Consider the following 115,343-nt stretch of genomic DNA (forward strand, 5'->3'; position numbering starts at 1 on the left):
AATAATTGCATGATTCCAAGATAATCCCATCGGGATTAAATATTTAAAGACAGCAAATAATAATTGCATGATTTCAAGATAATCCCATCGGGATTAAATGTTTAAAGACGGCAAATAAGAATTGCATGATTTCGATATAATCCCATCGGGATTAAATATTTAAAGACAGCAAATAATAATTGCATGGTTCCAAGATAATCCCATCGGGATTAAATATTTAAAGACGGCAAATAAGAATTGCATGGTTCCAAGATAATCCCATCGGGATTAAATATTTATAGCCGTTTAATATGGTTTGGATGGTGCGACCCAGTCGGGGTCGAATATGATTTTATCGGTTATTTAAGAAGATATTTTAATCTCAATTTTACATTTTATTCAATCCATTGAAACAAAAATTCTTCTTTGTAATCCACATTAAATTTTTCTAAAAATTCTTTATATTCCCTTTTGAATGTTTTCTTTTTGTGATGCTCTTTTTGATTAACAATATACTTTATAACGTTATCTAAGGCAGAATGGCTATATGAAAAAGCACCATAACCTTCTTGCCAAGCAAATAAACCTTCCACAAATTTCTTTTGCTTTATCATCTCATTAGATGATTTCTTGATTTCCCTAACCAGATCTGATAAACAACAATTTGGTTTCATGCCTATTAAGATATGAATATGGTCTGGCATGCCGTTTATAGCCAAAAGTTTTTGACCTTTATTTTGAACAATCCCTGTGATGTACTTGTATAATTCATCTTCCCAATCGGGTTTGATCAAACTATTTCTGGCCTTAACGGCAAAAACAATTTGAATATAAATTTGTGAAAACGTTCCTGCTGCCATAATTAATCTTTGAAAGAGTTTTAGTTATTAAAGAAAAACCTATTTCTCCAAAATAGATAGCTGCCCCAAAATATCGTTTTGTTTCACAAAATAATCACCATCTTCTTTTAGGGCTTTATAAACTTCATCAAACAAAAGCATATAATTCCCTTTCTCAGAGGGTAATAGTTCTTTTGAAACTTTTCCGTTTTTATCTATCGTGTAAAGCACCCCTTCTTGATTTTCTTCTTCGACCCCATATTTTGAATCTAAAGGCTTTATCCCTGCTAAAAGTTGGCTTTCTTGAACATCGGTCCTGTTTTTGATCAAGGTTCCATTTTCTCCATAAAAAATAAATGCAGGCTGTTGGTGCACCACCAGCATATTACAAGTTACAAACACGTTTAAACCATTTGGGTATTTAAGATGAGCTTGGGCATAATCATCAACTTCTGTTTCTTTGCGGTATTTGCCATAAGTTTTGATAAATTCTGATGGAATGCCAAACAATGCAATGGCCTGATCTACTATATGCGCCCCTAAATCGTAAAAAACACCAGAGCCCGGGACCTGATCTTCTTTAAAGGATTTTGCGCTTATCTCATTCCTGTATCTATCAAAGCGAATATGCGCTTCGCTAATTTTGCCAAGCTTCCCAGGCCCGATCACTTTTTGCACCGATAAGAAATCGCTATCGAACCTCCTGTTTTGAAAGGCCAAAACTTTTAATCCTTTTCTAAATCCTAAAGAAAAAAGCTCTTCGGCTTCTGTTTTGGTTACAGAGAAAGGTTTTTCTATCAATACGTTTTTGCCTGCGTTTATTGCCGCTTTTGCGTATTCATAATGTGTATAATTAGGCGTATTGATAATTACCAAGTCTAGGCGATCATCGTTTAAAAGTTGTTCAATTTCTTTGTAAATAGTAACGTTCGGATAATCCTTAACCGCTTCGTTCTTGCTTCTTTCTGTTATGGCGGCTAGCTCAAAACCTTCATGAGCATTAATAAATGGCGCATGGAATATTTTCCCCGACATTCCATAAGCCATTAAGCCAACTTTTATTTTTTTGTCCATACCTAAAGAACGCTAATTTTTTCAATATATGGGCTATTTGTTTTAGCTAAAGCGACCAATTTTTGCTGATGGCTTTTAGCCCAAGGCCTTAGAAACCTGCCAAATAAAAAAAGCCTGCGAGGGTTTAATCCGCAGACTTTAAAAATATTCTGTTAAATATTAATTGCCTCCAACACCGCCACCCGTTGCGCCACCATTCTGGTCTCCTTGTTTTAAATCATCATTGGTAACGCCACGTTTCTTAGTTGGCCCAGTTTTCAATTTACCAAACCTCCAGCTAAAGTTTATCCCAACAGAACGGAAAGGGATAGAGAAATTGGTGCTTTGTGAAAAAGTGGCACCCTTTAATTCTGAGCTGAAGTTTTTACGCTCGTTAAACGGATCGATAAGCGTTAAGCCAATGCTCCCTTTTTTCTCAAATAGTTCTTTTTTGAAACCCGTGATCCACATATTAAAGCCAGCGTTTTCTCCTTGGAAAGTCCTTCGTGGAGAGTTTAAGATCACAAAGCTCTCTATAATAAAGCCCTTGGGTAAATTTACCGAAGCGCTTACAAAAGCATTGTACAATAAATATATCTTATCGCTTTGTGTTGGATTTGGGTTTATGGAACTATTATCTACGTTAATGTTGTAAGAATTGATGTTTAGGTTGGTTCTTAAGGTTAATGGTTTTACGGGGTTAATCGAACCAAAAAAGTTAAAACCGAAAGAATTGTTGGAGCCAATATTATTGTAAGATTGTAATGAGATAGTACGGTTGTTTTCCATCACTGGCGTAACGATGCTCTCTATAATACCATTTGTTCTTCTATAAAATAATGAGGCGTTAATAATGGTTGTTTTAACAAACGTGGAATAGCCAATCTCAAAATTGTGCGAAATCTCTGGCTTTAAAGTTGGGTTTCCTTGAGATTGCTGTAAAGAGTCGGCAACGTTTCTAAAAGGATTAAGATAAAATAAACTAGGTCTTTGTATCCTTTTGTTATAGCTTAATTTTACGGTCTGAAAATGCTTAAAACTTCTGGATATTACCGCACTTGGGGCAAAAACACCATAATTATTGGCAAAATTTGGAGTTTGTGCCAATGTTGGGGCAGAGCTTCCGTTGATATCGGTATATTCATACCTTCCACCAATTTTAAAACCATATTTTTTTGCCAACGTAAAAGCAAAAGTAGAGTAAGCCGCGGCAACATCTTGGCTGTAACTATAAACGTTGTTTCTGCCAGCAATTGGGGTATAGGTATTATTTGACGGATTTATTTTATTGGCTCTAGAATCGCTGTTAATATCCCTAAAGATAGATTTTGCGCCAACTTCCCAAACCACTTTTTTAAAAGGTTGCGTATAATCGGCTTGGAAGGTTAACTCCTGGTTTAAACCATCGTTGGTAGCCACTTCATTTAAAGGATCGGTAGAAAAGTTGGTGGTATAATCATTATTGTTGTTTCCACGAGTGTACTGTGCGGCAATAGAATATTCTTGGCCTTCTTTTTTAAACTTATGGGTAAAATCGTTGTTCCAATCGTAATTGTTTGCGCTAAAATTATTGTTGGTGTTACGTACGTAACTGCTGATGTTGTTGCCTACCTGTGAAATGGCATCGTTAGCACCATCGGTACCAAAAGAAAAGCGACTGAATTTTAGGGTAGAACTAACCGAGTTATAAGTGTTAAAATCATAATCGATACCTACAGAGCCATTGCCAGACAAACGATCCGTTGTGTTATTCCCGCTTTGGGTATTTGAATAGCCGGCTCCGCTAGATTTAAAATCGATAATACTTTCTGCCGGCCAAGAATAGTACCCACCGGCATTGCTGCTAAACCCAAAACGCCCTTTTTTTATGTTCAAATTAAGGTTTGCATTGTTTTGCCTTGTCCCAATGGATGAGTTTATAGAGCCGCTAACGCCTTCCAAATTATTCTTTTTGGTAATGATGTTGATAATCCCGGACGTTCCTTCGGCATCATACTTTGCTGATGGCGATGTGATCACTTCCACATTTTTGATCTGGTCTGCGGGGATTGCTTTTAAGGCGTCGGCCATATTGCCAGCCATCACTCCAGATGGTTTTCCGTTGATCAAAACCTTCACATTAGAGCTTCCTCTTAAAGAAACATTACCATCATAATCTACAGAAAGCAACGGTACTTTTCTTAAAACATCCGTAGCATTTCCTCCCGCAGAGGTAACATCTTTCTCCGCGTTGTAAACGATCCTATCAATTTTATTTTCCACTACGGGGGTTTCTCCAACAACGGTAACTTCACCCAAAACTTTACTGTCTGGCACTAAAATAATATCGCCCAAATTAAAATCTAATTTGGCCGCAGTAGTGGTAACGGGATCAATTGTTTTTGGTTTATAACCGATGAAAGAAATAGTGACCCTATACTTCCCTGGTTTAATGTTATCAATCCTAAAACTTCCCTTGTCATCTGCTAAAGCACCACTAGTGGATTTTGTTTGCCCACTTCTTGATAGTGCAACAGTAGCATAATCTACAGGTCTTCTTGATATAGAATCAATCACGGTTCCGGTAATTTTTCCGGTGATAACAGATGCTGCGCCGGCACCGGGAAATTGGGCAAATGTAAGGTGGGCAGTGATCAGTAGTAATAGTATAAAAGATAAACGTTTCATCATTTTTGCATTTTTTTAATGAGATGTTAAAAACGCTGCAATGTTACGGTTAAGCAAAAAAATTATTGGTAACATCTGAGTTACGGATTCATTTTTTCAAATAAAAAAAGGCTCTAGGTTTTTTTAAAACTAAAGCCTTTAGATGGTAGCTATTGGTAAGCTTATTTAATCTCAAAAACTGCATTTATTTGAGCGGTAAGCTTAATTTTCTTAAAATCTATATCAGGCATTGCTTCATTTGCATCAGCAGATTTCATCATCATTTGAGTTCTATAAATTGGTTGGGGATAATTTTCTGATCCAGATTCTTGGATTTCTAATACCTGATAAATTTTATCACCAATTGATTCAGTTAAATATACGGCCTTATCCCTGGCTTGTTTTAAAGCTTTTATTTTTAGTTCCTTTTTTAACTCCTCGGCTTTAGAGTATTCATATTTTTCTACGTTGGTATAGGCAATTCCTTTGGGGTCTATGGCGGCTATAATTTGGTTTAACTTGTTCAAATCGCTCACTTTTATACTGTATTGTTTAGAAGCTAAAAAAGTTGGGTCTTTTTTCTTTTCCCAGTAATTGTTGTAAGCACTTACATTATTGATCATAAAATCTTGGTTTGGGATGCCTGCCGCAATCACTGCTTTTTGTAGTTGGTTTTCTAAATCATCAATGGTCACTTTTCTTTTACTATCCTTTAAATACTCTTTTAAAGAAATGCCTACATAAATAATGTCTGGCGTTACTTCCGTTTCTGCATTGCCCGTTACCGTAATCTTTTTTCGGGTATCAAGGTTGTTTTGTGCAAATGCACCAATGGTTGTAAATGCGATCAAAGCACTTAAAAATATACGTTTCATAATTTTTTTATTTGTTTGTTTATAAGATGTAATATTCATACCAATTCCATAAAACAGGTTAAAATTTACAGAAATATATTCATAAATAATTATTAATCAAACAGTTATTTATTTATGTTTTTGTTAACGATGGCAAAATTTAAGGCTAAATCTTCTTTATAAGCAGGGTAGCCTTCCTCAATAATAACTTGTGCTTTCTGCAGATCTTGCAGAGCCAGATCATAATCTTTGATCATCACTTTAACTTTAGATAACAAAATTAAAGACGCTATTTCTCCTTCTTTAAAATCGATTTTATTAGCCGTTGTATTAGCCTGTATAAAAAACCATTTGCTTTCTGTAAACCGTTTTGCCCTTAAATATATCTTCCCCAATTGTAAATAGCATGTAAATTGAGATTTTTGGCCCAACTTGCCGCTAATGGGCAAAGCATTTTTCAATATCAAATTTTCTGCTTTTTCAATTTCGTTTTTTGAGGTAGCGATTTTAGAAGCAAAAAGCAATTGGTCAAAGCTTTGTTTTGGCTTGTGCAAACCGTTTAAATAGTCGTTTGCATAGCTATTATATAAATCTGCGTTAGTTATATCATTTTTAAAATAGAACAAATACGCTAAATTGTACGCTAAAACAAAAGATTGAAAATTATTATTGAGCGGCAAACTTATTTCATAAGCTTGTTGAAAGTTAAGGATGGCCTCGTCAAATTTTTTGGCTTTTACTTTATAGATGGCCAAGCTTTCTAAGTAATTAGCTTTAGAAACAGCGCTAAAAAAAGAGCTTGTAAATACAGCGTCCTCAATTTTTTGTTGTTTTAAACCGCTTAGATAGATATTTAAGTTTAAACCGGTAAAATGTGTTTTAATAACATGGCTTATCGCAACAGAATCAAACTGGTCTATAAGCAAAAGATGATCGGGGTTATTGAGGTTGGGTTTTAAGACAATATTGTTTTTAGCCCATGCGTTCAACATCATCAAACCAGAAACCAAAAAACAAATATTTATTTTTCTCATTAAGAATTTATAATTTACAATATAGATAAACGCGAGCATTAAACGTGTGATTAATTGTTTTGTTGGGTAAGCCCAACCGTTTTCTTTGTTACATTTATAGCTTGATACCTATTAATAAAATATCAAAAATGGAAAAAAAGTTAAGCAGGCCCGTTAGGGTTTTGGTGGCAAAAGTTGGTTTAGACGGGCATGATAGGGGCGCAAAAATAATCGCAACATCTTTAAGGGATGCGGGTATGGAAGTAATTTATACAGGTTTGCGCCAAACCCCAGAAATGGTAGTTAATGCCGCTTTGCAAGAAGATGTGGATGCCATTGGCGTTTCCATCTTATCTGGCGCACACATGACGGTTTTCCCAAAAATAATGGCCCTTTTAAAAGAAAAAGGTTTAACCGATGTTTTGGTAACCGGCGGAGGGATAATCCCTGAGATTGATCAGCAAGGATTAACAAAATTGGGCGTAGGCAAGCTTTTTAACCCCGGTACGCCCACCGCAGAGATTGTTGCCTACATCAATGATTGGGCTTTCTATAACAGAAACTTTTAAACAATAAACCTTATGACATTCAATAACCTAATCATAGAAGCAAAAAACCGCATACTGTATGTTACAATTAACAGGGAGGCAAAACTTAACGCTTTAAATAAAGAGACTTTAAAAGAAATAAATTTAGCTATTAATAAGGCTAGAGCCGATGATGGGGTAAAAGGAATTATTATTACAGGAGCAGGGGAAAAAGCTTTTGTGGCAGGGGCCGATATTTCTGAGTTTTCTGCTTACAACACCGAAGAAGGAAAAAAGCTGGCCAAAGCTGGTCATCATGATGTTTTTGATTTGATCGAAAACTGCCCAAAACCTGTAATTGCGGCTATAAATGGTTTCGCTTTAGGCGGAGGATTAGAATTGGCGATGGCCTGCCATATCAGGATGGCTTCATCCAATGCAAAAATGGGCTTGCCAGAAGTAACTTTAGGCTTAATACCCGGTTACGGAGGTACCCAAAGGCTTCCTAATTTAGTAGGTAAGGGAAGAGCGATGGAGATGATCATGAGCGCAAACATGATCACCGCCGATCAAGCCTTGTCTTTTGGCTTGATCAACCAAGTTTTAGAAACCAAAGAAGAATTGATGAATGCGGCAAGCAAATTAATGGAGAATATTATCCAAAAATCACCAAACGCCCTAAAATCTGCCATCAAAGCCATCAACGCATCATCTAATCCTCAAAAAAACGGCTTTGAAATAGAGATCGAAGAGTTTTCCAATTGTTTTGGAACAGCCGATTTTAAGGAAGGCGTGAGCGCTTTTTTAGAGAAAAGAAAACCACGCTTTCATTAAACCAGATTTTAAGTTAAAAAAATTATACATTAATTAATTGTGTAGAATTTTTTTCCCAATTAAAATAAATTCATTTATATTCGCTTTAGAACTTTAACCTCCTGATGTATATCGGGATACTAAACGTATAGATGAAAAAAATATTAATCATTGATGATGAAGTAAACATCGGATTATTGCTTTCAAAATTCTTATCAAGAAATGGCTTTGAAGTTAAAACCGCTACATCTGGTGCTACCGCCTTTGAAATACTTACTACAGAAAGTTTTAATTTGGTGCTTTGCGATTTTAGGCTAGAAGACACCGATGGTAGGGAAGTTCTAAAGAAGATCAAACTCAATTATCCCCGCACTGGCGTAATTATCATTACCGGGTATTCTGATATAAAATTAGCGGTAGAGCTTATAAAAATGGGAGCTTATGATTACATTACCAAACCGCTATATCCCGATGAGATCTTAAATACCATCAAAAAAGCCATTGATACCCAGCAGGCATTAAACGAAGAATTAGATAAGCCAAAATCTTTGGCAGAAGCTTTAAAAAACAAAGAATTAGGTTCAGAAGCTTTTAAGCAAGAAGAGTATGTGGTTGGGCAAAGCGGCCCTGCAAAAGAGCTCATTAGGCAAATAGATTTAGTTGCCCCAACTGGTTACAGCGTTATTTTAATCGGCGAAAGCGGTACAGGGAAAGAATCTGTTGCCAAGAGCATACACCTAAAAAGCCCAAGAAAAGACAAACCTTTTGTTGCTATGGATTGCGGTTCACTGACCAAAGAATTGGCCGGATCGGAGTTTTTTGGGCATGAGAAAGGATCGTTTACGGGTGCCCTTTACACTAAAATAGGTCATTTTGAGATGGCAAATGGCGGCACTTTGTTTTTGGATGAAGTTGGGAACCTTTCTTATGAAATACAAGCCGCACTTTTAAGAACCGTACAAGAAAGAAAAGTAAAGCGTATAGGTTCTACCAAAGAAATTGATCTAGACGTAAGAATTATAGTGGCAACCAATGAAAACCTAATTGATGCCATTTCTAAAGGGAAATTTAGAGAAGACCTTTACCACCGGTTTAACGAATTTGGTATTTATATGCCGCCGCTTAGGGAAAGAGGCAAAGATATCATGGTTTTTGCCGAGTATTTTTTACTATCTGCCAATAAAGAATTGAATAAAGACGTAAAAAGTTTTTCGCCAGAAGTAGAAGAAAGCTTTTTAACCTACCCTTGGCCCGGTAACGTGAGGGAATTAAAAAACGTATTGCGAAGAGCGGTTTTGTTAACAGAGGGAGATATGGTACAAACCAAGGCGCTACCTTTAGAAATATCTACCCATTCTAAGGTTTCGGCTTTTGAGAACGCCATTGAAACGGTAAGCGCAACAGCCGTAAAAGAAAAAAGGATAGACCTAAAAAATGCGGCTTTAGAAGCAGAGTATGAAACCATTCTCAAGGTTTTAAAAGAGGTAAATTTTAATAAAACCAAAGCGGCACAGATTCTAAATATCGATAGAAAAACGCTTTATAACAAAATGAAGGCAATTAACCTAGAGTAACTTAAACTTAAAAATGTGGCTATAAGCAGCATATCCCTAAAGAAAGAACAAAATGGCCTCAACATCCCTATGGGTTATTTTTGGGCTATTTTTCTAATTTGCATCTCGCCAACCGTAATGTCTATGCTAGGGGTAGAACTTAGCTACAATGGTTTCAGGATTTTAAGCTTCTCAAAAATAACAGAGGGCGTATCTACACAGCTTATCTTAGGACGTACTTTTTCTACCATTTGGATTATTTTTAGCATAGCCGTTGGTGTTTTTACCTGTATTTTAACATTGATAGATTTCAGCGTTAAAAAAGATATAGCAGCACCAATTATAGGGCTTTGTATGCTTTGCATCTCTATTTTTGATATGTTTCATTTGCTCATCATATTGGGTGTTGTAAGTACCAACCTAGATCTAGATGCCGCCATTTACATTACCTGGTTTGTGAGTAGGATCCTTAGCATATTGCTCCTAATTATAGCTACCTATATCATACTTAATTTAAAAGAAAAGCACCTAAATAGCGATAGGCAAAAAACAGCCTTTGTAAAATTCATAGGGATCTCGTTCTGCATAATCTCAATAGTAGCGATGTTCTTTGTGCTAACGCTCAAAAGCCTACCTACGGTTTTTATTGATAGAGAGGCGTTTTTTACCCATCCTTTAGAGGTTATCAGTATAATAGGATATTTGTTTTGGGGCGGATATTTAATGCCCAAAGTTTTAAGAACCTTTGATGGCGTATTTTTTAAAATGCTTATCCTAAGTATGATACCCGCCATTTTTGCAGATGTCCACATGGCGGTGTTCTATAAGAATTTTGACATCGAATATAATTTCGCTCAATTTTTACGCCTATTTGCCTATATCATTCCTTTAATTGGCATCAGTTTAAATTATTCGCGAAACATTGCCAAGCAGCACCAAATGAACCTTATTTTAGATAATGAAATAAAAGCGAAAGAAAAAATACAACAAGATTTAGAAAGAAGACAAAACCTGCTGCAAAATGCCGAAAAACTAGCCAATATGGGCAGTTGGGAGCTAGACGTTAAAACTAAAGAAATCAATTTTTCTGATGCTTTGTATAAGATTTTTGGCTACATGCCCAACTCCATAACCCCAGATCTAGACCTGATGTACAATATGATTATCCCCGAATACAGAGCCGGGTATAAAAATATGCTAGAAGAGGCCATTACCAAACAAACAAATTTTAATACAGAATACCAAGTTTTATGGGTTAACGGACAAAGAAGATATATTTTGGCGCAATGCCGTTATATCCAATCAGATAAAAAAATTATAGGCACCTGTTTAGATATTACAGAACTTAAGGAAACCACACAAAAATTATCGCAAAACGAAGCCTTACTAAAGGAAGCAGAGTCTATTGCGCACAACGGAAGTTTTGAATGGTTTAACGGGGTAGATCACTTTTTTTGGTCAGAAGAGTTATTTAGGATCCATGGCTATAAACCCAACTCCATAGAGATAACCTTAAATTTTTATGAGAAATTGATTCATAATGATGATAAGGAAAGGTGCTTGCAAATGGTTACCAGTATAATGGAAACAAAAAAGGACTTTGCAACAGAGTATAGGATAATAAGACCAGATAAATCTATAAGATACGTGTATTTAACTGCAAAAGTAATAGTTAATGAGCAAAACCAGATAGTTAAGATATTGGGAAACCTACAAGACATAACAGAGTTAAAAAACGCCGCCATATTATTAGAAAAAACAGAGAGTATTTATAAAACCATTGCAGGTAATGTGCCAGATTCTGTTGTATTAATGTTTGATGCAAGCCATAAATTAATTCTTTTTGATGGTCCAATTATCAAAGACGTAAGGTTTAAAAATGAATTAACACAAGGGATGCACATTAGTGAGCTTTTCCCCGATGAAGAATTTGAAAACAATAAAAGCATATTAGAAAAGGCATTTAGGGGAGAAGAAATTCAACTAGAAAAAGACTTCCAAGATGAAAAAACTTTTATGATAGATTTTAAACCCGTTAAAAATATATCGGGGGATATTTTTAACGTAATGGTGGTTATGCATGATATTACAGAAATAAAGAACGTACAAAAAAGCTTAGAATCTAAAGTAGAGGAATTAAATAGCTCTAACCAAGATCTAGAACAGTTTGCATATGTTGCTTCGCATGATCTGCAAGAACCATTAAGAAAAATCAGGGCTTTTGGCGAACGTTTGCAAAATAAATTCACAGATAACATAAGCCCAGAGGGGCTAGATTATGTAAAGAGGATGCAAAACGCATCAGAAAGAATGCAAACGCTGATCGATGATTTACTTACCTTTTCTAGGGTTACCAGAACAGACGAGGTTTATGTGAAGGTTGATTTACATCACCAGCTGCAAAAAATCATCGAAGATTTAGAATATACCATAGAAAAGAAAAATGCAACCATAGATCTAATGGTAAACCATACTATAGATGCAATCCCAAGCCAGATAAGACAGCTTTTTCAAAATATCTTAAGCAATGCCATTAAATTTACCAAAGAAGGGGTTGCGCCTTTGGTAGAAATAAAATCTGAGATATTGAGAGGTGAAGTGCTTGATGTTAAGGGTTTAGAGCAAAATAAAGACTACTGCCTTATTACCTTTAAGGATAACGGGATTGGGTTTGATCAACAATATGCCGATAAAATTTTTGAGCTTTTCCAAAGATTACATACAAGAGACGAATACCAAGGGACGGGGATTGGGCTGGCAGTTTGTAAAAAGATAGTTGATAAGCACAACGGAGGGATTACGGTAGGCAGTAAACAAAACGAAGGGACAATATTCACTATAATTTTACCCCTAAAACAATAAAGCGATAATGGAAAAGATCTTTTGGATAGCCGATGATGACCCAGACGATAGGATGATCATTAGAGAAGCATTTGAAGAAAATGATGGTGATCAAACTTTGCTTTTTTTTGAAGATGGCGAAATGGTAATGGCACAATTTAAAGAGCGCCTAGATTTTAGGCATTACCCTTCTTTATTGATTTTGGATCTAAACATGCCAAAAATAAACGGGTTAGAACTGTTAGGCTTGATCAAGAACGATGCAAATACCAAACATATTCCCGTTGTGATATTATCTACCTCAAAAAACAAACAAGACAAAGAAAAGGGGATGAATTTAGGGGCTGATGATTTTATAACCAAGCCTTTCAGTTTTGAACAAATGATAAACATAACAAAAGGTTTAATAGAAAAATATGGCTAATATGAAAACTTACAAAGTATTATTAGTTGATGATGACGAGGATGATTATATCTTAACAAAAGATATTTTTAATGAAATCCCACAGAGAGAAAATTATAAACTGAGCTGGATAAATAATTACGAAGAGGCAATTAACGCCATGTTAAAAAGCCATTACGATATTTATTTGGTAGATTATAGGTTGGGAAAGCACACAGGCATAGATCTATTGAACGAAGCCATCAAATCTAATGTTGATGAGCCCATCATCATCTTAACGGGTAAAGGAGACTCTAAAGTTGATGAAGATGCGTTAGAAACCGGTGCGGCAGATTATCTAGTAAAAGACCAAATTGATCCCTATACTATTGAAAGGGCAATAAGATATGCGGTTAAGCATAAATCAACTTTAAAGGCATTAAGAGATAGCGAAAAAAAATTCAGGATAATTTTTGAAAGATCAAAGGAACCCTTTTTGATCGTTGATTCTTTAGGTGCGATAAAAGACATGAATACTGCAGGGCTAAGTTTCTTTGGTCTATCTAAAGACGAGATGCTTGCCATAAACAGCAACAACCTATTTAACAATAAACAAGACGGGGTAAGGTTTTCAGAAATAATGGATGCCAAAGGTGCCGTAAATGATTTTGAAACAGAGCTTAAAAGCAACAATAATTCTTTAAGAAAAGTGTCTATTTCTGCTTTTTTACAGATAGATCAACACGCAACAGAAGAATTATATTATTTAATCGTTCATGATATTACAGATCTAAAAAAGTTAGAAAAAGAATATATAACTGCCGAAAAGGCCGCATTAACGGAAAGGATCGCTAAAAGTTTGGCCAACAAAATCACCAATCCTCTATCAAACATAAACTTATCAATAGAACAGTTAAAGCAAGAGATAGGTACAGAAAACCAAGATTTTAACACCTATCTAGATATTATCAACAGTAATTTCGACCGTATCAACCTATTGATTACAGATTTTATAAACTCCACACAATCAATAGCTTTAAACATACAGCCCAAATCTTTAAACATCCTTTTAGATGAAAGTATAGAACATTTAGAAAATGAATTAAAGCAGAACCATACCATCGTAAATAAAAACTACAACCAAACAGATTTATTTATAGATGTTGATTATGATAAAATGGTAAACACTTTTTACCAGATAATGGATAACGCAATCGCTGCAAACGCAAAAACAATAGACATTCAAATCCTTGAAGATAACGGGAATGCAATTATCAGTATAAAAGATAACGGCGAAGGCATAGAAGCCTATTACCAAGAAAAGGTTTTTGAGCCATTTTTCTCTACCAAGCAAAAAAACCTAGGCTTAGGTTTAACCAACGCTCAAAAGAACATTTCTAATCATAAAGGAAATATTACCTTTGAAAGCCAAAAACAAGAAGGCACAACGTTTAAAATCTCTTTACCGCTTGCAAAGCAGGCGCAATTATGGGAATAATAAAAACTTTGTGCTTTATTGCGAAATAAAAATAACTTTGCATTAAAAATTATCATAATGAATAAAATTTTAAATTTATTATCTGTTGGTCTATTGGCTTCATCTGTTGCTGTGGCCCAAGATATGCCCGCAAAAGCGAAAACTTTTGGAGGCAGGGATCAATACAAAACAATTTCTATAGGTGTAAATGCTGGTGCATTGGCCCCAGTGGTTTTAACCGGCGGCTCTAATGATTACACAAATTGGGATGCCAATTTTGGGTACGGCGTTTCTTTAAGAAAACAGTTGGGCCATGTTTTTGGTCTTCAATTAAACGGCATATTTGGCGATGTTGAAGGAAACAACAATGATGCCCCTGGCCAAGCGGTAGATGGCTATAAATCTTTTAAAACCAAAATTGCTTATGGCGTAAACCTTGCCGGCGTTTTAAATTTGGGTTCTATCAATTTCCTTAAAAAAGAAAACGTAATCAATTTTACTGCAACAGCAGGTTACGGATTGTTGGCTTATGCACCTAGCTATGTTGTAAAAACATCTGGTGCAGATGCAACCATAGATTGGAAAGGAAAAGCAACAGCTGGAGACGATTATATAAAGGAAGCATACATTCCTGTAGGAGTAGGCGCTAAATTTAAAGTTACAGAGTGCATCAGTTTTAACATCAATTATTTGATGAACTATATAGATGGCGATAATTTTGATGCTAAATATGGTAAACCAAATTCTAAGGATAAGTTTTCTTATTCTTCTGTTGGATTAGAGTTCTCTTTGGGTGCAAAATCAAAACCAGATCTTACTTGGGCAAACCCAGTTTCTACTATGTATGATGAGCTAAAGGATAATTCTTTAAAAGATGATGTTAAAAAACTAAAGGCTAGGACCACAAAAGTAGAGAACGATGTACAAGACATGAAAAAAGATAGCGATGGCGATGGCGTTGCCGATCATTTAGATAAATGTCCTGATACTCCGAAAGATAAAAAAGTAGATGGTGCAGGTTGCCCTGTATTTGTGATAGAGAAATAATTGATCCTAAAGATATATTTTCAAAACCTCGCTCTTGCAAGCGGGGTTTTTTAGTTTTGTGCTTTAACGTAAGCTAAAATAGTTGCGCTTATTTTTGAGCAAACTCCATAACCCAAGATTTATAATTATTTTTATCAGAACAAGATTTTTGGGCGTTTTAACAAGCCTGCCCTAACAAGCGGGCTTTTGCTTTTACCTCTTTTTTGTCTTATTCTTTTACTGCGCTAACGTTTTGAAAATTTGTGCAGAAATGGCATTGCTTGCAGAACCGATGTCGCACCGTACTGAACTAAATAATTAACGAAAAACCTGAGTTGAACCGCCGTCAGCCATTTTTGTGCAAATTTGCTGTTACCTACCGTTGTTATAGTATTATCGCAAATTGATTATAGCTTCTTAAAATATTAACATCAAATCTACCTTTTGTCAGAACATAATTTGTTGTCGTAGTCAAATTCATTTCTAAGCGACCCGAAACGATATACGGATGAAGAATTGGATTATTTGGTGAGCCGTCACCATAAGTTATGTTGTTTATTTCACTTACTTTTCCAAAGGTGATGTTTCCAACACTATTTCCTGTTTTTTTATATCCATAAGAATCTGAAAAGCCACCATAATTTATATTGCCGTCCAAATTATAGCTCTTACCGTTCAATTTAAGCAAGTCGTTGTCAGTTGCGATTCTAATATTTTTAAGTACTATAAATATTGTTCTTGGTTGTTGATATTGTAAACGGCTGTCTTTATAGCCACCATTTAGCAAAACAACTATGGAATCGCCATTTGGATAACTGAAAAGTTGCAAAGGTCGGGCAGTAGAAAAAAGTCCAATTCTAGAGCTAATCCACGATTTGTTATTAATTAGCATACCACCTGCGTTCAGTCCTTGCTCTGAATAAGCGGGTAGTTCTGGGTTTTCTGTGTCAGGTCTAACCGATGCTTTTTTACAAGACACTAAAGCTACAATTGTCAATATTATAAGTAAAAGATTAGTTTTCATTTATTGTTTATTTCACAGAAATTTAAAGTATATGATTCTTGCTTTACAATGGCAGGTAACACTAATATTATTGATGATCAATTATTAAAATTGAATCACAAAAAAAAACCGCTTTGTGCTGAGCTGAGTCGATTGTAATGCTGGAGCGGAGTCGGATGTCATGCTGAGCGGAGTCGGATGTCATGCTGAGCGGAGTCGGATGTCATGCTGAGCGGAGTCGAAGCATAAAGCCCAACGCCCCTTCGACTTCGCTCAGGGTGACATTCCCTTCGACTTCGCTCAGGGTGACATTCCCTTCGACTTCGCTCAGGGCGACATTCCCTTCGACTTCGCTGAGGGCAACGCCCCCTTGTTGGAGGATATATTTAATTCTTAACGTTATTTATATTGGTATGAAATAAATATTTACCCCTCCTGCTGGAATGACAAAAAAAAAGATGCCTCTTCAATCGTTAACCGCTCTTCTATAGCAAGAAAACAGTAATTTGAGTACAATAGTTAACTAATTATCGAACTCAGATAAGCAAAGATACTTGCTTGATTTGCTTCTCTCAAAAAAAGTTCTCAATATAAATTGAATGGGCATTTCTGCAAAATTTAGTAATGCCCATTCAATTTACAATGCTGCCCTTAGCATTAGTGCACCAACGGTAACATTGGTCCTGCTATCGATAATGATCGCACCACCATTTCTTTTGTTGGTTTCATAAGGGTCAAAAGCTAGTTCATCGGCAGTTTTAATCTCTACCCTACCAATATCGTTTAAACCAAAAGTATCGGCATTTATTTTTTCTAATGTGTTGATGTTTACTTTATACAAAACCTCTTTGATTTTGCAACGAGTAACCTTGCTTTGGTGTTGGATTAAATAAGTAGCTGATGTATCTAATTCCCTTGTGTCCATCCAACAAATATCGGCCTCAATTTGATTAGAAACTAAAGGAGAACGTTCAATTTCCCCAATAATATCACCTCTACTGATATCTATTTCATCTTCTAAATGCAAGGTAATGGATTTTCCTTCTTCGGCAATCTGTAAATCGCCGTCAAAGGTTTCTAATCTTTCTATTTTGGATTTATTACCAGAAGGGAATATTTTAACTTCTTCGCCAATCCTAAAAGCACCGCTCAAAACCCTTCCCGCATAACCACGATAATCATGCAGATCATCTGTTTGCGGCCTCACAACCCATTGTACCGCCATTCTTGCGGGCAAAAGATTGTCAACTTCATGCACAGGAACGGTTTCTAAATGTGCTAACAAACTTTTTCCTTTATACCAAGGCATCTGGGCAGAGTCATTCACAATATTATCTCCTCTTAAAGCACTTACAGGAATAAAAGTAACCTCATGGATGCCCAATTTGGTGGCCAATTCATGGTAATCGGCATGGATTTTCTCAAAAACCTCTTCGCTATAATCTACCATATCCATCTTGTTTACGCAAACAACCACGTGTTCTAAGGCCAATAAAGAAACCAAATAAGAATGGCGGATCGTTTGTTCTATTACACCTTTTCGGGCATCAATCAAAATGATAGCTAAATCTGCATTTGAAGCACCGGTAACCATATTTCTGGTGTATTGGATATGCCCCGGGGTATCGGCAATGATAAACTTTCTCTTCTCTGTTTGGAAATATTTATAGGCTACATCTATGGTTATCCCTTGCTCACGTTCTGCTTTCAATCCATCCGTTAAAATGGCCAGATCTACCGTCCCGTCATCGTTTTTTCTGTTAGATTTTTGGATAGCTTCCAGCTGATCTGCCAAAACAGAATCCGTATCATATAAGAGCCTACCAATCAAGGTGCTTTTACCATCATCCACACTTCCTGCGGTTAAAAATTTTAATATATCCATTAAAAATATCCTCCTTTCTTACGGTCTTCCATGGCTGCCTCAGAAACCTTATCGTCCATTCTGGCACCACGCTCACTTATTTTTGATTGTGAAATCTCTAATATAATATCGTCAATCTCTGTTTTTTCTGATTCTACGGCGGCAGTACAAGTCATATCGCCAACCGTACGAAAACGCACACTTTTATTATAGATTTTATCATCGGCATCCATATTTAAAAACTCATGTGCTGCCATCCAAACGCCATTACGCTCAATCACATCACGCTTATGCGAATAATAAATAGAAGGGATTTCTATGTTTTCTCTTTTGATATAGTTCCAAACATCAAGTTCTGTCCAGTTGCTTATCGGGAAAACCCTTACGTTTTCTCCTTTGTGTATTTTTCCGTTAAAAGTATTCCAAAGCTCTGGCCTTTGGCGTTTTGGATCCCATTGGCCAAACTCATCACGTACAGAAAAAATCCGTTCTTTGGCCCTTGCCTTTTCCTCATCCCTTCTTGCGCCGCCAATACAAGCGTCAAATTGGTTTTTCTCTATGGTTTCTAAAAGCGTAACGGTTTGTAGGGCATTTCTACTTGCATTTTTACCTTTTTGCTCTATCGCCCGGCCGCTATCGATTGCATCCTGCACATGGCCAACAATCAGTTTTTCACCGATTCTTTTCACCATCCTATCCCTAAACTCAATTACTTCAGGGAAATTATGCCCGGTATCTACATGTACCAAAGGGAAAGGGAATTTACCCGGGCGGAAAGCCTTTTCTGCCAATCTTACCAAGGTAATAGAATCTTTTCCTCCAGAAAATAGCAAAGCAGGCTTTTCAAACTGCCCTGCTACCTCCCTTAAAATCGCTATGGCTTCCGCCTCTAGTTGATCTAAATAATCCATTTTTTTTAGATATGAGTATTGAGATGTGAGATATGAGACTTGCTTTGTACTAAAAATAAATTCATGCTCTACTCAAAATTTTTCTTAATTATAAATGTGCTTTCGGCTTTAAGCCTTCAGCTTTTCGCTTTGTTATGGTTTAAAAACCTCCTCATTTGTGGTAACATCGTGTAAACCACATTCTTTTTTGCTGGCATCTTCCCACCACCAACGCCCGGCCCTAAAATCTTCGCCCGGTTGTACCGCCCTTGTGCAAGGTTGGCATCCAATACTAGGGAAACCTTTATCATGCAGCGGGTTGTAAGGGACATTATTTTCTTTCACATAAGTTTTTACATCATCTAAACTCCAATTAAAAATAGGGTGCACTTTTATCAATTGATGTGCCTCATCCCATTCTACCCAATCCATATCTTCCCGGTTTGCAGATTGGTCTGCTCTTATCCCTGTAATCCAAACTTTTTGGTTTTGCAAAGCCCTGTTTAAAGGCTCAACTTTTCTAATTCCACAACATTCTTTTCTATTTTCTACCGATTCATAAAAACTGCTTGGCCCTTTTTTAGTTACCATTGCCTCTAGTTTTTCCTTATCGGGATAAAAAGCGTAAATAGGCTTTTGATATTTTTCTAAAGTGCGGTTCCAAGTATAGTAGGTTTCCGTAAACAATCTTCCGGTTTCTAAGGTAAAAACTTTAATGTTTAAATCTTGGGTAAAAATCATATCAGAAAGTACTTGATCTTCCCACCCAAAACTTGTAGAAAAGATTAAACCCTCTGCAAAGTTTTGCGCAAGAAATGCCAATACCTCTTGTGGAGATTTTCCTTTAACTGCTTCCTTTATTTCTTGTGTTTTCATTATTCTATTTTTTTGGGGCGTTTTAACGGGCTATCCGCTCATACTGCACAAGCCCTTATTCACAGGCCGGTATCCGCTGCTATCCCTAACGCAAAACCTTTCAATGTTTTATTTGAACACTATCCGCATAATCACCAACCACATTTGTTTTATTACAAAGCCAATAAAAACATCCCAATACTTCGCAAACTTACTAAAATCACAATTATACTTACGGCAACCATAATGGTTTTAGCCGATAATTTATTGGAAACCCTTGCCGCAATTGGCGATGCAACAGCACTACCGATTACCAAGCCCGCCACGGCATACCAACGCAAACCATTTAGCATGGTTACAAAAGTAAGCGAGCTCATCAAGGCAATAAAAAAACGGCTCAATTTTACGGTGCCCAAAGAATATCTAGCATTTCTACCGCCCGCAATCAATGAAGAAAGCACAATAGAGCCCCAGCCACCGCCACCAACTGCATCTATAAACCCTCCGGTAAAACCTAAACCACCCACATTTTTGATTTTCTTTTTAGCAACCTTATCTTTCTGTTTTAAAACACCAGATTTCTTTAGAATAACAATGCCTAAGATCAAAGTGTAAACAGAGATCAATGGTTTTGTATAATGGGCATAATGCTCTAGATTAGACAATAATAAAGCCCCTAAAACAGCCCCTATTATACCATAAACCAATAATAACCGTAATAATTTTTTATTGATATTGCCCATACGGTAGTGCATAAAACCGGCAATACCATTACTTAATATCTCAGAAATATGAACGGCGGTACTTGCCGAGGCCGGCGGAATACCCATTGATAATGAAAATGTGGTGGAGGTTACACCATAAGACATCCCAATTGCGCCATCGATCATCGCAAAAACAAAACCCGCACCTAAGAACCAATAAAATTGTGGGTTTATACCTTCTATATAATTTCTAAAGATGGGCTCTTGTTGCCATATCGCATAAATGATTACTGCGGTAAAAGTTACCACAAAACCCCAAATCATATAGCTTAAAGCAGTAGGTGATAATTTCCTTTCGCTTTCTTTTTCTGATACTAAGCTTGCCGTTGCTTGGTTTAAGGCTTTTACTTTATCGCTAAAATCGCCTTTAAGGGTTAATCTTAATTTATTGATCTGCGTTAAGGTATCATCGATTTCATCGGGGATGTTTTCGTTTAGAACTTCTTTGATACGTTTAGCAACGGTTGGCGATTTGCCATTGGTAGAAATAGCGATCTTTAGGTTTCCTTTCTTTACGATAGAGCCTAAATAGAAATCACAAAGCTCTGGGGTATCGGCTACGTTTAGAAGCAAGCCTTTTTCTTTCGCAATTTTTCTGATGTACTCGTGAAGCTCTCTGTTATCGGTGGCCAAAATCACCAATTCTACGTCATTTAAGTCTTCGTCTTTAAATTTTCGCTCTATGATCTTAACAGATGGATGGTTGATTACCAGATTTTTCAGCTCGGGTAAAAACCTATCAGCAACAACGGTAACGTTTGCCTTTGGAGAGTTGCCTAATAAAGCACTCAGTTTTTCGAGACCAACGTTGCCGCCCCCCACCAATAAAGTGTGGAAATTTTGCAGCTTCAAGAAAACGGGAAACAATTCGTTTCCGTTGCCTTCTTCTACGTTCTGGTTTTTTTTATTCTGCGTCAACAAACTCATAAGAAGCCACAATAGGCTGAAACAATGGATGTAAACTTACCACTTCTCCGATAACTATAACAGCGGGAGCAGCAATTTTTTTCTCCTCAATTTGTTCTACAATGGTGTTCATCACGCCAATTGCCGCTTTTTCTTGGGGAGTAGAGCCATTTTGGATGATTGCGATAGGCAACCTACCTAAGCCATTGCTTTTATAAACCGCCACTATTTCTTTAATTTTATTTACGCCCATCAAAATTACAACGGTTGCCTTGGTTTTTACCGCAGCTTGAAGATCGTTAGAGATTTCGCCGTTTGCTTTTGTACCGGTAATTACCCAAAAACTTTCGCTTAAACCACGGTGAGTTAAAGGTATTCCTTGCAAGGCAGGGACAGAAATAGAACTGGAAATGCCGGGAATTACCTCTGTTTGGATATTGTAAGAATGGGCAAAATCAATCTCTTCGTAACCTCTGCCAAAAACGAAGGGATCGCCACCCTTCAGACGTACAACATATCCGTACCTTAAAGCGCTATCCACCAAAAGTTGGTTAATTTCTTCTTGTTTTAAAGAATGTTGCCCCGCTCTTTTGCCCACAAATATTTTGATGGCATTTTCTGGCACCATTTCTAACAATGCTTCGTTTACCAAAGCATCATATAACACAACTTCGGCCTTAGCCAAAGCTTTAGCCCCTTTTATGCTGATCAATTCGGCATCACCGGGGCCTGCGCCAATTAAGGTTATTTTAGGTTCTAATACCATTTCTTATACTAATTCTGGGTTTGGCCTAAATGCTTTTACCTTGGTTAAAAAATCTTTTGTTTCTGCCAAATAAGCTTCGGCGAAAGCCAAAGAAGGCTCTGTTTTATTGATCTGTAATACCAAATCAGAAAAACTTTTGATATTAAATTCTGAAGCGAAATGTTGATCAAAAGCATTGATAACGCCAATCTGCGTACTTTGATTTATGCCTTTATCCAATAATAAGGCTTTTGCCCCGCTGATCATGGTATTGTAGGCGTTATAAATAGCATCGGCGTAAGCTTTGTTTTCAAAAGCTTCTAATGCCCAACCATATTTTTCTTCTGTCTCGAAAATTAAAGTTGCCACTAGATCGATCATTACGCCGGCACATTCGCCAACTCCAATGGCCCGCACAAACTCTTCTCTTTGCCCCCAATCAATAAACTCGTCATCAATTACGTTTTCTTGATCGGCTAAAGGCTTTAATAATTGATAAAAATAATCTTTGCCCAATTCATCGTAATAGTTTAAAAAGCTGGTGTAAAAAGATTGCTTTTCGATATAATCATCTAAAACCGTTCTTAAAACCTGGGGCGCCCTTTTTGAGGGTACCTTGATGATTTTATCGGCTGCTCTTCCTTCTCCGTTACCGGTTGATCCGCCGCCTAAAAGCACTTGTACCGTTGGCATTATTTTACCGTTAACCTTCATAGAGCTTCCGTGGAAACCGATCTGAGCTATACCGTGTTGGCCACAACTATTCATGCAGCCACTAATTTTTATTTTGATTTCTTTGTTGTGAACAAACTCTGCGTACTCTGCATAAATCACGGCTTCTAAAACCCTAGAAAGCTCCATTGAATTAGATATGCCCAGATTACAGGTATCGGTTCCTGGGCAGGTTGTAACATCGGCAACGCTATTATGCCCCGCTTCTGATAAGCCTAGCTCGTCTAATGCTAAATATAATGCGGTTAAGTTTTCTTTTCTGGCATATTTAAGCAGTAGGCCTTGGTTTATGGTTACACGCATTTCATCGCCAACCAAATGGCTAACCGCTTTTACAAATTTTCTTGCGGTTGCGGTTGGCATATCACCGGTTTTAGCTTTTATGAAAACCCCGTAAAAGCCTTTTTGCTTTTGCTCAAAAACATTTGTTGCCAACCAAACTTCATAGGCTAATTGTTTTGAAACGGGTATTTTAGCTTCCTCAATTAAAGCATCCGGAATTTTTGGCGTATCAACTGTGTTTCTATCTATTTTAAAGGTTTTTACTTTGCCCGCAACTAATTCTTGCTTCGCCATTTCTAAAAACTCGTTAAAACCAACTTTATTCAATAAGAACTTTAAACGGGCTTTATTTCTGTTGGTGCGCTCGCCATGGCGATCAAAAACCCTCAAAACAGATTCGGCGAATGGGATGATCAAATCTTCATGCAAAAATTCATATACCATTTGCCCTATGTAAGGCTGGGCACCTAAACTGCCGCCCAAAACCACTTTAAAACCCCTTGCTTCTTTACCGTTTTCTATTTTAACTTTAGGGATAAAGCCAATATCGTTGATAAAAGAATAGGCACTATCTTCGTCACTGGCAGAAAAACCAAATTTGAACTTACGCCCCATCTCTTGGCAGATAGGGTTTCTTAAAAAGTATTTAAAAAAGCCTTGTGCATACGGAGAAACATCAAATGGCTCGTTTGGATCGATGCCAGCGGTAGCCGATGAAGTAACATTTCTTACCGTATTACCGCAGGCTTCACGCGTGGTAACTTCATCTTCTGCAAGTTTTGCCCACAATTCTGGTGTGCGATCTAAACTTACGTAATGTATCTGAATATCTTGCCGGGTAGTAAAATGAAGGTTAGAGGAGGCATATTCATCAGAAACGTCTGCAATTTTTAACAATTGTTTAAATGTTACTTTACCAAAGGGTATTTTTATACGCACCATCTGTACACCCGGTTGGCGTTGGCCGTAGATACCCCTGGCTAATCTTAAGCTCCTGAATTTTTCATCGTGGATTTTACCTTCTCTAAAAGCCTTTATTTTTCTTTCTAGATCAATAATCTCTTTTTCTACGATCGGATTTTCTAATTCTGTTCTAAAACTTTGCATAATTTTTTAATAAAAAAACCCCTTCTAATATTTTGAAGGGGCTTAATTAACACAAAAAATAAATTTATTTTGGTGCAACACTCCCCGCATTATCTTTGTTCCGCTGCATACGGCAACGGTTATTAATCTTACCTTGAAATGAAAACAACAATCTCATAGGGCAAATATATATAAAGTCTATGTATTTAGTAGATTTTATTTTAAAAAATTGTTTTTACCCCCAATTAGGTTCTTTTCTAAAATGAAAAATGGAGATAATTAATATAGTTGAGTTTTTTTCATCAACTTTAAAATGAATTGCGAAAGGGAAAACATTTAGATTAGCCATCCTAATATTTTCATATCTGATTTGATAATTTCTATGGCTTTTAGAAATTTTATAAACCGTAGATTTTATTTCTGATTGAAACTTTTCTCCTAGATTTTCTTTTTGTTTATTATACCAAGCTTTAGCTTCTTTTGCATCTAAAAGAGAATTTTGAGAAAAAATTATTTTCAAGTTATTATTCATTATTTGCAAGAAGTTCAAAAAAATCTTTTTCTGAAATTGCTGATTCAGGGTTATTTTTCAAAAATTCTATTCTTCTCAAAGTTTCTTCTTTTTGCCATTCTGGTACAGAATCTTGAATAACCTCAATTGCATCAACTTTTAATAAATCTTTTATCAATTCTGATGCGTAATCTTTTTTGATTTTGATGTGATAAATTAAATCTTCCATGGTTTTTTTATTAAAACTAAGAATTAAAATTGGTTTTGCTATGGTGATTATTATAAAATGACAAGCTGACACTTAATTTCTAGACAACTTTTAATCATAAATTAGTGCAACCAATTCTAAACTGGTATCGTCTCTAAGTTGATGACCCAGAAATCAATTTTAAAAACTATCATTTCAATATTCTTATTAACGTTCGGCAAATCCTCGGCGAAAGCCCAAAACCACTTTTATGCAGAAATAAAATATCCGTTTTTAGAATTGATAATAGATTATGCTAATCAGGATAATAATAAACCTGAATATTTGAAAAAGCATGAGCCTAAGGACTCGGCTGGTTTTATTTTGTCTGGTGGCTATGCCGCAAAAATGTATAGAGATTTTTATATAGAAACCGGGGTTAATTACCATGTTTTAAACCAAACCATTGATAAAGAACGTAACACGGGCAATACCTTAACTATAAGAAATTATGTATTTGGCACCCAAATAAGACCAGCCTTTAAGAAGGTTATCAGTATGGATAAAGATGTTTTTTTAAATGTTGGGTTAGGGATAGATTATCAAAGAATGTACAGTAATGGCGATTATCACCGCTATTTTGTAGATGCTAATGGGTTTAATAGCAGCGATTTGCAAAACAACAAATCTAAAAGCAATTACTTTTTAAACTTGCGGCCCTATCTAGGAATCGATTTTAAAAAGGTTGAAAAAGTTGGTTTTAGGGTTGGTTTTACTTTTGAACATCAAAATTATGATAGAACAAATAAAGCCCTTAAATTTTCTAATGATGGCAATTTGGTTATTCCTAAAAAGGAATCGGACAATCTGTTGTTATCCGTAGGAATGATCTTTTAATTAAAAACCAGAAATTTCTTTTTCTACCAAATCTATAGATAATCCTATTTCTTTGGCCACCTTTTTATAAAGTGCTTTTAAGGTTTTATTGTCGATTTCTTTTAACCATTCTACTTCCCTTGCCATAAGTGCTAAAGTTTCTAAACCTGTGCCAGATGCGGTGCCAAATAGTTTATGGCCCAATGCTTTGATGGATTTTAGATCGGGATGCGGATTTGAGATGAGTTTTTTGAAATTATCGTTAGCACTTTGCAATTCTTTAACAGTAAGGTTTAAAACAATTTTTATGGTTTCTAAATCGTTACCCATAAATTCTCGTATTTTATCCTTGTTAAACGTTAAGGGTATTTCTTGTTGGCTATTTTCTTGGTCAGCATCAACATTATCGTTCTTTATCAACCATTTAGAAAAAATATCGCTCAGATCTTTTTCTACAAAGGGTTTGGCAACAAAATCATCCATACCAACGGCTATGCACTTTTCTCTTTCGCCCACTACGTTGCCCGCGGTTAAAGCTATTATAGGGATATGCGTATTGTTCTCTAATAACCGTATGTTTTGGGTGGCCTCATAGCCGTTCATATCTGGCATTTGAAGATCCATTAAAATTAGGTCTAAATTAAGAGATTTGAATTGGTCAATAGCTTCTAAACCATTGTTTGCTTCTATCACTATGGCGTTTGGCAATATTCTTTCTATCACGGTTTTTGCCAGCAGTTTGTTTACCTTATTATCTTCTGCAACCAAGATGTTAAATCGTTTTGCGTTTAGGCCGTTGGTGCTTTTGGCCTCTTCTGTCTCCGCTTCATTTGGTTTATTGATTTTTGCCAGTTTGTTAAACAAATCTTGCATTTTGATGGGCTTAACCATCCTTAGCCTAACGCCGTACTTTTCGCAGGTGGTTATAATTTTTTCATCATCTGAAGAACTATGCAATAGCATGATAGGTTGCCCGTCTTCATTTTTATCAAAATTGGCCCTTATCTTTTGTATCGTTTCTAAACCATCCATATAGGGCATGTGATAATCCATCAAAATGGCATCATAGTTTTTGCCCTCGCTTAACAATTGTAAAGCCTCTAAACCGTTTTTTGCTTCTGTAACTTCAATGTTTTTTAGCAACAACATCTGCCTTAGAATAAGCCGGTTGTTTTGGTTATCATCCACAACTAAAACATGCTTGATGTGCGAAAGGTCGCTTAGCGTTAAAGCATCGCCTTTTTCTACCTTAAGTTTAATCTTAAAATAAAAGGTGCTGCCTTGCCCAACTTGGCTTTTTAGTTGTAATTGGCTGCCCATTAGGCTCAAAAGTTTGTTAGAGATGGTTAGCCCTAAACCGGTACCGCCATATTTTTTGGTGGTAGATGCGTCTTCTTGAGAAAAAGCTTCAAAAATTTTGTTTTGCTTTTCAAACTGTATGCCGATGCCGGTATCCCTAACCTCGAAATGGAAATCTATTTCGTCTTGGTCTAGGTCGCTCTCGGCATAGATCTTTAATTCTATTTCGCCAGAATCTGTAAACTTAACTGCATTTCCCAATAAATTAACCAGGATCTGTTTTAGACGGATATTATCGATAAAAACAAATCGTGGTAAGTTTGGATCTATGTTTAATAGAACCTCTAAGCCTTTATTTTGTGCCTGATAGGTAATGATATCGGAAGATTGGCTGCTCAATTCAAAAAGATCAGACTTCTCTATGTCTAGTTCGAGCTTGCCCGCCTCAATCTTAGAGAAATCCAAAATATCGTTAATAATGCCCAGCAAAGAATTTGCAGATTGGTTTACTATGTTTAGGTATTGTTGCTGGGTTTGGTTTAAGGTTGTTTTTAGCACAAGGTCTGTAAAGCCTATCACTCCGTTTAAAGGTGTTCGGATCTCATGACTCATGCTTGCCAAAAAGTCTGATTTTGCACTATTGGCCTCATCGGCCAATAGTTTGGCTTTTTTTAGATCGTTACGGTAAAGGTAATTTTCGTTAACGTCTTGGAAGGTGCCGTAAACACGAACACATTTTCCTTTATGAAATTCTGGTGTCCCGATGGTGCGTACCCAGGTGTGGTTTCCTTTTGCCGTTTTTATCTGTAATTCTAGATCATAAGAGATTCCTTTTTCTGCGGCATTGGTAAAAGCATCTGTGATTATTTTTTTATAATCGTCTGTAAAGAAAGAGATGGCGGTTTGCAGATCTGGTACAAAATAATCATCTACCTCATGGATTATTTTAGTTACATGAGACCAATAGATGGTGTTCTCGTTTAGGTTAACTTCCCAAGCTCCAATTTTTGCCACTTCGTTGGTTTGCTCTAACATTTCTTTGGTGCGTTTTAAGTCTGCTTCTAGCTTATAACGCTCTGTAATGTCAACCGCGTTTCCAATGATATATTTTTCCCCATCGGCATCTGTTTCTAAAACATTATTAAATAGCCATGTTAATATATGCCCATCCTTATGTTTGGTGTACATTAAGCCCTGAATTTTACCTAGTTTAATAATGTTTTCTAGATAAGATGTTAGGTGTTGGTGCCTGTCTTCTGGTACAATATCAAATAAGGTTTTTCCTATTAAATCTTTTTTACTGTAACCTAGGCTTTTTGTACCTGCAGAATTTACCGTTAAGATCTTACCTTGTAAATTGTGTGTGCACATAAAACCAGTAGAGTTTTCAAAAAACGCCCTAAACCTAGATTCTGATTTTTGTATCAATAATTCTTTTTCTCTTTCTGTGGTAATATCTCTGGCTATGGCGAAAAACAATTTGCTTGATGGTTCTGGCGTGGCTGCCCATTGCAATATTTTATAATTGCCATTTTTGCATTTGAATTTATTGCTAAACGTAACCGTTTTTTTGTCTTTTATTAAACTCTTTAGTTTTTGCTTGCTTTCTGATACTTCATCTGGGAGAACGAAATCGAAAAAAGAATGGTTTATGATGTTGCTTTCTGAATAACCTAAAAGCGTTTCAAATGCAGGATTGATGTTTTGGAACATACTATCTGTATCAAAAACACAAATTAGATCTTTAGAGATATTAAAAAGCGTATTAAAATTTTCTGTTTCTTGTATTTTTCTTTGTTGTGCAATTAAATCTACTACTGCATCGCCCAAAACCCTTAAGGCTGCCTTTTGCTTTTCATTTAACTTGCGGGGTTTTTTATCGATTACACAAAGTGTCCCCAAAGCGTAGCCGTTATTATCGGTTAAAGGGTAACCAGCATAAAATTGGATGTTTGGGCTTGAGGTTACCAACGGATTATTCCTAAATCTGTCATCAATAGTGGCGTTCTCAACCTCCATTATCTTGTTCCCTAAGATGGTATGGCTGCAAAATGCAATATTTCTAGGGGTTTCATCAACATCTAAACCTACCTTAGATTTAAACCATTGCCTGTCCTCATCAATTAAAGAAATGAGCGAAATAGGGGTATCACAAATGATGGAGGCTAACTGTGTAAACCTATCAAAAGTAGCTTTTGGAAGCGTATCTAATATTTGGTAGCTTTTTAGTGCGGCTATCCTTTTTTCCTCATTAATTGAGGTTGGGTTCTCTGGCATCTCCATTTCTGGTATTTTCTGTTTATTTAAAGACGCTAATAAAAAATAAAGCTGATAAATAGATACGGCAACAAAAGCGCAATCTTAACTTTAAATTACTTCCGAGAACGATTTTTTAGACAAAAAATTATTGATCAGTTGAGCTACAAATTTTACCTCAGATTTTATTTTTGTGTAATAAATATTGATCAAAACAGGGTCAAAATCTGGTTCTCCCTCAAATTTTCTGGCAATATTACTCAACTCCATTAAGCCAACCGATGATGATGTACCTATTAATTTATGTGCCGTAGCTTTTATCCCATGAAGGTTATTTGCCATTATGAAATCTTCAAACTTTCTTAAAGAAACCTCTAACTCTATCAAAACCATAGATAAAATCTCTTTTGCAGTATCTAAATCCTGACCAAGATATTGATACATGCGCTCTATATTGAAATGCTTCTTAATATTAGTGTTATCGCTTCGATCCGAAATCATATCGTAACTGATTTGTTTAATAACCATTAATACGTAATTTAAACTAGTTTGTTACCTAGTATTAAATTTTGATTAAATTTTGTTTATGCTATTTAAAAAAACCTTAATTTTATTCAAGAAAATAAAACCTAATTAAAAATCTGTCGTACAAACGCTTGTTGCAATTGTGCTGATTGCAACAAAGAAAGATTTTTATTCGCATTGTAAAATTGGGTTTATCAATCTTTTCTAAGTTTTATTGTGTAAAATGCCCGGTCTCGGAACGTGAGAACGGGCATTTTTATTTTTATAGCCAACAATTAACAACTGGTATATTTTAAACGGCATTTTGGCTTTTTAAAGTTTATTTTAAAATTTATTTATTTTCTTTTGTTAGTTATCTGTTTTATTGATTAAAGAAATAAAAATGAAAACCGCCAATAGTAAAAGTTTTGGCTTGCAGCTGGTGCTGATAAATATTGTGTTCTGGGTTTTATTAACCCTGCCCGCTTTCTTATTTAGGTACAATGGGCCTTCTAATAACTTCTCAGAATATTATATATATAGGTCTATGATAAACAATACGTTGTTGGCCGTTATTTTTTATGCCAATGCCTATTATTTTTATCCGTCTATATTAAAAAGAAAGCGGTTGATCTTGTATTTATTGGTAATAGCGGTAAGCTTAATGATCGTTTGGTTTTTATCGCAATATGTAGATCAACAATTATTCCCCGTAAAACGAAAATGGGGCAAGCCATTTTTTCCAAACTTTATTTCCTACGTATTTATTATAGGCACCAGCTGCAGTTACCGGATCATTATAGATAGCATAAAATCCCAAACTTTAAATAAGGATAGGGAAAACGAAAATCTGAAAACAGAATTATCTTTTTTAAGATCGCAGGTAAGCCCTCATTTTATGTTTAATGTGCTTAATAACTTAGTGGCCTTGGCCAGAAAGAAGAGCGATAAAATTGAATCGTCGCTAATTCAATTGTCAAATTTATTAAGATACATGCTTTACGAGGGTGATGATGGAAAAATCAGCATAAAACAAGAATTAAAATACCTGCAAGGTTATATTGATTTACAAAGACTTAGGTTTGAAGATGATGTGAAGATCATATTTAGAACAAAAGGAAACCCTGAGGATTTTTATTTAGAACCCATGCTTTTGATCCCCTTTGTAGAAAACGCATTTAAACACGGAATGGGGGGCGATATTATAAACCCAACCATAAAAATAGAGCTTATATTAGAAAATGATGGTTTAAATTTTACTGTCGAAAATGAAATTGGTGCTACCGGAGACAGTAAAGACAATAGTTCTGGAATAGGATTAAATAATGCAAAAAGGCGGTTAAACCTACTTTATAAAAATAATTATTCTTTGGATATTAAAAATGACGGTTTTAAGTACAGCGTTAACCTAAAATTGAGATCAAATGATTAACTGTTTGGTAATAGATGATGAAAGGCTAGCCCGTGAGTTAATGGAAGACAATATTAACCGGGTTGGTTTTTTAAACTTAGCCGGGCTTTGTAAAAACGCCATGGAAGCCTTAGCGCTTATCAAAACACAAAAAATCGATTTGATTTTTTTGGATATACAAATGCCGGGTATTAGTGGGCTACAGATGCTAAAAACATTAAACAAACCACCAATGGTAATATTGGTTACCGCTTATGAAAAATATGCCCTACAAGGATTTGATTTAGACGTTTTAGATTATCTATTAAAACCGGTACCCTTTGATCGGTTTTTAAAGGCGGCAAACAAAGCGCATGATTTTTTTAACCTAAGTTTGAAGAATGAAAACCCTGGCTCCCACAAAAGCGATTATCTCTTTGTTAATGCAGATTATGCCAACATCAAAATAAAAACCGATGAGATAGAATATATAGAAGGTTTAAAAGACTACGTAAAGATATACCTTTTGGGAAACGAGAAACCTATTATCACCAGGTTGAGCCTACGTTATTTAGAAGAAAAGCTGAACGCTCAGGATTTTTTAAGAATCCATAAATCATTTATAGTTTCGCTAAACCACATGATAGCTTTTAAAAGAAACCATGTGGTTTTGCCCAACAAAGAAATCTCAGTCTCAGATTTTTATCGCGAGGCCCTGTTGCAACACATCAGCAATAAAAACATCTGATCAAATCTATTTTTTAACGCCATTCATCTATATTTTTTATGGGTAGGTATAAAACACTTCAAAATAATTAGCCATAAAGCTATTATTGCTTTGTTAAATTATAACAAAAATGAAAAAAGCTTTTTTTTATCTCACTCTAGCCTCCTTAACTTTTTCAACCCTCGGCTTAAAAGCACAAGACATTGTTAAAATTCCTTTGGCGCCATCAACCATTAAGATAGATGGTAAATTATTAGAGTTTGGAGACACTTTGGCCAATTACGATAAATCTACCAAGATTAACTACGCTTTTGCCCATGATGATAAAAACTTGTATGTATTTGTAAAGATCAATGGGCAAACAGAGCAAAATAAAATGATGGCGGGCGGTTTAAGCGTAGCCATTAACGATAAGGGCAAGAAAAAAGCGGTTTCATCAATCACTTTCCCAGTGGTAGATAGAACGGCCATGATGGCGGCTATGAAAAGCCGAGGCACTAGAAACAGAGAAAGCACTGTTCAAAAAACGCCAGAAGAAAGAGCTAAGGAGAAACAGGCGATGAGAGAAGAAATGCTTTTAGGGTTAAAGGAAATTAAAATAAAGGACCTTAAGGATATAAGTGTAGAAAGTATTTCTATCTATAATACCTACGGCATTAAAACAGGAATTAGCTATAACGCCAACAATGCGTTAATTTATGAAATGGCTGTCCCGTTAAAATTAGTTGGCCTAGATGCAAAAAGCACCGATGAATTTGCCATAAACATGAAGCTAAACGGAATGCAGATGCCAGATAATGGAGCAGGAGACAATGGATACGGAGGAAGGGAAAGATTGGGAGACGGCGGTTTTGGCGGCGGTAGGGAAATTGGCGGTGGCGGGAGAAGTTATGGCGGCGGCGGAGCTGGTAGGCAAAGGGAAGGCCTTGATTATAGCTCACTATTTACCCCAACAGATTTTTGGGTAAAAGCAAGGTTAAACTAATTGAGGCCCGGCTAGTCGATAGCTAATATGAAAGGGTAATTTTGAGATTGCCATTCACATAAATAAACATTAACAAACAAAAATGATGAAAAAAATACATCTTCTTTTACTTTGCGTTTTCGCCTTTCAGGGGTTAAAAGCTCAAACTAAATTTGAGGTTAGTGGGATAGTTAAAGACTCTACGGATAATCCGATCGTTGGTGCGGCAATAAATTTAACATCTATGGTCGATACAACAAATGCCACCACCAATTTAGATGGTATTTTTGTTTTCAACAATATAAAAGCCTCTGAGTTTGTAATCACGATAACCGCTTTAGGCTATCAACCAATAAAAAGAAGATATATTAATGATCCAAAGGCAACCCGTATTGTTTTAGATCCTATCATTTTAAAAAGCGATAGTAGGGTATTAAATGAAGTGGTTGTAAATGGCACACCAGATGTTACCGTAAAAGAAGATACTTTAGAATATAGGGCGGGCGCCTATAAATTAAAGGAAAACGCTTTAGCAGAAGACCTACTAAAGAAATTGCCGGGGATCGAGGTTGATAGAGACGGGAATGTAACCGCACAGGGCAAAACAATAACCAAGGTAAGGATCAACGGGAAAGATTTTTTTGGCGGCGATGTTAAAACCGCAACCCAGCAATTACCTGCCGATATTATAGAAAAGGTGCAGGTAATTGATGATTACGGCGATCAGGCCAATATCACGGGCGTTAAAGATGGTGATCCGGATAAGATCCTAAATTTTACCATCCGTAAAGATAAGAACAAAGGCTATTTAGCCAGGGGTATAGCCGGCGGGGGCGATAAAGACCGTTACCAAGGCTCTTTGTTCGCAGCATCTTTTAACAATGATCAACAACTGGCTTTATTGGGCAATTTTAATAATACCAACGCAAATGTGTTTAGCCTAACGCAAGGAGCTTCAAGCGGCGGTGGCGGCAGAAGAAGGGGCGGTGGTAGTTTCGGCGGTGGCGGTGGTAGTGATGGTTTAACCAACGTTAACTCTATCGGCTTTAACTATCGCGATCAATGGGGCCCAAAAGTAACCGCTTATGGTAGTTATAGTTTTTCAAACAAAGATAATAATACAACCAGTACCAATTTAAACTCGCTTTTGGGAGGCGGTGTGGTTTTAAATAACAACACGTTTGATAATTCAAATACAAAAAACAACAATCACAGGGTTAACCTAAACATAGAGTATAAAATAGATTCGTTAAATTACCTTAAGGTAACACCCAACGTCTCTTTTGGCAGTAGTAATTCTATATATAATTCTAATTTCACAAACCAAAGCCCCCGTACAGATACTTATGGAAATTCTGTAAATAATTCTGATAACGCTAACCCTAATTACGGTTTAGATTTTTTGTACAACCATAGGTTTGGTACAAAAGCAAGAAACCTATCGCTAGATGGCTCATTAAATGCTACAAGCTCCAGTCAAGATCAAAGTTATCTTTACATAGTCAATAACACACAAACTCAACAGTTAGAAAGGTACCAAAACCAGATCATAAACGGAGATAACAAAAACGATAATGTTAAACTGCGCCTTTCTTATACAGAGCCGATCACAAAAACCAAAAACTTAGAATTTAATTATACCTACGGTTTTGCAAGGGCAAATAACAACAGATTGGTCCAAAATAGCGATGTTAGCGGTCAAGATCCTGTTTTCGATTCAGATTTAAGCAACCAATATATTTTCGATTACATTACCAACAGGTTTGGCGCAAACTACAGGGTAAACCAGAAAAAGTACAATTATACATTAGGTTTTGCGGTACAGCCAGCAACCTTAACAGGCACAAACAATACAAACAGGTCGGTTACCAACATCTTCCCAAACGCAAGGTTTAGCTATAAGTTTTCTAAAACCAGAGAGTTAAGCTTTAATTATAACGGGCGATCAAGCCAGCCTAGTTATAACCAACTACAACCGATCACAGATAAATCTAACGCACAATATTACACAACCGGTAACAACCAACTGTTGCCAGAGTTTACCAATAGTGCCAGTATAAGATACAACAATTTTGATTTCGCCAGTGGAAACGTATTATTTACCAACATCTCGTACAATTTTACAAAAGACAAGATCGTAACAAACGTTATAAATTATCCTTTCCCGTCAGACTCAACAGTATTGCAAAACACCACCTATCAAAACGCAGATGGCTATTACACAATTAACGGTTTTTACGCATTCTCCAAACCGTTTGAAGATAAAAAATACGTCATAAGGTTAAGAGGCTCTGCCTTTTATAACAACAACATCTCTTTTGTTGATAACAATAAAAACATAGGGAAAAACCTTATCCTTAGCCAACGTTTAGACTTTCAGATCAACCCTAACGATTGGTTAGAGCTTAGCCCATCAGGCACCTACACCTACAACAGAAACAACAACTCCCTCAATACAAGGGCAAACTCAGAAGTAAACTCGTTCACAACCAGTTTCGATTCAAAGATCTATTTCTTAAAAAGCTGGGTTTGGGGCACCTCGTTAGATAAAACCTTCAACAGCGGTTATAACAGTATCAGCACAAACCCGTTCATTATCAACACCTATTTAGAAAAAGACTTTTTTAAAGATAAAAAGGGAAGCCTAAAACTGCAAGCCTTCGATCTGCTTAATCAAAGTACCAGCCTATCCTACACCGCAACCAGCACATCCACCATATTATCGCAAAGCAATAAACTATCTAGGTATTTTATGCTAAGTTTCACTTTCAACATCTCAAAATTTGCCGGCAATACCACAACCATACCAGATATGGGCGGCGAGAGAAGGCATTACAGAAGAGACAACAATGAAGAACGGTAACAAAAAGATCAATACAGATACACCAGAAGAAAATAATCTGGGCGCTTTAACAGGCTATCCGTTCATACTGCACAGGCCTTAGCCACAAGGCAGGTATCCACTTCTATCCTTAGCGCAAAAGAACATGTTTTACATCAGTTAGGCATGTTCTCTCAATTAAACACCGCCTTTTTTGATCAATCAATAATCATATATTGGTATCATTCGCTTTTCACACCTAAACCCAGTTGATAACCCCGGTTAAATAATTAAAAACCTCTAAAATAGATCAAGCATCGTTTTTTTGTGAATTTTGTAAAACGGTCAACGATTTTCCCAAAAATATTCCTTCGCTTTCAAAGGAGCGCCTTTGGTACAAAGCGGCATTCGGCTGGCTTTTTTGGTTCATCCTTAGCCTTGCCACTCTTAGCTCAAGTCCCTCATAGCCCTGTCTCTCCGAACCTTGTCATTCTTAGCCTTTTCACTCTGAACCTTTTCACACTGAGTATTATCACTCTGAGCGGAGTCGAAGAGGGAGTCGAAGAGGGAGGCGAAGAGTTTGCCGAAGAGAGACCTTAAAGAAGATTTTTGCAAAGATATAGCGGATAGCGTAGCCTGTCGCTATTTTTTTTCGGGAATAAAATGCCCAAATTAAATCAAACAATTATTCTTAGATTATAGTAACTTACCACCAACCAATTATAAATACATGAAAATAACCTTTCACGGGGCCGCACAAACGGTTACGGGCAGCAAGCATTTGATAGAAACCGATAATGGGAAAAAAATACTGTTAGATTGTGGCTTGTTTCAAGGGCAAGGATCTAATACAGATGCCATGAACAAAGATTTCGGTTTCGACCCAAAAACGATAGACTACCTAGTGCTTTCCCACGCCCATATTGATCATTCTGGGTTGATACCACGTTTGGTGGCGCAGGGTTTTAAAGGAGATATTATTTGTACGCCCGCCACAAGGGCGCTATGTAAAATACTGCTTTTAGATTCGGCAAAAATACAAGAAAACGATATTAGATATATCAATAAAAAGAGGGCAAAACTAGGGAAACCGCTATTTGAGCCGCTTTATAAAACCGAGGATGCTTTAACCGCTTTAACTTATTTCAAAAAAGTGAAATATGGCGTGGTATATCAGTTATTTGATGGCATAACGGTTTCTTTTGAAGATGCGGGGCATATTATTGGAAGTGCATCGGTGCATTTGAACATTAAAGAAGATGGTAAAGAAGCGGTTAAGATCTCTTTTAGTGGCGATGTTGGCCGTTATAAAGATTTGATCTTAAAAGCCCCAAAAGCTTTTCGCCAGGCAGATTATATTCTAATAGAATCTACTTATGGCGATAGTTTACATGAAGATGCAAACCCCGCCGAAGAAAAACTTTTACAGATCATTGAAGAAACATGTGTTAAGAGAAAGGGGAAATTGATCATCCCGGCTTTTAGCGTTGGCCGTACGCAAGAGATTTTATACTCTTTAAATAATTTGGAATTAAAGGGCAAGTTACCCGATGTTAAATATTTTGTGGATAGCCCCTTATCAGAAAAAGCAACGATGGTGGTAAAATCTTATCCTTATAATTTTAACGATAAAGTACAGGAAGTTTTAAAAGTTGATGATGATCCGTTCGATTTTAAAGGTTTACACTTTGTGGAAGATACCGAAGCTTCTAAAGCTTTAAACAATGATCATTCGCCAATGGTAATTATTTCTTCTAGCGGTATGGCCGAAGCCGGTAGGGTTAAGCATCATATCAAAAACAATATAGAGAACCCAAACTGCACCATTTTGATGGTGGGTTATGCAGAACCTTCATCCCTTGCCGGGAGATTAAAAAACGGCGTTAATCCGGTTGGTATTTTTGGTGATGATTACCAGGTTTTAGCAAAAGTAGAATCTTTACAATCTATGAGTGCGCATGGCGATCAGCATGATCTGCTGCATTTTTTGGCTTGTCAGGATAAAAGCAAGATCAAGAAAATATTTTTGGTACACGGCGATCCAAAAGTGCAGTTCAATTTTAAAGATAAATTAAAAGAGAAAGGTTTCGGTAAAATAGAAGTGCCATACAGGCACCAAAGTTTCGAGATTTAGAAGTTTTTTTAGCGTCATGTTGATCCGCCAACTGGCTGATAAACATGACACTTATAGGTATCGGACAGTATAATCAGACCTATTTATGAGACCTTTCGTTCCTCAAGATGACGCAACTTTTTATTAAGTAATGACATTGGGGAAAGCTATCCCTCAGAACTATCTACACATCATTTAAAACAAATTTGTTACCTTATCAATCGTTTAAAATTAACAAATTGTAGTTCTTAAAAATAAATAAGCTTTATGAAATATTTCAAAATCTTTATTTTACTAATTATATCACAAACTGCTTTTGCACAAACTGCAATAATTAAACAAGACATCAATATCAAAAATATGGTAAATGATGTTTCTGCAAAAAATATAGAAAACACGGTAAGAAAACTGGTAAGCTTTGGTACACGCCATACTTTAAGCGATACCATTAGTAAAACCACGGGGATTGGGGCCGCCAGAAATTGGATAAAAAGCGAGTTTGAAAAATATAGCAAAGAAAGCGGTGGAAGGTTAAAAGTGAGCTTTGATACATTTGTGCAACCTGCCGATGGCAGAAGAATGCCCTATCCCTTAGAGATGAAAAACGTTTTGGCAACCCTACCCGGTAACAACCCTACCGATAATCGGGTTTTTATTGTTTCTGGTCATTACGATTCTAGGGCAACTGCTGCAAATGATTCTACCTCTACCGCTCCTGGCGCAGTTGATGATGCCTCCGGAACGGCAACCGTGATGGAATTGGCAAGGGTAATGAGCAAACAAAAGTATAATGCAACTATTATTTTTATGGCTGCCGTTGGCGAAGAGCAAGGTTTGTTTGGTTCTACACACTTGGCTAAAAGGGCAAAAGAAGAAGACTGGAACGTTGCCGCAATGATTACCAATGATATTGTGGGCAATACTTACGGAGAACAAACCGATCTGAAGGATAACCGATCGGTAAGGGTTTTTAGCGAAGGCGTTCCTGCAACGGAAACTAAACAAGATGCGGCGATAAGAAATGCGGTTGGCGGAGAAAACGATAGCCCGGCAAGGGAATTTGCCCGTTATGTAAAAGAAGTGGCCGAGCGTTACGTTGATCAATTGGATGTAAGGTTGATTTATAGAAAAGACCGTTATTTGAGAGGTGGCGATCATATTCCTTTTTCGGAAGAAGGTTACCCAGCGGTAAGGTTTACAGAAATGAACGAAAACTTTAACAGACAGCATCAAGACGTAAGAAAAGAAAATGGCGTAGATTACGGCGATCTACCAGATTTTGCAGATTACAATTACATCCAAAAAGTTTGTAGGATGAATTTAGCCGTTTTGGCAAATATCGCAAAAGCACCAGCCAAACCGCTAAATGTTGGTATTGTAACTTCTGATCTTACTAACAATACCACTTTAAAATGGGAAGCGCCAAAAAGCACAAAACCGGCCGGTTACTATGTTTTAATGCGTGAAACCATTTCTCCGTATTGGGAAAAGAAAATCTACGTAACAGAAAACCAAATTACGCTCCCTTATTCTAAAGATAATTACTTTTTTGCGGTACAATCTGTAGATGCAGAAGGGCATGAAAGTTCTATGGTTTTCCCAAAGCCTGTGAGATAAATTTTTGCCATCACTTAAACATTTAGGCCAAAAATGAGGTATTATTTTCATATCGGATATGTTGGCGCAAATTATAGCGGTTGGCAAAAAAACGGAAAATACCATAGCGTACAGAAAGTTTTAGAAGATGGTATATCCCAAATCCTTAAAGTAGAAGCTAATATAATTGGTTGCGGCAGAACGGATGCAAAAGTGAACGCAAGCCAATATTTTTTTCATTTAGATGTTGGTGCAAGCTTAGAAGAGCGTTTTCTTTTTAAGATAAACAAACTTTTACCAACAGATATTTCTGTTTTCGATATTATTGAAATGGAAGGCCAGCCACACGCCAGGTTTGATGCCACCCAAAGAAAATACGATTACTTTATTCATACCTACAAGGATCCATTTTTAGCCTCTTTTAGCGCTTTATATTTAAACTTATCTTTAGATTTTGAAAAGCTTAAATCGGCTACGGCCTTATTGTTAAAATATAAAGATTACCGCCCTTTTTGTACCAGTCCGGATAAAAACGAGCATACCATTTGCCATATTTCTTCTGCAAAGTGGTTGATTTGTAATGAAGGGAAAAGATTAAGATTCCAGCTTTCTTCAAATAGATTCTTAAGCAAAATGATAAGGATTATTGTAGGGCAGTTGTTAAAAGTTGGAGAAGGAAAACTAGCTTTAGAAGAATTTGAAGGCTATTTGAAGAATTTAGAAACGCCAAAAATATTATCTCCCGCACATCCGCAAGGTTTATATCTTTCTAAAATTACGTATCCTTATTTAGATATACCTCCAAAAACAGATTTCTTTAATTTGGATGGTAAAACAGAGAAATGGGAAGAAATTTAAGTGTAGTATTCCCCAAAAAAATTATCGTTTACGCTTTTAGTTTAAGCCTTTTACCTTACTCCTTTTACCATATACCTAAGCCAAAAACTAAATCATATCGCCGTCTGTATTAGACTCTATATAAGGTATTTCCCTCTTACCCGATGGTTTTGTTCTGTAATCTGTCAATATCCAAACTACAAAAACCGCAATGGCAAAACCTATGTAAAAGTTTCTAGAAACGTTGCCCTCTAAACTGCCTAAATAAAAAGCCAGGCCTACCAAGGCCAAAGAGACTACCAACTCAATATATCCATGAATTTTTAATGGGATAAACCTTACCAAACCATATTCATAATTGGTGCAAATGGTTAGGGCCAAATGGATACCCGCTAAAATATAAGTGAATAAAGCGGTTGTGCCGGCCAATGAAAATAAGGTAGGAGAGGCCAATAAAAATATCACTACCAAATAATCTATAATGCCATGGATTCTAGAATTTATCATTTTGTTTAATTTTAATTCGATTTATTTTATAGCTAAATTTAAGCAATTAATTTACTAATTATCAACAGACTTAATTTATCCTAAAACTTTTGCAATGACCTCTTTATCCAGTAGCTTAACCAAAAGCCTTTCTTCTTTGGTTAATGCGTTTTTTAACGAATCTCTTACGGTGTATTTATGGATGTGCCCGTTTTGGTAAGAGCTGATTACGGATGGGTGGATATAATATTTTTTACAAACAGAGCGGGTGTTTCCTAATTTTTTGGCAACCTCGTCAATTACTTTTACAATGTTCTTTTTAGAATCGCTTTCCTTTTCGCAAACACCTAATTCTTTAAAGGCACAAACAGCATGTACGCTGCCTGCCCAAGTTCTAAAATCTTTTGCGGTATAATCTTGGCCGGTAATTTCTTTTAAATAATGGTTTACATCTCCAGAATCTATAGAATGGTGTTTGCCCTCGTGATCATAAAATTGAAAAAGTTCTTTACCGGGTATATCCCTGCATTTTTTAACCAAGCTGGCCAGCTTTTTACTTTTCAGCTCAACATCGTGATAAACGCCTTTTTTACCTTTAAAAGCAAACTTTACCTCGTTGCCTTTAAATTTCACATGCCTATCTTTTAATGTGCTTAGGCCAAAAGAGCCGTATAATTTACTGTAAGATTGGTTCCCAATCCTGATATGGGTTAACTCTATTAACCTTACCACTAAAGCTAAAACTTTTTCAAAAGGCAAGCCCTTTCTTTTTAGATCTTTATCAACTTGTTTTCTAATGGTTGGCAAGCATTTAGAAAAATTACGCATCCTGTAAAATTTTGCTTGGTTGCGGATGCTGTTCCAATCTGCATGGTAGCGGTATTGCTTACGCCCTTTAACATCGTAACCAGTAAATTGTAAATGATTGTTTGAGTAAGGTGCAATCCAAACGTTTTGGTAAGCGGGTGGGATAACCAAGTTTTTAAACCGCTCTAATAGGGTTGTATCGGTTATTTTCTTCCCTTCAAAATCTTCGTAATAAAAACCTTTCCCGGCTTTCTTTCTGTAAAAACCGTTGGTTCGGTCTTCAATGTATCTTAAACCAGCTGCCTTGGCGGTTACTTTGGTGTTACTTCCTATTTTTTGGAGCTTGGCTTCTAATCTGGTCATTTTTTAGTGATAATTTGCTTGCGTATAAGCAAGAACAAATAAATCTAAAATCAGACCAAGTATTTAACCGAGGGATAATATTTGTGTTAGCGGAAATAGTTCGACCTGGCCACCTTCCAAAAAACAACTTATATCGACTTGACAAACCAAAACAAGTTGTATCTTTGTATGGAAACAAATTGGTTTAATGAAAAAATTTGAAGTTCTATTTTTGACGGAAGCAAGAGAATTTTTATTGCTTATAGATGCAAAAAGTCGTGATAAAATAATCTTCAATATCGACAAAGCTAAAATTAAGACCGACAACGAACTTTTCAAAAAACTGAAAGGCGAAATTGGGAATTTATAACTCTATTTAACAAAACACATTATCGAATATTCGCTTTTTGGGACAAAGAGGATAAACAAGAAACTCTTGTCCTTACAACTCATGGAATTATCAAAAAAACCGATAAAACGCCAGAAAAGGAAATTGAAAAGGCGGAACAGATTAGGTTAAAATACTTTGAAATAAAAGAAAGGAATAAAAATGGCAACAAAAAATAATGAATTGGAAATATTCAGTTTCGATCAAATAAAGGACGAATTTATTGGAGAAATCGAAACTGAAAGAAGAGTTCAATATGAACAAGAATTGCAACTCGAAGTTATGGGAGAAATGATTCGTAAAGTACGACTTGAAAGAAAATTGACACAAGAAGAATTGGGTAAATTAATTGGCGTTCAAAGAGCTCAAATTTCAAAATTAGAGAACAATACAACTAATGTTACAATGGAGAAAATATTAAAAGTATTTGGGGCATTGAAAGCAAAAGTGAATTTTAATGTAGAAATAATGAACAACAAAACACAAATCGTCTAAAACACTAATCCGCTAACAGCAAATTTGCACAAAAATAGCTGACGGTGATTTACGTTGATTCATCTTTATTTACTTAACTTATTACGGTACTACAATGGTTCTGCAAGCAATGTCATTTCTGCACAAATTTTAAAACCTTGTATTACCAAAAACACAAATAGTTGAGTTAATCTTATTTTTTCAATAAGAAATCCATTACAGATAGCTCGCCAACTTTAACCGCTTTATAGGCAATATTATTGCTTACGGATGTTGTTGTAAAATCTCCGTCTGTTTTTATGTTCTTAGTTTTTAAGGTTAAAGATAAACCTATAAACAACATTACAGGGATGATCATCATTAAAAATGGAGATGTTGGATTTGATAGCTTTTTCATTGTCTGTTTGTTTTGATGATCAAATATTCAACTAATTTTAAGACCGATAAAATGTATTAGACCAATTAGCGGTATCACTAGACAAACGGCATTTTAAACCGATGAACCCAAGATCTGTGGTTTTTTAATTTTGGTAGATAAAAATGGGGTGTTGGTCTAATAACACAACAATAAAGATTTCTTTTGTTACTTTTATTTAATGAGCAGGCTGCAAAAGTTTATGATCCATTTAATGGTGTGGTTGTTCTTGATCACGCTGTTTACTTTTGTTGCCACGGCAGGTTTCGAGAGCAGCAAGGGTGTTTATATCCTTTTTGTTGGGCTCTCTTTGCTAAATGTGGCTATTTTCTACCTCAACCTATATTTTTTGATCCCGCTTACGCTTGATAAAAGGAAGTTCTTCTTATGGTTATTGGGCTGTTGTGCTATTTTGATCTCTTTTTTAGCGGTTAAATATGGTTTCACATTTTATATGTATAAAATTAGCGGTTTAAAAATGGCAGCTAAAGAAAAAGACATATTGTTTTCTGAGCCAGAAAGGCTTCTTTTAAGCACTTTTATAACCAACGGTTTTTTTGTTTTTTTAAGTACCGTATATAAATTTACAATTGATTGGTTTTTTAACGAAAGGGAAAAAACCGAGCTGGAAAAGCAAAGCCTTACCGCCGAACTGGCATTCTTAAAATCTCAAATCAATCCGCATTTTTTATTCAACTCTTTAAATAACATCTATTCTTTGGCTTATCAAAAATCTGAGGCAACGCCAAATGCGATTTTAAAACTATCTGAGATTATGCGCTATATGTTGTACGAGAGCAATGATAACAGGGTGGCTTTAGAAAAAGAGATTACCTATTTAAAAAGTTTTATAGAGCTACAAAAGTTACGTTTTAAAGGAAACGCATACGTAATATTAGAAGTGGAAGGGAACATCCAAAACCTAAACATTGTTCCCCTGATCCTGATTTCTTTTGTAGAAAATGCCTTTAAACATGGTTTGGCAACAGATAAGGATAATCCGATACATATTAATATTTCCGTTTTTGAAGATAGCATGCTCTTTACCATCAAAAACAAAAAGGGTAAACAAAATAAAGACCAAACAGGTGGTATCGGGATGATAAACGTAGTGAGGCGTTTAGATTTAACTTATCCCGATAAATACAAACTTAATGTAGAGAACCGCGAACACGAATATTTTTCTGAATTATACCTAAATTTATAGCATGATCAATTGTTTGGTGGTAGATGATGAGCCTTTAGCCTGCGATATTATAGAAGACTATATTTCTAAGATCCCTTTTCTTAATCTTTATAAAAGTTTGCAAAGCCCTATAGAAGCTTTGTCTCTGGTGCAGGAAGATAAAATTGATCTTGTTTTTTTGGATGTTCAGATGCCAGAATTAACGGGCATACAATTCTTGAAGATAGCGAACGGTAAATGTAAAACTATTTTGACAACCGCCTACCCGCAATATGCTTTAGAGGGTTATGAACATAATGTGGTTGATTATTTATTGAAGCCTATTGCTTTCGATAGGTTTTATAAAGCGGCCCAAAAAGCCCAAGATTTAATCAACAACAACCCATCACAAAATTTGGTAACCATAACAGAAACAACAGCTGCCCCCCAAACTTTTTCCCACGATTTTATTTTTGTGAAAACAGAATATAAGATCCAAAAAATATATTTAGATGATATTCTTTTTATTGAGGGATTAAAGGATTATATCTCTATCTACACAAAAACAGAACGGATCATCACGCTGCAAAGCATGAAAAAGATAGATGAGGCTTTGCCAAACCACCTTTTTGTTAGGGTACATAAATCTTACATCGTTGCTTTAGACAAGATTGAAAGTATTGAAAGGAGCCGCATCATCATTGGCGATAAGATTATCCCGATAGGTGATACGCACCGTGATTATTTTTATAAGATGATCGAGGATAAGAATATTTAGCTTCAATTTTTTAACTAAAAACGATCTAAGATCACTTCTTAAACCTGGGCTTAAACCCTAAGGGTTTTGATGCCATGGGTTCTGTTGATGGCAGTTTTTCTTCTTCTTTAACTTCTGTAAATGGTTTTGTTGCCTTAAACCTTGGTTTAAAACCTAATGGCTTTTGTTCTTCTTCATTTTCTGATACAGCGGGAGAAGAATTTGCAACATCATCATTTTGTTCTGGAGGTGTAGTTACAACGGCTTTAAATCTAGGTTTAAAACCAGATGGTTTATTTGCGATTTCGGGTTTTGTTTCTTCTAAATTTTTAGGGATAATTTCTTCTTCTAAATTTGGCAAAACTGCTTGTGATGGTTTAGGAGCGCCAGCCTTAAACCTTGGTTTAAAACCCGCAGGTTTGGCAGATGGGGAAGAAACAAGTTCGTTTTCACTACCGGTAGAAGATGGAATTTCTTCTGTATTTTTTTCAGTTGGTGCTTTAAACCTGGGCTTAAAGCCAGTTGCTTTTTTTGTGGTTTCGTTATCCTCTTGCGCTATTTTTGTGGTATTATCAGGTTTTGGGATTTCTTTAGGCTTAAAAGATTCTTTTAACTCGTTTTCTTTTTCATCTGATAAGGGGAAATCTTTTCTAAGGTTGTTGAACCAATATTTTTTGGTATGGTCAAAACTTTTGTTCCCCATTAATTGATAATGCGTCTCAAATTCAGAAAACAGCTTTGGATTATCGGTTTGCAGGGCATCCAAATCAATCTTCTTCTTTATAAAAAATTCTTCAAAAGTCATCTAGCCTTTTCTCAAATTAAAATTTCTACGTTCAAATTCTTCCAGATCAGTTTGGTGCCATCATCACTTAATGCCCAATTTGCCTTTTCTTCTGCTGATGCCTGCAAAAGGGTTTGGTACCACATTAACGGAATGGCGGTTTCTTTACCGTCAGATTCTAATATCAAACTATCATCATTAAAAACAACTTTTAGTTCTTGGTCTTTTCTTCTATTGCTAACTATTCCCATAAATTATATCAAAAATTTTTACGCTTTTCTGTTTAACGGTAGCTTTTGGCTTTCTGCATTAGGCATTTTGCGTTTACCTATCTAAGGCATCATTAATCAATTGCTCAAATTGTGAATATAATTCTTTTTGGTGTACCGATGGATAAACTTGCGTCATTAATACGGCGATGGATCTTCTTTGTGGATCAATCCAAAACATGGTATTAAATGCGCCTCCCCAGCTTAATTTACCAACTTTTGATCCATTTCTTAAACCTTGTTCTGTTGCTATTTCAAAACCTAACCCAAATTTATTTTTACCAACGCTTAAACTGCCAATTTGGTTGGTTGTCATCTCTTTAACAGATGCTGCCGTTAAGATTTGTTTGCCACCAAAGCTACCATCGTTTAAAATCATTTGGCAAAATTTAGCATAATCTTCTACGGTAGAAGAAAGCCCGCTGCCGCCAGAAAAGTAGGTTTTTGCGCCGCTTATTGGGTAGTTAACATTGTAGCCTTGGCTCATTATTGGCAATCTTTCTAAACGCCCGGTACCGGTTTCTTTGTACATTACCGCCAGTCTGTTTGCTTTTTCTGCAGGGATAAAAAAGTAGGTATCCATCATGCCCAAAGGTTTTAAGATTACCTCGTTAACATAATCGTCTAAATTTTTGCCGCTTGCCGCTTGTATTACTTCTCCTAAAACATCTATACTTAAACCATAATAAAATGAGGAGTTTGGCTGTACGCCTAAGGGTAAAGTGCCCAGTTTGCTCATCTTATCTTTTATAAATACGCTATCGGCCACAGCTAGATCGGGGATGCCATTTTTCTTATATATTAGGGCCAAACGAGGGTCGCTAAAGCCATAACCTATACCAGAGGTATGTGTCATCAGGTTTTTGATGGTAATGGGTGTTTTGGCATCAACGGTTGTATAGGTTGTGTCTTTGGCATCAAAAGAGGCCAAAACCTTCATATTTGCAAAAGATGGGATGTATTTAGAAACCGGATCAGATAAATTAAGCTTTCCGTCTTCAACTAATTTCATGGCAGCTGCGGTAACGATTGGTTTTGTCATAGAGGCAATCCTAAACTCTTCTATCGGGCGCATTAAGGCCTTTGTTTCCCTGTCTCTAAAACCAAAACCTTTATCATAAATTACTTTACCGTTTACGGCCACCAAAGCGGTTGCGCCGGCCATCCAGTTATTTACCAATCCCGATGCAAGCAAACTATCAATACGGTCTAGGTTTTTTACCTCAACGCTTAATTTTTTTAAGTTAGTTGCGGCAACTAAGCCGTTATTGGCTTTTTCTGAACAGGCAGATAAAAGTAAGGCACTTACCAAGGCGAGTGCTAAAAATTTATTCGTTTTTTTTAAGTTCATTATTTTTCTTTTTTTCTTTCTTCTCTACGTTTTATTCTTTCTTCCCTACGCTTTTCCCTATCGTTTTTGGCATTTATAAAACTTTCTGCCCTGGCTTTTAGTTTTGCTTCTTTTTCTTTAGAAATACCCACGCTCTCTTTTAAGCCTTCAAATACCGATTTCCACATTAGGTTAAAGAATGAGCTAGCATTTGGGCGTTTATAGTATGGGTGTGCAACAATCAAAGGGTCGGTTCCGTTTGGGTTCCCGTTATTAACCAATAAAGCATTGGCAAAAAACGAAATTAATCCCAACTTTTTAAAGTTTTCTTTATCATCTTTTTTCATCAGCGATATTTTAAGGTCTTGGTATTTCAATGTCATTGATCCTCCTCCACCATTTCTATCGCCCTTCATATCAAAAACAAGGCTGTTTATTTTACCAGAGCTTGTTTTTACCAAAGCTAATGATTTAAACAGGTCGTTTAACGCCGACATATCCATTGGGCCCATACTTCCGCTGTAGGTAAACGCACCGTTGGGATCGGTTAAATTAAACCCAATATGAACGTTCATATTGCCTTTGCCCATCAAATTTGTTTGCACATAGGCATCTGCCATAGCATTCTTTTTTATTGATGCAGAATCATTGGTTACGTTAAATATCCTTCCTCTTAAATTAGAAAAAAATACCGTTCCGTTTTCATCGCTTTTTGGGTTGTACTCTGTATAAGCTATGTTGGTGTTTTTAATGGTTACGGTATCTGCGATGATATCCCAAGGTATTCTCCTTAATGCCAAATGAGGGAAATTTTTGCCCTTATCAATTGTTTTAGGGGGTTTACTTCTGTTTAAAAAAACTTTTAAATCTCCGCCTACCAAGCTAACATTATTGCTTTTAACCGTCCTATGGTCTATTAATTGGTTAAAGTTTAGATCGCTAACTATAACAGAATCATAAGTGAGGCTGTAACGTTCTTGCTGGATCTTGAATTTATTAGAAAAAGCCATGTTTGCATACCTCGGGATAAGGCCCATCCCTGTTAACGTTAATCTTTTGTTTTGTGTAGATACTAAAACATGGTTAAAATTGATATGGTACATAGAATCTGCGGTAGCATAAGAATAATCGCTTATTTCTGCGATAATATCCTTTGTGCCAAACAACCTCGAACTGTCATATCTAGAAGCAGAATCTATCAAAATATCGTTTAAACGGATGTTTACTTTATCTATAAAGGTTATTTTTGGCGTTTTAAAACTCTGATCTATATATTTAAACTTCACGTTGTTTAAAAAAATACTACCAATTTTCAAAGCTTTTAAAGTCCCTCTTAGGCGCTCATACGCTGTTCTGTTATCTTCCTTTTTCTTTTTCTGGTTTTTTAACTTGGTATAAAATATAGCCAATTTTGGGTTTTGGATGGTAATGTTTTTTATATCGAGTTTCTTTTCCCTATAAACTTTTAAGGGATTGGCGTTTTTGATAGAAAACTTAAAGATCTTTAAAGAAATAAGGTTCTCTGGCGCATCGCCATTTTTGATCATTTTTTGGTAGATATCTAGATCTGGAAATATAGAAAGGCTATCAACCGTTATGCTTCCGCTGAGTATATTAACGCTTATATCAGAAAACTTGATACGATAAAGGCTGTCTGTGGCATCTGTAAAAGTGTTTTTTATAACCGTTGTAAGCAAGGGTTTCCACTCTCGGTTAATGTACCATGCGGCAGAGGCGGCAATCATTACAATTACGATAAAAACACCTGCCCCCCACTTAAGTGCCCTATGCTTTTTCTTAGGTTTTGTTTCTTCCATCTTTTAATGATAATTAAATTAAATATTCAATTATAAAGCCAAAAAACGTTGATTTTTAATTAAGTAAAATTTAAGGGAACAGCTACCCGCATTAATTGAACTTGTGTTGTTAAAGGGCTTGCTTAAGATTTTCAAAACGTTTTACACTTAAACGAGAACTAATAAAAGAAGCTATAAATGCGATAACGAATACCGTAATGAAAACCAATATAAAATCTGAGTACCTAATTGCCATGGGGTAAGCATCTACAATGGTGTTTCCTTGCGACATGGCGATGATCCCGTAACGTACCTGTAAAAAGCAAAATATACCGCCAAACACCAAGCCCAGCGCACAACCGATAAAAGATATCATTAAACCTTCAAATAAGAATATTTGACGAATCATTTTTTTATTTGCACCTAAACTATTTAATATGGCAATGTCTTTCTGCTTATCGATAACCAACATGGTTAAAGAGCCAACGATGTTAAAGGTAGCTATTACCAGAACAAAGGTTAAGATAAGGTAAACGGCCCATTTCTCTGTATTTAAAATCTTGTAAAGCAATGCGTTCTGTTGTATGCGGTCTTTTACTATGTAATTATCGCCTAATAATTTTTGCAGCTCTTGTTTTGCGGCTTCCGCCTGATTTGGGTCTTTTAGAATAATCTCGGCAGAGCTGATATTTTTTGGCTCCTTTAGTAAAGCTCTTGCCACCTTTATGGGAATGATAACCTCATTATCAGATTCTTGGTTAGATTCAAAAACGCCAGAAGGGGGCAGGTATCGGGATACAAATTCGTCTGCCGGGGTAAAGCCAGAAGAACTACTTCTATTTGGCGAATAGATTTCTAACAAACGAAGTGGATCATTGATATTGATGCCCAAGGTATATTGCACCGTAGAGCCAATAACCGCATAGTCTTTATCATCTTGGTTTAAAATAAAACTACCTTGTAACAGGGTATTCTTTAATTCTTTGTTTCTCAAAAAAGAATTGCTAACGCCTTTTATCTCGCCAATAAATTGATTGTTATCATAGCGCAGCAATGCTTTTTCTTGCAATATTTCTGAGTAAATGGCCACCTTGGGATTGTGGGAAACTTGGGCCAACTGTTGGGTACCGGGGTCAAATGTTTTCCCTTGGCTGGGTTCTATTACCAGATCGGGGTTAAGCGTATTAGATAAAGAGATAACCAAATCTTCTAAACCGTTAAACGCAGAGAGAATAACTATCAGGGCCGCACTCCCAACAAAAACACCCAGCATAGAAATACCAGAGATGATATTGATGGCATTGGTGCTCTTTTTAGAGAAAAGATACCTCTTGGCTATATAATAGGCGGTTTTCAATAATCAACGGTTAAAAAATGGGTTATGGCTTTTTTCAAAACCAATGGTAGTGTGTGGGCCGTGGCCGGGATAAACTTCTACTTCTTCTGGCAAAATAAACAATTGATTTTCTATACTGGCCAACAAAGTTTGATGGTTGCCCCCCGGTAAATCTGTACGCCCTATACTTCCTTTAAACAAGGCATCACCGCCTATTATAAAACCATCTGCTTTGCTGTAAAAACATAGATGTGCGGGCGAATGCCCAGGTGTGAACAATAATGTTAATTCTCCGTTGCCTAATTTTATAGTGCCGTTTTCTGGTAAAAATTCTTCTGGTTCTGGCGAAAGTTCATAGTTAAAACCTTGCTGTGGCGCATAAGCAGGTACGGCTTGTAGCAAAGGCAGTTCTCCTTTGTTAAACATAGGCTTTAGGCCATATTGATCAAATATAAACTTGTTGCCCAAAACATGGTCTATATGGCAATGCGTATTCAAAAGCAGCATGGGCTTTAGGCCATTTTGTTTAATAAAATTTACTACCGCGTTTTGTTCTGCGGCAGTGTACATACCGGGATCTATTATGGCGCAATCTTTAGTTTGTGCATCAAAAACCAAGTAGGTGTTTTCTTGATAAGGGTTGTTCTCAAAAGCTTTTAATTGCATATATTTATTCAAAGATTTAGATAGCCAAAAGTTTTTTTTGTTGATTATTAATTATTTTTCAAGTATCCAGCTTGCCATATCATCAATTACGGTTTGATCTACATTGCCCGGTTTTTGGTATTGGGCAAGGGTTCCTTTTTCACTTTCAAAAGAAAAAAGATGGTTAAGCAAGGGGTAAATTTTAGAATCTACCTGTTTTTTGCCTTTTAAACCGGCAACCCATAAATTAAAATCTTTATCGCTTACCTGAAAATCATTTCCGCCTTGTATGATCAAGATCCTATCATCCAGTTTTTTTGCGGTAGCTATTTGGTTGTATCCGTTCAAATCTACCCAATAAGATGCGGGCAGGCCTAATATCAAAGAATCTGCCGGCAAGGTTTTGGCGGTTAAGGTTTTAGTGAAGTTTAGTTGTTTGGCGGCCTCGGTCAAAGCTTCTTTGCCTAATTTGGTGGTATCTTTAGAAAGCGCATAGAAATAGTTGTTTTGCTCTAAAGAAATATCCTGTAACTTTCTTGCTGGTGCAGCTGCCAAAATTAATCCTTTCAAATTGGTTTTAGAGGCAATTCTTGGTGCTAACATCCCACCCAAACTATGCCCAAATAGGTATAATTTTGTAGAATCCACCTGTGGGATTGTTTTTGCATAGGCGATAACGTTTAGGGCATCGTCTTCCACTTCTTCTTTTGTGGTAAAAGCACCTCTAAAATCTTGAGGAAACAACATTGTTCTCTTAACGTACCTGATGGAAGCAATTCCCTTTGAGGCTAAACCAAGGGCAATATCTTTAAAAGGTTTGTGAGCGCCTATGGTTTCGTCCATATCTGATGGGCCAGATCCATGTACCAAAACAACAATGGGGCAATTCATGCTGTCTCTTGGTAAAGTGAGCATGGCGGGCAGGTCATGTTCTCCAGATTTAATATTGATCAGTTTTTCTACATATCGCGAGGTATCGGCATAAGCCGGTAGTTTATATTCTTCGATAGGCGTTTTTGGAGCAGCAAAAAAACCGACAAGCTTATTTGTTTTATTAAAAACAAATTGAAAAGGTTGGGTAGCATTGGTAAACTTACAATTTAGTACAACTATTTGATATTGGCCCTGTGTTTTGTTTTGAGCGCCATCTATAGAAACTAACTTTCCTAGGTTTGCTTGTAACTGACCCCAAATTTTTTCTAATGTTTCTGGTTTAAGTTTAGTTTTTACGCTATCATCAAATAGGTTTTGGGCCTCTGTATATTTTCCCTTATCCAATTTATCAAAAAAATCGTTTGCAATGTTAATATGTTCAAAGATGCCTTGCGAAAAGGCAGAAAAACTCATCAACAAAAAAAAGATCAGTATTTTAATTTCTTTCATTTTGTAATTTTTAATGTTTCCATTTTAAGGTCTTGATCAATCTATCAATATCTGTTTTTATAAAATCTATAACAGGTTGTATAGAATCTGCCTGAGGTTTTTCATTAAAATATAAGGCTCCACGTAAAAAGTTTTTTGTGCTATCTGTTAAAAAAAATTGTGTGGAAGAGGCTGTATTGCCATCAATGGTGTAATAAATGCCATAAACCTTATTTATTGGGGATGATATTACTCCTTCATCAATCCCGGTGGCTTTTACGGTATGTTTAAAGGCTAGCTTTCTAGAATCTTCAATCAAATTGTTAAGCTCTTTTTCGGATTTGATCTGATAATAGCTGATATGCAATCGCCCGTTAAATTGTGGAAAGGTAAGGTTGTACCAGTTTGGGCGGTTTCCATCGGCACTATCCAAATACATTTTGGCATAAGTTGGGTACTCAAAACTATAGAATGGGTTTTTATCAAAATTTTGATATTGTTTTTTAGGGAACTCTAACCTAAAATAAGCCCTTGGCTTTGGTGCATAATCTTGATTATTGCCACAAGAAGTGATTAAGAGCGCAAAAAAGATCAGAAAAAACAAATATTTCATCAGGCTTTGAAGGTAAATAATTCTAATCATTTTTTGATTATTTGTTTGTCAGTATTCCGCCAATTGTTTGCCGATAGATTATTGTGGACATACATTTTACACTAATGCTGCAATTATAAGATCCTGCTAATCTCTTTGTTTAAGGTTATCTCAATTAGATTGTCATTGTTTTCTTATCCGATTTTTGATTGGTTTCATTGGTGCATCATCGGCAGCAGAAAAAAAATCATTTGTTCCAGATTTCCCAAGATTTTTCTGCCTGAAGCACCAACATATCTGCACCATTTTTTATGCTTGCACCCTGCGCTTTGCCCTTTTGCAAGAATAGGGTTTCTGCAGGGTTATAAACCAAGTCGTACAATAAGTGCTTATCCGTTAAAAATCGATACGGAATATCTGGACATTCATCAACATTAGGATAAGTGCCCAAAGGAGAAGTATTTACTATGATTTGATGCTCTTTGATCACTTTCTGAGATAATTGCTCATAGCTTAACATGCCTTTTTTAGCGTTTCTGCTTACCAGTTTAAAAGGGATATGCAACTTTTTAAAAACATATTGAATGGCTTTTGCCGCACCTCCGTTACCTAAAATTAAAGCTTCTTTATGGTAAGGTTTAAGATAAGGAGAAATAGAATTTAGAAAGCCGTAAGCATCTGTATTATGGCCAATTAATTTTTTGCCTTTTAGGGTAGATAGTTCTCCCATCATTAATGCGCTAACAGATTTCCCTGTACAAACTTTAATGCAGTTAACCGCTCCCACACCTGCGGCTTCTTCGCTTAGCTCGTCTAAAAAAGGGAGGATATTTATTTTATGTGGTATGGTAACGTTGATCCCACGCAAATCCGGGTCGCTTTTGATCAAATCTGGGAAATCATTAATATTTTCCATGGATATTAATCTATAAGCGGCATCTTTGATGTTTTCTTTCTCGAATTTTTCTGTAAAATATTTTTCAGAGAAAGAGTGGGTTAAGGGATACCCAATTAAACCATATTTTTTCATCAGCACAAAATCAAAAAAGCGTTTAAACAAACGCTTTTTTTATTATTTCATATTTAAAAAATGATTGAAGGTATCGCCGCGTAAACCCAAACGAATGGTTTCTAGCGGGATAACCTCTGCAGGGGCTATATTGCCTAAGTTAACATTAGAACCGATCAATTCTATAAACCATACTTGTTGCGCCTTTTGTGGTGCTTCCCAGATAATGGTTTCTTCTGGTATCTGTGTTAAGATCTCATCAACCAAGCCTTGCCTAACTTCGCCAGAATCTCTATAAATGCCAACGTTTCCACCTTCTCTAGCTTCGGCAATTACCTTCCAAGATCCGGCTTCAATTTCTGCTTTCATTAATTTGATCCATTTATAAGGGGCAAATATTTTCTTTTCGTCTTTAGAGCCAACTTCAGAAATTACGGTAACCTGGCTGCTCAGCTTACTAATATATTCACATTTTTCGTCATGATTGATCTCTATCGATCCATCAGACACCTCTACGTATTTCATATCGTACTCATCCAATACTTTTCTGTAATCATCAAACTGATTTCTGATAACAAAAGCTTCAAATAAAGTACCCCCAAAATAAACGGGAATGTTGTTATCCCGGTAAAGCTTTAATTTTTCTTTGAGGTTTGGGGTAACAAAAGAGGTGGTCCAACCCAATTTTACAATATCTGTATGTGAGCCAGCAACTTCTATAAAATCTTCTACTTGCCTAAGGCTAAGCCCTTTATCCATTACCATGGTTAATCCTTTTTCACGAGGTTTAACCGTTCGGTTTGGTATATTATTTAATTTATAATTCATATTTCGGGATCAAAAGTCAAAAAAAAAATCCGAAATTTTATATCCGGATCGTTTTAACCTATAGATTTTTACATTAATCTAGTTTTATATAACTATTGATAATATCAATAATTACCTTGTTAGACTGCAATTGGGGCAAATACTCAAACAATAAATAGTGTTTTTCTGCATCGGTACTTAATGCGGTTTGTAACTGATTTAGTGCCTCGTTATATTGCCCGTCTGCAAATAAATAGGCTACAAAACGGTAATATAGTTCTGCTGAGTCTGGGTTGTTCTTAATCCCTTCTGCAATAATCTCTAAACATTTCTTTAGATCGTTTTGCTCAAATACGATGGAAGAATAATCTAGCCAGGCTTCAACATCTAAAGGGTTAAATTCTATTACCTTTTCATAAGCGGTTACAGACTCTTCTAAATTATTTAGTTTATAATGGGCATCGGCAATGGCAAACCAGTAATCGGGGTTTTCATCATCAATATTTAAAGCTTTTTTATAAAAGTGCAAAGATTCAAAATAGCGTTCCTCAAAATCTAGCGTTACACCGATCCCGTACCAAGCATCGGCCATTTTGGTATCCATCTTTACGGCCTTTTTGTAAAAAGACCGGGCCTCGTCCATTTTCTCCAGCTTTTCATAACACTCGCCCATGGCGCAATAGGTATCTGCATTTGGTGGTTCGTACTCAAAAGTTTGACGATAAACCTCTATGGCTTCGTTAAAACGATCTAATTGCACCAAGGCGTTACCTTTATTAAAATATGCCGAGGCAAAGCTTTCTTTGATTAAAATGGCATAATCATAAGCATCTATTGCTTTTTCAAACAAACTTAACTTATGGAAAGCGTTGCCTAAATTGTACCATGCGGCAAAAGAGTAAGGTTCGCTATCTATGTATTGCTCATAAAACTGTATGCTTTCTTCTTGCTTATCCAAAACATCATAACAAAAGGCCATTTCATACAAGGCATCTTGGTTTTCCATGTTGTTTTCTAAACAAAGTTTCAGGTACTTAATGGCTTCTTCGTAATCGCCCATGTTTTGGTAAACAAAAGAAATCTGCATTAGAACCTCATCTTTGTTTTCGGCCATTTCCAATGCTCTTTTTAAATTTTCGATGGCATCATCATGGCGTTCCATGGTTTCAAAGATGTTGCCTTTTATCATGTAAATGTCTGCATCAGAAGGTTCAAGCATCTCGGCTTTTTCTAATGATTCAAAAGCTAGGCTTATCTGGTTGGTAAAAACATACAATTGGGCTTTTTTGATATGGAAAACAGCCGCAAAAGGATGTTGTGAAACCGCATAATCAATTACCTGTAAGGCCTTTATGGGGTCGTTTTTATCGATATAATAATCTATGATGTTTTCAAATGCTAAAGCGTCAAAAAAGTATTGGTCCTGGTTGCGGATCATTTCTTCGTAACGCTCTACTGATAGTTTTGGGTCTTCAGTAAACTCAAATTCAAAGTCATCTTCCATTTGATATAGGTTTTAATGAGAACGTTTATTTTATAACAATATTAAAAAGACCGATGCCTTTGATGGTATTATTACTCTCAAATTATAATTTTTAATTAAATGCCAATCGGTTTATTTATCAACAAATAGTTTAAGATAATGTTAATTAATTGGTTTTTAAATAAATAGCGTTATTTTTTTTGTGATTATCAGCATCGGCGAAAGCCAAATTATTATCACAATTTGCATATTTATATGCGCTAAGTAAAATTGTAATTTGAAAAACCAAAGAGATTTCTAATCATTTGGTTTTAATAAATCATTTGGATCCTACCCATCTATTAGTGGTCGCTTTCTTTTAAGAATGTTAAATATATATTATTATAATATGTTAATTATCATAAAGTTAGGTATTAATTTATATTTAATCTAAATAAAATTTGCAAAAATCGGGACAGATTGTTTTCTTTGCGTCATTAATTAGAATTAATCTTAATAAGAATAACCATGACGCATATTTATCCGAATAAAAAATGTAGCCTCTTTCTAATGTTCGTTTTATTTATTTCTATAAACCTACAAGCACAAGAAACAAAAAGATTTTCTGTTTCTGGGGTTGTGATAGAGAACGGTAAGCCCGTAGAAAACGCTACCGTAATTTTAAAACCAAAACAAAAGGCAGCTTATACCAATGGGCAGGGAAGGTATTCTTTCTCTAATTTAGTTTCTGGAGATTATAGCATCAGCGTAAAGCTAACAGGTGCAGCAGCACAAGAGATTAAATTTAATTTAAAGGAGGATGTTGAGAATTTAGATTTTACTTTTAAGGTAAACACCCAAAAGATAGAGGAAGTAAGGGTTGTATCTAGCAAAACCATCAACCAAAAACCAGTTTCTGTTGGCAAAAGCGGTGTTAAAGGGTTTGATCTGCCGCAAAGTGTTTCTATCATCAGCAATCAAATTATAGAAAACCAACAGGTAAATAAACTAAGCGATGTTATCCAAAATGTTAATGGAGTTGCCTTAGGCACAGCAAGGGGCGGTACTTCAGAATCTTTTTACGCTAGAGGTTACAGTTTGGGAAAAAACAGCCTCTTAAAAAATGGATCGGCGGTTAGCTCTTCTGTTATGCCAGAAGCAAGCACTTTAGAAAGCGTAGAGGTTTTAAAAGGGAGCGCCGCATTGCTTTATGGTAACGTAAGCTCTGGTGCGGTGGTTAATATGGTTACCAAAAAGCCCAAATATAATTTTGGTGGCGAGGTTTCTTTGCGTACCGGAAGTTACGATACCTACAAACCAATTGTAGATGTTTATGGCCCAATAGCTAAAAAACTGGCTTTTAGGATAGTAAGTACCTATGAAAACGCTGGTAGCTTTAGAAATAACGTAAAGTCTGATAAAATATATGTAAGCCCGTCTTTAAACTATAAAATAGGAGAAAAAACAAACGTATTGCTGCAGGCCGATTATCTTAAATATAATAACACGCCAGATTTTGGTATAGGCACTTTAGATAATAAGATACCAACAAACATTAGCAGGCAAAGCTTTTTTAACACTCCGTGGGCATACAATAAAGTTAACCAAACTACCGCTTCTGTTACTGTTGATAAAGAACTGTTAAATGGTTGGAAACTAAACTTTATTGCTGGTTACCAAAATTACGATCGTAATTATTTTTCAACAGAACGCATACAAGCGGAAGCAAACGGAGATTGGAGCAGGAATTTAACAAAGGCTAATTCTTTTGAGGATTATTTTAATGGCCAGCTAAATTTAACGGGAAAATTTAATACAGGAAAAATTGCGCATCAGGTTTTATTAGGTACAGATGCAGATAGCTATAAAACCACCAATAACGGATACGCTTCTTTTGCAACTTATGATAAGATCAATATTCTGGATCCCAATAAATTCTCTGCCCGTACCGATGAACCCGGCGCAACTTTATTGACCGTTACAAAATCGCCAACGTATAGGTTTGGGGTTTATGCACAAGATTTGATCAGCCTAACCAAAAAATTAAAGTTGTTAACTGGTATAAGATATAGCTACCAGCACATAGCCAACCAATCAATAAAGGATGCTGAAACGGGTAAAACAGCTATTAATGGGACTACAAGCAGATCAGACGACGCTTTCTCTCCCAGAATTGGTTTAGTTTATCAGCCCAATAAAACAACTTCATTTTTTGGGAGTTATGCCAATAGTTTTGAGGTAAACACAGGTACTGATGTTTATTTGGTAAACTTGTCGCCCTCCATCATCAATCAGTTTGAGTTAGGCCTTAAAAAAGATCTGTTCCAGAATAAATTTTCTGCAAATTTTACGATTTATAAAATAATCAACAGCAATACTACCCAACAGGCAGAGTTTATGGCAGATGGGGTAACGGTTAATAACGATAGAAACATTCAAGAGTTTTTGGGCGAGACCACGAGCGATGGCTTCGAGATTGATCTAAGTGGACATATAGTAGGCGAGTTGAGCTTTTTAGCGGGTTACAGTTATGATTTTATGAGGTTTACAAATGTATCTGATAAAAAGAACAGCCCAATTTTAGGAGAGCAGCTTGTAAGAAATGTGCCGCATACGGCCAACGGAACCTTGTTTTATACTTTTAACAGAGGAAAAGTTAAAGGCTTAAAATTGGGTGCATCTGGTTTTTATACCGGAAATAGATTTGCAGGCTGGAACAATAAAGTTGGGCAAACACAAAATTATAATAGAATTGTGCCTTTAAATGGTTTTACCACTTTTGATCTATCGGCGGGTTATAGCTTTAAAAAGATGTCTATTTTAGCAAAAGTCTCAAACATAACAAATGAGTTAAATTATATAGTGCATGAGAATTATAGTGTAAACCCAATTGCACCTAGGCAATTTTTAACCACTATTTCTTATAAGTTTTAATTTTTAGCCATAAGCATTTAATATTGACTAAAAAGGGTTAAAAAAAGAAAGTGTTAAGAGCCTGTTTACAATATAATTTTAAACAGGCTCTGAAGATTAAATTTTACTGATTCAGATCAATACCATCTCCATGGCGCATTTCTGTTTCAACTATTTTGAGGGCAACAGCATGTTTAGAAGGTTTGATAATATCGCCCCTGATTTTTGCATAAGCCCAAGTAAACTCTGCCCCAAAATATAAGATAGCGGCAGAATAATAAACCCAAACGGCAATGATTATGGTAGTTCCGGCAGCACCGTAAATATCGCCAACGGCAGCATACCGAACGTATAAGCCTATTAAATATTTACCCAGCATAAATAAAAGAGCGGTAAAAAAAGCACCTGCTTTTACCTGTTTCCAGGTAATTTCTGCGTCGGGCAGTACTTTATAGATAATTGCGAATAGCCCCATTAAAACAATAAAAGTTATCCCAAGGTTGATGATATCTATAAAAACGAGGGTAAAATCTGGGAGATACCTACTCAAAACGTCGCTAAACGCAGCAATTACGCTGTTTATCAAGAGCGAAACAATCAAGATAAAACCTAAACTAGCAATCATAGAAAGAGATAAAACCCTATTGATAACTAGTTTTAACCATCCTTTCTTAGGTACGGCCTTAACCCTCCAGATCATGTTTATAGAATCTTGGATCTCTATAAAAATACCCGATGCGCCAATAATTAAAGTGATTACACCTATTGTTGCGGCAACGGTACTTTTGCCAGAAAGTGCTAGCTTTTGCAAAATTTCTTGGATCTGTAAAGCGGCATCGCTCCCTATTAGATCATTGATCTGCCCAAAAACTTTGCCCTGTAAAGCATCTTGCCCGTAAAAAATCCCACCGATAGAGATTAAAACTATCATCATGGGGGCTAAAGAGAATATGGTGTAATAAGCCAGAGCGGCGCTCAATTTTAAACCTTTATCGCCCATAAAAGAACTAAAGGTTTCACTTAAAACATTGAAATAGTATTTAAAGTTTTTTTTAATCACCATAAATCAGCGGTTACTTACCACTAATAGATTAAGGTCTTTATGTGGCAAATTGAATCTTTGGGCCAGGTCTTTATTAGTCATGGCTCCTTGGTAAAGATATACTGCATTTCTTATGCCAGTTTTTTCCCAAATTAAGTTCATAATTCCGCCCATATCGCCAATATCAACTAATATAGGCGTTACAATGTTTGTTAAGGCATAGGTAGCTGTTCTGCTAACACGCGAAGCAATATTAGGTACACAGTAGTGTATAACGTCATGTTTTCTAAAAACCGGTTTTTTATGGTTGGTAACTTCAGATGTTTCAAAACAACCTCCCTGATCAATGCTTACATCAATGATTACCGAGTTGGGTTTCATCTTGGCAACGGTTTCTTCGCTTACCACACATGGGCTGCGGCCGTGGTTTGCCCTAATGGCACCAATTACCACATCACAGGTTGTAATGGCTTTTTCTAAAACAATGGGTTGCATAACAGATGTAAAAACCTTGCACCCAATGTTATCCTGCAAGCGGCGCAATCTAAACAAAGAAGTATCAAAAACCTTTACCTCTGCGCCCAAAGCTATGGCCGTTCTTGCGGCATACTCACCAACCGTACCGGCGCCCAAGATTACTATTTCGGTAGGTGGCACACCTGTAACACCGCCAAGCATCAATCCTTTGCCGCCAAATACATTGCTTACATATTCTGCCGCTATTAAAACCGAGGTAGAGCCTACAATTTCGCTCATTGCTCTCACAACGGTTAAAACATTAAACTCATCGCGTAAATATTCAAAAGCTAAGGCGGTGATCTTTTTAGACATTAATGCTTGCACATAATCTTGTTTCATGGTTGACATTTGCAAGGTTGAGAACAAAATCTGGTTATGCTTCATCATGCCCACTTCTTCCATTGTTGGAGGGGCAATTTTTATGATGATATTTGCCTGGTAAACTTCTTTGACATCATAAACTATTTTTGCGCCTTGCTCGCTGTATTTAATATCTGCAAAATTTGCGCCCATCCCAGCACCAGATTCTATAACAACTTCATGCCCGTTATTTACCAATAAAGCCACAGAAAGCGGTGTTAGCGCAATCCTATTCTCTTGAAATGAAGTTTCTTTGGGTATGCCGATATACAGACTGTTTTTTTTAACTTTTGTAGGGGCCAAAGTTTCTTGTGGCTGCATCATCGCTTGTTTTGCAACCTCGGTAAATCCACCCATCAGTTTAGTATCCATTTTAGTTCTTTATATCATTAAATGGGCATTTTAATACTCCGCCAGCTGGCAGATGTATCTCATTTTGCAACTTGCTAAAGGGCAAGAGCAAAAAAAGCCTGCCCGAAATACAGGCGGGGCTGCCATTTCTATCGTTAACACAAAACCTATTTTTATTTCTCTGCTAAATTTATAAAAACCTTTATCGGCTCTTTGCTAGAGGGTTTTAAATAACGCTCAATTCGATCTCTCTTTCTGTCTCGCCCAAAATCTCAATCTGTACTTTAGTATAATGTTCTGGCAATAGATCGGCTATTTTTTCTGGCCATTCTACAAAGCAATAATTCCCAGAATAAAAATAATCTTCATAACCCATATCAAAACCTTCATTCTGGTTCTTTAATCGGTAAAAATCAAAATGGAATATGCTTCCGTTCTCTAGCTCATACTCGTTCACGATAGAAAAAGTTGGACTGCTGGTATGGTCTTTTGTGCCTAAAAGTTCACATAATTTATTAATTAATGTTGTTTTTCCTGCGCCCATACTTCCGAAAAAGAGAAATATCTTTTCTTTGTTAGCTTGGTTTAATATTGTTTTTGCCACATCTTCTAAACCAATAAGACTGGCAACTTTAATCTTCATGCCATAAAAATATTATTTGTTTTTATAGGTAACAATAGGGATGATCATTTCTTCTAAAGAAATTCCGCCATGCTGAAAAGTCTCATTAAAATAATTAACAAACTGGTTATAATTGTTTTGGTAAACAAAATATGAATCTTCTTTTGCAAAAATATAGCTAGAGCTTACGTGTAATTTGGGCAACATGGCATCTGCGGGGTTTTTAACTAAAAAAACGTCTTTACTGTTGTAATTTAGGTTTTTGCCTTGTTTGTACCTTAAATTAGAATTGGTGTTTTTGTCCCCGATAACTTTACTAGGGCTTTTAACCCTTATGGTACCATGATCCGTGGTAATAATTAACCTAACTTTCTTTTGGGCCAATTTTTTGATTAAATCTAAGAGCGGAGAATGCTCAAACCAAGAGAGCGTTAAAGATCGATAGGCAGCATCATCGTTTGCCAGTTCACGTATCATCTGCATATCTGTACGGGCATGGGAAAGCATATCAACAAAGTTGTAAACAATTGCATTTAACTCGTTGCCCATTAAATTAGGCAAAGAATCGTTTAGGTTTCTGCCCTGATCTTGATTTAATATTTTATGATAAGAGAATTTAAGGTCTTTTTTAACCGAACGCTTGATCTGGTCTTCTAAAAACTTTTCCTCAAACAGATTCTTTCCGCCCTCGTCTTCATCGTTTTGCCACATTTCTGGAAAACGTTTTTCCATATCTGAGGGCATCAGGCCAGAAAATATCGCGTTTCTTGCATATTGGGTTGCGGTTGGTAAGATACTAAAATAGGTTTCTTCATCCTCTAGCCTAAAATATTCTGAGATAATAGGATTGATGATCTTCCATTGGTCATAACGAAGGTTATCAATCAGTATGAAGAACGTAGGTATCTGCTCGCTCAGGTTTGGAAAAATCTTTTTCTTAAACAATTGGTGCGATAGCATTGGTGCTTTATCTTGGTTTTTTACCCACTCTAAATAATTCTTCTCTATAAATTTAGAAAACTGTGCATTAGCCTCTGATTTTTGCATCGTCAAAATCTCATGCATCCCGGCATCTTCCAACTTCTCTAGTTCTAGCTCCCAAAAGATCAGTTTTTTATAAACATCAACCCATTCTTGGTAGTTTAGGTTATCGTTTAATATCATCCCTAAATTCCTAAAGTCTTGTTGGTAGGCCATAGAGGTTTTTTCGCTCACCAACCTTTTGTTATCAATCAATTTTTTGATAGTCAACAGAATTTGCTTCGGGTTTACGGGTTTGATCAGATAATCGTCAATTTTAAAACCAATGGCATCTTCCATCAAATACTCTTCCTCGCTTTTGGTGATCATTACAACCGGTACATCTGGGTTAATGGTTTTGATGCTGCTCAAGGTTTCTAATCCGGTTAAACCGGGCATATTTTCATCCAAGAAAACAAGGTCGAAATCCTTTGTTTTAAAAATGTCTAAAGCATCCCTTCCGTTGGTGGCTGTATCGATCTGGTAGCCTTTTTCGTTAAGGAAAAGGATGTGTGGTTTTAAAAGGTCAATTTCATCATCGGCCCACAATATATTTGCTAACTGCATATAAAAATTTCTAATTCGCTGATTTTCTTTTTAATTTCTCAATATTTGCCAAGAATTAACTCGAGAGCTAAAATTAGCAATTTTTGTGCCTTATAATTTATTTAGGTTGAATAAGAACAAAATAATAAACGATCCAGTTTACGGATTTATAAGTATTAAAACCCCTTTATTGTTTGATTTGATAGAGCATCCTTATTTTCAAAGATTAAGGTATATCAAACAGCTGGGGATGACGCATTTGGTTTACCCTGGTGCATTGCACACCCGTTTTCATCATGCTTTGGGCGCAATGCACCTGATGCAACTTGCCTTAGAGCATTTACAAAGTAGGGGGCATACCATCACAAAAGAAGAAGAAGAGGCTGCTTGTATCGCAATTTTATTGCATGATATTGGGCATGGGCCATTTTCTCATGCTTTAGAACATACCATCGTTAAAGGTGTATCGCATGAAAAAATCAGCATTATGCTGATGGACAATTTGAATAGGGAATTTGGCGGAAAATTGGACCTGGCATTAAATATATTCAATAATAAATACCATAAAAAGTTTCTTTGCCAATTGATATCGGGCCAATTAGATCTAGATCGTCTAGATTATCTTAACAGGGATAGTTTTTTTAGTGGCGTTACCGAAGGTATGGTAAGTTCTGATAGGATCATAAAGCTATTAAACATCAAGGATAATAATTTGGTGGTAGAGGAGAAGGGAATCTACTCTATAGAAAAGTTTTTGATTGCCCGCAGATTAATGTATTGGCAAGTATATCTACACAAAACCGTAGTTGCCGCAGAGCAATTGTTGGTTAAAATATTAGAAAGGGCAAGAGAACTTGCCAATACTGGCTATCAATTATTTGCAACTCCGGCTTTAAAACATTTCCTTTATACTAATATCAATGCAGATATTTTTTCTGAAAACCACGATAACTTAAAATATTTTGCGTTGTTAGATGATCATGATGTAATGGCTGCCGTAAAAGTTTGGCAACATGATGATGATCTTATTTTAAGAACGTTATGTGCCAATTTGATCAATAGGAACCTTTATAAAGTAGAAATTAGCTATGATCTGCCAGAAGAGAGCAGGTTAAACCAATTAAGAGCTCACATTGTCAAAAGTTTAAACATCTCTATGGACCAAGCAAAATATTTTGTTTTTACCGGCAGTGTAAATAATATGGCTTATAAAATTGGTAACGGAAGCATCAATATTTTGATGAAGAACGGACAATTAAGAGATATAGCAACCGTTTCTGATAATGCCAATTTAGAAGCTTTATCTAAAATTGTTACTAAAAACATTCTTTGTTACACAAAAGTAGAAGAATGAAAAAAGCATTATAATTTAATAACAATTTGTTCATTTAATAATATCAATTAATTTTGGAACATGCAATTTACCGCAAAAGAGATTAACCTTTTACTTAACGGCACTTTAGAAGGTAACCCAGATGTAAAGGTTAGTCAGTTAGCAAAAATAGAGGAAGCACAGGAAGGGGCATTGTCTTTTTTGGCCAATCCTAAATATGAGGCCTTCCTCTACACCACTAATGCTTCTGTGGTTATTGTAAACGAGGACCTTATTATTGATAAGCCTATAAGTTCTACCTTAATTAAGGTAAAGGATGCTTACAGCAGTTTTTCTATACTCTTAGAAAGGTACAATAGCCTAAAACTAAATAAAAAGGGAATTGAAGAACCTTCTTTTATACATCCTGATGCAACAATAGGTAAAGACGTTTACATAGGTGCCTTTGCGTATATTGCTGCCGGTGCGCAAATTGGGGATAACACAAAAATATATCCACAATGCTATATCGGCGATGATGTGAAAATCGGTAACGATTGCTCTATACAAGCGGGGGCTAAAATCTATCACGATTGTATCATTGGCAACAAAGTAACCATACATGCCAGTACCGTAATTGGGAGTGATGGTTTTGGTTTTGCACCACAACAAGACGGCTCTTATGTGAAAGTAAACCAAATTGGCAATGTGGTAATAGAAGATAATGTAGAAATTGGTGCAAATACATGTATAGATAGGGCAACAATGGGTTCTACAATTATTAGAAAAGGGGTAAAATTAGATAATTTGATACAAATTGCCCATAATGCAGAGATCGGGAAAAATACCGTTATCGCATCTCAAACAGGGATTTCTGGGAGTGCGAAAATTGGCGAAAGTAATATTATCGGAGGGCAAGTTGGCGTTGTTGGTCATGTATCTTTGGCAAAAGGGACACAAATACAGGCCAAATCGGGCATCAACAAATCCATAGAAGAAGAGAACAAAAAATGGGGAGGTGCGCCTGCCCAAACATATCAAAGTTATATGCGTTCACAGGTAATTATCCAAAGACTACCAGAAATGGAGCGCAAGATTGAAGAATTGCAGAAATTGATCAAAAGAATGCAAGAAAATCTTCCCAAATAATTTTATTTATGAATCCTAGGCAAAGAACAATAAAATCTGAAATAAGTTTATCTGGAGTTGGTTTACACACAGGGGCGAAGGTTACTTTAACTTTTAAGCCCGCACCAGAAAATCATGGGTATAAATTCAAGCGTACAGACTTGCCCGATCACCCTGTAATTGATGCAGACGTAGATAACGTTTCTGATACCTCAAGAAGTACCACTTTAACCGCAAACGGGGCCAGCGTAAGCACTACAGAACACGTTTTGGCGGCTTTGGTTGGTTGCGAGGTTGATAATGTGATGATTGAGCTAAACGGTATTGAAGTGCCTATCTTAGACGGGAGCGCCGTAGAGTTTGTAAACGCCCTCGAAAGCGTGGGCTTTAAAGAGCAAGATGCAGAAAGGGAATATTATCATGTTCAGCACAATATACATTACTCAGAAGAAGATCGTAAAGTAGAAATGGTGATCATGCCCTTAGACGATTATCGTTTTACTTGTATGGTAGATTATAACTCTCCGGTTTTAGGAAGCCAACACTCTACCATAACCTCCATTAGCGATTTTAAAGATGAGATTGCATCATGCCGCACATTTGTGTTTTTACATGAGCTAGAGATGCTTTTGAAACATAACCTCATCAAAGGCGGAGATATAAACAATGCCATCGTAATTGTAGATCATGAGATTGGCGAACAAGAATTAAAAGACCTTGCCAAAGCATTTGGTAGGGAAGACATTAAGGTTGCCCGAGAAGGGATTTTAAATAATATAGAATTACGTTTTCAAAATGAACCTGCCCGACATAAATTGTTGGATATGATCGGTGATCTAGCCTTGATCGGCACACCAATTAAAGGACACGTAATGGCTGCCAGACCTGGCCACGCTGCAAACGTTGCTTTTGCAAAAAAAATAAAGGCAGCAATTAAAAAAGATAAAAAGAAAAAAGTGCAGCATCTTTATGATCCAACTGCAAAACCTTTTTATAACATTACGGATATTATGAATATCTTGCCCCATAGGCAACCATTTTTATATATCGATAAAATACTAGAACTAACAAAAACTTATGTTGTAGGCGTAAAGAACGTAACCATTAACGAAGAGTTTTTTAAAGGCCATTTTCCTGGCGCACCTGTTTTGCCAGGTGTAGTACAGATAGAAGCCATGGCACAAACAGGCGGTATCTTAGTATTAAGTACCGTACCAGACCCAGAAAATTACCTAACCTACTTTCTTAAGATAGACAATGTGCGTTTTAGGGCACAAGTTCTGCCAGGCGATACGATTATTTTCAGATGTGATCTAATGGAGCCCATTAGAAGAGGAATTGCACAAATGAAAGGCGTTGGAATGGTAGCAGATAAAGTAGTAGTAGAAGCAGAAATGATGGCCCAAATTTCTAGAGTTAAAGAAACCGAAAACCCAGAATGATACAACCCTTAGCATATATACACCCACAGGCAAAAATAGCCAACAGCGTAGTTATAGATCCCTTTGCAGTTATCCATAAAGATGTAGAGATTGGGGAAGGCACTTGGATAGGATCTAGCGTTACCATTATGGATGGCGCAAGGATCGGTAAAAATTGCAGGATTTTCCCCGGTGCGGTTATTTCTGCGATCCCGCAAGATCTAAAATATGCCGGCGAAGAAACAACCGCTGTTATTGGTGATAATACTACCATAAGAGAATATGTAACCATTAACAGGGGCACTTCTGATAAATGGGAAACCAAAGTGGGAAAAAATTGCCTTTTGATGGCTTATTGCCACGTAGCGCATGATTGTGAAGTAGGCGATAATTGTATCTTTTCTAATAATACAACACTTGCTGGCCACATTACCATTGGCGATAACGTTGTTTTGGCCGGGATGGTTGCCATACACCAATTCTGCAAGGTTGGTTCTTATTCTTTTGTAACCGGAGGTTCTTTGGTTAGAAAAGATATCCCGCCCTATGTTAAAGTAGCAAGAGAGCCGCTTTCTTATGCGGGCATTAATTCTGTTGGTTTAAGAAGAAGAGGCTTTACTTCAGAGAAAATAAACGAAATCCAAGAGATCTATCGTATTCTGTTTGTAAAACATAACAATGTTACCAAAGCCTTGGATATTATTGAAGCAGAATTTAAGCCAACAGAAGAACGAGATGAGATTATCAATTTTATCAGAAACTCTAACCGTGGCGTGATGAAAAGCTTTGGCAATGGTTAACATTTGATGAAGATTGTTCTAGCTCAAATTGGCAGAAGGTTTAATAGAGAATGGATATTTAACCATATCGATTATACATTTGAAACCGGAAAATCTTATGCCATTTTAGGGATCAACGGTTCTGGTAAATCTACCTTGCTACAAATCATATCTGGTGCGCTAACATCTTCGGTTGGTAACATTTCTTATTTCATGGCCGGTAAAGAAATACAGGTAGAAGAAATTTTTCAACATTTTAGTCTTGCTGCGCCATATTTAGATTTAATTGAAGAGTTTACGCTTTTAGAAGTCTTGGAATTTCATTTCAACTTTAAAAAAAGGATAGATGGTTTAACAAATGAGCAATTAGTTGATTTGTTAAACATGCAAAAAAGTAAAAACAAGCAGCTTAAATATTTTTCTTCTGGGATGAAACAAAGGGTAAAACTGTTATTAGCTTTTTGTTCTGATACGCCCTTACTTCTTTTAGACGAACCAACCGCCAATTTAGATGAGCAAGGAATTATTTGGTACCTAGAGTTGGTAAAAACCTTTGCCGATAACAGACTGATTATCGTATGCTCTAACCAAGCTCATGAATATGCTTTTTGTGACCACAAGATTCTTGTTGCTGATTATAAATAGAGATCGCTGTACCTTCTATATAAATAAATCTCCTCTGCCCATCTTCCGGCTTTTTTGTATTTAGCTCTTAAAGTATCAAATCCTCAATCCCAAACCAAAAAAGTAATTCCTTTTTGCCGATGGATTATAGAATCTGTTACCGAAAGCATTCAAATCGTTACCTAAGCTATAACTTTCGTTTAAAAGATTATCAATTCCAAAATAGAGGTTCAAACCCGCATTGCCAACTTTTCTGGTGTACCCAAATTTTGCCATGATCAAATTATAACTATCCGCAAAAACCGTAGAAGCATCATTTAACGATGTTTTTCCATTATATTGATGTTGGATAAAAACATTAAAACCATGGTTAAAATCTAAATCTAAGCTATTGCTGATATTGAATTTTGGTACGCCCGTTAATATATTACCGCTAAAATCATCGGCCGCAACTTTATAATCACTAAACTTAAAATCGTTAATTGTGAGTGCAGTATGGTAAGTGATCTGGTTCAAAACAGCTGTTGGTTTTTTTAGGATATTTGCGTTTAAAGCCAATTCTACTCCTTTTTGTTGGGTACCACCCGCGTTCACAAAAAAATCTTGGTCGTTAGCATTTACACGCCTAACAATGGCATTGTTTAATCGGTAATAAAAACCCGCCAGATCAATGTAAATTCTTTCAAATGGAGTTCTAAACCTTAGGCCCATTTCATAGTTCCACCCTTTTTCTGGTTGCAGATCAGTATTGATCTTTGCATCAGAAGCCCTAACTTCTGCGGTTGTGGGTGCAGAAAATCCTCTACTAATGATCCCCCTTAAAACAAAATTAGGGTTCAATAGATAAGACAAAGCCAGCTTCGGCATTAAAATAGGCTTAAGTTTTTGCCTTCCGGCGATGCTAGAACCATTAGATTCTGGTAAAAGTTTAAATTTATAATCGGTAAAGTTTAAGCTCGATGAAACCTCGGCATTCAATTTTTTATTAAACTCAAAATCAAATTTTGTGAACACAAATTGCGCTTTATTTATAATCCTATCTGCCGCAATAATTGTGGTAGGCGTTCCTTTATCATTATTATAATTCAAGATATCTGAATTGGTTTGCCCAAATTCATAGCCTAAATTCCATTCATATTTTTGGTTTTTATTGGTTTTGTTCTGATAGTTGAGATAGGTTCTCAGGGCAATAGAATTTTCTTGCCGTTTCTCATAATTGGTTATGAAAGGGTTCTTAAAATCTGTACTGATGCCAGAGATAGATAAGATATGTTTTAAATGGTTATTGAACCTATATTCATTACTAATGCCTGCAAATAAGGTCTTATTAAAAACCCCGGCATTCTGTTCTTCGGCACCTGGAGTAAATGTGGTGCTTGGCCTGGCCATTGTTGGCTTTGCATCTTTTTGGGCTAAAGTTAAACCGCCCGGAGTTTGATAATCCAAATCGCTGTAAAAGCCAGAAAACCTGATGCTTCCTTTGTTATTGTAATTTAATTTTTGGGCGGCCTGAAAAAAATTACGCTTCATTTGGCTATGGTCTCTATACCCATTTGAATATTGATGAGATTGATGGATGTTGAACTCGTAATTTTGCACATTCTTATCAAAAGCTATATTTTCTTTAAACAATCCATAAGATCCAGCTAAAATGTTTGCTTTCAATCCATCGGCCTTAGCCAGTGTATTTACTAAGACTACGCCACCAGAATTTGCGCCAAATAAACTGCCATCGGGCCCTTTTAAAACCTCTATATTTTCAATAGCAGATTGATCGATCAAATTCAAATAGGTGTTTCCGCCAGCGTCTGTTAAAGGAAAACCATCATAATAAACCTTAACGTTTCTCACGCCAAACGGCGAACGCAATAAACTACCTCTAATTGATAAACGGTAACTCCCGGGCGATCGTTCTTCCATCTTTACACCGGCAACGCCATTTAATACCGGCAAAAGAGATTGTGTGCCGCTTTGTTCTATTTGCTTTTTATTGATAACAGAAACGGTAGCGGGTAAGCTGATCAATATTTTATCTGATAGATAGGCCTTAACTTTCACTTCGTTTAATATTTGGGTACTATCTTTTTGCTGGCCAAAGCAATAAGAATTAAAGAAAATAAATATCAGAAGAAAATAGCCTGTTCTCATTGATGGTATATTGGTAAAAAAATCATTCTTGAGTATCTTTTAAACGCATTTGTAATTTTTTGATGATGTATTGATCCGGATAAGAAAACAGGTAAATTACCGCTCCTTTTTCCCTAGCATATTTATTATTGATCTCTCCAATTTTAACATTGCTTTTAAAATGTGCAATCAAAGACGGATAGGGTGTTTCGCCAATAAAAATCAGATGTTTCAGATGGTTTAAATGGGGGAAGTATTTGATATAATCTAAGCTGTAGCAAACCGCATTTTTAATGTTTTTACTGTAATAATTGATGGCGCCTGTTTGCCCATAATTTTCTGTAAGCACCAATAAATTCTTTCTTTCTGTTTTATGGATTTTTAAGAAAGCACTATCGGTTTTGTTAGCCATTTCTGTCCAACCGATCATATCGGCAAAATCTTGCTCAATTGGATGCTCTTTGCCATCTTCCCATTTATGCGTACCAAATTTACCGCCAAAATTACTTCTATTTACAATTTGTGGGGGAGAAAGTATTGGGAAAATTTTTTGGGAAAAATAAGCTATGAGGGCAATATTAAATATTACCAATGTGGGTTTGATCCAGGCGGTTTTTTTGCTTGATAAAAGTTGATCTAGGTAAATAGCCCCAAAAGCAAAAAGTATAGGATATAAACCCACGGCATAATAGGCTTTGCCATGTAGATATATAAATAATAAAATGGTGCTTAGGTAGGCAAAAGCCACAATCTTATAAGGTTTAAACGGCTTATAAAACACAATGGCCAATAAGCCCCCAAACCAAAATGGTATAGCACCAAAAAAGAACTTTACCTGTTCTAGCACAAAATCAATCCTAGAAACATTTTCTAACTGAGTTCTCGCCAGAGTTTTCATGTGCCAAACTACTGGAAAATGATTTTTTATTTGCCACCAAATATTAGGCGATACAATAAACAATGCCAGCAACATGGCCAGCCAAAAATGTTGGTTAACAAATAGTTTTCTTTGCTTGGTAAACGGTAAGCTTACCACCAAGGCCATCAATAAAAAGATAATGTTGTATTTGTTTAAAAGCCCAAAACCAATAGTAATTCCTAAATAATAAAGGTTAATTTCTTTTTCTGTTTTGATGTATTTGATGATGAAAAAGAAGATTAGCGTATAAAAAAGTATATCGAAAGAATTTGGTTGAAAAAGAATATTGATCCTCAATAAACCAGAAAATAAAACACAACAGGCAGCAATAATTGCAGCATACAGTGTGCCTTTTAAAACTTTTACGGTTTCCCAAACAACCCAAATAGTAAGTGCGCCGGCCAAAGCAGGAAAAAACCTTACCCACAAAAGCCCATTTCCTAACCATTTTATAATTAGTGCTTGCCAACTTGTAAAAGGCGGAACGGAGGGATAGCCCCATTGCAGGTGATTGGCTTGATCAAGATGTAAAAATTCGTCTCGGTGTAACTCATAAATAGATGAGATCACAAGATATTGAAAGAGGAATTTCAATAATATAATTGTGATCAAGATATACCAAGGGAATTTTTTATTGATCATTTTTGAAATAAGAGACCAAAGCTATTTAACGGCGGTCATTTTTAAACATACCGGGTTGCCTATGCTCAACATCTTATTGGTATAGGTTAGCAATCCCGTTTTTTTGTTTCTCCTAAAAACATAAATATCGTCAGAATCTTGGTTGGCTACTAATAAAAACGAATCGGTTGGGTCTATCACAAAATTTCTTGGCGTTTTTCCTAAGCTGCTTTGGGAGCCAATTCTGGTCAATGATCCGTTTTTGTCATCGATCTTAAATATCACTATTTCATTAGCATCCCCTCTATTGGTAGCATATAAAAACCGTCCATCGTTAGATAAATGAATGTCTGCGCCACCGTCTTTTCCGGTAAAACCAACTTGGTCTAGATCTACGATCTTATTTTTGCTAAGTACTTTATCTTTATAATCAAATATGGTAATGGCGGCTTTCATCTCTGATAGCAGGTATAATTTATCTCCTTTTTTATTAAAAGCAAAGTGCCTTGGGCCAAACCCCGGGTTTATATCTATAAAAGGTTGCGCTGCGCTCTGAAGCGGGTCTTTTAGTAAAGGTTCGTAATCATAAGCGAATAATTTATCAAGCCCCAGATCTGCATTAAACAAAGTTTTCCCATCATTAGAAAATATAACAGAATGGGCATGGGGGCCTAACTGCCTGTTCTTGTTAATGCTGCTCCCTTCATGCTGTATAAGTTGGGCAAGCGGCGCAACGCTACCGTCATTATTTAAAGGCAAAGCACTTACGCTGCCAGTGCCGTAGTTGGCGGTAAAAACATATTTGTTATCATTGGCAATGCTTATGTAACAAGGCCCGCCACCTATTGTGCTTTGCGTATTTATAAAAGAAAGCTCCCCGGTCTTAGAATCGAAGTTAAAAGCATTTACGGCCCCATTTCTATCCTTGCCTTGTTCGCTAACGCTATAAACTTTTGTGCCATTGTTGTTTATGGCCAAATACGAAGGGTTTTTAATACTGTCTGTTTTAGATTCAAAACTTAGGTTACCGCTTTGCGTATCAAATTTATAAACAAAAATGCCGTTGTTTTGACTTTTGGTATAGGTGCCAATTAGCAGGTGCTGGTACCTTTGGGCAACGCTAAAGAATGGGATCAACAATAAAGCTAAAATTATTTTAATTTTCATCTCGATAAGATTTTTTGGTTAATCCTCAAAAGTGCAAAAAAAAACTAGACTAGCGTAAAATGTAATTTCTTATGTTGGGTTTAATAGAGATGCGCCATTAACGCAAAAAAGGCTTCCTTTGGGAGGAAAGCCTTTTCTAAAAAACCAAAAACTAAAACTTTATAAAACCAATCTAGATTTTATTGTGTAATCGCTTACTTTTTTAAGACTAAAGCAAAACAAAAAGGTTTAATTAGATTTATAATTTAAAGTATGGTTTATAGGTTAACCAAAGAACTTGTTTTTCCAGATCCTTCATTGGCAGATGAAGATGGGTTATTGGCAGTGGGCGGAGATTTATCCCCACAGCGTTTAATGCTTGCCTATCAAAACGGGATTTTTCCATGGTTTGGCGAAGGATCGCCGATTTTCTGGTATAGCCCAAAAGAACGTTTTGTGTTGTACCCCGCCGATGTTAAAATAAGCAAAAGCATGAGGCAGGTTTTAAATTCTAACAGGTTTAAAATTACTTTGAACAAGGTATTTAAGGAGGTAATTATGGCTTGCGCCGATGCTAAGCGAGAAGGGCAAGATGGCACATGGATAACCCCAGAAATGCAAGAAGCTTATTTTAAGCTATACCAAATGGGTTATGCACATTCTGTTGAAGTTTGGGAAAACGAAGTGTTGGTTGGCGGATTGTACGGAGTGTTTGTAAATAAGGTTTTTTGTGGAGAGTCTATGTTCTCTAAAAAAAGCAATACCTCAAAATTGGCGTTGATCTGGCTTTGTAAAAACACCAATATTGATTTAATAGATTGCCAGGTACACTCTAGCCATCTAGAAAGAATGGGGGCTAAATTAATGGATAGAAGATCGTTTTTCGAGTATTTAAAATAGCAAGCGTTTACTTTAAGGCGTAATAAAAATCGAACACTTTAACCAAGTCTAGGTTGTTTTTAAAATCAATGTTTTCTTTCTTCAGAAAAGTTTCAACCTGTGCGCCTTGATCTTTAAATATCTGTAAGAACTCTTTTTTAGAGGGTTTAAATTTTTCCATTTTACCGTCTTTGTACAGGTAATAAGAATTGTTTTCGTTAAATTTCTTCTCGGTAGTAGCAGAGCCATAAGCTTTGGTCTCGGTTATGTATTTACTTGCCTTAAATAAAAGCAATACATCAGAACCCTTAAACAACACTTGGTAAAAACTTTTGTTATCAAAATTATCTACCTCCGGAAAACCATTTGTAAAAATTTCCTTTCCGGTAACTTTATCCAAAACAAAAGTTTTTATAGAATCTACAAAAGCCATCGGAATGTTCTTATCGGCCATGAAATAAATTTCGTCTTTTACGATATCATATTTTAGCGCTAATTTATCATGCGTTACCCCGCCTTTTGTCACCACCGATCCATCGCTCCAATAATCATATAAATACGGATTTCCTATTACATCTGTATAGGCTTTAAAAGATAATGGTTTGCCAGAAATATCTTGAAGATATTGTGCTTTTGTGTTAAGGCTTATAATAAAAAAAAATAAAATGGTAATATTGAAGCTTTTCATATTCAGTAAATTTTTAATCAGATAATGTAAAAATAATGAAAAAAATATTCTTGATAGGTGCCATGCTCTTATTTTTGTTAGGGGCAAAAGCTCAAAAAAACGATGGTACGGTTTCATCGTTGATCAAAACGGAAAACTATTTTAATGAAGAAGTAGCCAAAGAAGGCATATCTGAGGCATTTTTGAAAATGACGGGCAAAAACGGCGTGGTTTTTAGGCCTAACCCGGTTAATATCAAACAATATTATAATCAAAACCCCTCAAAGGCCACTAATTTATCGTGGCAGCCCGAGTTTGCCATGATCTCTAAAGATGGCGAACTAGGTTTTACAACTGGCTTATATACACTTAATAACGAACAGCCTTCTTTTGGGCATTACCTTTCTATCTGGAGGTCTAATCAACAAAAGAAATGGGAATTGGCTTTAGATGCCGGTATTGCCCATGATAAGCCTATTGCAGATGCAAAGCAAGTATTCTTAGACCCCTCTGATTATAAATACCCAAAGCTAATTGGCCCCAAAAAGATGAAGATGAGGGAAGATATTGTTTTTAGCACAGATCTGTTACTTAGTAAAGCTTTAAACCAAACTGGCAATAAGAACTTTAAAGATTTTTATGCCGATGAAGTGAGGTATTACTTTCCGGGTAAATTACCAATTATAGGGAAGGCAAATGCCGTAAATTTTATTTACGGTATGGGCAAACAGGTTACAAGTTACCCCAACTTTGTTGATAGGGCTTTTAGTGGAGATTTAGCCTACACCAACGGAAAAGCAACCATTGGACAAAAAAAGTACAACTACATAAGGATATGGCAAAAAGATGCACAAAGTAAATGGAATATTATTTTAGACATGTATTTAGAGGCAGAATAACTATTTTACTGTTTAGGTATGAATTTTGTTTTAAATCAATCAAAAATTATCATGAAAATGAATGCCAGCAATAATGATTACGATACGCTTTCTGAAGCAATGAACGGTTTAAAGAAATTGGGCTACACTTATGAGTTTGATTTTAAGGAGGGCAAATTAAAAAGCAACGATGGTGGTAAAGAGTTTGAAAAACATGAACTAAAGATAATAGAAATCCATCGTTTTGAAGGGATGAGCAACCCAGATGATAACTCTATTTTGTACGCGATACACTGTGCCGACGATTCTAAAGGTTTATTGGTTGATGCTTACGGGATGTATGCCGATCCCCAGAAAACAAAATTTTTGGAGGGTGTAGAGATACTAACAGAGTAAAGGCCTTGATAATTTTTTGAGGTTTATATAAAGGATTTTGGAAATAAAATTGCTTAAAGGTTAGCATTAATAAATTGCCGAGATTTTTGGCTAACATTACAAACCAACCAATTCTTGCTATCTTTGTAAAACCGATAAAAAAATGTGATCAATCCCAAACCTTAACCCCCAGTCATTCCCGTGTCCTTTTTCCTAATCTCAATTTTTTGCTTGTTTGTACTTGAGGTTATTTATTTCAAAATAGCCGATCGTTTCAACATCATAGATAAACCAAACCTTCGTAGCTCTCATACCCAAATAACCTTAAGGGGCGGGGGCATTATATTTCCTTTAGCGTTGATCATAGGGGTAATGGTTATCGAGCCTTCTCAATATTTTTTGGCGATTGGCGTTTTTGCGATCGCAACCATCAGCTTTTTAGATGATATAATGACGCTCAATAATAAGCTGAGGATCGGGCTCCACCTTGTTTCTGTATTATTAATCTTAACGCAGGTATTCTTTAACCAAAACATTTCTTTTTCCTTTAATCTTGCCTCTTGCCTCTTGATTATCGTTTCCCTCATCATTATCATCGGTATCATCAACGCATATAATTTTATGGATGGGATAAACGGGATAACGGTTTTGTATTCTTACGTTACCATTGCAACCTGTTTTTATCTTCAAAAATTCTTGAACATCCATTTATTGCAGGATCCAATTTTTTATCTGTTGATTGCTTCACTCTTGGTATTCGGTTTTTTTAATCTCAGAAAAAAAGCTAAAACGTTTGCCGGCGATGTAGGTAGCATAACCATGGCATTGATCATCAGCTTTTTTCTGTTAACGCTAATTGCGGCAACAAATAATCTAAAGTGGGTTTTGTTATTGGGAATTTATGGTTTAGATGCAGTAGCAACAATTATTTGTAGGATTATTAGAAAAGAGAATATTTTTGATGCACACCGTTCTCATTTTTATCAATACCTGGCAAACGATAGGAAATGGCCTCACGTTTTGATTGCTGTATTATACGCCTCATTGCAAATGCTGTTAAATGTAACTTTGATAAATTTAGAAAGCCCGGTGCTGATCATAGGGATATTTATGGTGTTTATAATGGCCTATGCTACCTTAAGGTTAAGTTTAGAAGGGAAAAAAAGGTTGTTTTTTAAATATTAAAAAATTTTTAACCTATAAAGGGCAGCTTAAAAAGCTCGACCAAAAGATGGTTTTAAAAACTCATTTTAGCATCATGTTCAACTAAATAAAACTATTGGTATATTTGGCAACATAATTAAACAAAATTCCCTATGTTTAAAAGAATAAATATTGTCCCTCGTTGGCTAATCTTCTGCATAGATTTAACTTTTTGCGCCTTAGCACTTATCTTTTCTTATTTCTTAAGGTTTAATTTTGAAGCTTCCCAAATAGATATAAATGAGCTGAGCAGGAACACGCTCATCTTTTTGGGTATAAACTGTCTGGTTTTCTTTAATGTAAAAACTTATGCGGGTATTGTAAGATATACCAGCGCACAAGATTCTTTCCGTATTTTATTTAGTATTTCTATAAGCAACGCTTTTTTTATTCTTTGCAACCTATTTCTACTATCTTTTAACAAACCGCAAATAATCCCAAATGTGGTAGTGGTAATTACCGGTCTATCAAGTTTTGTGATGTTGATTACCTACCGTGTTTTGGTTAAATACTTTTTTATGTATATCAAAAACATGAGATTGGATAAAAGGAGAGTAATTATTTACGGAGCAGGGGAAACAGGGGTGGCCACAAAAAGGCAGCTAGACTCTAACCCGAGCGTAAACATGAGCGTGGTAGCTTTTGTTGATGACGACCCGCGTAAAAAAGGAAAAGTGGTAGATAGCGTTAAGATCTATCATACAGACGACCTGCAAAAGATCATTGAGTTTGAAAAGATAGATGACCTAATCTTATCCTCTCATAGGATTTCTACAGATAGAAAAAACAGAGCGGTTGATCTTTGTTTGGATCATAACGTAAAGGTGTTAAATGTACCACCTTTAAAAAATTGGGTAAATGGCTCTTTTAAGGTAGCCCAAATCAAAAACATTAAGATAGAAGACCTTTTAGAAAGGGATACCATAAAAATTGAAGAGAACTTGATTAGGGAGCAAGTTAAAGGAAAAAGGGTGTTGGTTACAGGTGCCGCGGGATCTATCGGTAGTGAGATCGTAAGGCAATTAATGAAATTTCAACCCCAGATCATCATTCTCAATGATATGGCAGAAACGGCACTTCACGAGCTGCAATTAGAACTTCAAGACAATAATATCACTAATAATTTTATTGCTTTTATTGGCGATGTGAGAAATAGGAATAGGATGCAATTTATGTTTGAAACATTTAAGCCTCATTTTGTTTATCATGCGGCAGCTTATAAACATGTGCCAATGATGGAAAGCAACCCCTCTGAGGCCATTTGTACCAACGTTGGCGGAACCAAGATAATTGCAGATTTATCTGTAAAGTACAAGGTAGATAAATTTGTGATGGTCTCAACAGATAAGGCCGTAAAGCCAACCAACGTGATGGGTGCTTCTAAAAGGATCGCAGAAATCTACGTACAGTCTTTTTCTAACCTAATAGAGACCCAAAATCTTACCGCAAAAAACGGGGCGTTTATACACACCAAGTTTATAACCACCAGGTTTGGGAATGTTTTAGGTTCTAATGGTTCGGTAATCCCTCGTTTTAAAGAGCAAATCCAAAAAGGGGGACCAATTACGGTAACGCATCCAGATATTACAAGATATTTCATGACCATACCAGAGGCCTGTCGTTTGGTTTTGGAGGCTGGCACAATGGGGCAGGGCGGAGAGATCTTTATTTTCGATATGGGGCAATCCGTAAAAATAGTAGAATTGGCCAAGAAAATGATAAAGCTTTCTGGTTTGATCCCAAATCAAGATATTAAGATCGAATTTACTGGTTTGAGACCGGGAGAGAAACTTTACGAGGAATTGTTGAACAACCAAGAAAACAACCTCCCTACACATCATCATAAAATTATGGTTGCAAAAGTGATGGTTTACGATTTTGATAAAGTAAGCAAAGAGGTAGATAAACTAATTGATACCGCCTGCTATTACAAAGATAAAGAAGTGGTACGGTTGATGAAAAAAATTGTCCCAGAGTACAAAAGCAATAACTCTATTTATGAAGAATTGGATAATTTAGAAGCAATAGCCGTATAATGAACAAATATCTACTATTAGCCATCATCATCTTGGGTGGCTTTACAACTTTAAAGGCGCAAACACCAAATATTTACCAGCCTTTTTCTTATGATTTTTATCAGAAATTTAACAAGCAGGTTTATGATAAAGATACCCGTTTCCATAGTGCCATGAAGCCCTATTTTCAAGATGATTCCTTATTAAAATTAGCGGTAGATTCTTTTTATGATTATGGTTCTGATACTTTAAAAAGAAGTTGGGTGCATAGAAAGTTATTAAACGAACATTTAATAGCGATAAATAAAAGTGATTATACTTTTTATGGTGATTTTTTGCCCGATTTTATAGCAGGCTATGATAAAGACAGAGGTTCTATCTGGACAAATACCAGGGGTTATCAATTTGGCGGTACAATAGGTTCTAAATTTTCTTTTTACACCAGTGGATATGAAAATCAAGCTAAATTCCCTCAATACATCCAAAATTTTGTTAACGCTAACGGTATCATCCCTAGTGAGGTTAACGATAAATTTGGCCCTAGCAGAAACATAAAAGATTGGTCTTATGCTACGGCTTTGTTGTCTTATACGCCGGTCAAATATATCAACATTACTTTAGGGCAAGATAAAAATTTCATTGGTGATGGTTATCGTTCTGTGCTTTTGTCTGATGTGGCATCAAACTATCCTTTCTTTAAGTTAACCGGCACATTAGGAAATGTAAAGTACATGAGTATGTGGGCGCAGTTTCAAGATTTAAAAGCACCAGAGCTATCTTATGATAATGGTTTTAGAAAAAAATGGGGCGTTTTCCATTATTTAGATTGGAACGTGAACAATAGGTTAAGCTTGGGTTTCTTTGATTCTGTAATTTGGCAAGATGCAGATAGTACCGGTAAAAGAGGCTTTGATTTAAGTTATGCAAACCCTTTTATCTTTTTAAGACCAATTGAAGGGCAAAACGGTTCGCCTGATAACGCATTGATCGGCTTTAATGGAAAGTATGAATTATTGAGAAATCTAGCGGTATATGGGCAGATCGCCATTGATGAGTTTACTTCAAAGGAAGTATTTGCGGGAAATGGATATTGGGCAAACAAATTTGCCTATCAAATAGGTATAAAAGGTTTTGATGCTTTTAAATTAAAAAACCTCAACTATTTGTTAGAATACAATACAGCCAGGCCTTACACTTATTCAGAAAGAACCTCGTTGCTAAATTATGGGCATTATAACCAGCCCTTGGCAAATATATTTGGTGCAAATTACAGGGAGTTTGTAACCATCTGGAACTATTCTTACAAAAGGTTTAATCTTATGGGTAAGCTAGATTTAGCTAAATATGGTTTAGATGGCCCAGGCGATAATTACGGAGGAGATATCTTTAAATCTTACGATACAAGGAATTATAGTTACGGTAATTTTACCACACAAGGCATTGCAACAAATTTAACTTATCTAGAAGGTAGGGTTGCCTATCTGATTAATCCAAATTATAATCTGAGATTAGAGTTGGGAGGCATCATCCGATCAGAAACAAATAGTTTATCGCAAAACAAAACTGGGATCATTACTTTTGGCTTACGGAGTACCTTTAGGAATTTATACAATGATTTCTAAGAAAAAAGACATAATAATAATAGCCCACGATTTAATAACCAACAGAACTTTTAGTGCCAGGTACCATTTTTTCATAAAATCCATTTGTAACTCTAAATCTTATCATATTAATGGTATAGATCTCGGTTTCCCTTATCAAACCAACCCCATAAACAGTGTTAATAAACTAGATGGGCCTATTCTTTTTAAAGAATCTATCATTACGTTAAATCTTGATTATCTAAACCCTATCCAGAAACTCCTCATCTGGATAGATAAAAATAAAATTCCTTATTTTTTCAAGAAAATTGTCTTGGCATTACATATTATAATCTATAAATCTGATCAATGGCTTGCAAAAACAAAAGAGTTTAATAAGTTGGGTTTACAACCCCAAATTATCATTTCTGGTGGTTCGGGTGGTATAATTAAAACCTGTTTTAAAATGGCTAATAAATACAATTCTAAATTAATATTAGATTATCGTGATCCTTGGAATTACGGTTATCATTTATTAGAGACCAATAATTTGGTTTACAGGTTCAAAAAGTATTTTACTATAAAAAATGAGAACAAATACTTGGATAAAGCCGATCAAATAATTACTGTTTCAGAGTCGTTAAAAAGTTTTTTCCCGTTAAAATACCAATCAAAGATTACGGTAATAGAAAACGGCAGTAACTACGAGGAAGCAGAAGTTTTAAATCTAATAAATAGAAGCCCAACAACCTTTAATATAGTTTATTTGGGTACTATTTATAATGATCAATTACATGATGAAACGTTTTTTGAATCGGTAAAGAATTTCATAGCCTTAAATGATCTTAAACACGATAGTTTACGATTAAATTTTTTAGGAGCCTATAAAAACCCCCTTTTGCCTAAACTGCTAAATAAACATGGTTTATCATCTTGCTCAAAAATAACAGACCGGCTTTCAAATGAGGATCTTTTACCTTTCTTATTAAACGCCTCTATGTTTCTTCATCTTAAATATGGGCAAAGAACACAAATAATCACTTCTAAAAATGCAGATTATTTGATGTTTCGGAAACCGATTTTATTACCTGTATCGGATAATGGTGATATTGCAGAAAGTATGGTAAAATATAAATCTGGATATGTTTGTAATGGAGTAAAAGAAACCCTGACTGCTTTAAACAAAGAATATGATAAATTCTTGAAAAGAGAAAATATCATGTTTGAGGATAGAAATATGACCAGTATCTCTAGAACAGAAATTTCTAAGAAGTTGATAGAGGTATTGGAAAAATTATGATGATTAGCCTTTCTTCGGATAAACCATTTGTGAATTTCAAAGTCATAATCTCTTAAATTAATTAAACCTTTTTCTTATTGATAATTACCTTACTATAGCCTAAAATGAAATTAATACGATTGACCTGTACTGCATTATTTTTATTGTTTTCAAGGTTCGTCTTTGCCCAAAATGCTACCATTAGTGGGAAAGTAGAAGATACATCCAATCATTCTGCATTAAGCTACGTAAGCATTGGCTTGTACAAAAGTGCAGATTCATCTTTGGTTACCGGAACTTTGAGCAAAGACGATGGCAGTTTTTCCATTGCAAAACAATTACCGGGAACCTACTATCTCAAAATCCAGTTTATGGGATATAACACATCAATTACTCCCCAGTTTAGCATCAATAAAAACGAGAATAAACAAATGGGTTTAATAGGCGTAAAGCCAACCTCCACTTTTCTTAAAGAAATAGCTGTGACAGGCAAAAGAGCAGGTAATCTTAATAAAATAGATAAACAAACTTATCGGGCAGATCAGTTTGAAGCTGCAAAGGGCGGTTCGGCAGTAGATGTTTTAAAAAACCTGCCTTCAGTAGCTGTGAGCGGACAAGGTGAGATAAGTGTGCGTGGTGCAACGGGTTTTCAGGTAATGATTAATGGCAAGCCCGTATTATCCGATGCACAAACAATCTTAAGTCAGTTGCCTGCCAACTCATTAGAAAATGTAGAATTAATTACGGCACCTTCTGCAAAGTATGATGCAGATGGAAAAGCGGGAATCATCAATATCATTACCAAAAAAGGAGCAAATGATGGGATAACTTTTACTGCAAATGCGCAAGGTGGTTTACCCAGCACCACAGATTACAATAATCTGAAACAACCGCAACGGTTTGGAGGAGATGCCACACTTAATTTCAGAAAAAATAAATGGGATATTTCTGTCGGGGGAAACTATACCAGAAACGACACCGAAGGATTTAGGGAAGGTGATGTTTTTGTAAAAAACAGGACCGAAAACACCATTACACGCTTACCATCCGAAGGAGAGAGAAGCTTTAACCGTTACAATTACGCCGGCAGGGCAAATATCGGTTATAACATAGATGGTAATAATACCCTTTCTTTGGGTTTTTTTGCCGGTAAGAAGTTCCAAGATCGTTTGGCCGCATTGGATTATCATAATACCACTTCAGACCTAACAACTAATGCCTTGTTAAAAAGCAATCCATACTACAATAATAACTTAGAGACCAAAGAAGGTAATTTTACTTTAGGAAATTTAGACTATAGCCATTCTTTTAAGGATAAATCTACTTTATCAACCTCGTTTTTATACGAGAAAGATAACCTCTACGGAAATGATAGAAACCTGAATTTAAAAAGCGATGCGCCAAACGCAGCCCTTATCCAGTTGGTTTATAACCCTTATACCAAACCTTTAGAAGGTTACAGATTTAAGATAGATCATGCCATTGCTTTAGGAAAAGGCAAACTAGAAAGCGGCTACCAATTTAGGTACGATACCCAAGAAGGTAATTATGGCTATGAAATTGATCCTGTACCTGCTACGCCAGACTATGACCGTTTTATCGGTTCGGCAAAATCTAAAAACATTATCAATGCTTTTTATAGCCAATACTCGGGGAAAGCTTCTAAATTGGAATATGTTGGCGGTTTACGTTACGAATATTCGAAAAGAACGGTAGATCTGGTAAAGAATACATCGGTGCAGCCATCGCATCAATTAAATCTTTCAAACCTCTTTCCTTCGGCCAATATTTTATACAGCTTTAGCGATTTTTGGAAACTGAAAGCAGGTTATAGCAAACGGATACAACGCACCAGTAATAATGAGTTGAACCCTATTGCAGAAAGGGAGCACTCTGAAAGTTTAGAACAAGGAGACCCTGATGTATTGCCAGAGTTTGTTAATTTAACCGAGCTTGGCTTGATCAAGAACTTTAACAAAGGTTCTGTATTTGCAACAGCTTATTATCAACAGGTTAAAAACCCTATCCAAAGGGTAAACAGTATTTATGCCGATTCTATTTTAAACCGTTTGTTTACCAATGCTGGCAAGGCCCGTTCTTTGGGTTTAGAAATAGGGACAAACTATCAGGTTAACAAATGGTGGAATTTTTACGTTGGAGGGAACGTTTACAATTACAGGATAAAGGGAGATTTAACCATCCTTGGAACAACAACGCCCATTTATAACCAAACATGGGTATATTCTGTTAACGCCAATACTAACTTTCAATTGGCAAAAGCTTGGAGTTTACAAGCCAATGTAAATTATCTTTCAAACCGGCCAACGGCACAAGGTGAAGATTCTAGGTTTTTATCGCCAAATATGTCTTTAAAGAAAAGCTTTTTGGATGGTAGGTTTGCTGCTACATTTCAATGGCAGAATATTGATCTTGGGATGAAAGAAAGTAACCGACAAAGGATTACAACAAGCGGCGCAGATTTTTATACCACCACCAACTACATCTATGAACCAGATGTGCTGATTATTAATCTTAGCTTTAACCTCGATAAATTGAAAACGAAGGATAAGTTACCAAAAACAGAATTTGGGGATAAAGAGTTTTAGACGGCTTCTTTTACTATTATCAATAATGACAGCATAGAATTAAAACGTTTTTTTACGGTAGATAACACCCTATCGAAATATTTGAGGGATTGAAATAAACAAAAGGGTTAATTCTTATCACTATAGCTAGGCATTAGATAATGGCTACGCTGATAAATTTGCAAGAAATTTAGGAGCTCATAAACCAAATGGTATTCATAAAGGCGGAAAATATAGGGTTTAAGAGGAGGGATCCTATCTCGGCAATTATGTACTCGCTTAGCTAGATAAAACTAGACAAGCGCCTGGCTGTGTTTAGTTAGGGTGCCTTTTTTGTCTCTTTTTCAAAATTACAGGCATTAAAATAGAAATTAAAACCGCAGCTCTAAGTAGTTTTGATATGTTAAGGGTGTTAATGGACGAAAGTAAAAAAGTGGGTAGGAAGGAATCAAAAAGAAAATATTTACGATTTGCCAGCATCAGGTAACTGGAATTATATTACTCCGCAAATAAAGCCAACCCCGGGTTGGTTGGTCAACAAAAATCTAGCTTCAGGTTTGCCAAATATACTTCCGCTTTGCGGTTTAAATAAAAATCTTAAAGAAAAAGGCACATTACAAAAAACATCTTGATAAAGTTGCTCAAATAATTATTGAGTTAACCTTTTACCTCCTATCCCTTTCCTCTTTAAACGAGCTAAATATTGAAAATCAATACTTTATAAGAAATTTCATATTGGATTTTGTGCGATAAGCTAACCCTAAAGTAATATAAGTTTACCTTTTTTAATGTCCTAATGAGTATATAAAAAACACGGCAGAAACTGATAACCAATAATACTGAAATAAAAAAATAAATTTAGAGCAGGCAACCTCCTATCTTTAATAAGCGTAATTGCAATAAACCTTAAACATTGGAACAAAAAGAAACGCTGCAAATTATTGAAGGCTGTAGAAAAAAGCAGAGAAAGGCTCAAAAAGAGCTTTATAAGCTTTACTACGGTTATTCTATGAAAATCTGTTTGCGCTATTCTAATGATAAGGAAGAGGCTTTGGAGTTGGTTAACGATGGGTTTATGAAAGTGTTCACCAAGTTGCACCTTTATGATGATAAACAGCCTTTTAAAAGCTGGTTAAGTACGCTGATGATACATACAGCGATTGATCATTACCGAAGAAAAATAAAATTACAGCGTATGGAAGATATTGAAAATGCAAGTGATTTGCATGATAAAGATCACATTCTATCAAATTTGAACTATCAGGATTTGGTAAAACTAGTACAAAAACTATCCGCAGCTTATAGAACGGTTTTCAACCTTTTTGTAATCGATGGCTTTTCGCACCAAGAGATAGCAGATAAGCTTTCCATATCTGAAGGGACCTCAAAGTCTAACTTATTTAAGGCCCGTCTGCAGTTGAGAGAAATGATTTTAGAAATGGAACTTTTGAATTATCAATAAGATGAGTTTGAATTTTGAAAATAATGAGCTAGACCGGCTTTTTAAAAGCAAGGCAAAAAACGAAGGTGGAGAGCCTGAGTTTGAAGAGGCTGCTTGGGCAGATATGGAGCGTAGGTTGGATAAACGCAAACGTAAAATTGCATTTTATTATCTAAGTGCTGCTGCTTTGGTTTTTGTTGTTTTAGGGGCGGGTTGGTTTTTTGCCCAAAATATGGGGGCTTCCTCATCAACAGAAAAAATCTACGCCGTTAAAAAACTGGGTCCTAATCATAACATTAAAAACGATGCTATTGAAAACAAAAAGATACCGTCTTCTGAACAAAAAGAAAGCTTGGCAAATGAAAATTTTAATGAAACCGTTAAAGCGATAGGCACAAAGAAATCTTTTGCTAGAACTAACTTTTTAAGTAGTGATAATAAAAGAAAAGAAGATCAGAATTTGGCTTCCGCCGATGAAAAAGAAAAAATTTTCAATCCTGATTTGCTAGTTCCAGAAAATTTGGATACCGTTTTACCATCAAGAAATAGAAATGAAACCATTGCTGAAAGCATTATAAACCAGCAAGATATTATTATCAAACCTGTTCTTAAACAAGAAATAGCATTAGCTGCAAATTCAAAAGGACTTTTTAAAAAATCACAACCAATAATTTGGAGTTTGGGTTTAAGCGCAGGGCCAGAATTTAACACCGCGGGTAATTTCCAAAACTCCGTTGGTACTTTAAACACAGGCATTAATTTTTCTGGAAGGTTAGACAAGTTAAGTTTATCCATCGGGGCTAATTATGGCATTAAAAACTATTCGGCTTCTACTTCGCAATACCACAACATTAAGCCTCAAATTGCGCCTTTGGTTAAAAATATCAATGCTTCATGCAATATTCTAGAAGTACCCTTAACCCTATCATATCAATTATCTAAGGGTAAAAAATCTTCTTTCGATTTGAACGCAGGTATATCTAGCTATTTTATGCTGAAAGAAAAATATGTTTACCAATATACACAAGCCTCTGGCTATCCCGAACGTACCATTAATATCAATAATCAAAACCAGCATTATTTTAAAGTCTTACAACTTTCCGGGACTTATTATCTGCCTCTTAAAAACACAATGTCTGTTATCGGGATTGAACCTTACGCCAAAATCCCTTTAGCCGGCGTAGGGGTAGGCGCCGTAGAACTCAAGTCTTATGGTATTAATCTAAATTTTAATTATGCGTTTAAAAAAAAATAGAATAATAATGTTATTCTCAATTTTTGTATTGTTGCTTACTTTTAATAGCGGGGCAACAGCTCAAATCCTTAAATCTTCGGGTTGCAAGATCAACTTCTTTTCAGAAACTCCCCTAGAAAATATCAGTGCCGTATCAGAGCAGGCCGTTGCACTTTTAAACTTAAAAACCAATGAGGTTGCTATTCAAATCCCGATAAAAAGCTTCCAGTTTGAGAGGTCATTGATGCAAGAGCATTTTAACGAGAACTATATGGAAAGTGATAAATATCCGCTGGCTAGCTTTAAAGGGAAAATCATCACTCCAATCAATTTAAGTAATGACGGTACTTACAATGTAGAAGTAAAAGGCATTCTAAATGTGCACAATGTAGCCCAAGAAAGAACAATTAAAGGCAAGATCGAAATTAAGGATAACCAAGTGATTATCAACAGCAAATTTGATATTGCATGTAAAGATCATCACATTACCATCCCCTCCATCCTTTTCAAAAAAATTGCAGAAGTAATACAGGTAAACGTTTATGCCCAATTTATTAAAAAATGAAAAAAACAGCGTTCATTCTATTGTTATTTAACTTTTTGGCATTGGGTTTATATGCCCAGGATATGGATTCTATCTTGAACCAGATGTCATCAAATGTTGCAAAAGAAAAGGTAGAAGCAACTTTTAAAAGCACACATTTAGTATTGTTAAACACCAATGAAACACAAAAGAAATATGATTTAGCTTTTTGGATTGCCCACAGGTTTGGGGATATAGGCGGAAAATTTGGCGGCTCACATACGCTCTATGGTTTAGATGCAGCGACTGATATTTTCATAGGTTTTGATTATGGGATAACCGATAAGTTGACCGTTGGATTTGGAAGGAGCAGAGCGAACGAACTATATAATTTCTTAATCAAGTACAGATTACTTGAGCAACAAAAAGAAGGTTTTCCGTTTGCCGTAACCCTTTTTTCACAAGCGGGATGGATCACAAGGGCCGAATTTAACAATAGCGAATTTTTAAAACCGGGCGATAGGCTCAGCTATAATTTACAGGCAATTATTGCTAGAAAGTTTTCTTCAAATTTTTCAGCGATGGTGTTGCCCGGCATCTTAATTCGTAAAGATAGAATTATTAACAACAACCCAGAGGCACTTTATTCTCTAGGTATAGGAGGAAGGTTGAAAATAACCAAGAGATTTTCTCTTATAGCCGATTACACTTGGGTAAACGGCCTTGGCAGAAATAAAGATTTTAATCAGGGTTATTACAATCCTTTAGGAGTAGGGATAGAAATGGAAACTGGCGGTCACGTTTTTAGTCTCAATTTTATGAACGCTACCTCAATTATAGAGAATAATTTTATTGCAGATACCCAAAAATCGTGGAAAAATGGTGGTGTTAGGTTTGGGTTCGGTATTTCAAGAAATTTTACACTTTTTAATAAAATCAAAAAGAAAAACTAATATGAAACGAGAAGAATTTATTAAATCTTTAGGCCTAGGTGTCGCAATGGTTTGTACTGGAGCTTGTATGAGTGCGTGTGGAAGTAAAGGAGATACCGGGACACCTAATCCAAACCCTAGCCCAAACCCTGGAGGCGGAGGATCAAACGGTAATACAGTAAGCGTAAGTATTTCTGGGAAATTAGCAAACGTTGGCGATCAAACCAGGGCAAATGGGGTTTTGTTTTTTAGGATTGCAACTGGGAATACACCGTCTTCATTCGTAGCTACTGAAGCTTTATGCCCTCACCAAGGTGGTAATTTGAATTGGCTAAACAATCAAAATAAAGTTCAGTGCGATTTGCATCAATCAGAATATACATCGGCAGGAGCCGTAACGCAGGGCCCGCAAAACACCGCAGGAAGCACAAGGGCATTAAAAATTTATTCTACTGCCATAACAGGAGATACCATAACAGCAACTGTAAGTTGATGATTCTATAAAGCATCTTAGAGATGCTTAATAGCATTTTTATCAAAACCGTATGAAGAATATTAAAATGAGTCGAAAAGAATTTCACTTTTGTGGTTTATAGAGCAAAAATAGGCTTTCTGTCCAAATCGATGCCGGTTGAGCAAAATTTTCATCTTCAATAGGTCAAATACAGATGTATTAACTTTTTAATTAAATAAGGTTGTATAAGAAAAGCTTATTTAAGTTTCTCAAATTTGAAGATAATTTTTTGAAAGCTAATTTGTGTTTAATTGTCTCTAAACTTTATTAAAAATCATAACTAGATTTAAGAAGCATATTTTTTAAACCTACCAAAGGCACCACTTAAGAATTGTCGGTTTTTATCGCCAAATTTATTAAAGAATAGTTTTGCGGATGGTAGCTTTGCCAAGCTCTTGATCTTGGGATAAAAGAAAGTAACCAACAGAAGGTTATCACACGCGGTACAGATTTTTTATCACCGCAAACTATAGCCATGAACCAGATGTGCCGAAGCTTAATCTCAATAAATTGAAAACCAAAGATAAATTACCTAAACTGAATTTGAGGATAAAGAGTTTTAATTTGTTTCTTAAATTATCATAAATCCCCAATGATGTAAATTTTAACGATTTACCATAAAAAAAGCCTGTAAAATCAATTACAGGCTTTTAAAGAATTAAAATTTTAAACTATTGTTTGATGATTTTCTTTATTTGGATACCCTCTGGTGTTTTGATCTGTAAAATATAAGGGCCCGCTTTCTGAGTGTTTAAATCTAAATAGGTTGATTGTTGACTGCTTCCTTTAAAGTTTAATACTGTTCTTCCAAGTCCGTCTATTAATTTTCCGGTAATAAGATCAGGATTATTAGAGTTGTATTTGATAAATAATCCTTGGGTGGTTGGGTTAGGATACACACTTAACGTTAAACTTCCATTTAATCCCTTCACAAACCTTACTAAGTCGTTATATACGGTTTTTTTACCGTTTTTATCTATTTGTACTAATCTGTAATAGGCCGAATTGTAAAAAGACGCATCCGAAAATTGATAATTTAATTTATGAGATGATTGGCCTGCACCATTTACATTGGCTATTTTCAAAAATGATACACCGTCATCGCTTTTCTCAATTTCGAAATGATCGTTATCCCTTTCTGCGGCCGTAGCCCAAGTTAATAAAACACCATTGGTTTTAAGGTCTGCTTTAAAACTTATTAAATCTACAGGTAAGGGTAATACCGGCATACCAAAAGTAAAAGGACTAAAGCTAGAATTGCCCAAATTAGCAGTAATACTTAATGAATTATTAGAAGCATTTCCTTGATTTACCCATTGCGTACCATTAAACCAAGCAACTAAACCTTGTTGATCAGTTGTACCAGCTAGGCCGCTGGCTATTAAATCAAAAGAATATAAACTAACTTTAGCGCTTAACGCTCCAGAAGTTCTATTTAATAACCAGTATTCTTTATTAAGCACTTGATCAATAGAAGTTTCCTTGTTTGTAGTGTTAGAGTAGGCCGTTTGAAAGTATTCTGCCGTAAAATCTGATGCACCTGAAGCAACATTTGTTAAGCCGATGTAAGCTGCTTTTGTTCCTTTTCCTATGGGGATAACCATGTCGGCATTAATTCCGGTAACGTTTAACGGCCCATCTACAAAATTCCCAATTCCTGATGTAAAACTAATACCTGTTGCAGGTACGGTTAAGGTATTTGTGGCGGTACTTACTACTTTTCCGGCGGTTAAAACCAAAGCATTTGTAGTGGTTGGTTTGTCTAAAGTTAATGCTTTAGAGGCCGCATTTATTCCCAAAGAACCAAATGTAAGCGTTGCATCTTGTGAAGATAACGTAAGGCTTTTTGTAGCTAAAATGGTTGTTGCTGATAAATCTACTCCTGCTTTAACCAACAAAGTATAATCTTCTGGTGCAACTTTTACGGCATTTAAAGTTTCTGGCGCTGTTGCCGGATAAGCGAATGAAGGCTTTAAGGTTACAAAACCTAAAACATCGGCATCAATACCATGATTGATCTTAGTTTCTAAAGCGTATAAATCCACATCTGTCATTCCTGATATTAAATCTGCATCTATATTATTGGCAGATAGATCTACATTTGTAGAAAAAGGAAATGCAGTTGTAGTTGCTGTACCAGCATAAGCTTGTGATGTCCAAAACGGTATTTGATCAGAAGTTCTAGTTTCATTTACTAAGTTAACCAAAGTTGTTAAAGAACTAGAGAAAGTATTGGCCTCTGTATTTGCCCCACCAACAATGATATTTGATAATGGAGATAATGTAGAAGAGCCGTTAGAGTTCGCAAATCCTAATCCAGTTCCACCGGCAACACCAGAACCATTAAATAAATTGCCTTTTATAGTTATATTTTGATAAGTTTTAGCTGCTTCTGCTTGTGTATCAGAAGTTTTGGTATCAAAAATAATATGCCCAAACCCTGTTTCGTTTGCAAGTGGGTTAAAAGTATTGTTAAGTATAGAAACATTGCTAGATGCAAGTAACGATACGCCTGCGTATTTAAAATCTGTAAAGGTATTGTTAGAGATTGTAAGGTTGGCATTACTGGTTTTAGAGCCCACTACCTCAAATAGTGAAGCCTGTATATCTGCCGCCGTAGCACCAGGCCCACCCGCTAATGCTGCGGTAGCAGTACCTCCAGAACTAATCATATTATTAGATACACTATGGTTACCAGGCTTTAGCCCACCAATTTTAATTTTACCAATCACGTCATTGTAAGAAACATTTAAGTCATTACTACCACCACTAACGGCAAGCTCCATAGAACTATAAAATGCTTTGATGGTATTTTTATCGGCCACGCTGCCCCCAATTGTTCCATTAATGAACCAAGACCTAATACCTCTACTCATCGCATTACCAGAAACGGTATGATCAACCGTATTTCTTTTAACGGTAACTTTATCTGAAGCTGCAGTTGGGTTGGTTTGTAATCCTAAAAAGATAGCCGCCTTACCAAATTTATAAGAAGCACTAGTCCCCTCTATTTTATTATCTAAAATGCTGAGGTTGTCAAAAGTTCCGTTTGCGGTAGTGTTAATTGCAGATTCTGAATTTGTAACGCTCTCATCAAATTGCATCTCAAAGTTTTGTATGGTTACGTTTTTTGCAGAAACATTAATCAGGGATTTTCTTGTTGCATCGCCAACCCCATTTATTAAAGGTTTTGTAGCTAAAGTATTGTTATTGCCCCTTAAAGTTATTTCTTTATTGATCTGGATGGTTGAGGTTAATGTATAGGTTCCAGGATTAACATTAATTATGTCTCCATTTACGGTAGAGGCATCATCTATGGCTTCTTGTATAGTAGCAAAGTTTAATCCTGAGGTAACATCTTGAACAGGAAAATAATATTGAACGCTACCAATATTGGTATTATCTAATTTATCATAAATTTTACCATCTAACTCTGTTCTTTGGGTGGCATCTAAAGATGTTGCAGCCCTAAGTTGGCCATCAACATAAAAATTATTTTGATCAGCCCTGATGTTTGTTGCCCAATAAGCGGTAGTAGTGGCCGCAAATTCCCCATATTCTGGAAAACCCGCTATTCCTGTGCCAGCAGTTTGCGTCTGATTTCCGTTATTATCATCTATGTAGATATAATTAGCAATATCTTGGTTAAAGGTGTTTTTCTGCGCTGCCGTACCTAAAATGAAAGTTCCGAAAGCTGCCGAATTACTATCATGGTTATAAAAAGCAAGTGCTTTAGAGCCTACAGAACCAGAAACCCCATTGAATGTATTACCAATAAAAGTTGCGCTAATTGGTAGTTTGGTATTGCTTGAGCTTGCTAAAGTTTTTGTATTGATGGTGACTGACTTGAATGTATTATTTGCATCTACAACTGGGTTAAAAATATTGCCCTCCGCAGTAATATTTTGGAAATTCTCTAAACTCATTAACCAATAATTGTTTTCCACTAAATTACTTTTAAATAAAAATGGTTTATTGGCATTGTTGTTTTTTAACCTAACAAGCGCATAGTTAGGCGTACCGCCTAAACCCCAATTAAAACTATTATTTTCAATATCTGCTCCTAAGAAACCAGCATTTGGTTCAGCAAATTCTATTCCCCCACCATTAAAACTATTAGTTAGTAAACTAGTCTTATTTGGCGATGTTTGAAATCTGCTGATTACATCGTGACTAATAGTTTGTATCGTATTATTGGTCATATACAAAGCATACCCGTCAGATGATACTCCTGCTCTAAAAAAAGCGTTTCCAAAACCACCTCCTACCGTACCTTCTATAGTTGTGTCATATACATAAATAAATCCTGGGGCAGGATTTGCTAAAACAGCAACGCCATCTACTGCTCTTCCTATAGTGTTTGCGTTGATAGCATTTCTATCGGTATAAGAAGTAGCTGCATAGGCTGCCGCAGATTTAGTTGCTGTGATTCCACAATTTTCAATACGTAATCCGGAAGCATCTCCGCTGGTTATAATTGCAGACCAAAGTTTAGATAGATCGGTTTCAAAACCAAGTTTTGAAACAGTAACATTTAAAGCGGTAATTTTAAAAAGTGAAGGAGTTACTCCACCACTAACGGTTCCGGTAAATTTGATGATGGTGTTGGATTTATCAGCCCCAATTAATTTTAATTGTTTATTAACAATTACTAATCCATCGTAAGTACCCGCCTCAATGTTAATGATATCATTATCAGAGGCAACAGCTATTGCCGATTGAATGGTGGCTTTGGGAGAGCCCGTTAAACCCGAGTTTAAATCATCACCTGTTGTACTAACATAGTAGTTTGTTTGAGCAAACGTTAATTTCGTTGTAATTAAAAAAAGAAAAATTAACGCTCTTTTGAGTAAAATATTTGAGTTCATTTTAGATTGAGATTATTAATTTATATTTTCAAATGTAAATATTTTATTATTTATTATAATATTTTGAATATAAAGATGTTTTTATATTCTAAAAATATTTAATTATGAAAATGTTATTCCAAATAGGTTAAACAAGCTTTATAATTAATAATTAATATAATTTCATATAAAACTTTAGTTATATACATTTTTTTATAACAAATGTTTAAAAGTTTTTTATTTATCAAATTCTTCAATAAAAATTTTTGCTCTGAAATGGACTAAAATTTATTTCATCATTAAGCCTAATAATTAAAAATAAATTTAATATCAATTCTCTTTAGATCTTTAAACAGTAGAAATTATACCATAATTATGCTGATTCAATTTTTCCCTATATTTATTTAGCTAATAAGAATATAGGGCTTGGTAAGTATCAATTGCCCTGCAGGTTGTCTATTTTGGTTAGAATACTATTGTTCGATTAAAATATTTGGCATTTCAAATATTTTCATAATCTATATCAATTTGAAGCATCTATCGTAAGATTAAAGCCTTAACCAACCAAACCACTATAGGGATAATTAGAAACGTTAGGATAAAAAGAGCTGCTCAATTATTAGAGACTAAGCACTATAACGTGAGCGAAGTTGCCTATATGGTAGGTTTTACAGATTTGGATTACTTTAGGAAATGCTTTAAAGAAAAGTTAAAAAAAAACCTAAAGATTATAGTGCGGCTAGCGGAGACGATTAATCCCCTCATCTTAAATCAGAAAGTAAACCATAAACATACCTCATTCATCCTGGCGCAAGCAGAAACCCCTTGTTTTGCCATGCGTCATTTCAACGATAGGAGAAATCCTATGTTATTAGCAATCCATTAATTCTAAGCGGAAAACTAAACTAAATAGCCGTTGATCAAAAAATAATCCTGGTTTAAAAATCTATTGGTCTTTCATACCGTCTAAATTGACGGGTTTAAAGAGATTTCTAGCTAATCCTTATCGATATGAAAAGTTTAAGGAATTGTAAACACCATAATATTTTGATTTTTTACGGCAGTAGGGATATCTGATGAGTTTAGTACAGGCAATCCCGTAAACGCTCTTAAAGGCATTTGCATATTTGATTGCCCTGCGAAAAACCATACTTCGCCCAATTTTACGTTATTTACATTTACCGAATGACCGTCTTCATCACTTGCGGTAATGTTATAGTTACCATTGAAAGTGGTTGCACTTGGTGTGGCAACATTAATTTTCCATCGGCCATTTATCTCTGTTGTACCTTTATATTCAATATTATTCCATGATGGTTTTACCGTGATTGTGGTTCCAATACCAACGAAGCCAAATATTGGGGTGGCCGTTTTCTGCTGTTGGGTAAAAAAGGGGATGGCTCTGGAACAAAGCGGCTATTTGGTCAGGCTTTTTTTTCATCCCGAGCGTTCACACTCAGAACACTTTTACTTTAAATAGAGCGGAAAGGGAAGGGCAAAGGATAAGACAAAAAAGTATAGTACTATCCACCGATTGGTGGATAAAATGCCAAAAAGCCAATATTTATGAGAAGTAATTATCTAGCGTAGGTTAACAACTTAATTTTGATAATTAACTTTTTTAGATACCTTAATCGAGTTTTGATCTACATCGCAGAGCGGTATTCTATTGTATGAAAGAGATGCTTTTGTAAAGGTGGTATCGCAACCTTTTCTGATTTTTTTTGGTGTAGGTAAAGTGGCGAATTGGAGGGATAATGGAGATAAATATGCTTGTTAATAGGGTGTTATAAAATACAAAACCCATGAAAAAAAATAACCAGGCTTTTTGATGTTGGGTAAATTCTTGTTAATGCAAAATACCTGAAACAAAAAATGCCTTTAAATTTTTATTAAAGGCATTTCTAAGATTTAGATATATAAAGTTTATGCCATTTCTGGTTTCTTGTCTTTGTAATAACCTTTTTCCAATTTCTCTCTCACTTGGCTAAAGGCAGAAACAGTTCTTTCCACATCCTTTAAAGTGTGCATTGCCGTTGGGATCAATCTTAGCATTATTAATCCTTTAGGGATAACCGGATAAATTACGATAGAGCAAAAAATACCGAAATTCTCTCTCAAATCCATAGTGATGGCGGTTGCCTCGCTCAATTCTCCTTTTAAAAATACTGGTGTTACCACAGAGTTGGTGGTGCCAATATTAAATCCTTTGTTTCTTAGCCCCGTTTGTAATGCAGTTGCAATTTCCCAAAGTTTGTCCTTTAACTCGGGTTTGCTACGTAATAATTCTAAACGTTTCTTTAAACCTAAAACCATTGGCATAGGTAAAGATTTAGCAAAAGTTTGAGAGCGCATATTGTATCTCAAATAATTGGTGATCTCTTCGGTTGAGGCAATAAAAGCCCCTATGCCTGCCATAGATTTAGCAAAGGTCCCAAAGTAAACATCTACGCCCGCCAAGCAATCTTGCGCTTCATGCGTACCTGCACCTGTTTTGCCCATTGTACCAAAACCATGTGCATCATCTATCAACAAACGGAAGCTAAAATCTTTCTTAAAATCTATGATTTCTTTTAGTTTTCCTTGTGCGCCAGACATTCCAAAAACCCCCTCGGTAATTACCAAGATACCACCACCGTTTTCTTGCGTTAATTTTGTAGCCCTTTCTAATTGCTTTTTAAGGCTGTCCATATCGTTATGTAGGTAAACAAAACGTTTGCCCATGTGTAAACGAACACCATCAATAATGCAGGCGTGAGACTCGGCATCGTAAACGATAACATCATTTCTATCAACCAAAGCGTCAATTGCAGAAAGTATCCCTTGGTAGCCATAATTTAAAAGAAATGCATCTTCATAGCCAGTGAACTCTGCCAAAGATTTTTCTAAAGCTTCATGATGATTAGAGTTACCAGACATCATCCTAGCACCCATAGGATAGGCCATGCCATAATCCTTTGCTGCTTGGGCATCTGCTTCCCTAACTTCGGGATGGTTGGCCAAGCCCAAATAATTGTTTAGGCTCCAAACCAAATGCTCTTTGCCCCTAAAATTCATATGAGGTGCAATTTCTCCTTCCAATTTAGGAAAAGAAAAATATCCATGAGACCATTTTTGGTGTTGCCCTAAAGGCCCCATGTTTTTCGCTATCTTCTCAAAAATATCCAAAATATAATTTTTTATGTGTATTTGTTTAATAAAAAACGCTGCAAATTTACGGTTTTGATTATCATTATCAAAAACCTTGCTAAACCTTTTAAGGGCTATTTTATGGTATATTGTCAGTTTTTGGTCAACTCCCCTCTTATAGAAGCGCCTAATCTACGTAGCAACCTGTCTTTAGGGTAGTTTCTTCCAAGTAAATACATCAGCTTGGTTACTGCAGCTTCAAATGTCATATCGTAGCCGTTGATTACCCCCATTTTTTTTAGCTCGCTACTGGTGGCATACCTGCCCATTTCTACAGACCCTACCTTGCATTGAGAAATATCCAAAATTATTTTACCCCCATTTATGGCTTTTTTCAGTTTATCTAAAAACCATTTTGCGGTAGTGGTATTTCCTGTACCAAAGCTTTCCATTATGATAGCTTCTGCACCAGAGTTTAAAACGGCATCTACAATTTGTGGGCTAATACCGGGGTATAGTTTAAGTACCCCAATATTGTTGCTCACGTTGGTATGTACCTTAAATATAGACTTTTCTAGCTTGCCGATAACGGCATCATTATATTTGATATGAACACCAGCTTCTACTAAAACAGGGTAATTGGGCGATCTAAATGCCTCAAACTTTGCCGAGTTATATTTAAAAGTACGGTTTGCCCTAAAAAGTTTGTTTTCAAAATAAATACATACTTCTGGTACTCTTGCCCTGCCATCTTCTAATTTTGCCGATGCGATTTCTAAAGCGGTAATAAAATTTTCTTTCGCATCTGTACGCACCTCAGATATAGGCAATTGCGAGCCTGTGAAAATTACCGGCTTTGCCAATCCTTCTAGCATAAAGCTTAAGGCCGATGCGGTAAAAGCCATGGTATCCGATCCATGAAGTATTAAAAAACCATCATGGTCTTCATAATTATCATTGATCAGCTTTGCCAAATATGCCCAAATTTCTGGGGTCATATCAGAGGAATCTATGATTGGATCAAAAGAGTGTACGGTTAGCTCATAATCCATACGCCTTAGCTCGGGTACGTTTTCTATGATCTGCTCAAAAGTAAAGGGGGCCAAAGCATTGGTTTCGGGATCTGTGATCATTCCTATCGTTCCGCCGGTATAAATCACAAATATTTTAGTCATGCCTTTAGTGTTTTAGAGAATCAATACAAATAAACAATTTTAATCTAAACACCGAAAATTTTAACCGAATTGGCCGTAGTGATTTTTGCCACCTCTTCTAAAGGGATTTGTTTTAAATCGGCTATTTTTTGTGCTATATGTATTAAATAAGAACTTTCGTTTGGTTTGCCCCTGTAAGGCGATGGGGCTAAATATGGTGCATCTGTTTCTAAAACTATATTTTTTAGATCTATCTGTTCTACAGTTTTATCAAGGCCTGCATTTTTGTAGGTTACCACACCGCCAATACCTAAATAGAAACCCAAATCTATGGCTCTTTTTGCTTGACTTAAATTACCTGTAAAACAATGGAATATGCCCCTCAACTTATCATCATCATGGTTTTCTAAAATTTCGAATACTTCGTCAAAAGCATCTCTGCAATGTATCACAATTGGTAGGTTTAAAGTTTTTGCCCATTCGATCTGAATGGTAAAAGCGTCTTGTTGCTGTTTTAAAAAAGTTTTGTCCCAATATAGATCTATCCCAATTTCGCCTATGGCATAAATTTTACTTTTTTTTATATGTTGATGAATCAAATCTAACTCTTTAAGAAAATCATCATTTACATCGCATGGGTGCAAGCCCAACATTGGAAAACAATTTTTTGGATAGGCTTTAACCAAATTCATTACCAGGCCAACCGATTGGCTACTAACGTTGGGTAAAAACAGCCTTGTAATTTGGTTTTCTAAACATCTTTCCATTTGCTCAGCTCGTTCCTTCTCGTCTAGTGTATAATACAAATGGGTATGTGTATCGGTTAGCATCATCCTACAAAATTAAAATAAAAAAGGCTGTCTCTAAGAGTTTTGTCGTTCCGTTAGCCAACTGGCCAATCGGAACCCTATCAAAATAGGTTCTCACGTTGCTGTTTAATTTGCTAGTGAGATGCTGAAACGAGTTCAGCGTGACAAATTCTTTTTAAAGACAGCCTTTAAAATGTTTTTATAAACTACTTAGCTGGAGCCGTTGGTGCTGGTTTGGCAGGTGCCGCTGCATTTGGATTATGGAAAACATTTACCAGTTCTAATTCGAAGATTAATGGAGTAAATGGCCCGATCATTCCGCCTGGCATTCCTTGCTCGCCATAAGCCAAACTAGAAGGAATTAAAACAGTTGCTTTGCCGCCTTTTTTCATTTGTAAAACGCCTTGTTCAAACCCGGGGATAATCCCACCTTTTCCCAATACAACGCTTAATGGAGAATATGGTGCTCTTTGTGGGTTGTACATATTGTTTTTCTTTGCAACATCTTCTAAGCTTGTATCAAAAACCTTTCCTGATAGGATCTTACCGGTATAATTTACCAACACGCTATCGCCTGCAACAGGTTGCTCGCCAGTACCCTCTTTTGTGGTTACAATTTGTAAACCAGAAGGCAATTTTGTTGGTTTTAATTTATTATCATTTATGTATTTTTGAAGGTTTGTTACTTCTGCGGCTTTAGCTTTTTCGCCTTCTGCCTTAAAGTATTTTTCTACCTTAGCTTGGAAATCTTGCATATGAGCAGTATCCTTATGTATAACTTCCTCAACTTTAACGGTATAAATTAAGTATTTGCCTTTTATTCCAGCTGGTCTTGGTTGTCCTTTTGCTACCGCAGAATCAAGGTTGATTTTTATGGTTGCACTATCTCCTTTGGTAAGCATTTTTATCGCATAAAAAATATCACCCGGGTAAACTGGTTTTGGGAAATAAGCTTCAGAAGGCCTACCCATTTCATAAGAGTTAAAAAGAGAAGAGTCTTTTTCTGTTTTGGCCACGATGTTTAGGCTGATAAAATCGCCTTCTTTGATCGAGTCGCCTTTAACATCGGTATGGATGTTATACTCTAAACCTGCAGGGCCTTTTTTAAAACCACCACTACACGCCGCAAAGCCTAAAGCTGTTACGGTTAATATTAATAATCCTTTTTTCATTCTTTATTTATTGTTTTTTATTTGCATTCAATAATCCCGAAATGGGATGTTTTCATTCTTTTATCTATTGTTTTTTATTTGCATTCAATAATCCCGAAACGGGATGTTTTCATTCTTTTATTTGCGGTTTTTAAAAGCCCATAATCCATTGTTGATAGTCCATTCTCTTGAGGCACTACTTTTAATGGTCAATAGTTTGAAAATGCTACCTATTAATGTTTACCATTTATTTACTGATAACCAATTACCGATTACAAATCCTAATCACTAAAAACTACTGCAAAAGTAATTCTTTATATTCAGGTAATATCGATCTAAATTTCTCTACCACGGTTTCAAGAGCATCATTAGATTGCCCTCCTGCTGCGTTTCTGTGCCCCCCGCCATCAAAATATTTCTTGCATATTTCATTTGCCGGGAAAGTGCCTATTGATCTTAGGGAAAGCTTTACCCGATCGCTGCGCTCAACAATAAACGCCGCTAACTTAATACCATTTATTGAAAGCGCATAATTTACTATGCCTTCGGTTTCGCCTGTCTGTATATCAAACTTCTTTATATCTTCTTTGCTTACGCTGATTAAAGCGGTGTTATATTCTCTTAAAACCTCTAATTTATTGCTTAAGCAATAGCCCAAAAACTTTAATCGCCCTTCGGTTGCATTATCATAAACCTGTTGGTGTATTTTCCAATTCTGTGCGCCGGCATCTATCAAATTGGCCACAATCCTGTGAAGGTCTGAAGTTACGTTAGGAAAACGGAAAGAGCCCGAGTCTGTCATTATCCCTGTGTATAAACAAGTGGCCACGTCTTTATTGATCAGTTCGCCGTCTTTCAAGTAGTTAACTATAAAATCATAAATGAGCTGTGCGGTTGCGCAGGCATTAATGTTCCAATGCCTAAAATCATCAAAGCCTTCAGGTTCTAAATGATGGTCTATCATTATTTTAATTGCAGAAGATCTCCTCACTTCCTCACCCATTTCATTTATCCTGGCAAGCGCATTAAAATCTAGGCAAAAGATCAATTCTGCATCTGCAATCAATTTTTTGCTTTCTTCTGGTTTTTCTGTATAAATGATAACCTCTGGATTATTGGGCAACCATTGTAAAAAATAGGGATAATCTGTTGGGGAAACTACTTTTACAAAATGACCTTTTTGTATAAAATAATTGTACAGGCCTAAAGAAGAGCCCATTGCATCACCATCAGGTTTATGATGGGTAGTAATCACGATTTTACAGGGCTGTGCTAATTTATCTTTAAGCGTTTCTAGATCAATCATCAATTTTAATGAAATGCGAAGGTAAACAAACTATCCGAAAATACTTAAATACTTTTTGTTATGATTTTAAAAGCCTACTTTTGCACCAATTTTTAAAAACTAAACAATGGCAACTAACAGAACATTTACGATGATCAAACCAGATGCAGTGGCAAACGGGCACATCGGAGCAATTTTAAATGATATTATAGCAAGTGGTTTCAGAATTGTGGCTATGAAATACACCAAGTTATCTCCAGAGAAAGCGGGAGAGTTTTATGCGGTACACAAAGAGCGTGGTTTTTATGGCGATTTAGTGAGCTTTATGTCTTCTGGGCCTATCGTTGCAGCTATTTTAGAGAAAACCAATGCGGTAGAAGATTTCAGGGCTTTAATTGGTGCAACCAATCCGGCAGATGCCGCCGAAGGAACTATCCGTCAGAAATACGCAAAATCTATTGATGCGAATGCGGTCCACGGTTCAGATTCTGATGAGAACGCAGAAATTGAAGGTAATTTCTATTTTACCGCTTTTGATAAGTTTTAAGTATAACATTTTTGGAATGGAGGGAGCTTTGGTTTTTGCCAAAGCTCTTCTCATTTAAAAGAGAAACCGCTTTCAAGGAAAAATCAAAATCTATCACAGGTATATAATCTCTCGCACAACCTCAGCACCTGCTTTTTCGTTTAAATTACTGATGATTTGCTGCCGCATAATATTGAGTTCGTTCTTAACAACAGATGATTCTATCCTTACAAACAATTTTTTATCCCTAATAAAGATTTCTTTTGTACGGTTCGCAACCGCCTTGCCAACAACTTCTTCCCAAGATTTTACCGCAAAAGTCTCGTCAAATTTACCTTTTAAGCGATAAACTCTGAGCATTTGCTCCATGGCCTCCTTTAAGGTCTTATCGTTAGTTCTGCTCATGGGTTACAATACTCTTTTCAATATGGAATAAATTTAGGTTTACACCGATATCTTCAAAAATGCGCTTTATCCTTTTGGCATTGGTATCGGTAATAAATATTTGCCCAAAATCTTCATGAGAAACCATCTTCATCAACTTGGTAATTCGTAGATCATCCAATTTATCAAATATATCATCTAATAAAAGCATCGGCTTAAAGCCAACCTTTTGATAAATGAACGAATATTTTGCCAATTTTAACGCGATCAAAAAAGATTTCTGCTGCCCTTGCGAACCAAATTTTTTCAAGGGCATTTCTGCATGCACCTGAAAAACAAGCTCGTCTTTATGTATCCCTTGTGAGGTTCTCTGCAAAATTCTGTCTTTTTCTAGATTTTTTTTTAAGATCTTAGAAAAATCATCATCAAATAAGGGCGATTCATAGATCAGTTTCACGGTTTCTGCATCGCTACATAAATATTGGTAGTGCCGATCAAAAACAGGGGTAAAGATTTCCATAAAGGTTTTTCGCTGTTCAAAAATAGTTGTTCCATAATTGATCAACTGATCATCAAAAACCTCAAGCAGGGCGGGGTCATATCTGCCGCTATCGGCTATCTGTTTTAAGAGTGCATTGCGGTTTTGTAATGTTTTATTATAAGCTATTAAATCTTCTAAATACCTGGGGTTTGTTAAAGAAATTACCGTATCAATAAATTTCCTGCGTTCCTCGCTGCCCTCTAAGATAAGGCTTATATCGTTTGGGGAGATCATTACCAAAGGGAAAAGCCCAATATGCTCTGCCAAACGGGTATATTCTTTCTTGTTTCTCTTAAATTGTTTTTTCTGGTTTTTTTTAACCCCGCAGGCAATCATTTCTTCTTTCTGGTTTTTTTCAAAAACGCCTTGCAGCATAAATAAATCTCGGTCTTGTTTTATCTGCTGGCTATCTATTGGGTTAAAATAGCTTTTACACATAGATAGGTAATGCACTGCATCTAAAAGATTGGTTTTGCCCGCACCGTTATCGCCCGCAAAAGCGTTTGCACCTGCTGTAAAAGTTAGCTCAGCTTCATCATAATTTTTAAAGTTTACCAGAGAAATCTTCTTAAGAAACATAGAGCTAAATTATAAAAACATGCTGTCTTTATTTGTAAAATAAATTAATGTTGCCTGTTTTAGAAAAGGAATAGACATAAATCTTCATCATAATACGCCTTAAAAGCAGTTATGGGGTTATATTACAATATTTTATATAAATGGGTTGTTGTTTTTGCCGAAAACACTATTTTTGCAATCTTTAATAGAACCTTAAAATGTCAAAAACACAAATCGATCAGCCTTCACCGCTTTCTAACTCTATGAGCAGAACTAGCTTTTTTATCGAAGAAAATAAGAAAAGCCTTTTGGTTATTGGTTGTACCATCATCGGATTAGTACTATTATATTTTGCCTACCAAAAATTTTATTTAGCACCTAGGGAAACCGAAGCCGTAAACCAAATGTTTAAAGCGCAACAGTATTGGGAGCAAAAAGATTGGGACAAAGCCATCAAAGGTGATGGGAATTTTCCCGGTTTCGAGAAAATTATTGATGAATACGATAATACAAAGTCTGCGAACTTAGCTTATTATTACCTAGGCATTGCTTATTTGAACAAAGGCGAGTACCAAAAAGCTGCAGAAAATTTAACCAAATATAGCGGATCTGATCCAATTATAGCCCCAGAAGCTTTGGGTGCTGCAGGAGATGCTTACGTTGAGCTTAAGAACTATGATAATGCCATCACGTTTTATAAGAAAGCGGTTTCTAAAGGAGACAATCTATTCGCAGCACCAATTTATCTGAAAAAATTGGGTTTGGTTTATGAGGAGCAGAAGGATTTTAAATCTGCGGTAGATACCTACACAAAAATTAAAAGCGATTATCCCGAAAGTGCAACCGCTACAAATATTGATATGTATATTGCAAGGGCAGAAGGAAAATTGTAAGGATATAAATATTTATTGAGAAAGGTTAGCGTTTAAAGGCTAACCTTTTTATTTTCATAAGATGGCTACACATTTAAAGAATCTTTCAGATTTTTCACATACCACGGTTCCTTATGGTAAAAATTTTAGGTTTGGGATCGTTGTTGCTTCATGGAACGCCGAGGTAACGGGAGCTTTGTATAAAGGTGCATATGATGCTTTGTTGCAATATCAGGTAGCTGAGAGAGATATCATATCAATTGAGGTAGCGGGTAGTTTTGAACTGATTGCAGGGGCAGACCAATTGATGGATAACAAAGAGTTAGATGCGGTTATATGTTTGGGGTGCGTAATACAAGGAGAAACCCGTCATTTTGATTTTATTTGTAACGCAGTTGCAAACGGAATAGCAAATGTGGGCTTAAAGCACACCAAGCCGGTGATCTTTGGTGTTTTAACTACTGATAACCAGCAGCAAGCCTTAGATAGAGCAGGCGGTAAGCATGGTAATAAAGGTACCGAAGCGGCCATTACTGCTATAAAAATGGCAGCGTTAAAATCAGACTTTAAATAATTTAGCATTATAATTGTTTTTATTTACCTTTATAACAGATTGTGTTTGAAACTTTAAGGTTAATTAGGCGTACAAGAACTCACACAATAAAATTAATGCTCAACAGATGAAAAAAATAATTTACTTTGTATTGGCTTTGATGATAACCGGAGCCGTCCTACAATCATGCTCTTCTAAACTTTGTCCCGCTTATAACTCCTACCCAGAAGCCCGCGGAAGGAAATAAAACAAATTTACTTCTTCGCTGTTGCAACCAAAAAGAGTTTTTATGAAAAAAATTAATTTGCTGTACGCATTTATATTTGCCGTTGTTTTTTCGGCATGTGCCCAAAACAAACCTGATAAGGAAGCGGTCTTCGCTAACGTTTGGAAAGCAGTGGGCGGTAAATCTACTTTTGAAAAAAGCAGGTATTTTGAATTTACTTTTACACCAATAAGAGACGGTAAAGAAAGTATGGGCCGTCATCATATTTGGGATAGATATACAGGAGATTATCGTTTTGAATCTACCTCTGCCGATGGCGCTAAGATGGTAGTGTTGTTTAATACCAAAACCAAAGTTGGTAAGGCCTATCAAGATGGGAAGCAACTGCCCGATAGCACCGCTAACAAACAGATCACCAAAGCTTACGCAGCTTATATTAACGATAGCTATTGGTTAATGTCTCCGCTAAAACTGCAAGATGAAGGTGTAAATACGCAATTGGAAGACACTCAAGAAATAAATGGTCAAAAATGCGATGTTATACACCTCAATTTTGATAAAGTGGGTTTAACCCCGGGCGATCAATATTGGTTGTACGTAAACGATGCTACGGGAGAGGTTATACAATGGAAGTTCTTACTACAAAACCAAAAAAAACCTGCCATTTTTGAATGGGAGCCTTACCAAGATCTAGGCAATGGTTTAAAACTATCGGTTAAAAAAACAAATACAGAAAGCAACACATCTATCTATTTCCCTATTGCAAAAGTTTTGCAAAAGGTTGATAAAGATACATTTACAAAACCATGAGTTGGATTAAATTAGAAGATAGCAAGCAATTGCAAGAGATAAAATTAGCTGCCGGATATAGTTTAATCTTTAAGCATAGCACTCGTTGTTCAATCAGTATGATGGCAAAGAAAAGGGTAGATATGGATTTAGACGATTTGCCAGAAAACGTAACACCTTATTTTTTAGATTTGATCGCTCATCGTGAAATCTCGGGTCAAATTGCAGAATTATTTCAGGTACATCATGAATCTCCCCAATTGCTTTTGATCAAAGATGGCGATTGTGTTCTAGATCAATCTCACGGAGATATTTCTATTGAAGAAACATTGGGCTTGATCAACTAATGATGTAATTGCTTGGTCATAAAAGTCTTTTATAAAATCTAAACCCCTATTATTTCGTTATTTTTGCATAAATGTAAATCTAACCTCCTAAAATACATTCATGTATATCATTATATTCTTCATTGCTCATTGGTTTATCTCTTTATTTGTCCAAACATTTTTTTTGCACAGGTATGCTTCACATAAAATGTTTAACCTCAATCCTTTTTGGTATCGTTTTTTTTATATTTTAACATATATCGGCCAAGGTGCGTCTTATCTAAAACCAAAGGCCTACGCAATTATGCACCGTATGCACCATGCTTTTTCAGATACGGAGAAGGATCCACACTCACCACACTTTTTTGAAGATGTTTTTCAGATGATGTGGAACACAAGAGGGCAATATGTTATTTATGAAAAAGATCTAGAACAACCAGAGCCACAGTTTAGGGGCGAATACCCAGAATGGAAATTTATTGATGAATTGGGTACTTCGTTGACATCAAGAATAGTATTTTCTTTTTTATACATCGCATTTTACGTGGCATTTGCCACCCAATGGTGGATGTGGCTCTTTCTACCTTTCCATTTTGTGATGGGCCCATTACATGGTGCAGTGGTAAATTGGTGCGGCCATAAGTACGGCTATTCAAACTTCGATAACCAAGATAAATCCAAAAATACCACTCCTTTTGATTTTTTGATGCTAGGTGAGTTGTTCCAAAATAATCATCATAAATTCCCCAATAGTCCAAATTTTGGCAAAAAGTGGTTCGAGATTGATCCAGTTTACCCAATCATGAAAGTGATGCACTGGTTTAGGATCATCAGGTTTAGAAAAGTTTAGTTATTGGGCGTTCGGGCGGGCTTTCCACTATAGTTTTTTGTCCTTAAAAAGCCAAAAAAGCTGCCGTTTCAATCCCTAACGCAAAAAAATCTCCAAAAAAACCAATACCATTCTGGTATTTGGTTCAAAAAGCATCGTTAAGCCAATTTTAATAAATCGTTGTTAATTTAATTTTATCTTGTAATTAATAAAAATTTTTTGCTCTTTTGCCTTACAAAATAGGTCTAAAGCCTTGATAGTTAAAGAAAATGAAACAAACTCATCTACATAAAGCCAAATGCACAGTTTCCCAAAAGGAAATTTCATTTGCTATGTTTATTTGTTTACCTACTCCTAGTGCAATCTCATTACGACGAAGACCGTTATATATTCCCAGATTTTAATCAAACTGCGAATATTAAATTCCTTTAAACCACTAATACGTGGTTTCCAAAAAAAAATTTTATTTAAAAATGTGGATGTCATCTCCACTCAAAATAAATGCACATTAACGATTTTAATATTTTAGTTGCCAACATACAACACGTAGGATACGCAGAAACTATATGTGATGAAATGGCTGTTTCTGCAAAAGCCCGTGGTACGGGTATTGCCAAGCGCTCGCCAGAATATATTGCAAACAAAATGTTAGAAGGTAAGGCGGTTATCGCTTTGCATAAAGACGACACTTGGGCAGGTTTCTGTTATATAGAAACCTGGAGCCATGGAGACTTTGTTGCTAATTCTGGTTTGATCGTAAACCCAATTTATAGAAAAGCTGGTTTGGCAAAGGCCATTAAAACTAAAATATTTGAGCTTTCACGTAAAAAATATCCCGAGGCAAAAATATTTGGTTTAACTACCGGTTTAGCAGTTATGAAAATAAATTCTGATTTAGGGTATGAACCGGTAACTTATTCAGAACTTACACAAGACGAAAATTTTTGGCAAGGTTGCAAAAGCTGTGTAAACTATGATATTTTGATGAGCAAAGGAAGGCAGAACTGTATGTGTACCGCTATGCTTTATGATCCAGAAGAAAAAAGAGCTGAAGAAGAAGAACGCTTAAAAAACATCACACACAAAGCATCTTTGTTTGAAAGGATAGAGCAAAAATTAAAAAGCTTTACAAAAATCGTAGCCATAAGTTTAACAAATTAAAAAAGTAGTGAGCATAGGGTAATGAGAATTGAGTCTCACTACCCTATACTCAAATCTCAATACTTAAAACATGAAAAAGAAAGTTGTTTTAGCATTTAGTGGAGGTTTAGACACCTCGTTTTGTTGTATATATCTTAGCAAAGATTTGGATCTAGAAGTTCATTCTGTTATCGTAAATACAGGTGGGTTTTCTGATGAAGAACTAAAGCATATAGAAGAGCGGGCTTATAGTTTAGGCGTAAGCTCACACCATGCCGTTGATGCCGTTAAAGGATATTATGATGATTATTTGAAATATCTGGTTTTCGGGAATGTCTTAAAAAACAATACTTATCCACTTTCTGTAAGCGCAGAAAGAGTTACGCAGGCAACCGCGATTGCCAATTATGCTAAAGAAATTGATGCAGATTTTGTTGCCCACGGCAGTACCGGCGCAGGGAACGACCAAGTGCGTTTTGATATGATATTCAATATCTTGATCCCAAAAGTAGGTATCATTACGCCCATAAGGGATCTAAAATTGAGCCGTGATGCAGAAATTGAGTATTTGCACAAGCATAAAGTAGAAATAAACGCAGAAAAAGCACAATATTCTATTAATAAAGGTATTTGGGGGACCTCTGTTGGTGGTAAAGAAACCTTATCATCTAAAGGGATGCTGCCAGAAGAAGCATGGCCAAGCCAAGTAACCAAAACTAATCCAGAAGATGTAGAGTTAGAATTTGTAAAAGGAGAATTAATTGCTGTTAACGGTAAAAAATTCGACCATCCTTCTAAAGCGATACAAGCATTGCAAGAAATTGCGGCCCCATTTGGTATCGGAAGAGACATTCATGTTGGTGACACCATTATAGGTATCAAAGGAAGAGTTGGATTTGAAGCAGCAGCGCCGATGGTCATCATCAAAGCGCACCATGCTTTAGAGAAACACACGCTAACAAAATGGCAATTAAGTTGGAAAGATCAATTATCCATGTTTTACGGAAACTGGATGCATGAAGGCCAGTTTCACGATCCAATTATGAGAGATATTGAAGCGTTTTTAACCAACACGCAAAAAACCGTAAACGGTAAGGTATTTATTCAATTGCTTCCTTATCGTTTCTTGGTAATTGGCATCGAGTCTGAAAATGATCTGATGAATAGCAAATTTGGTAGCTACGGGGAAATGAACGAAGGTTATACCGGAGAAGATGTAAAAGGATTTTCTAAAATTTTTGGAAATCAGGTTTCCATCTGGCATAAAGTGAATAAGGAGGGGTAAGGTTGAAGGCCTAAGATTTAAGGTCTGTATGGCTTTTAAAACCTTACACCTTTTACCCTACATCTTAAACCCTAATAAAAATGAAAAAAATTAAAGTTGGAATTATAGGAGGGGCAGGATATACTGGTGGCGAATTATTAAGGATTTTAATCAATCATCCAAATGTGGCGATTGCTTTTGTGCATAGCAACAGCAATGCTGGGAATTTAATTTCTGATGTGCATACCGATTTATTGGGCGATACCGATTTGAAATTTACTGATCAGCTTTCACAAGATATTGATGTGCTTTTTCTTTGTGTTGGGCATGGCGATGCCCGGAAGTTTCTGGAAGCCAACCCAATTAATGATAACATAAAAATTATCGATTTATCTCAGGATTTTAGATTGAAAGCCAAAAGCCAAAAGCCTTTATCAAATGAAAAGCTGAAAGCAGAAAGCTTAAAGCAAACTAAAACACATGAAAGCCAGCCTTATGTCTTAAGCCCTGAGCCTTCCACCTTCACCTATGGCTTGCCAGAATTAAATAGAGAGAAAATAAAATCTGCCCAAAACATTGCTAACCCGGGTTGTTTTGCAACTTGTATCCAGTTGGGTTTATTGCCAATGGCAAAAGCGGGTTTGCTAAAATCAGAAGTTCATATTTCTGCCACAACCGGATCTACGGGTGCAGGCCAAAAACCCGGGGCAACCACACATTTTAGTTGGAGAAACAATAACCTATCTGTCTATAAGGCTTTTGAACATCAGCACTTGAATGAAATCGGCGAAAGCATTACACAGCTACAGCCAAATTTTGAGGATAGCATTAACTTTATTCCCTATCGTGGTGCATTTCCCCGCGGTATTATCGCATCCGTTTATACCGATTGTGATTTAAGTTTAGCAGAAGTGGAGAAAATTTATCAAGATTTTTATGCGGATGCACCGTTTACGCATATCAGCAAGCAAAATATCGATTTAAAACAAGTGGTAAACACCAATAAATGTCTGATCCATTTAGAGAAACACAGGAATAAACTATTGATTTTGTCCATAACGGATAATTTATTAAAAGGAGCATCGGGACAGGCAGTACAGAATATGAATTTGATGTTTGGATTAGAGGAGACGGCGGGTTTGAGGTTGAAAGCCTCTTTTTTTTAAGCTTAAAGCCCAAGGCAAAAAGCATAAAGCAACGATACGGAATAACATGAGGGATTTTAAAAAATATGAAGTTTGGCAATTAGCACACGAGAATGTCCTTTTCGTTTATAAAACCATATTACCTAAAATACCACCTTCAGAAAAATATGATTTAACTAGCCGGATAAAAAGAGCAGCTTATTCTATTCCATTAAATATTGCAGAAGGAGCAGGTAGAAACACAGATAAAGATTTTGCAAGTTTTTTAGATAATGCTTTAGGTTCTGCTCAGGAAGTAGAATATGCATTATTACTTATTAAAGAATTAGAATTTATAGATGAAGATGTTTACACTTTATCAAATGGCAAAATCAACATTATCAAATCAAAATTAATTAATTTAATAAAATCAATAAGAAAGCCTTAAGCCTTTTGCTTTCGGCTTTACGCTAATAAACATGAAGATTTTCGACGTATATCCAATCAACAATATCAACATCGTTAAAGGCGAGGGTAGTTTGGTTTGGGATGATAAGGGACAAGAATATTTAGATCTATATGGTGGCCATGCCGTGATTTCTATCGGGCATACGCATCCTCATTATGTAAAACGTTTAGAAGATCAGTTGCATAAAATAGGGTTTTATTCTAACTCGATAGAAATTCCATTGCAGGTAGAATTGGCCGAAAAATTGGGTAAAGTTTCTGGAAAAGAGGATTATCAACTATTTCTTTGCAACTCTGGAGCTGAAGCAAACGAAAATGCGCTAAAATTGGCTTCGTTTGCCAATGGGAGAAGGAAAATTATCGCTTTCAGTAAGTCTTTCCACGGGCGTACTTCGCTGGCCGTTTCTGTAACAGATAATCCAAAGATTATTGCTCCGGTAAACGAAAATTCTAACGTAATTTTTCTTCCATTTAACGATGTTGCATCCTTAAAAGCAACTTTTGAAGACGAAGGCGAAGAAATCTGTGCTGTAATTATTGAAGGAATACAAGGTGTTGGCGGGATTAGAGTGGCAAGTGATGAGTTTTTACAAACCATCCGTTCTCTATGTGATGAATATGGAGCATATTTCATTGCGGATTCCATCCAATGCGGTTACGGCAGAAGCGGTAAATTCTATTCTCATGATTTTGCTGGTGTAGAAGCAGATATTTACCCAATGGCGAAGGGTATTGGCAATGGTTTCCCTATTGGAGCAATCAGTATCAGCCCTAAGCTAAAACCTTGGCATGGTATGTTGGGGACTACTTTTGGTGGGAATCATTTAGCCTGTGCGGCAGCGTTGGCTGTTCTAGAAGTGATGGAAGAAGGAAATTTGATGGAGAATGCTGAGAAAGTTGGTAATTACCTAATTACCGAATTGAAGAAATTTGATAAAGTAAAAGAAGTAAGAGGCAGGGGCTTAATGATTGGTATAGATTTACCAGAAGATATGGCTCATGTAAGAAAGGACCTTCTTTTTAAAGAGCATATTTTCACTGGGACTTCCAGTCCAAATGTAATTCGTTTGTTGCCAGCATTAAATTTAACCATGGCTCATGCTGATAGGTTTTTGGAGAGTTTCTCCAAACTAATTTAAAAGCATTTAATTATATTTGTGTATGATAGTTAAATATTTAATCGATGAAAGTGGCAATAAAACCGCAGTTCAAATAAGCTTAGAAGACTATCATTCACTTTTAGAAAGCGCAAATATTTTGCCTTAACACGTGGTTGATGGAATTAAAAAAGGTCAAGAAGAAGGCCGGCTTGGCTTGACAAAATCTACTGATGAAGTGATGATGAAGTATAATTCATGGAATTTTTATTAGTTTTAGATTATCTTTACATTTTTAAAGTTTTGAATTAAAAAATGCTTGTTCCAATATCCTCAAATCATTCTATTAGTAGAGTAATTGCTAATTTCATTTTGGCACAGAGTTTTGTTAAGCCAAAATTCATATACGATAAACTTATAACAAATGATGAATTAACTAGTTATCAAAAAAAGGGATTAACATCTGCAAAAACTATAAACATACAGAACAATTCATTAAATATTTCGCCTGATTCTGTTAATGGGTTTCTTTTTGAGGAATTTGATGAAGTGGGAAAAAGTTTAAATGTTCTTAAAATTGAGAACACCAATAATAATAAAGCTGTTATAACTTTTGAAAATAAAAAATACCCTAACTGGACTAATTATAGAAATAGATTTATCTCAGATATAATTGCACTATCTAAAACCTTTGATGTGTATATAGAGGCTATTGGCTTGACTTATGTTGATGAATTTGTTTGGAAATCAACTAACAAAATTGATGTTAATTCAGTTTTTAATGAAAGTTCAGACTTAATAAATAAAAAATTTTTAAGTTCTTATAATGGAACTCTAATTTCGGTTTCTCAATCTGAAAGCGTTGATGAATTCAATTTTCTTGAGGAAAAGACAGAAATAATTTTTAATAACGAGTTAAAAAGAATTATTGTTAATCATACTTATGCGTTGAAGCTTAGGGAAATTGCCATTCTTTCAAAAGAAAATTCAAAAGATTTTGAAGAATATTTTAACAGAGCACATAAAGCAAACAAAGATATTTTAAGCGATATTTTCACTAATGAAGTCAAAGACCTAATAAAATTAAAGTAATTTTTTATGTTAGAAACTATTATGGCAACTTCTATGCTAATGTCTTTATCAACAGATTATAGGAAAAACAGCTACTTAGCAAATATTATCTCAAATAAAAGCGATACAATTGAGGAAGTACACCTTGAGCCTTTAAACAATTATTTTGCTGATTTTATCAGTATCGGTAATTTCAACAAAGTTGAAAAAAAGTTTTTTCAATTACTAAATCTAAATGAAATTAGTTCCGAAGTTTATAATAATTCATATAGTCTTTTAACAGAGTTTCCAGAGTTTATTTTAGAGGAAATAGATGTTGAAAATATATACACTTCGAAATATGGGACTTTATTATTGGATTTTGAATACGATAACAAAAACATATTCTCTCTAGAAATTGGAAAAGATAGCATTGGTTATTTTAGTGAAATAAATTCTAAGACAGATGTATTTTGCGAAAGCTTAAAAACTATTGACAATCAAGGAAATACTATCAACGCAAAACAAATCAGTTCAGAAATTGAAAACTTTTTAAGTAAGCTAAATCTTGTTTAGAATTGGATGCTTCTATTTTACACATACCAGAAAATATTGCTGATAGTGAAATACTAGTAAGATTTATCTTTGATTCAGATTTTAAAAACAAAAAAATTGAAATTACCAAAGTCATTGAAGGAGGAATATTCTTAGATACTCGTGATTTAGGAGTTTCTTTACAACGTCACTTATTTTGCAACGAGCAACAATGTAAAAAAATTGCATGTAACATTCAAAATAAAAATTATGTCGGCTTTGTAATATTTAAAAAAGAAGATTTCCAAAAAACAAAAGAAGAACATAAAAAAGAAAGAGAAGAATTTGAAGCAGTAATATTATTTACTCCTCTAGACGAAGGAAATAATATTATAGAAGATAAAACTAATATCTATACTAACACTCCTAAAAATCCTAGTCATTCTGATTTGTTTTACATAAATCCAGCGGTTACTAACGATGAAACTCCTAAAACTGCAATTAGACAATTTTCTAGAAAATTGGTTAAGACATCAAATATTATAATTGATTATCCCTCAGAAGACTTCTCTTATAACTTAAATAGTTTTTCAAGCTATTATGATTAAAACTAACCTTTTACCTTTAACCTCCATAAAAATGAATCTATTCGCCTCCGTTCATGACGTTACTGACATCCACCAACTGGTTTCATC

Annotated in this window: 101 protein-coding genes and 1 pseudogene (1 of these 102 running past the window's edge); 55 read left to right on the forward strand and 47 right to left on the reverse strand. The window is 35.8% G+C overall.

Annotation, left to right across the window (positions count from 1 at the left end):
• Positions 1–374: 374 nt before the first annotated feature.
• The 5 genes from tnpA to I5M32_RS03190 all read right to left on the reverse strand — a co-directional run bounded on the left by tnpA (position 375) and on the right by I5M32_RS03190 (position 6,405).
• Complete coding sequence (gene tnpA, locus I5M32_RS03170) at positions 375–839, reverse strand: IS200/IS605 family transposase (protein ID WP_200584733.1); 465 nt, start codon at positions 837–839, stop codon at positions 375–377.
• A gap of 39 nt (positions 840–878) precedes the next feature.
• Positions 879–1,892 (reverse strand): Gfo/Idh/MocA family protein, encoded by a 1,014-nt coding sequence (locus tag I5M32_RS03175; RefSeq protein ID WP_200584734.1) that lies wholly within the window; start codon positions 1,890–1,892, stop codon positions 879–881.
• Positions 1,893–2,051: 159 nt separating this feature from the next.
• The gene (locus I5M32_RS03180; RefSeq protein WP_234461843.1) at positions 2,052–4,541 is read right to left on the reverse strand and encodes a TonB-dependent receptor; all 2,490 of its coding nucleotides are present in this window, start codon (positions 4,539–4,541) and stop codon (positions 2,052–2,054) included.
• 158 nt (positions 4,542–4,699) lie between these two features.
• Entirely contained in the window at positions 4,700–5,392 is a 693-nt protein-coding gene (locus tag I5M32_RS03185; protein ID WP_200584735.1) for an SIMPL domain-containing protein, read from the reverse strand.
• Positions 5,393–5,496: 104 nt separating this feature from the next.
• Complete coding sequence (locus tag I5M32_RS03190) at positions 5,497–6,405, reverse strand: hypothetical protein (protein WP_200584736.1); 909 nt, start codon at positions 6,403–6,405, stop codon at positions 5,497–5,499.
• Positions 6,406–6,533: 128 nt separating this feature from the next.
• Here I5M32_RS03190 and I5M32_RS03195 point away from each other — a divergent pair, with 128 nt between their 5' ends.
• From I5M32_RS03195 to I5M32_RS16910, 7 genes are all read left to right on the forward strand, one after another.
• Positions 6,534–6,953: a cobalamin B12-binding domain-containing protein gene (locus I5M32_RS03195; protein WP_200584737.1), complete on the forward strand. Its 420-nt coding sequence runs from the start codon at positions 6,534–6,536 to the stop codon at positions 6,951–6,953.
• 12 nt (positions 6,954–6,965) lie between these two features.
• Positions 6,966–7,745, forward strand: a complete 780-nt coding sequence (locus I5M32_RS03200; protein ID WP_200584738.1) for an enoyl-CoA hydratase/isomerase family protein — start codon at positions 6,966–6,968, stop codon at positions 7,743–7,745.
• 131 nt (positions 7,746–7,876) lie between these two features.
• The gene (locus I5M32_RS03205; protein WP_200584739.1) at positions 7,877–9,298 is read left to right on the forward strand and encodes a sigma-54-dependent transcriptional regulator; all 1,422 of its coding nucleotides are present in this window, start codon (positions 7,877–7,879) and stop codon (positions 9,296–9,298) included.
• A 15-nt stretch (positions 9,299–9,313) separates the two neighbouring features.
• Positions 9,314–12,139: a PAS domain-containing protein gene (locus I5M32_RS16640; RefSeq protein ID WP_200584740.1), complete on the forward strand. Its 2,826-nt coding sequence runs from the start codon at positions 9,314–9,316 to the stop codon at positions 12,137–12,139.
• 7 nt (positions 12,140–12,146) lie between these two features.
• Positions 12,147–12,542: a response regulator gene (locus I5M32_RS03215; protein WP_200584741.1), complete on the forward strand. Its 396-nt coding sequence runs from the start codon at positions 12,147–12,149 to the stop codon at positions 12,540–12,542.
• 1 nt (position 12,543) lies between these two features.
• Positions 12,544–13,998 (forward strand): hybrid sensor histidine kinase/response regulator, encoded by a 1,455-nt coding sequence (locus I5M32_RS03220; protein WP_200584742.1) that lies wholly within the window; start codon positions 12,544–12,546, stop codon positions 13,996–13,998.
• 57 nt (positions 13,999–14,055) lie between these two features.
• Positions 14,056–15,024, forward strand: coding sequence for a hypothetical protein (locus I5M32_RS16910; protein WP_200584743.1), 969 nt, complete (start codon positions 14,056–14,058; stop codon positions 15,022–15,024).
• Positions 15,025–15,388: 364 nt separating this feature from the next.
• Here the strand turns inward: I5M32_RS16910 and I5M32_RS03230 are convergent, their stop codons facing one another.
• The 9 genes and pseudogenes from I5M32_RS03230 to I5M32_RS03270 all read right to left on the reverse strand — a co-directional run bounded on the left by I5M32_RS03230 (position 15,389) and on the right by I5M32_RS03270 (position 24,870).
• The gene (locus I5M32_RS03230) at positions 15,389–16,027 is read right to left on the reverse strand and encodes a hypothetical protein (RefSeq protein ID WP_200584744.1); all 639 of its coding nucleotides are present in this window, start codon (positions 16,025–16,027) and stop codon (positions 15,389–15,391) included.
• Positions 16,028–16,643: 616 nt separating this feature from the next.
• Entirely contained in the window at positions 16,644–17,891 is a 1,248-nt protein-coding gene (locus I5M32_RS03235; RefSeq protein ID WP_200584745.1) for a sulfate adenylyltransferase subunit 1, read from the reverse strand.
• Positions 17,891–18,781, reverse strand: coding sequence for a sulfate adenylyltransferase subunit CysD (gene cysD, locus I5M32_RS03240; protein ID WP_200584746.1), 891 nt, complete (start codon positions 18,779–18,781; stop codon positions 17,891–17,893). The genes I5M32_RS03235 and cysD overlap by 1 nt, the downstream gene beginning before the upstream one ends.
• A 132-nt stretch (positions 18,782–18,913) precedes the next feature.
• Positions 18,914–19,642: pseudogene (locus tag I5M32_RS03245) on the reverse strand (phosphoadenylyl-sulfate reductase); the annotation flags it as partial.
• A 146-nt stretch (positions 19,643–19,788) separates the two neighbouring features.
• The gene (locus tag I5M32_RS03250; protein ID WP_200584747.1) at positions 19,789–21,306 is read right to left on the reverse strand and encodes a TSUP family transporter; all 1,518 of its coding nucleotides are present in this window, start codon (positions 21,304–21,306) and stop codon (positions 19,789–19,791) included.
• Positions 21,284–22,051: a uroporphyrinogen-III C-methyltransferase gene (gene cobA, locus I5M32_RS03255; RefSeq protein ID WP_200584748.1), complete on the reverse strand. Its 768-nt coding sequence runs from the start codon at positions 22,049–22,051 to the stop codon at positions 21,284–21,286. Before cobA ends, I5M32_RS03250 begins: the two co-directional genes overlap by 23 nt.
• A 3-nt stretch (positions 22,052–22,054) precedes the next feature.
• Complete coding sequence (locus I5M32_RS03260) at positions 22,055–24,151, reverse strand: HEPN domain-containing protein (RefSeq protein ID WP_200584749.1); 2,097 nt, start codon at positions 24,149–24,151, stop codon at positions 22,055–22,057.
• A 214-nt stretch (positions 24,152–24,365) separates the two neighbouring features.
• Positions 24,366–24,650, reverse strand: coding sequence for a hypothetical protein (locus I5M32_RS03265; RefSeq protein ID WP_200584750.1), 285 nt, complete (start codon positions 24,648–24,650; stop codon positions 24,366–24,368).
• Between the two features lie 4 nt (positions 24,651–24,654).
• Positions 24,655–24,870, reverse strand: coding sequence for a hypothetical protein (locus I5M32_RS03270; RefSeq protein ID WP_200584751.1), 216 nt, complete (start codon positions 24,868–24,870; stop codon positions 24,655–24,657).
• Between the two features lie 141 nt (positions 24,871–25,011).
• On the opposite strand from I5M32_RS03270, the gene I5M32_RS03275 reads away from it, so the two are divergent.
• Positions 25,012–25,725, forward strand: coding sequence for a hypothetical protein (locus I5M32_RS03275; RefSeq protein ID WP_200584752.1), 714 nt, complete (start codon positions 25,012–25,014; stop codon positions 25,723–25,725).
• Here the strand turns inward: I5M32_RS03275 and I5M32_RS03280 are convergent, their stop codons facing one another.
• The gene (locus I5M32_RS03280; protein WP_200584753.1) at positions 25,726–29,280 is read right to left on the reverse strand and encodes a PAS domain S-box protein; all 3,555 of its coding nucleotides are present in this window, start codon (positions 29,278–29,280) and stop codon (positions 25,726–25,728) included.
• 90 nt (positions 29,281–29,370) lie between these two features.
• Complete coding sequence (locus I5M32_RS03285) at positions 29,371–29,787, reverse strand: Hpt domain-containing protein (protein WP_200584754.1); 417 nt, start codon at positions 29,785–29,787, stop codon at positions 29,371–29,373.
• Positions 29,788–30,166: 379 nt separating this feature from the next.
• On the opposite strand from I5M32_RS03285, the gene I5M32_RS03290 reads away from it, so the two are divergent.
• From I5M32_RS03290 to truA, 7 genes are all read left to right on the forward strand, one after another.
• The gene (locus I5M32_RS03290; protein WP_200584755.1) at positions 30,167–31,195 is read left to right on the forward strand and encodes a sensor histidine kinase; all 1,029 of its coding nucleotides are present in this window, start codon (positions 30,167–30,169) and stop codon (positions 31,193–31,195) included.
• A complete protein-coding gene (locus tag I5M32_RS03295) occupies positions 31,188–31,901 on the forward strand; it encodes a LytR/AlgR family response regulator transcription factor (protein ID WP_200584756.1) in 714 nt (237 codons plus the stop codon). The genes I5M32_RS03290 and I5M32_RS03295 overlap by 8 nt, the downstream gene beginning before the upstream one ends.
• 109 nt (positions 31,902–32,010) lie before the next feature.
• A complete protein-coding gene (locus tag I5M32_RS03300; RefSeq protein ID WP_200584757.1) occupies positions 32,011–32,865 on the forward strand; it encodes a hypothetical protein in 855 nt (284 codons plus the stop codon).
• A gap of 82 nt (positions 32,866–32,947) precedes the next feature.
• On the forward strand, positions 32,948–35,707 hold the full coding sequence (locus I5M32_RS03305) for an outer membrane beta-barrel protein (RefSeq protein WP_234461845.1): 2,760 nt from the start codon (positions 32,948–32,950) through the stop codon (positions 35,705–35,707).
• Positions 35,708–36,395: 688 nt separating this feature from the next.
• Positions 36,396–37,799 (forward strand): MBL fold metallo-hydrolase, encoded by a 1,404-nt coding sequence (locus I5M32_RS03310; RefSeq protein WP_200584758.1) that lies wholly within the window; start codon positions 36,396–36,398, stop codon positions 37,797–37,799.
• Between the two features lie 246 nt (positions 37,800–38,045).
• Positions 38,046–39,395: a M20/M25/M40 family metallo-hydrolase gene (locus I5M32_RS03315; protein ID WP_200584759.1), complete on the forward strand. Its 1,350-nt coding sequence runs from the start codon at positions 38,046–38,048 to the stop codon at positions 39,393–39,395.
• Between the two features lie 33 nt (positions 39,396–39,428).
• Positions 39,429–40,232, forward strand: a complete 804-nt coding sequence (gene truA / locus I5M32_RS03320) for a tRNA pseudouridine(38-40) synthase TruA (protein ID WP_200584760.1) — start codon at positions 39,429–39,431, stop codon at positions 40,230–40,232.
• An 87-nt stretch (positions 40,233–40,319) separates the two neighbouring features.
• Here the strand turns inward: truA and I5M32_RS03325 are convergent, their stop codons facing one another.
• Positions 40,320–40,718, reverse strand: a complete 399-nt coding sequence (locus tag I5M32_RS03325; protein ID WP_200584761.1) for a hypothetical protein — start codon at positions 40,716–40,718, stop codon at positions 40,320–40,322.
• Between the two features lie 75 nt (positions 40,719–40,793).
• The gene (locus I5M32_RS03330; RefSeq protein WP_200584762.1) at positions 40,794–41,867 is read right to left on the reverse strand and encodes a DNA topoisomerase IB; all 1,074 of its coding nucleotides are present in this window, start codon (positions 41,865–41,867) and stop codon (positions 40,794–40,796) included.
• Positions 41,868–42,054: 187 nt separating this feature from the next.
• Between I5M32_RS03330 and I5M32_RS16650 the strand changes: the two genes are divergently transcribed.
• Genes I5M32_RS16650 through I5M32_RS03340 form a run of 3 tightly spaced genes read left to right on the forward strand, consistent with a single transcriptional unit; the run spans position 42,055 to position 42,729 of the window.
• Positions 42,055–42,216 carry a hypothetical protein gene (locus I5M32_RS16650; RefSeq protein WP_234461846.1) on the forward strand — a complete coding sequence of 54 codons (162 nt, stop codon included), beginning with the start codon at positions 42,055–42,057 and terminating at the stop codon, positions 42,214–42,216.
• A 26-nt stretch (positions 42,217–42,242) separates the two neighbouring features.
• On the forward strand, positions 42,243–42,413 hold the full coding sequence (locus tag I5M32_RS16655; protein ID WP_394370310.1) for a type II toxin-antitoxin system RelE/ParE family toxin: 171 nt from the start codon (positions 42,243–42,245) through the stop codon (positions 42,411–42,413).
• Positions 42,397–42,729 carry a helix-turn-helix domain-containing protein gene (locus I5M32_RS03340; RefSeq protein ID WP_234461847.1) on the forward strand — a complete coding sequence of 111 codons (333 nt, stop codon included), beginning with the start codon at positions 42,397–42,399 and terminating at the stop codon, positions 42,727–42,729. The genes I5M32_RS16655 and I5M32_RS03340 overlap by 17 nt, the downstream gene beginning before the upstream one ends.
• 172 nt (positions 42,730–42,901) lie before the next feature.
• Here the strand turns inward: I5M32_RS03340 and I5M32_RS03345 are convergent, their stop codons facing one another.
• Positions 42,902–43,105 (reverse strand): hypothetical protein, encoded by a 204-nt coding sequence (locus I5M32_RS03345; protein WP_200584763.1) that lies wholly within the window; start codon positions 43,103–43,105, stop codon positions 42,902–42,904.
• A gap of 199 nt (positions 43,106–43,304) precedes the next feature.
• Here I5M32_RS03345 and I5M32_RS03350 point away from each other — a divergent pair, with 199 nt between their 5' ends.
• Together I5M32_RS03350 and I5M32_RS03355 are read left to right on the forward strand one after the other, a co-directional pair.
• Positions 43,305–44,330, forward strand: coding sequence for a sensor histidine kinase (locus I5M32_RS03350; protein ID WP_200584764.1), 1,026 nt, complete (start codon positions 43,305–43,307; stop codon positions 44,328–44,330).
• 1 nt (position 44,331) lies between these two features.
• Positions 44,332–45,066, forward strand: coding sequence for a LytR/AlgR family response regulator transcription factor (locus I5M32_RS03355; protein WP_200584765.1), 735 nt, complete (start codon positions 44,332–44,334; stop codon positions 45,064–45,066).
• A 31-nt stretch (positions 45,067–45,097) separates the two neighbouring features.
• Here I5M32_RS03355 and I5M32_RS03360 read toward each other — a convergent pair whose 3' ends face one another.
• From I5M32_RS03360 to I5M32_RS03410, 11 genes are all read right to left on the reverse strand, one after another.
• Positions 45,098–45,850, reverse strand: coding sequence for a hypothetical protein (locus I5M32_RS03360; protein ID WP_200584766.1), 753 nt, complete (start codon positions 45,848–45,850; stop codon positions 45,098–45,100).
• An 11-nt stretch (positions 45,851–45,861) separates the two neighbouring features.
• Complete coding sequence (locus I5M32_RS03365; protein ID WP_200584767.1) at positions 45,862–46,080, reverse strand: DUF2442 domain-containing protein; 219 nt, start codon at positions 46,078–46,080, stop codon at positions 45,862–45,864.
• Positions 46,081–46,153: 73 nt separating this feature from the next.
• On the reverse strand, positions 46,154–47,449 hold the full coding sequence (locus tag I5M32_RS03370; protein WP_200584768.1) for a serine hydrolase domain-containing protein: 1,296 nt from the start codon (positions 47,447–47,449) through the stop codon (positions 46,154–46,156).
• A complete protein-coding gene (locus tag I5M32_RS03375) occupies positions 47,449–49,245 on the reverse strand; it encodes a hypothetical protein (RefSeq protein WP_200584769.1) in 1,797 nt (598 codons plus the stop codon). The genes I5M32_RS03370 and I5M32_RS03375 overlap by 1 nt, the downstream gene beginning before the upstream one ends.
• 109 nt (positions 49,246–49,354) lie before the next feature.
• A complete protein-coding gene (locus I5M32_RS03380) occupies positions 49,355–50,581 on the reverse strand; it encodes an FtsX-like permease family protein (RefSeq protein WP_200584770.1) in 1,227 nt (408 codons plus the stop codon).
• A gap of 3 nt (positions 50,582–50,584) precedes the next feature.
• Positions 50,585–51,226 (reverse strand): MBL fold metallo-hydrolase, encoded by a 642-nt coding sequence (locus I5M32_RS03385; protein WP_200584771.1) that lies wholly within the window; start codon positions 51,224–51,226, stop codon positions 50,585–50,587.
• 51 nt (positions 51,227–51,277) lie between these two features.
• Complete coding sequence (locus I5M32_RS03390) at positions 51,278–52,588, reverse strand: alpha/beta hydrolase (protein ID WP_200584772.1); 1,311 nt, start codon at positions 52,586–52,588, stop codon at positions 51,278–51,280.
• Between the two features lie 10 nt (positions 52,589–52,598).
• Positions 52,599–53,180, reverse strand: coding sequence for a gliding motility lipoprotein GldD (gene gldD, locus I5M32_RS03395; RefSeq protein ID WP_200584906.1), 582 nt, complete (start codon positions 53,178–53,180; stop codon positions 52,599–52,601).
• Between the two features lie 226 nt (positions 53,181–53,406).
• A complete protein-coding gene (locus I5M32_RS03400; RefSeq protein ID WP_200584773.1) occupies positions 53,407–54,189 on the reverse strand; it encodes a shikimate dehydrogenase family protein in 783 nt (260 codons plus the stop codon).
• 42 nt (positions 54,190–54,231) lie between these two features.
• The gene (locus I5M32_RS03405) at positions 54,232–54,996 is read right to left on the reverse strand and encodes a phosphosulfolactate synthase (protein WP_200584774.1); all 765 of its coding nucleotides are present in this window, start codon (positions 54,994–54,996) and stop codon (positions 54,232–54,234) included.
• A 73-nt stretch (positions 54,997–55,069) separates the two neighbouring features.
• Positions 55,070–56,479 (reverse strand): tetratricopeptide repeat protein, encoded by a 1,410-nt coding sequence (locus tag I5M32_RS03410; protein WP_200584775.1) that lies wholly within the window; start codon positions 56,477–56,479, stop codon positions 55,070–55,072.
• Positions 56,480–57,007: 528 nt separating this feature from the next.
• On the opposite strand from I5M32_RS03410, the gene I5M32_RS03415 reads away from it, so the two are divergent.
• Positions 57,008–59,371, forward strand: coding sequence for a TonB-dependent receptor (locus I5M32_RS03415; protein ID WP_234461849.1), 2,364 nt, complete (start codon positions 57,008–57,010; stop codon positions 59,369–59,371).
• Between the two features lie 103 nt (positions 59,372–59,474).
• Here I5M32_RS03415 and I5M32_RS03420 read toward each other — a convergent pair whose 3' ends face one another.
• The 4 genes from I5M32_RS03420 to porX form a co-directional block, all read right to left on the reverse strand.
• Positions 59,475–60,413: a YihY/virulence factor BrkB family protein gene (locus I5M32_RS03420; RefSeq protein ID WP_200584777.1), complete on the reverse strand. Its 939-nt coding sequence runs from the start codon at positions 60,411–60,413 to the stop codon at positions 59,475–59,477.
• A 3-nt stretch (positions 60,414–60,416) separates the two neighbouring features.
• A complete protein-coding gene (locus tag I5M32_RS03425; RefSeq protein WP_234461850.1) occupies positions 60,417–61,643 on the reverse strand; it encodes an alanine dehydrogenase in 1,227 nt (408 codons plus the stop codon).
• A 205-nt stretch (positions 61,644–61,848) separates the two neighbouring features.
• The gene (tsaE, locus tag I5M32_RS03430) at positions 61,849–62,265 is read right to left on the reverse strand and encodes a tRNA (adenosine(37)-N6)-threonylcarbamoyltransferase complex ATPase subunit type 1 TsaE (RefSeq protein ID WP_200584778.1); all 417 of its coding nucleotides are present in this window, start codon (positions 62,263–62,265) and stop codon (positions 61,849–61,851) included.
• A gap of 12 nt (positions 62,266–62,277) precedes the next feature.
• Complete coding sequence (porX, locus tag I5M32_RS03435) at positions 62,278–63,831, reverse strand: T9SS response regulator signal transducer PorX (RefSeq protein ID WP_200584779.1); 1,554 nt, start codon at positions 63,829–63,831, stop codon at positions 62,278–62,280.
• Positions 63,832–63,937: 106 nt separating this feature from the next.
• Here porX and I5M32_RS03440 point away from each other — a divergent pair, with 106 nt between their 5' ends.
• From I5M32_RS03440 to I5M32_RS03460, 5 genes are read left to right on the forward strand one after another with little or no spacing between them, the layout of a single operon-like run.
• Entirely contained in the window at positions 63,938–65,164 is a 1,227-nt protein-coding gene (locus I5M32_RS03440) for an HD domain-containing protein (protein WP_200584780.1), read from the forward strand.
• Positions 65,165–65,224: 60 nt separating this feature from the next.
• Positions 65,225–66,271: a UDP-3-O-(3-hydroxymyristoyl)glucosamine N-acyltransferase gene (lpxD, locus tag I5M32_RS03445; protein ID WP_200584781.1), complete on the forward strand. Its 1,047-nt coding sequence runs from the start codon at positions 65,225–65,227 to the stop codon at positions 66,269–66,271.
• Positions 66,272–66,279: 8 nt separating this feature from the next.
• Entirely contained in the window at positions 66,280–67,692 is a 1,413-nt protein-coding gene (locus tag I5M32_RS03450) for a bifunctional UDP-3-O-[3-hydroxymyristoyl] N-acetylglucosamine deacetylase/3-hydroxyacyl-ACP dehydratase (RefSeq protein ID WP_200584782.1), read from the forward strand.
• Positions 67,689–68,471, forward strand: coding sequence for an acyl-ACP--UDP-N-acetylglucosamine O-acyltransferase (gene lpxA, locus I5M32_RS03455; RefSeq protein WP_200584783.1), 783 nt, complete (start codon positions 67,689–67,691; stop codon positions 68,469–68,471). The genes I5M32_RS03450 and lpxA overlap by 4 nt, the downstream gene beginning before the upstream one ends.
• Before the next feature lie 6 nt (positions 68,472–68,477).
• Complete coding sequence (locus I5M32_RS03460) at positions 68,478–69,095, forward strand: ABC transporter ATP-binding protein (protein WP_200584784.1); 618 nt, start codon at positions 68,478–68,480, stop codon at positions 69,093–69,095.
• A 75-nt stretch (positions 69,096–69,170) separates the two neighbouring features.
• On the opposite strand, the gene I5M32_RS03465 is transcribed toward I5M32_RS03460, so the two are convergent.
• The 3 genes from I5M32_RS03465 to I5M32_RS03475 are packed head-to-tail and all read right to left on the reverse strand — an operon-like array spanning position 69,171 to position 73,908.
• Positions 69,171–71,222 carry a TonB-dependent receptor gene (locus I5M32_RS03465; protein WP_200584785.1) on the reverse strand — a complete coding sequence of 684 codons (2,052 nt, stop codon included), beginning with the start codon at positions 71,220–71,222 and terminating at the stop codon, positions 69,171–69,173.
• Positions 71,223–71,244: 22 nt separating this feature from the next.
• Positions 71,245–72,762, reverse strand: a complete 1,518-nt coding sequence (locus I5M32_RS03470; RefSeq protein WP_200584786.1) for a glycosyltransferase family 39 protein — start codon at positions 72,760–72,762, stop codon at positions 71,245–71,247.
• A 21-nt stretch (positions 72,763–72,783) separates the two neighbouring features.
• Positions 72,784–73,908, reverse strand: a complete 1,125-nt coding sequence (locus I5M32_RS03475) for a lactonase family protein (protein WP_200584787.1) — start codon at positions 73,906–73,908, stop codon at positions 72,784–72,786.
• A gap of 252 nt (positions 73,909–74,160) precedes the next feature.
• Here I5M32_RS03475 and aat point away from each other — a divergent pair, with 252 nt between their 5' ends.
• Positions 74,161–74,787 (forward strand): leucyl/phenylalanyl-tRNA--protein transferase, encoded by a 627-nt coding sequence (aat, locus tag I5M32_RS03480; protein ID WP_200584788.1) that lies wholly within the window; start codon positions 74,161–74,163, stop codon positions 74,785–74,787.
• Between the two features lie 7 nt (positions 74,788–74,794).
• Here aat and I5M32_RS03485 read toward each other — a convergent pair whose 3' ends face one another.
• The gene (locus I5M32_RS03485; protein WP_200584789.1) at positions 74,795–75,454 is read right to left on the reverse strand and encodes a hypothetical protein; all 660 of its coding nucleotides are present in this window, start codon (positions 75,452–75,454) and stop codon (positions 74,795–74,797) included.
• A gap of 35 nt (positions 75,455–75,489) precedes the next feature.
• Between I5M32_RS03485 and I5M32_RS03490 the strand changes: the two genes are divergently transcribed.
• From I5M32_RS03490 to I5M32_RS03545, 12 genes are all read left to right on the forward strand, one after another.
• On the forward strand, positions 75,490–76,332 hold the full coding sequence (locus I5M32_RS03490) for a Cif family virulence factor (protein ID WP_200584790.1): 843 nt from the start codon (positions 75,490–75,492) through the stop codon (positions 76,330–76,332).
• An 18-nt stretch (positions 76,333–76,350) separates the two neighbouring features.
• Positions 76,351–76,707: a phosphoribosylpyrophosphate synthetase gene (locus I5M32_RS03495; protein WP_234461851.1), complete on the forward strand. Its 357-nt coding sequence runs from the start codon at positions 76,351–76,353 to the stop codon at positions 76,705–76,707.
• Positions 76,708–76,917: 210 nt separating this feature from the next.
• Positions 76,918–77,871: an MraY family glycosyltransferase gene (locus I5M32_RS03500; RefSeq protein WP_234461852.1), complete on the forward strand. Its 954-nt coding sequence runs from the start codon at positions 76,918–76,920 to the stop codon at positions 77,869–77,871.
• 131 nt (positions 77,872–78,002) lie between these two features.
• Positions 78,003–79,925 carry a polysaccharide biosynthesis protein gene (locus tag I5M32_RS03505; protein ID WP_200584792.1) on the forward strand — a complete coding sequence of 641 codons (1,923 nt, stop codon included), beginning with the start codon at positions 78,003–78,005 and terminating at the stop codon, positions 79,923–79,925.
• Entirely contained in the window at positions 79,925–81,526 is a 1,602-nt protein-coding gene (locus I5M32_RS03510; RefSeq protein ID WP_200584793.1) for a gliding motility protein RemB, read from the forward strand. The genes I5M32_RS03505 and I5M32_RS03510 overlap by 1 nt, the downstream gene beginning before the upstream one ends.
• Complete coding sequence (locus tag I5M32_RS03515; protein WP_200584794.1) at positions 81,516–82,784, forward strand: glycosyltransferase family protein; 1,269 nt, start codon at positions 81,516–81,518, stop codon at positions 82,782–82,784. Before I5M32_RS03510 ends, I5M32_RS03515 begins: the two co-directional genes overlap by 11 nt.
• Positions 82,785–82,888: 104 nt before the next feature.
• Positions 82,889–85,369: a TonB-dependent receptor gene (locus I5M32_RS03520; RefSeq protein WP_200584795.1), complete on the forward strand. Its 2,481-nt coding sequence runs from the start codon at positions 82,889–82,891 to the stop codon at positions 85,367–85,369.
• Between the two features lie 892 nt (positions 85,370–86,261).
• Positions 86,262–86,810 carry an RNA polymerase sigma factor gene (locus I5M32_RS03525; RefSeq protein WP_200584796.1) on the forward strand — a complete coding sequence of 183 codons (549 nt, stop codon included), beginning with the start codon at positions 86,262–86,264 and terminating at the stop codon, positions 86,808–86,810.
• Between the two features lies 1 nt (position 86,811).
• Positions 86,812–88,044, forward strand: a complete 1,233-nt coding sequence (locus I5M32_RS03530; RefSeq protein ID WP_200584797.1) for a TonB-dependent receptor — start codon at positions 86,812–86,814, stop codon at positions 88,042–88,044.
• A gap of 7 nt (positions 88,045–88,051) precedes the next feature.
• On the forward strand, positions 88,052–88,588 hold the full coding sequence (locus tag I5M32_RS03535; protein ID WP_200584798.1) for a YceI family protein: 537 nt from the start codon (positions 88,052–88,054) through the stop codon (positions 88,586–88,588).
• Positions 88,585–89,499 (forward strand): DUF5777 family beta-barrel protein, encoded by a 915-nt coding sequence (locus tag I5M32_RS03540; RefSeq protein WP_200584799.1) that lies wholly within the window; start codon positions 88,585–88,587, stop codon positions 89,497–89,499. The genes I5M32_RS03535 and I5M32_RS03540 overlap by 4 nt, the downstream gene beginning before the upstream one ends.
• Before the next feature lies 1 nt (position 89,500).
• A complete protein-coding gene (locus tag I5M32_RS03545; protein WP_200584800.1) occupies positions 89,501–89,971 on the forward strand; it encodes a QcrA and Rieske domain-containing protein in 471 nt (156 codons plus the stop codon).
• A gap of 692 nt (positions 89,972–90,663) precedes the next feature.
• Here I5M32_RS03545 and I5M32_RS03550 read toward each other — a convergent pair.
• Positions 90,664–94,860 (reverse strand): T9SS type A sorting domain-containing protein, encoded by a 4,197-nt coding sequence (locus I5M32_RS03550; RefSeq protein WP_200584801.1) that lies wholly within the window; start codon positions 94,858–94,860, stop codon positions 90,664–90,666.
• A gap of 526 nt (positions 94,861–95,386) precedes the next feature.
• Between I5M32_RS03550 and I5M32_RS16970 the strand changes: the two genes are divergently transcribed.
• Positions 95,387–95,725, forward strand: a complete 339-nt coding sequence (locus I5M32_RS16970; RefSeq protein ID WP_394370311.1) for a helix-turn-helix domain-containing protein — start codon at positions 95,387–95,389, stop codon at positions 95,723–95,725.
• A 417-nt stretch (positions 95,726–96,142) separates the two neighbouring features.
• On the opposite strand, the gene I5M32_RS03560 is transcribed toward I5M32_RS16970, so the two are convergent.
• The 6 genes from I5M32_RS03560 to I5M32_RS03585 all read right to left on the reverse strand — a co-directional run bounded on the left by I5M32_RS03560 (position 96,143) and on the right by I5M32_RS03585 (position 102,388).
• Positions 96,143–96,280, reverse strand: coding sequence for a hypothetical protein (locus I5M32_RS03560; RefSeq protein ID WP_200584802.1), 138 nt, complete (start codon positions 96,278–96,280; stop codon positions 96,143–96,145).
• Positions 96,281–96,765: 485 nt separating this feature from the next.
• Positions 96,766–98,007, reverse strand: coding sequence for an aminotransferase class I/II-fold pyridoxal phosphate-dependent enzyme (locus I5M32_RS03565; RefSeq protein ID WP_200584803.1), 1,242 nt, complete (start codon positions 98,005–98,007; stop codon positions 96,766–96,768).
• A 113-nt stretch (positions 98,008–98,120) separates the two neighbouring features.
• Positions 98,121–99,143, reverse strand: coding sequence for an asparaginase (locus I5M32_RS03570; protein WP_200584804.1), 1,023 nt, complete (start codon positions 99,141–99,143; stop codon positions 98,121–98,123).
• Between the two features lie 44 nt (positions 99,144–99,187).
• A complete protein-coding gene (locus I5M32_RS03575) occupies positions 99,188–99,955 on the reverse strand; it encodes a TatD family hydrolase (RefSeq protein ID WP_200584805.1) in 768 nt (255 codons plus the stop codon).
• A gap of 182 nt (positions 99,956–100,137) precedes the next feature.
• Positions 100,138–101,103 carry an FKBP-type peptidyl-prolyl cis-trans isomerase gene (locus tag I5M32_RS03580; RefSeq protein WP_200584806.1) on the reverse strand — a complete coding sequence of 322 codons (966 nt, stop codon included), beginning with the start codon at positions 101,101–101,103 and terminating at the stop codon, positions 100,138–100,140.
• A gap of 274 nt (positions 101,104–101,377) precedes the next feature.
• Entirely contained in the window at positions 101,378–102,388 is a 1,011-nt protein-coding gene (locus I5M32_RS03585) for a DHH family phosphoesterase (RefSeq protein ID WP_200584807.1), read from the reverse strand.
• Positions 102,389–102,494: 106 nt separating this feature from the next.
• Between I5M32_RS03585 and I5M32_RS03590 the strand changes: the two genes are divergently transcribed.
• Positions 102,495–102,914: a nucleoside-diphosphate kinase gene (locus tag I5M32_RS03590; protein WP_200584808.1), complete on the forward strand. Its 420-nt coding sequence runs from the start codon at positions 102,495–102,497 to the stop codon at positions 102,912–102,914.
• A gap of 93 nt (positions 102,915–103,007) precedes the next feature.
• Here the strand turns inward: I5M32_RS03590 and I5M32_RS03595 are convergent, their stop codons facing one another.
• Both I5M32_RS03595 and recF read right to left on the reverse strand, forming a co-directional pair.
• Positions 103,008–103,298 (reverse strand): DUF721 domain-containing protein, encoded by a 291-nt coding sequence (locus I5M32_RS03595; RefSeq protein ID WP_200584809.1) that lies wholly within the window; start codon positions 103,296–103,298, stop codon positions 103,008–103,010.
• The gene (recF, locus tag I5M32_RS03600; RefSeq protein ID WP_200584810.1) at positions 103,285–104,397 is read right to left on the reverse strand and encodes a DNA replication/repair protein RecF; all 1,113 of its coding nucleotides are present in this window, start codon (positions 104,395–104,397) and stop codon (positions 103,285–103,287) included. The genes I5M32_RS03595 and recF overlap by 14 nt, the downstream gene beginning before the upstream one ends.
• Before the next feature lie 197 nt (positions 104,398–104,594).
• Here recF and I5M32_RS03605 point away from each other — a divergent pair, with 197 nt between their 5' ends.
• The 14 genes from I5M32_RS03605 to I5M32_RS03670 form a co-directional block, all read left to right on the forward strand.
• Positions 104,595–105,269 carry a tetratricopeptide repeat protein gene (locus tag I5M32_RS03605; RefSeq protein WP_200584811.1) on the forward strand — a complete coding sequence of 225 codons (675 nt, stop codon included), beginning with the start codon at positions 104,595–104,597 and terminating at the stop codon, positions 105,267–105,269.
• A gap of 61 nt (positions 105,270–105,330) precedes the next feature.
• Positions 105,331–105,822 carry a 6,7-dimethyl-8-ribityllumazine synthase gene (ribH, locus tag I5M32_RS03610; protein WP_200584812.1) on the forward strand — a complete coding sequence of 164 codons (492 nt, stop codon included), beginning with the start codon at positions 105,331–105,333 and terminating at the stop codon, positions 105,820–105,822.
• A 268-nt stretch (positions 105,823–106,090) separates the two neighbouring features.
• Positions 106,091–106,837, forward strand: coding sequence for a hypothetical protein (locus tag I5M32_RS03615; RefSeq protein WP_200584813.1), 747 nt, complete (start codon positions 106,091–106,093; stop codon positions 106,835–106,837).
• Positions 106,834–107,163, forward strand: coding sequence for a bacillithiol system redox-active protein YtxJ (ytxJ, locus tag I5M32_RS03620; protein WP_200584814.1), 330 nt, complete (start codon positions 106,834–106,836; stop codon positions 107,161–107,163). Before I5M32_RS03615 ends, ytxJ begins: the two co-directional genes overlap by 4 nt.
• A gap of 100 nt (positions 107,164–107,263) precedes the next feature.
• A complete protein-coding gene (locus I5M32_RS03625) occupies positions 107,264–107,992 on the forward strand; it encodes an acyl-CoA desaturase (RefSeq protein WP_200584815.1) in 729 nt (242 codons plus the stop codon).
• Positions 107,993–108,472: 480 nt separating this feature from the next.
• A complete protein-coding gene (locus tag I5M32_RS03630; RefSeq protein WP_200584816.1) occupies positions 108,473–109,132 on the forward strand; it encodes a GNAT family N-acetyltransferase in 660 nt (219 codons plus the stop codon).
• A 70-nt stretch (positions 109,133–109,202) separates the two neighbouring features.
• Positions 109,203–110,396: an argininosuccinate synthase gene (argG, locus tag I5M32_RS03635; RefSeq protein WP_200584817.1), complete on the forward strand. Its 1,194-nt coding sequence runs from the start codon at positions 109,203–109,205 to the stop codon at positions 110,394–110,396.
• Between the two features lie 80 nt (positions 110,397–110,476).
• On the forward strand, positions 110,477–111,541 hold the full coding sequence (gene argC / locus I5M32_RS03640; RefSeq protein WP_200584818.1) for an N-acetyl-gamma-glutamyl-phosphate reductase: 1,065 nt from the start codon (positions 110,477–110,479) through the stop codon (positions 111,539–111,541).
• 46 nt (positions 111,542–111,587) lie between these two features.
• Positions 111,588–111,947 carry a four helix bundle protein gene (locus tag I5M32_RS03645; RefSeq protein WP_200584819.1) on the forward strand — a complete coding sequence of 120 codons (360 nt, stop codon included), beginning with the start codon at positions 111,588–111,590 and terminating at the stop codon, positions 111,945–111,947.
• A gap of 31 nt (positions 111,948–111,978) precedes the next feature.
• Positions 111,979–113,106, forward strand: coding sequence for an aspartate aminotransferase family protein (locus tag I5M32_RS03650; protein WP_200584820.1), 1,128 nt, complete (start codon positions 111,979–111,981; stop codon positions 113,104–113,106).
• Positions 113,107–113,379: 273 nt separating this feature from the next.
• A complete protein-coding gene (locus I5M32_RS03655) occupies positions 113,380–114,156 on the forward strand; it encodes a TIGR04255 family protein (RefSeq protein WP_200584821.1) in 777 nt (258 codons plus the stop codon).
• Between the two features lie 6 nt (positions 114,157–114,162).
• Positions 114,163–114,690: a hypothetical protein gene (locus tag I5M32_RS03660; RefSeq protein WP_200584822.1), complete on the forward strand. Its 528-nt coding sequence runs from the start codon at positions 114,163–114,165 to the stop codon at positions 114,688–114,690.
• Positions 114,691–114,692: 2 nt separating this feature from the next.
• Positions 114,693–115,256 carry a hypothetical protein gene (locus I5M32_RS03665; RefSeq protein ID WP_200584823.1) on the forward strand — a complete coding sequence of 188 codons (564 nt, stop codon included), beginning with the start codon at positions 114,693–114,695 and terminating at the stop codon, positions 115,254–115,256.
• 31 nt (positions 115,257–115,287) lie between these two features.
• On the forward strand, positions 115,288–115,343 hold the beginning of the coding sequence (locus tag I5M32_RS03670; RefSeq protein WP_200584824.1) for a Rossmann-fold NAD(P)-binding domain-containing protein. 892 nt of this gene lie beyond the right edge of the window; only the first 56 of its 948 coding nucleotides appear in the window; the start codon lies at positions 115,288–115,290; the stop codon falls past the right edge of the window.

The sequence above is a fragment of the Pedobacter segetis genome (assembly GCF_016623585.1).
In the GTDB taxonomy this organism is placed as follows: Bacteria; Bacteroidota; Bacteroidia; order Sphingobacteriales; family Sphingobacteriaceae; genus Pseudopedobacter; species Pseudopedobacter segetis.

Coding starts and splice junctions, on each gene's coding strand:
- tnpA (WP_200584733.1), bottom strand. CDS start 839: ATGGCAGCAGGAACGTTTTCACAAATTTATATTCAAATTGTTTTTGCC.
- I5M32_RS03175 (WP_200584734.1), bottom strand. CDS start 1,892: ATGGACAAAAAAATAAAAGTTGGCTTAATGGCTTATGGAATGTCGGGG.
- I5M32_RS03180 (WP_234461843.1), bottom strand. CDS start 4,541: ATGATGAAACGTTTATCTTTTATACTATTACTACTGATCACTGCCCAC.
- I5M32_RS03185 (WP_200584735.1), bottom strand. CDS start 5,392: ATGAAACGTATATTTTTAAGTGCTTTGATCGCATTTACAACCATTGGT.
- I5M32_RS03190 (WP_200584736.1), bottom strand. CDS start 6,405: ATGAGAAAAATAAATATTTGTTTTTTGGTTTCTGGTTTGATGATGTTG.
- I5M32_RS03195 (WP_200584737.1), top strand. CDS start 6,534: ATGGAAAAAAAGTTAAGCAGGCCCGTTAGGGTTTTGGTGGCAAAAGTT.
- I5M32_RS03200 (WP_200584738.1), top strand. CDS start 6,966: ATGACATTCAATAACCTAATCATAGAAGCAAAAAACCGCATACTGTAT.
- I5M32_RS03205 (WP_200584739.1), top strand. CDS start 7,877: ATGAAAAAAATATTAATCATTGATGATGAAGTAAACATCGGATTATTG.
- I5M32_RS03215 (WP_200584741.1), top strand. CDS start 12,147: ATGGAAAAGATCTTTTGGATAGCCGATGATGACCCAGACGATAGGATG.
- I5M32_RS03220 (WP_200584742.1), top strand. CDS start 12,544: ATGAAAACTTACAAAGTATTATTAGTTGATGATGACGAGGATGATTAT.
- I5M32_RS16910 (WP_200584743.1), top strand. CDS start 14,056: ATGAATAAAATTTTAAATTTATTATCTGTTGGTCTATTGGCTTCATCT.
- I5M32_RS03230 (WP_200584744.1), bottom strand. CDS start 16,027: ATGAAAACTAATCTTTTACTTATAATATTGACAATTGTAGCTTTAGTG.
- I5M32_RS03235 (WP_200584745.1), bottom strand. CDS start 17,891: ATGGATATATTAAAATTTTTAACCGCAGGAAGTGTGGATGATGGTAAA.
- cysD (WP_200584746.1), bottom strand. CDS start 18,781: ATGGATTATTTAGATCAACTAGAGGCGGAAGCCATAGCGATTTTAAGG.
- I5M32_RS03250 (WP_200584747.1), bottom strand. CDS start 21,306: ATGAGTTTGTTGACGCAGAATAAAAAAAACCAGAACGTAGAAGAAGGC.
- cobA (WP_200584748.1), bottom strand. CDS start 22,051: ATGGTATTAGAACCTAAAATAACCTTAATTGGCGCAGGCCCCGGTGAT.
- I5M32_RS03260 (WP_200584749.1), bottom strand. CDS start 24,151: ATGCAAAGTTTTAGAACAGAATTAGAAAATCCGATCGTAGAAAAAGAG.
- I5M32_RS03270 (WP_200584751.1), bottom strand. CDS start 24,870: ATGGAAGATTTAATTTATCACATCAAAATCAAAAAAGATTACGCATCA.
- I5M32_RS03275 (WP_200584752.1), top strand. CDS start 25,012: ATGACCCAGAAATCAATTTTAAAAACTATCATTTCAATATTCTTATTA.
- I5M32_RS03280 (WP_200584753.1), bottom strand. CDS start 29,280: ATGCCAGAGAACCCAACCTCAATTAATGAGGAAAAAAGGATAGCCGCA.
- I5M32_RS03285 (WP_200584754.1), bottom strand. CDS start 29,787: ATGGTTATTAAACAAATCAGTTACGATATGATTTCGGATCGAAGCGAT.
- I5M32_RS03290 (WP_200584755.1), top strand. CDS start 30,167: ATGAAAACCGCCAATAGTAAAAGTTTTGGCTTGCAGCTGGTGCTGATA.
- I5M32_RS03295 (WP_200584756.1), top strand. CDS start 31,188: ATGATTAACTGTTTGGTAATAGATGATGAAAGGCTAGCCCGTGAGTTA.
- I5M32_RS03300 (WP_200584757.1), top strand. CDS start 32,011: ATGAAAAAAGCTTTTTTTTATCTCACTCTAGCCTCCTTAACTTTTTCA.
- I5M32_RS03305 (WP_234461845.1), top strand. CDS start 32,948: ATGATGAAAAAAATACATCTTCTTTTACTTTGCGTTTTCGCCTTTCAG.
- I5M32_RS03310 (WP_200584758.1), top strand. CDS start 36,396: ATGAAAATAACCTTTCACGGGGCCGCACAAACGGTTACGGGCAGCAAG.
- I5M32_RS03315 (WP_200584759.1), top strand. CDS start 38,046: ATGAAATATTTCAAAATCTTTATTTTACTAATTATATCACAAACTGCT.
- truA (WP_200584760.1), top strand. CDS start 39,429: ATGAGGTATTATTTTCATATCGGATATGTTGGCGCAAATTATAGCGGT.
- I5M32_RS03325 (WP_200584761.1), bottom strand. CDS start 40,718: ATGATAAATTCTAGAATCCATGGCATTATAGATTATTTGGTAGTGATA.
- I5M32_RS03330 (WP_200584762.1), bottom strand. CDS start 41,867: ATGACCAGATTAGAAGCCAAGCTCCAAAAAATAGGAAGTAACACCAAA.
- I5M32_RS16650 (WP_234461846.1), top strand. CDS start 42,055: ATGAAAAAATTTGAAGTTCTATTTTTGACGGAAGCAAGAGAATTTTTA.
- I5M32_RS03340 (WP_234461847.1), top strand. CDS start 42,397: ATGGCAACAAAAAATAATGAATTGGAAATATTCAGTTTCGATCAAATA.
- I5M32_RS03345 (WP_200584763.1), bottom strand. CDS start 43,105: ATGAAAAAGCTATCAAATCCAACATCTCCATTTTTAATGATGATCATC.
- I5M32_RS03350 (WP_200584764.1), top strand. CDS start 43,305: ATGAGCAGGCTGCAAAAGTTTATGATCCATTTAATGGTGTGGTTGTTC.
- I5M32_RS03355 (WP_200584765.1), top strand. CDS start 44,332: ATGATCAATTGTTTGGTGGTAGATGATGAGCCTTTAGCCTGCGATATT.
- I5M32_RS03360 (WP_200584766.1), bottom strand. CDS start 45,850: ATGACTTTTGAAGAATTTTTTATAAAGAAGAAGATTGATTTGGATGCC.
- I5M32_RS03365 (WP_200584767.1), bottom strand. CDS start 46,080: ATGGGAATAGTTAGCAATAGAAGAAAAGACCAAGAACTAAAAGTTGTT.
- I5M32_RS03370 (WP_200584768.1), bottom strand. CDS start 47,449: ATGAACTTAAAAAAAACGAATAAATTTTTAGCACTCGCCTTGGTAAGT.
- I5M32_RS03375 (WP_200584769.1), bottom strand. CDS start 49,245: ATGGAAGAAACAAAACCTAAGAAAAAGCATAGGGCACTTAAGTGGGGG.
- I5M32_RS03385 (WP_200584771.1), bottom strand. CDS start 51,226: ATGCAATTAAAAGCTTTTGAGAACAACCCTTATCAAGAAAACACCTAC.
- I5M32_RS03390 (WP_200584772.1), bottom strand. CDS start 52,588: ATGAAAGAAATTAAAATACTGATCTTTTTTTTGTTGATGAGTTTTTCT.
- gldD (WP_200584906.1), bottom strand. CDS start 53,180: ATGAAATATTTGTTTTTTCTGATCTTTTTTGCGCTCTTAATCACTTCT.
- I5M32_RS03400 (WP_200584773.1), bottom strand. CDS start 54,189: ATGAAAAAATATGGTTTAATTGGGTATCCCTTAACCCACTCTTTCTCT.
- I5M32_RS03405 (WP_200584774.1), bottom strand. CDS start 54,996: ATGAATTATAAATTAAATAATATACCAAACCGAACGGTTAAACCTCGT.
- I5M32_RS03410 (WP_200584775.1), bottom strand. CDS start 56,479: ATGGAAGATGACTTTGAATTTGAGTTTACTGAAGACCCAAAACTATCA.
- I5M32_RS03415 (WP_234461849.1), top strand. CDS start 57,008: ATGTTCGTTTTATTTATTTCTATAAACCTACAAGCACAAGAAACAAAA.
- I5M32_RS03420 (WP_200584777.1), bottom strand. CDS start 60,413: ATGGTGATTAAAAAAAACTTTAAATACTATTTCAATGTTTTAAGTGAA.
- I5M32_RS03425 (WP_234461850.1), bottom strand. CDS start 61,643: ATGGATACTAAACTGATGGGTGGATTTACCGAGGTTGCAAAACAAGCG.
- tsaE (WP_200584778.1), bottom strand. CDS start 62,265: ATGAAGATTAAAGTTGCCAGTCTTATTGGTTTAGAAGATGTGGCAAAA.
- porX (WP_200584779.1), bottom strand. CDS start 63,831: ATGCAGTTAGCAAATATATTGTGGGCCGATGATGAAATTGACCTTTTA.
- lpxD (WP_200584781.1), top strand. CDS start 65,225: ATGCAATTTACCGCAAAAGAGATTAACCTTTTACTTAACGGCACTTTA.
- I5M32_RS03450 (WP_200584782.1), top strand. CDS start 66,280: ATGAATCCTAGGCAAAGAACAATAAAATCTGAAATAAGTTTATCTGGA.
- lpxA (WP_200584783.1), top strand. CDS start 67,689: ATGATACAACCCTTAGCATATATACACCCACAGGCAAAAATAGCCAAC.
- I5M32_RS03460 (WP_200584784.1), top strand. CDS start 68,478: ATGAAGATTGTTCTAGCTCAAATTGGCAGAAGGTTTAATAGAGAATGG.
- I5M32_RS03465 (WP_200584785.1), bottom strand. CDS start 71,222: ATGAGAACAGGCTATTTTCTTCTGATATTTATTTTCTTTAATTCTTAT.
- I5M32_RS03470 (WP_200584786.1), bottom strand. CDS start 72,762: ATGATCAATAAAAAATTCCCTTGGTATATCTTGATCACAATTATATTA.
- I5M32_RS03475 (WP_200584787.1), bottom strand. CDS start 73,908: ATGAAAATTAAAATAATTTTAGCTTTATTGTTGATCCCATTCTTTAGC.
- aat (WP_200584788.1), top strand. CDS start 74,161: ATGGTTTATAGGTTAACCAAAGAACTTGTTTTTCCAGATCCTTCATTG.
- I5M32_RS03485 (WP_200584789.1), bottom strand. CDS start 75,454: ATGAAAAGCTTCAATATTACCATTTTATTTTTTTTTATTATAAGCCTT.
- I5M32_RS03490 (WP_200584790.1), top strand. CDS start 75,490: ATGAAAAAAATATTCTTGATAGGTGCCATGCTCTTATTTTTGTTAGGG.
- I5M32_RS03495 (WP_234461851.1), top strand. CDS start 76,351: ATGAATTTTGTTTTAAATCAATCAAAAATTATCATGAAAATGAATGCC.
- I5M32_RS03505 (WP_200584792.1), top strand. CDS start 78,003: ATGTTTAAAAGAATAAATATTGTCCCTCGTTGGCTAATCTTCTGCATA.
- I5M32_RS03510 (WP_200584793.1), top strand. CDS start 79,925: ATGAACAAATATCTACTATTAGCCATCATCATCTTGGGTGGCTTTACA.
- I5M32_RS03515 (WP_200584794.1), top strand. CDS start 81,516: ATGATTTCTAAGAAAAAAGACATAATAATAATAGCCCACGATTTAATA.
- I5M32_RS03520 (WP_200584795.1), top strand. CDS start 82,889: ATGAAATTAATACGATTGACCTGTACTGCATTATTTTTATTGTTTTCA.
- I5M32_RS03530 (WP_200584797.1), top strand. CDS start 86,812: ATGAGTTTGAATTTTGAAAATAATGAGCTAGACCGGCTTTTTAAAAGC.
- I5M32_RS03535 (WP_200584798.1), top strand. CDS start 88,052: ATGTTATTCTCAATTTTTGTATTGTTGCTTACTTTTAATAGCGGGGCA.
- I5M32_RS03540 (WP_200584799.1), top strand. CDS start 88,585: ATGAAAAAAACAGCGTTCATTCTATTGTTATTTAACTTTTTGGCATTG.
- I5M32_RS03545 (WP_200584800.1), top strand. CDS start 89,501: ATGAAACGAGAAGAATTTATTAAATCTTTAGGCCTAGGTGTCGCAATG.
- I5M32_RS03550 (WP_200584801.1), bottom strand. CDS start 94,860: ATGAACTCAAATATTTTACTCAAAAGAGCGTTAATTTTTCTTTTTTTA.
- I5M32_RS03560 (WP_200584802.1), bottom strand. CDS start 96,280: ATGAAAAAAAAGCCTGACCAAATAGCCGCTTTGTTCCAGAGCCATCCC.
- I5M32_RS03570 (WP_200584804.1), bottom strand. CDS start 99,143: ATGACTAAAATATTTGTGATTTATACCGGCGGAACGATAGGAATGATC.
- I5M32_RS03575 (WP_200584805.1), bottom strand. CDS start 99,955: ATGATGCTAACCGATACACATACCCATTTGTATTATACACTAGACGAG.
- I5M32_RS03580 (WP_200584806.1), bottom strand. CDS start 101,103: ATGAAAAAAGGATTATTAATATTAACCGTAACAGCTTTAGGCTTTGCG.
- I5M32_RS03585 (WP_200584807.1), bottom strand. CDS start 102,388: ATGATTGATCTAGAAACGCTTAAAGATAAATTAGCACAGCCCTGTAAA.
- I5M32_RS03590 (WP_200584808.1), top strand. CDS start 102,495: ATGGCAACTAACAGAACATTTACGATGATCAAACCAGATGCAGTGGCA.
- I5M32_RS03595 (WP_200584809.1), bottom strand. CDS start 103,298: ATGAGCAGAACTAACGATAAGACCTTAAAGGAGGCCATGGAGCAAATG.
- recF (WP_200584810.1), bottom strand. CDS start 104,397: ATGTTTCTTAAGAAGATTTCTCTGGTAAACTTTAAAAATTATGATGAA.
- I5M32_RS03605 (WP_200584811.1), top strand. CDS start 104,595: ATGTCAAAAACACAAATCGATCAGCCTTCACCGCTTTCTAACTCTATG.
- ribH (WP_200584812.1), top strand. CDS start 105,331: ATGGCTACACATTTAAAGAATCTTTCAGATTTTTCACATACCACGGTT.
- I5M32_RS03615 (WP_200584813.1), top strand. CDS start 106,091: ATGAAAAAAATTAATTTGCTGTACGCATTTATATTTGCCGTTGTTTTT.
- ytxJ (WP_200584814.1), top strand. CDS start 106,834: ATGAGTTGGATTAAATTAGAAGATAGCAAGCAATTGCAAGAGATAAAA.
- I5M32_RS03625 (WP_200584815.1), top strand. CDS start 107,264: ATGTATATCATTATATTCTTCATTGCTCATTGGTTTATCTCTTTATTT.
- I5M32_RS03630 (WP_200584816.1), top strand. CDS start 108,473: ATGCACATTAACGATTTTAATATTTTAGTTGCCAACATACAACACGTA.
- argG (WP_200584817.1), top strand. CDS start 109,203: ATGAAAAAGAAAGTTGTTTTAGCATTTAGTGGAGGTTTAGACACCTCG.
- argC (WP_200584818.1), top strand. CDS start 110,477: ATGAAAAAAATTAAAGTTGGAATTATAGGAGGGGCAGGATATACTGGT.
- I5M32_RS03645 (WP_200584819.1), top strand. CDS start 111,588: ATGAGGGATTTTAAAAAATATGAAGTTTGGCAATTAGCACACGAGAAT.
- I5M32_RS03650 (WP_200584820.1), top strand. CDS start 111,979: ATGAAGATTTTCGACGTATATCCAATCAACAATATCAACATCGTTAAA.
- I5M32_RS03655 (WP_200584821.1), top strand. CDS start 113,380: ATGCTTGTTCCAATATCCTCAAATCATTCTATTAGTAGAGTAATTGCT.
- I5M32_RS03660 (WP_200584822.1), top strand. CDS start 114,163: ATGTTAGAAACTATTATGGCAACTTCTATGCTAATGTCTTTATCAACA.